Here is a 113,174-nt window from a genome sequence, read left to right as displayed (position 1 = left end):
GCGGCACCGGCAGGCGGGCGCGCACCGATCCAGATTCCGTTTCGCCGATTGACGTAAAAAAGCATGATGCCGACCGAGGTTTCCATGAACGACGTCCCGACCTCCGAGCATCCGGTCTCCGCGCCCGAGATGCCGTCTTCGGGCGAGCGCCGCAGCGAGGAGGGCCGTCGCCCGTCCCGCGGCGGTCCGCGGCCCGACCGGCCGAAGAAGCGCGACGTGTCGGGCTGGGTCATCCTCGACAAGGGCGTCGGCATGACCTCGACGCACGCGGTCGCGGTGGTGAAGCGCGCCTTCAACGCCAAGAAGGCGGGGCATGCCGGCACCCTCGATCCGCTGGCATCCGGGATCCTGCCGATCGCGCTCGGCGAGGCCACCAAGACCGTCCCCTTCGTGATGGACGGCCGCAAGGCCTACCGCTTCACCGTGAGCTGGGGCATCGAGACCGACACCGACGACGCCGAGGGCCGCCCGGTGGCGACGAGCGAGGACCGCCCGACCCGCGCGGCGGTCGAGGCCGCCCTGCCGAGCTTCGTCGGCGCGATCGAGCAGGTGCCGCCGCGCTACTCGGCGATCAAGATCCAGGGCGAGCGCGCCTACGACCTCGCCCGCGACGGCGAGGTGGTCGAGCTGGTGGCGCGTCCCGTCCAGATCGATCGCCTCGCGGTGGTCGAGCACGAGACCGACCGCACGGTGATCGAGGCCGAGTGCGGCAAGGGCACCTACGTGCGGGCGCTCGCGCGCGACCTCGGGCGCATGCTCGGCTGCCGCGGCCACGTCTCGGCTCTGCGCCGCACCCGGGTCGGGCCGTTCGCGGAGGCCGATTCCTGCAACGTCGCCGGGCTTGACGCCGCCGGGCCCGAGGGCAGCCTCGCCCACCTGATGCCGGTCGAGACCGCTCTCGACGCGATCCCCTCCGTCTCGGTCTCGCGCGACATGGCGATGCGCCTGATGCGCGGCCAGTCGGTGATCCTGCGCGGCCGCGACGCGCCGGTCGAGGGCAAGATCTTCGCGACCTGCGGCGGCATCCTCGTCGCGGTGGGCGACGTCGAGCGCGGCGAGCTGGTGCCCCACCGGGTGTTCCACCTCGGCGGAACGGCCGCCGGCCGGGCATCCTGACGTCGATGGCGTGAACCGGGGCGGTGTGGTTTGCGCCTCTTCCCTCCCCCCGCAGAGGGGGGAGGGAAAGCGCGGATGGAATAACCGTCGGTGATGCTACTCTCCGCGGTCCACCTTCGCCGCCGCGCGGTCCCGCCGGATGCCGCGCCTGAGCGCGACGAGCTGCCAGATCGCCAGCCCGAGGGCGAGCGCGAAGACCAGCCCGATGTCGAAGGCGGCGAAGAGCGGGTCGCTCACGCCGGCTCGCGCCCCGTCGCCTCACGCTCGCGCAACGCCTCAATCATCTCGAGCACCCGCACCGCCTGGCCCGGGATGTCCCACCAGGGGCGGGCCAAGGGCGTGCGCGTCGGCACGGCCTCGATGAGGTAGGCGGTCTCGGGCAGGCTCGGCGCGTCGCGCTCGGTGCCGCCACCGAGCGGCAGCGCGGCGCGGGCGAGCAGCTGCAGCTTTCGCCCCGCCCCGACGCGGGCGCGCCGGGTGACGCTGTCGAACCCGTTCCGGACGATCTCCGTACCGATCTCGGCATAGATCAGGCGCGCGGCCCGAATCGCCGGACGGCAGGCGAGCGGCAGGCCGCCGATGCCGGCCTCCGAGCGGGCGTAGAGCACGTCCGCGGCGGCGAGCAGCCGGGCGACCACGTCGCGCAGCGCGTCCGTCGCGACCGGCTCGGCCAGGAACGCGTCCGGATCGATGCCGGCCTCATCGAGCCAGTCGAGCGGCAGGTAGAGGCGGCCGGCCCGCGCATCCTCGCCGACGTCGCGGGCGATGTTGGTGAGCTGCATCGCCACGCCGAGGTCGCAGGCCCGCGCCAGCACGTCGGCATCGCGCACGCCCATGATCAGCGTCATCGTCGCGCCGACGGAGGCCGCGACGCGGGCGGCGTAGGCGCAGAGCGCGCTCAAGGTCGCGTAGCGCCGCCCTTCGGAGTCCCAGGCGAGGCCTTCGAGCAACGCCGCCGGCAGCGCCTGCGGGATCGCGTGGTCGGCGACGACGTCGGCGAGCGCCCGGTCGGCGGCATGGTCGGCGGGGTGGCCGGCATGGATGCGCGCGAGCCGCGCATCGAGCCGAAGCACCGCCCCGGGCGCCGCGCCGGCCTCCGCGTCGTCGACGAGATCGTCCGACAACCGGCAGAAGGCGTAGAGCCCGTAAGCCGCGCGCCGGACGCGCGGCGGCAGCAGGTGTGCGGCGGCGTAGAAGCTGCGCGACCCCGCCCGGATCGCGGCGCGGCAGGCGGCGTGGTCGGCCTCCGACGCGTGCGACGAGGCCGGGCGCAGGGCGGCCAGGAACGCGGCCGGAAGCGACTCAGGCGAAGACGCGCGCATCGGGAACCACCGTATCGAGGACGCGGGCCGTGGACAGGACGCCGGGCAGGCCGGCGCCGGGATGGGTTCCGGCGCCGACGAGGAACAGGTTGCGCACGTCTTCCGAGGCGTTGTGCGGACGGAACCACGCCGACTGCGTCAGCACCGGCTCCAGCCCGAAGCCGGAGCCGCGGAAGCTCAGGAAATCGTCGCGGAAATCCTGCGGCGTCGTCACCTTCGAGGTGACGAGCTCGGCCGAGAGGCCCGGCAGCACGGTCGCCTCAAGGGACGCCTCGATGAGCCGGCGGTAGGGCTCGGCGAGCGCCGCCCAATCCTGGCCGCCGGCGAGGTTCGGCACCGGCGAGAGCACGTAGAACGCGTCGCATCCCGGCGGCGCCAGCATCGGGTCGGTCTCGGTCGGCCGGTGGAGATAGAGCGAGAAGTCGTCGGCGAGGTGCTTCCTGCGGAAGATGTCGTCGATCAGCGCGCGGTAGCGCGGCCCCATCAGGATGGTGTGGTGGGCGACGTCCGGATATTTCCGCTTCGTTCCGAAGTACCAGACGAACAGGCCCATGGAGGAATGGGCCTTGTCGACCTTGCGATCGGTCCAGCGCCGTCTGGCGGATGCCGGGATCAGATTGCGGTAGGTGTGGGCGGAATCGGCGTTCGAGACGACGATGTCGGCGGCGATCGTCGTGCCGTCGGCCAGGCGCACGCCGGTGGCCGCGCCGCGGGCGACGGTGATCTCGGCGACCTCCGCGTCGCAGTGCAGGGCGCCCCCCTGCCCCGCGATCAGGCCGACGAGGCCGTTGACGAGGCGGCCGGTGCCGCCCATGGCGAAGTGCACGCCCCAGCGCCGCTCGAGATGGGCGATCAGGCAGTAGATCGCGCTCGCCCGGAACGGGCTGCCGCCGATCAGCAGCGGGTGGAAGCTGAAGATGGTCCGCAGGCGCTCGTCGCGGATGTACTTCGCCACCACGTCGTAGACGCTGCGGTGGCCGCCGAGCCGCACGAGGTCCGGCGCGATCCGCAGCATGTCCCGGATGCGGCCGAAGGGCACGTGGCCGAGCTCTTCGAAGCCGACGCGGAAGATGGCCTCGCTCTGCGCCATGAAGCGCTCGTAGCCGGCGACGTCGGCGGGCGAGAACTTGGCGACCTCCGCCCGCATGGCGGCCAGGTCGCCGGAATAGTCGAAGGTGGCGCCGTCGTCGAACCGGATGCGGTAGTAGGGCCGCATCGGCACCAGGGTGACGTCGTCCGCCATGCGCCGCCCGCACAGCGTCCACAGTTCCTCGAACAGGAACGGCGCGGTAACGATGGTCGGGCCGGCGTCGAAGGTGAAGCCGTCCTGCCGGTGGACGCGGGCCCGCCCGCCCGGCTTGTCGAGCCGTTCCAGCACCGTGACCCGGTAGCCGCGGGCACCGAGGCGGATCGCGGCGGCGAGCCCGCCGAAACCGCTGCCCACGACGACGGCGTGGGGCCGGCGATCCGCATGTGTCAACGGTACCGACGCATCGAGTGTCAACATGGTTTGACACTAAGGTCGATTGCCGACCTCAGGCAAGGGCCTTTCTGAGGCTCGGGCGGACCGCGGCGCCTCGGCTGCGGTCAGGGCGTCGAACTCCGCGAGGATCGCCGCAGTGACGCGCTCGGGCGCTTCCTCGTGCGCGAGGTGGCCGAGGCCGCGCATCAGCTCGACGCGGGCATCGGGCAGGCGGTCGCGCACCGCGAAGGCGGTGTCGGGCGCGATCGCCTTGTCGTCGGAGCCGACGACGAGCAGCGTGCGGACGCCGAGCCGCGGCAGCGCGCGGTCAAGGGCGTCGAGGTTCCAGTTCGCCATCATGCCGAGCGCTCCGGCGACGTGGGCGGGCTTCCGGAACAGGCGGCGATAGAGGTCGAGCCCGACGGGGTCGATGCGCGAGCCGGTGCCCTGGATCAGCCGCTGCACCGCGGCGCGGTCCGCCGTCCAGGCGAAGATCTTCGGCGTCATCCGATTGAGGAACAGCATCCGCGCCATGCTTGGGAACAGGATCGAGGCAAGACCTGGGAACGGCTTGAGGGCGCCGTTCAGCGCCACCAGCAGCCTCGGCGATAGCCGCGCGTCGAGGCAGGTCCGGGCCAGGATCGCGGCGCCCGCCGAATGGCCGACCGCCACGACCGGCCTCACGTCGAGCTGCGTCGTCAGGTCGGCCAGGGCGGACGCCATGCCGGGAAGCGACAGGCGGCCGGCCGGCAGCGGATCGGTGAAGCCGTGGCCGGGCAGGTCCGGCGCGATCACGCGGAAGCGCCCGGCCAAGGCCGGCATCAGCCCGCGCCAGGAATGCGTCGCCGCGCCCGTCCCGTGGACGAGGAGCAGCACGGGGGCGTCGGCCGGCCCCATCGCCTGCACGTGCCAGCGCAGGCCGGAAGCCTCGACGAAGCGGCTGGCGTCGCGATGCGGCCAGTCGCGCCCGTCGCGCTCCCAGTCCGGGCGGTCCTCGGACATGCGTGTCATGGTTTCCTGAAGGACCTGGTTTCCTGAAGGACCTGCCGATGCGAGCCGTCACGCCGCCGCGCCCGCCGCCCGCACCGCGGCGCTGAGCTTGCGGGCGTCGGCCTGCGGCAACGGGAGATAGCGGGCGCCCATCGCCTCGGCCAGGGCGCGCGCCGAATCCTGCGGGCGCGGCGCGGTGTCGATCAGGATCGCGGAGAACGCCGCCGCGCGGAAGCGCCGGGCCGCGGCGAGCGCGTCCTCGGCGGCGCGCGGCCGGCCCGGTGCGCCGGCGCGGTCGACGTTGGCGCGCCCGTCGGTGAGCAGCACGACGACCGGGGTGCCGCCGCCGCGGCGGACGGCGAGCGCCACGTCGGCCGCCGCATCGAGCCCCGCGGCCAGCGGCGTGCCGCCGCCGCCGGGCAGCTCGGCGAGCTCGCGCTTGGCCCGCACCAGCGAGCGGGTCGGCGGCAGCACGAGCTCGGCCGCCCGGCCGCGGAAGGCGACGAGCGCCACCCGGTCGCGGCGGACATAGGCCTCGGCCAGCAGCAGCTCGACCGCCCCCTTCGCCTCGGCGAGCCGCTCGATCGCCGCCGAGCCGGAGGCGTCGACCGCGAAGATCGTCGTGCTCTCGGTCCGCTGGCGAAAGCGCGTGATCCGAAAATCCTCCGGCCGCACCAGGATCGCCCGGGCGTCGCCCGCTTCGGCCTCGGATCGCCGGAGGGCCTGCCACGGGGCGGCGGCGCGCAGGGTCGCCAGCAGCGCCAGGCGCCCGCGGCGCGGGTCGCCGGGGCGCGTGCCGATCGGCCGGCCCTGCCGCGCGGCGGAGGCGGCGGCCCCGGCCCTGCCCGCCTTGCCGCCGCGCGCCGGCGCCTGCCCGGCGGCCAACGCCGCGAGCATGCCTGGCGGGATCGCCGCGCGTGCCGCCGCGAGCACGACGTCGTCGAGATTCGGCGATTCGGCCTGCTGCTCCGAGCCCGCCGCGTCCCCGTCGGGCTCCGGCGGGTTCTCCTCCTGCGGCGATCCGCGATCGTCGGGGGGCGGTTCGGAGGCTTCGGCGGGTTGCTCGGGAACCGGCATCCGCGTCGCCCGCGGGCCGAGCACGAGGGCTGCTGCCTCGACGAGATCTCGTTCCGCGAGCCCATCCCGTCCGTCGCGGGCGGCGATCAGCCGGGCGATCCGCACGGCGAGCAACGGCCCGCGCAGGGACGTCACGCCGAGGGCATCCGCGGCGGCGCAAAGCGCAGGGATGGCGTCGGACGCGTCGTCCGGTTCAGGCGTGGGTCGGGAGCGGTCGGGAGCGGTCGCGCCTCTCCCCACCTCCTCTTCCCTGCCGAAGAGCCCGCGCGCCTTCCCTCCCCCCGACGGATCTCGGGCCTGCCCGAGATCCGCACCCTGTGTGCCCAAGTCGGGCAGGCCCGACTTGGGTGCGGGGGAGGGTGGGCCTCGCGTGAGCGAGGGTCGGGAGAGGGGAGCGCGCTGTCCGGAAGCGTCGCTCCCCTCTCCCGACCCGCTTCGCGGGCCACCCTCCCCCGCAGAGGGGGGAGGGAAAAGCGGTTCCTGCGATCGCCGTTCGGGGTGGGCGGATGCGAAAGCCGTTCCAGAAGAATGGCGTTCTGCGGAACGCGCCCGTCGCAACCCCCGAAGGTCCGCCGCGTCATGCCCGGGCGGAGCATCCTCGATCTCCCGCAGCCCGAAGGCGCGCAGATCCACGTCGAAGGCGAGGCGCTCGGTGAGCGCGCTCGGCGGCGCCTCGTCGTCGAGCCCCTCGTCGAGCAGCACCAGGCCGAAGCGGGCGGGCCGCGTCTCGCAGAAACCGTCGCGCGCGACCGTGATCGTGCCGGTGTCGAGCGCCGCGGCGAGACGAGCCGCCGTGCCGGGCGACAGGCGCTCGGCCATCGGCACGACGACGAGGCCGCCGTCGGCCTCGGCCAGGAGGCCCGCCTGGGCCACCGGGCGGCCGGCCGACAGGGTCGCGGCGAGGTCGAGGCCGCCGAGCAGGCGGTCGTCGCCGATGCCGGGCGGGCAGCGCCGGACGGGGGTGCCGGGCGCGAGGCGGTCCGTCAGGTGCCGCAGCCACGCCTCGCGGACCGGGCCCGGCCCGGCGCGCAGGCGGATGCCGACGCAGGCCTGCGGATCGGCCGCCAGCAGCGAAGCGGCGCGGAGCGCCTCGGCCCAGCGGCCCTCGCCGGGCGCGAGCGTCACGCCAGCACGTCGGCGACCGCCCGCGCCACGCGGGCGGTGGAGCCGGCCTCGTCGAGCGGGTTGCGGCGCAGGCGATGGCGCAGCGCCGCCGGCGCGATCCGGCGGACATGGTCGATCGTCACGTCGTCCGCGCCGTCGAGCGCCGCCAGCGCGCGGGCGGTGCGCATCAGGGTGAGCTCGCCGCGCAGGCCGTCGGTGCCGAGCGCCACGCAGAGCCTCGCGCAGGCCTCCAGCACCGCGTCGGGGATCGTCACGGCACTCAGCCGTTCGCGGGCGAGCGTGATCTGCTTGGCCTGCGCCCGCTCGGCCTTGGCGTAGGTGGCGCAGAACGCTTCCGGATCGCGCTCGTAGGCGTCGCGGCGGCGGACCACGTCGATGCGGGTCGCGATGTCGGTGGGCGTCGCCACCTCGACGGCGAGGCCGAACCGGTCGAGGAGCTGCGGCCGCAGCTCGCCCTCCTCCGGGTTGCCGGAGCCGACGAGCACGAAGCGCGCCGGGTGGCGGATCGACAGGCCCTCGCGCTCGACGGTGTTGACCCCGGAGGCCGCCACGTCGAGCAGCAGGTCGACGAGGTGGTCCTCCAGCAGGTTAACCTCGTCGATGTACAGGAAGCCGCGGTTGGCCCGCGCCAGCAGCCCAGGCTCGAACGCCTTCTCGCCGAGCGCCAGCGCCCGCTGCAGGTCGAGCGCGCCGACCACCCGGTCCTCGGTGGCTCCGAGCGGCAGGTCGACCACCGGCACCGGCACGAGCGCGCTCTTGCGCTCCGCCTGGCCACGGCAATGCGGGCACGATTCGGCGGGTGCGGCCGGATCGCAGGCATAGGGGCAGCCGACGACCGCGCGCATCCGCGGCAGCAGACCGGCCAGCGCCCGGATCGCGGTGGACTTGCCGGTGCCGCGATCCCCGAACACCAGCACGCCCCCCACCGACGGATCGACCGCCGCGATCAGCAGCGCCCGACGCATCTCGTCCTGGGCGACGATGGCGGTGAAGGGGAAGGTGGTCACGCGCTGGGGCACTCGCGATTGCGAAGAGGTTGTCACGCCGATCCGTGGCTGGGGAGGTGCGGCGCGATCGGCGCGATCGGCGCGATCGAGAATGGCACCCTGGCCTTCGAAACGCACGGGCAGTTCCCTTCTTCCGATGCGACTCGTCAGGGCCGCACGCTATGCAGGGTCAGGCGCGGGTCCCCTCTCCCCATGGAAGAGGGGGCCCCGCAGTGCTTCGGACGCACCATCCGGCGCCGTCACGCAGAGGCGTCGGAATTCGGTAGGGCCCGAGGACGCGGAGAAACTCGCCGCACGGATTGTCGGCGGCGTGTCCCCTACTCCGCCGCCACCCGCTCCAGCCCGATCCGGCCCCAGATCGCGGCCAGCGCCCCGACGAGGTGGTCGATGTCGGCGTCCGTGTGCAGGGGCGACGGGGTGATGCGCAGGCGCTCGGTGCCGCGGGCGACGGTCGGGTAGTTGATCGGCTGCACGTAGATGCCGAACTCGTCGAGCAGGGTGTCGGAGATCGCCTTGCACAGCACCGGATCGCAGACCATCACCGGGACGATGTGGCTGTCGTTGGGCAGGGTGGGGATGCCGGCGGCGTCCAGGCGCTCGCGCACCCGCTGCACCCGCTCCTGGTGCCGTGCGCGCTCGATGTTGCTCCGCTTGAGGTGGCGGATGCTGGCGGCCGCGCCCGCCGCCACCGCCGGCGGCAGCGAGGTGGTGAAGATGAAGCCCGAGGCGAAGCTGCGGACGAAGTCGCACAGCGTCTCGTTCGCGGTGATGTAGCCGCCATGCACCGCGAAGGCCTTGCCCAGCGTGCCCTCGATCACGTCGAGGCGGTGGGCCAGCCCCATGCGCTCCGAGATGCCGCCGCCGCGCGCGCCGTAGAGGCCGACGGCGTGGACCTCGTCGAGGTAGGTGAGCGCGCCGTGCGCCTCGGCCACGTCGCAGATCTCGTCGATCGGCGCGATGTCGCCGTCCATCGAGTAGACCGATTCGAAGGCCACGAGCTTCGGCCTGCCGGGCTCGATCATCCGCAGCTTGCGGTCGAGGTCCTCCGGGTCGTTGTGGCGGAAGATCTGGCGCTCGGCGCGCGACGCCCGGATGCCCTCGATCATCGAGGCGTGGTTCTCGGAATCCGAGAGGATGACGCAGCCGGGCAGCTTGGCGCCGAGGGTGCCGAGCGCCGCCCAGTTCGAGACGTAGCCGGAGGTGAACAGCAGGGCAGCCCCCTTGCCGTGGAGGTCGGCGAGTTCGCGCTCCAGCAGCACGTGGTAGTGGTTGGTGCCGGAGATGTTGCGGGTGCCGCCCGCGCCCGCGCCGCAGCGGTCGAGCGCCGCGTGCATGGCGGCGAGCACGTCCGGGTGCTGGCCCATCCCGAGATAGTCGTTCGAGCACCAGACCGTGACGGGCTTCTCGCCCTCGGGGCTGTGATGGGTCGCGTGCGGGAAGCGCCCGGCCTGACGTTCGAGATCGGTGAAGACGCGGTAGCGCCCCTCCCGGTGCAGGTTCTGAAGCTCGGCGCCGAAGAACGCGTCGTAATCCATCGCTCGTCTCCCCGTCCTCGTTTCGATCGCGCGGGTTCTCCCGCGTCAGGCTGCGTCGCGCCGGGCCGGCTCGGCCGGCGCCTGTGTCGGTCCGGCCGCGGCGGAGGCCGCGAGCTTCACCTTTGTCGGGACGGCCGCGACCTTCGGCGGGAGGCTCCAGTTCCAGAGGGCGGCCGCGGGGAGCGGCAGCATCAGGAACCAGTGCTCGAGGGTCGCCAGGCCCATCAGCGTGGTGAGGATGGTGAAGCCGACCATCGCGTGCGGCGTGATCGGCTCGGCGAGCGCCGCCTGGCCGAGCAGCACGACGATCACGGTGGCGACGCTGACCGACACCGGGAACAGCAGGTTCATCGGCCGCTTCGTCAGGTAGCAGCCGAGATAGGCCAGATGGTCGGGCAGGAACTCGGCGTTGAGGTTGCGCACCCCGAGGAACAGGTTGAGCCGGGCGCTGAGGTTCATCCCCCACAGCACGCAGTAGGTCCACAGGGCCAATCTTTGCGGGGTGTTCCAGGTGAGCGCCAGGATCGCCAGCGCGCCGAGAACGATGGCGAATTCGTGCCACAGGCTCGTCGCCACCGCCGCCCGGAACTTCTCGACGCCGCGGGCGCCGGGCCGGCAGGCCTCCGGCCGCGGGCCGGTGACGAAGCCCATGTAGTAGCTCATCTCCTGCCAGCCCCAGACCAGCAGCGCGCCGGTGAAGGCGGTGTAGGCCCCCGTCTCGGTCACATCGCCGGCGCTCGTGCCGATCGCGTAGAGCGCCGCCAGCAGCACCGCGGTGCCGGCGGCCATGCTCCACGGGAAGGTGCGGCGCGGCAGATGGTCGAGCAGGATGATCACCCCGGTGGAGAACCACCAGATCGCCACCGCATAGAGGGCCGGGACGGCGTAGGGCGACATCGCCGGCCCGCTACCACACCGGCTCGAGGCGGATGTCGGCGGGCATCGCGTTGTCGAGGGTCGGCAACAGGTAGAGCCTGCCGAAGGTGATCGCGGCCCGCGCCACCTGTACGCCACGCTTCAGCGTGCCGGCGACGCCGCCCTGCGCCCGCGCCTCGGCGATCTTCACCGAGCAGTCGAGCAGGGTGTCGAGCCGCTGCTTGAACTTCGGGTTGTCGAGGTCGAGCGTCAGCGGGAAGGTCTGCTTCGAGATCTCGGAGGTGATGCGGAAGACCGTGAAGTCGTACTCGGACGGGTCGACCCCGAGGGCGGCGTGGAAGGCCGGCCGGCAATGGTCGCGGACGTACATCGTCGCGAACACCGCCAGCAGGAAGAACTTGATCCAGTAGCGGTTCAGCCCCTGCGTCAGCTTCGGGTTGGCGCGCATCAGCAGCGCGAAGGCCTCGCCGTGGCGGAACTCGTCGTTGCACCACTTCTCGAACCACTTGAAGATCGGGTGGATGCGCCGCTCGGGGTGCTTCTCCAGCTCGCGGAAGATGGTGATGTAGCGCGCGTAGCCGATCTTCTCGGACAGGTAGGTTGCGTAGAAGATGAACTTCGGGCGGAAGAACGTGTACTTCTTCGACTTCGTCAGGAAGCCCAGATCGACGCCGATGCCGAAATCCTTCAGCGTGTCGTTGATGAAGCCAGCGTGGCGCGCCTCGTCGCGGCTCATGAAGCCGAACAGCTCCTTGATGTCCTTGTTCTTGGCGCGCTTGCGCATCTCGGCGTAGAGGACGCAGCCCGAGAACTCGGCGGTGATCGACGAGACCAGGAAGTCGAGGAACTCCTTCCGGAGTTCGGGCTCCATCTGCGACAGGTCGCAGTCGAAGTCGGCGTTGCGGGTGAAGTGGCGCTTGTTCGGGTCGGAGCGCAGCTCCTCGATCAGCACGTCCCACTCGGCCCGGACCGGTTCGACGTTCGTGCGGTCGAGCTCCGCGAAATCGGTGGTGTAGAAGCGCGGGCTGAGGAAGGTCGTCTCCTGCGCGGACTTGGTCGATTCGTTGACCGGGCGGGTGGGCAGCGGATGCCTGACGGGAGCGTTCAAAGCTTCCTCCTCTCGCTGAAGCTGACTTCGTAGAGCTCGGTCAGCTCGAGATGGCCGGCGAGCTTGGTCCAGAGCCGCTCGATCCGGCCGGCCCGCGTCACCGTCGCGGTGCGGCGGACGACGAGGCGCTCGCCGTAGGGCACCGAGGTCGGCGCGTCGTGGACCTGCACCTCGTCGCCGGGCTCGATCTCGAAGTCGGCGTCGAGGCTGACATGGGCGTGCAGGCTCTCGGGGGTCTGCTCGATCTCGACGGTGCAGGGCACCTCGACCGTGCGGCGGCCGTTCAGGAATCCGATCATCGCGGGACGCTCACGTCGGGAAGGGCGTTGCCGGGTAGGAGCTTGGCGAAGGCGAGCGCGTTGGTCGGGCCGAAGGCGCCCATGTTGACGCTGCGCCCCGTGGTCTCGTCGATCAGGGCGAGCGAGCCGTCGTCGTAGCGGGTCAGGCGGAACGGCTCGGCCGGGGTCAGGCCGGCGCGCAGGCGGGACTGGCCGAAGCTGCGCAGGGTCGCGCGGACGAAGTTGTCCTGGCCGGGCTCGATGGTCTCGATCAGCCGCGCATCGGCGGCGTCCTCGATCCGGATCGACCCGTCCGGGCGGTCCAGCACGCGCAGGGCGACGGAGGCGACGGGATTCCCGCCGGGGTTTCCGCTGAGGCCGATCCGCTCGGTGCGCCCGACCACCACCGCCAGCATGGTGAAGCCGAGGAGCGCCCCGGCTCCGATCAGTGCGAGCGCCGGGATCGGCCCGCCCTCCGCCACCTCGCCCATCGGCTTCCCTCACCGTCTGCCCGGACCGGTCGTCGGGGCGGCACCGCTCGGTGTCCGGCCACGTCGCCGTTTCCTTGGCTTCACGTTAACCCGTGTCAAGCACGCTTGACAATCCTCATTTTGGATTTTTCGGGCGGGTTTTTCGAGGGGGCCGGCAAAGTCCTGTTCGCGAAAGACTTTTTTGCGAAAAGCGAACGCCCGCCCCGGCGGTTCGGCCGGGACGGGCGGGGTGATGTCTCGTCCGCGCGGCTCCGCGGAGGCTCGGGCCGGTCAGCGCGCTCCGACGGCGACGAGGCGCGGCTTGCGCGCCGCGTTCTGCGGGCGGGCGACGAGCAGCGGCAGCGCGGACTCTTCCTCGGGCGCCCGCGCCGCGACGATCGCCCGGGCGAGGATGGCGGCCACCTCGCCTGCGTTCGGGACGGAGCGGAGCATCGGCTGCGGCTCGGTCACGCGCCAGGGGCGGGCATGCGGCCACAGGTGCAGGTAGGCGACGCGGGTGCCGGCGCTCAGCCGGAGCGGCAGGTCGCCGGTGCCGTCGGCGAAGCTGTGCAGGGCGGCATCCTCCACCTGCGCGAGCGGCAGGTTGAAGGTGACCGGCAGCGCGATGCCGATCCGCATCACCACGCGGTGGTTCGTGATGGTGTAGGTCGTGGTCCAGGAGGCGAGCCAGCCGAGGCCGCCGACGACGGCCAGCGCGGCGGCGCAGGCGGCGAAGGTCGGCCACGAGGCTTCGAGGCCCGCCAGCACCGCGCCGTCGAGGGCCGCCGGCAGGATGGTCCAGGCGGCCAGCACGCCGAACCACAGCACCACGAACCCGCCGTGCATCGGGCGGGCGGCCATGCCGAAGGCGGTCGGCCGGCCCTGCCACAGGATGTGCTCGCCCGGCGGCAGCGCCTCGGGCAGGCCCTCGGGGATCCGGTCGTCGCGGACGGTGTCGTCCGAGGGCGTATCGTGGGTCCGGCGGCCGCTCATAGCAGGGTCTCCGCGCGCTGGGGCGTGGCGTACAGGGTGCCGGCGCCGAAATAGGCGATGATCTTCTCCTCCTCGAGGAGGGTCACCGCGTCGGGGTCGGCGTGGGGCGGGATGTCCGAGAACTGCCGGGCGAGCAGCGCCTCAGTCTTCACGGTGCGCGAGAACCGCCCCGTGCGGCAGAAGGTGACCGGCATCAGCACGCGGCGTCCGCCGGCGCCGAGATCGACCTCGTAGTAGCGGGCGAAGCTTTCGCCGCGGTCGACCCAGATGTCGGACACCGTTCCGGCGATCTGGCTGTCGGCGCCGAACACGCTCATGCCGATCGGGTTGGGGCCGTCCTCGTGGACCATGAAATGCGTCGCGACCCGCAAGGGGACGATCCGCTTCTGGCCGTCGAAGGTGTGGTCGAACGCGTCGTCGCGGCTGACCCAGGAGCCGGGGCCGACATGGGCGAACATCGGGTCGGCGCCGGTCGGCTCCAGCGGGGCGCCCGGCCAGGGCTCGCGCTTGCTGCCGAGGTAGTTGCGGTCGGGCCTGGTGTCGGCCTGCGGCGCCTGCTTGATCTTGCCGTCGGCGAGGTGGAACAGCTTCGGCGTCGGGATCAGGATCGGGTCGGGGCGCTTGAGGGTGCCCGTCACCTCGGCCTCGAGGGGATAGCCCTCGCGCCGGTCCTCGCGCCGGAGCCAGAAGACCAGGCCGAAGAAGAACAGGAAGAAGGCGTACAGGACGATCTGCGCGACGTCGACGTAGCCGGTGAGTGCTCCCGTGGGCAGTGCTCCTGGTGGCATGGCGATCTCCCGAGCTTCAGGTGGAGGAGGTGGACAGGGCGACGCGGGGCCTGCCCCGCGCCGCCGGTTGCGGGCTGCGGTCCCGGACCAGCGGGCCGATCGCGACCAGCGTCGCGAACAGCAGCGCGATCTCGATGTGGTAGACGACGAGGTAGCCGATCGAGGGATCGCTCATGCCCTCGCCGAGCGCCCCCGAGACGGCGAGCGCCGAGCCGACGTCCCGCACGATGCCGCTGCCGGCGATGGCGAGGCCGGCCGCCGACGCCTGGACCGCGCCCCAGGCGCCGAGCGCGAGCCCGGTATCCTCCGGCCCGGCCTTCGCCATGGAGGCGGTGAGCGTGCCGTGGGCGAACAGGCCGCCGCCGCAGCCGATCAGGCTGACGCCGGCCGCGAAGACCTGCGTCGAGCCGAGCGGGGCCGCGAACACGACGCAGGAGAAGGCGAGGATGCCGATCACGGCACCCGCCGCCGCCACCCGGAACGGGTCGCCGCCCCGGTTGAGCCAGCGCGCCGCCGCCAGCAGCCCGAGGCCGCCGCCGGCCGCCAGCATCGCGGTCAGCGCCGTGGTCGCGCCGACCGAGAGGTGCAGGATCTGCCCGCCATAGGGTTCCAGCAGGATGTCCTGCATCGAGAAGGCGGCGGTGCCGAGCCCGGTGGCGACGAGGCGGCGCCGCGCCAGCCCCTGCCCCGCATAGGCCGCCCAGGATTCGGAGAAGCTCGGCTGCGCCGCGTCGCGGGCGCGGTCGGGGTCGCGCGCCTCCTGCTTCCACAGGGCCAGCCCGTTGAGCACGATGGTGACGAGGGCCGTGCCCTGGATCACTTGGATCAGCCGCACCTTCGAGAAGTCGGCGAGCAGCAGGCCGAAGGCGACCGCGCTGACCATCATCCCGACGAGCAGCATGACGCAGAGCAGCGCGACGACCTTGGGCCTTGCATGGGCCGGTGCGAGGTCGGTGGCGAGGGCGAGCCCCACCGTCTGCGTGGTGTGGAGGCCGGCGCCGACCAAGACGAAGGCGAGCGCGGCGGCGACCTGCCCGGCCCACATCGGGCCGGTGGTGTCGCCCGACAGCAGCAGCAGCGCGAACGGCATGATGGCGAGCCCGCCGAACTGCAGCAGCGTGCCGAACCAGATGTAGGGGACGCGGCGCCAGCCGAGCACCGACCGGTGCGTGTCCGAGCGGAAGCCGATCAGCGCCCGCAAGGGGGCGAAGATCAGCGGCAGGGACAGCATCAGCGCGACGACCCAGGCCGGCACCTCCAGCTCGACGATCATGACGCGGTTGAGCGTGCCGATCAGCAGCACCGCGGCCATGCCGACGGTGACCTGGAACAGCGACAGCCGCATCAGCCGCCCGAGCGGCAGCTCCTTCGTCGCCGCGTCGGCGAAGGGGAGGATCGACGGCCCGAGGGCCGCGACGTGCCGGATCAGGCGGAGGCCGAGCTTCATCGGCGGCACCGCGCCAGCTCGATCGCGTTCGAGAGGTAGAAGCCGCTGTTGACGCGCTGCGTGCGCGTCAGCGCGAACTCGGCCAGCGCCGGCTCCCGGCCGATCCGCTTGGCCAGCGCGCCCAGCGTGATCGGCACGATCGCCGGCGCCCGGTCGGCCCTCGGGAACAGCGTGCCGGCGGCGTGCATCGCGGTGAGCAGGGCGGTGCGGGGCGCCACCGTGAACACCACCGACCCGTCCGTGCGCGCGCCGAGCGCGGCGAGCGCCCGGGCGATGTCGGCGGCGCCGTAATGGATCAGCGAATCCATCGCCACGACGTGGTCGAAGCGGCCGAGGCTCGGATCGAGCATGTCGCCGACCCGGAAGTCGATCGACCCGCCGCCCGCGATCGGCCCGGCGCGCTCGGCCGCGAGGCCGACCAGCGTCGCCGACACGTCGATGGCGACGACCTCGGCGCCGCGGCGCGCGGCCTCCAGGCTGAGCGCCCCGGTGCCGCAGCCGGCATCGAGGATGCGCCGGCCGATCAGGTCGTCGGGCAGCCAGGACAGAAGCTGAGCCCGCATCGTGTCGCGACCCGCCCGCACCGTCGCGCGGATCTTCGAGACCGGTGCGTCGGAGGTTAGCCGCGCCCAGGCCTCGACCGCGGTGCGGTCGAAGTAGGTGGTGAGCTGCGAGCGGCGCTCGGCGTAGGATGCGCTGGTCATCACGAGACCCCTCAATCAAATCCCAGGAACTCGAAGAGGTCGCGGTCCTTCATCGGGATCGCGGAGAGCGGCTTGCCGCCGGCGTAGAGGTAGGCGGCCAGCCGCATGTACTCGGCCTTCACGGCCTCCAGCTCCGGCGTCTCGTCCATCTCGAACAGGGTCGACTTCTTCAGGCGCGAGCGCCGCACGACGTCGAGGTCGGGGAAGTGGGCGATGCGCTCCAGGCCGACGGCGGCGTTGAAGCGGTCGATCTCGTCGGTCTTGGCCGAGCGGTTGGCGATGACGCCGCCGAGCCGCACGGGGTAGTTCTTCGCCTTGGCGTGGATCGCGGCGACGATGCGGTTCATCGCGAAGATCGAGTCGAAGTCGTTGGCGGTGACGACCAGCGCCTGTTCGGCGTGCTGGAGCGGCGAGGCGAAGCCGCCGCAGACCACGTCGCCGAGCACGTCGAAGATCACCACGTCGGTGTCCTCCAAGAGGTGATGCTCCTTGAGGAGCTTCACCGTCTGGCCGACGACGTAGCCGCCGCAGCCGGTGCCGGCCGGCGGCCCGCCGGCCTCGACGCACATCACGCCGTTGTAGCCCTCGGCGACGAAGTCCTCGACGCGCAGCTCCTCGGAGTGGAACTGCACCGCCTCCAGCGCATCGATCACGGTGGGCGCCAGGCGCTTGGTGAGGGTGAAGGTCGAGTCGTGCTTCGGGTCGCAGCCGATCTGCAGCACCCGCTTGCCGAGCTTCGAGAAGGCGACCGACAGGTTCGACGAGGTCGTCGACTTGCCGATGCCGCCCTTGCCGTAGACGGCGAAGACCTTCGCCGTCGTGCCGATGGCGACGTCCAGCGAGACCTGGACGCTGCCTTCCGGCTCGCGGCGGGCGGCGACGGGGTTTCGAATCGCGATGTTCATGCCGCAACCTCCGCGGTGATGCCTTCGAGACGGTCCTCGAGCTCTTCCTCGGCGCGGGCGAGCGCGTCGCGCGTCGCCGCATCGGGAGTCCAGAAGCCGCGCTGGTGCGCCTCGATCAGCCGGTGCGCGACCTTGGCCGAGGCGGTGGGGTTGAGGGCGGCCATGCGCTCGCGCATGGCGGGGTCGAGGACGTAGGTCTCGGTGATGCGCTGGTAGATCCAGGGCGCGACGCCGTCGCTCGTGGCCGACCAGCCCATGGTGTTGGTGAGGTGCGCCTCGATCTGGCGGACGCCCTCGTAGCCGTGGCCGAGCATGCCCTCGGTCCATTTCGGGTTGAGCATGCGGGTGCGGGTCTCGAGCGAGACCTGCTCGGAGAGCGAGCGCACGGTGCCCTCGCCGCGGGTCTGGTCGCTGATGAAGATCGGCACCGCGGCGCCGCGGGCCTCGGCCACCGCCCGGCCCATGCCGCCGAGCCCGTCGAAGTAGTGGTCGACGCTCGTCACCCCGACCTCGACCGAATCGAGGTTCTGGTAGGCGAGGTCGACCTTGGCCAGCACGCTGCGCATCAGCGCGCGCTGCGGTGCCGGCTGGCCGGTGCGGCCGTAGGCGAAGCTCTTGCGGCGCGAGAAGGTCTCGGCGATCTCGTCCTCGTCCTCCCAGCGGCCGGACTCGACCAGCCCGTTGACGTTGGCGCCGTAGGTGCCCTCGGCGTTCGAGAACACCCGCAGCGCCGCGGTCTCGAGGTCGATGCCGTGCTCGACCTGATGCGCGAGGGCGTGCTTGCGGACGAAGTTGCGCTCCACCGGCTCGTCGGCGGTGGCGGCGAGGTAGGAGGCTTCGGCGAGGAGCTTCGTCTGGAGCGGCAGCAGGTCGCGAAAGATGCCGGACAGGGTGACGACCACGTCGATGCGCGGGCGGCCGAGCGTCTCCAGCGGGATCAGGGTCGCGCCGCAGAGCCGGCCGTAGCCGTCGAAGCGCGGCGCCGCACCGATGAGCGCCAGGGCCTGGGCGATCGGGCCGCCCTCGCTCTTGAGGTTGTCGGTCCCCCACAGCACCAGGGCGACGCTCTCGGGCAGGGCCGCGCCCTCGTCGCGGTGACGGGCGAGGATCCGGGCGACCTGCCGCGCGCCGTCGGCGACCGCGAAGGCCGAGGGCAGGCGGTAGGGATCGAAGCCGTGCAGGTTGCGTCCCGTCGGCAGCACGGCCGGGTTGCGCAGCAGGTCGCCGCCGGCCACCGGCGCGATGAAGCGCCCGTCCAGCGCCTTGAGCAGGCCAGCGACCTCGTGGTCGCGGGCGAGCAGCGCGTCGGTCTCGGCCAGCGACCGGAAGGCGGCGCGGTGGGTCTCGTCGAGAGGCAGGCCCGCGGCGGCGAGCGCCGCGTCGACCCCCTCGCCCGCCACGAGCGCCGCGATCCCGGCCCGCTCCGGCACGAGGTCGGCGGAGGCTTCGGCCAATGCCAGCAGCAGGTCGACCCGCTCCTCGGCCGGCGTGCCCTGCCCCACCACGTGCATCCCGTGCGGGATCAGGGTGTGCTCCAGCTCGTGCACCGCCTGGCCCAGCGCCTGGATGCGGGCGGCGAGGTCGTCCCAGGCCGACTCGGCCGGGGCCAAGTCGAGGGCGGCGGCCTGCGCCTGGACGAGCAGGCCGAGGTCGCGGCGCTCGGCTTCCGCCTCGGGCTCCAGGGCACGCCAGCGCTCGATCGAGGCCTTGAGGTCGATCAGGCCGCGATACAGCCCCGCCTGGGCGAGGCTCGGGGTCAGGTAGCTCACCAGCGTCGCGGCGGAGCGGCGCTTGGCGATCATCCCCTCGGAGGGGTTGTTGGCGGCGTAGAGGTAGACGTTCGGCAGCGGCCCGATCAGCCGCTCCGGCCAGCACGATTCGGACAGGCCGGTCTGCTTGCCGGGCATGAATTCGAGCGCGCCGTGGGTGCCGAAATGCAGCACCGCGTCGGCGCGGAAGTCGTCGCGCAGGTAGCGGTAGAAGGCCGAGAAGGCGTGGGTCGGCGCGAAGCCGCGCTCGAACAGCAGGCGCATCGGGTCGCCCTCGTAGCCGAAGCCGGGCTGCACGCCGACGAAGACGTTGCCGAACTGCGCGCCGAGGACGAAGAGGGCCGAACCGTTGCTGTTCTGGCGCCCCGGCGCGGGCCCCCACTGCGCCTCGATCTCGGACAGGTGCCGCTCGCGCCGGACGTGCTCCTCGGCGGGGATGCGGTGGTGGACGTTGGCCGGCGTGCCGTAGCGGGCGGAGTTGCCGGCGAGCACCGCGTTGCGCAGGTCGTCGACCGTGTCGGGCACCGCGACGTCGTAGCCGTCCGCCTTCATCGCCGTCAGGGTGTTGTGCAGCGACTGGTACACCGACAGGAACGCCGCCGTGCCGATCGAGCCGGCGTTCGGCGGGAAGCCGAACAGCACGATCGCCACCTTGCGCGCGGCCCGCGCGGTCCGCCGCAGGGCGACGAGGCGCTCGATGCGGGCGGCGAGCATGTCGGCACGCTCCGGGTGAACGCGCATGTCGCGGGCGTTCTCGCCCATCGACGCGCCGGAGCGGCCGCCGAACACCATCGGCGCGGTGGCGCCGTCGAGCTCGGGGATCGCGACCATCATCGTGGCCTCGACCGGCGAGAGGCCGCGGTCGGAGCCCTCCCACTGCTCCAGGGTCTGGAACTCCAGCGCGTGGGCGGCGAGGTAGGGCACGTCGAGGTCGGCGAGCGCCGTCTCGGCCGCCGCGGCGTCGTTGTACGCGGGCCCGCCGACCAGCGAGAACCCGGTGAGCGAGACCAGCGCGTCGATGGCCGGCCGGCCGTCGCGGCGGAAGAAGGCGTCCACCGCCGGGCGGTTGTCGAGGCCCGAGGCGAAGGCCGGCACCACCGCGAGGCCGCGGCCTTCGAGCGCCGCGATCACGCCGTCGTAATGGGCGGTGTTCCCGGCCAGCACGTAGGAGCGCATCACCAGCAGGCCGACCCGACCCTTCGCAGGGCCGCTCGAAGGCCCCTTGGGCATGGGGAGCGCGGCGAGCGACTCGCCGATGCGGCCCTTCATGCGCGGGTGGTAGAGGCCGGTCTCGGGATAGCTCAGCGGCGCGGGTGCGGCCGCGATCTCGCGCCAGGCGAGGCGCGGGCCGGCGGCGTAGCGCCCGACCAGGAAGTGCACGAGGTTGGCGATGTTCTCGTCCGAGCCCGAGAGCCAGTATTGCAGGGTGAGGAAGTAGGCGCGCACGTCCTGCGCCGAGCCGGGGATGAAGCGCAGGATCTTCGGCAGCTTGCGGATCATCGCCATCTGGCGGGCGCCGTTGCCCTGGGCGCCCGGCTTGCCGCGCAGCTTCTTCAGGAAGTCAAGGGCGCCGCGCTTGGTGCCGTCCATGTCGAAGCGGTTGAGGCGGGTGGTCTTCACCACCTCGCCGGCCGAGAGGCAGCCGATCATCGCGTCGCAGTGCGGGCGGCGGGCCAGCAGCGCCGGCAGCACGGCGCGGACGTGCTCGTCCATGAACAGCATCGTCGCGAGCACGATGTCGGCCCGGGCGATGTCGGCCTTGCAGGCGGACAGGCTCGCGGGCGCGGTGTCCCACTCGGCGGCGGCGTGGAAGTCGAGGACGAGGCCGGGCATCTCGCTGCGCAGCCGGAGGCGGGCGCGCTCGAGGGCGCTCGCCATGTGGTTGTCCATCGTCACGACGACGATGCGGAGCTCGGGCCGTTCAGCGACCGAAATGCGCTTTGGCATCGTACAAGGTCTCGACGGTGATGAGCGGCAGCGCCCGCTCCCTGGCGAAGGTTTCCGTGTTGGTGCGGGCTTTTCCTCGGACGAAGAACGGGATCTTCCGCAGCTCCTTCTCGGCCTCCACGGCCCAGGTCGGAGCGGTCGGGACGGCGAGCGTCACCGAGGTGACGGGCTCGGGAACCGGCGGGGCGGGCGCGGGCGCCCCGGCGGGGGCCTTGCCGCCGAGATGGGACGGGGCGCGGTCGTTGAACTCGGGGTCCTCGCGGAACATCCCGAGCAGGTGCTCCTCCAGGCCCATCATCAGCGGGTGGACCCAGGTGTCGAACAGGACGTTGGCGCCCTCGAAGCCCATCTGCGGCGAGTAGCGCGCCGGGAAGTCCTGGACGTGGACCGGCGCCGAGATCACCGCGCAGGGCAGCCCGAGCCGCTTGGCGATGTGACGCTCCATCTGCGTGCCGAGCACCAGCTCGGGGCCGGCCGCCTGGATCGCCGCCTCGACGTCGAGGTAGTCGTCGGAGATCAGCGCCTCGATGCCGTGGAGCGCGGCCTCCGCCCGGACCTCGCGGGCGAACTCGCGGCCGTAGGTGCCGAGGCCGACGACCCGGAACCCGAGCTCGGCCTTCGCGACGCGGGCGGCGGCGATCGCGTGGGTGGCGTCGCCGAAGATGAAGACGCGCTTGCCGGTGAGGTAGGTCGAGTCGACCGAGCGCGAATACCAGGGCGCGCGCGACGGCGCCCCGGCGAGCACCGGCGCCGGGTCGATTCCGGCCAGAGCCGCGACCTCCTCGACGAAGCGGATCGTCGCGCCGACGCCGATCGGCACCGTCTCGACCATCGGCTGCCCGAAGGTCTTCTGCAGATACTGCGCGGCCGCGCGCGCCACCTCCGGGTAGAGCACGACGTTGAAGTCGGCGTCCTTCAGGCGGCCGAGGTCGGCCGGGTTCGCGCCCATCGGCGCCACGACGTTGACGGCGATCCCGAGCCGCCCGAGCAGGCCGGTGATCTCGGCGAGGTCGTCGCGATGGCGGAAGCCCAGCGCCGTCGGCCCGAGGATGTTGCAGGACGGGCGCCGGCCCTCCGGCTTCGGCTCCAGGGACGGCGAGCCGGAAAGCCCGCGGACCAGCCGGTAGAAGGTTTCCGACGCGCCCCAGTTCTCCTTCTTCTGGTAGGCCGGCAGCTCCAGCGCGATCACCGGGATCGGCAGGTTCAGCGCCTTGGCGAGGCCGCCCGGATCGTCCTGGATCAGCTCCGCCGTGCACGAGGCGCCGACGATCATCGCCTGCGGCCGGAAGCGCTCGTAGGCGGCGGCGGCCGCGTCCTTGAAGATCTCGGCGGTGTCGGAACCGAGGTCGCGGGCCTGAAAGGTGGTGTAGGTGACCGGCGGGCGGGCGTCGCGCCGCTCGATCATCGTGAACAGCAGGTCGGCGTAGGTGTCGCCCTGCGGCGCGTGCAGCACGTAGTGCAGCCCCTCCATCGCGGTGGCGACCCGCATGGCGCCGATATGCGGCGGTCCTTCGTAGGTCCAGAGGGTGAGCTGCATCGCCTCAGACCTCCAGCCGGGTGCGGCGGACGAGCGGGCGGGCGAACAGCTCGGCGAGGTCGCCGGCCTGGTCGTAGCCCTGGATCGGCGTGAACAGCAACTCGATCGACCACTTGGTCGCGAGCCCTTCCGCCTCCAGCGGGTTGGCGAGGCCGAGGCCGCAGACCGTCAGGTCGGGCCTCTCGGCCCGGGCCCGGTTCATCTGCGCGTCGAGGCTCTGGCCCTCGACGATGTCCGTGCCGTCGGGCAGCAGGGCGAGGTCTTCCGCGAGGTGCCCGCGGTGCAGGTAGGGCGTCCCGACCTCGCACAGGCCCATGCCCAATTCCCGCGACAGGAACCGGGCGAGCGGCACCTCGAGCTGCGAATCGGGGAAGAAGAACACCCGCTTGCCGGCAAGCGTCTCGCGGTGGTGATCGAGCGCGCGGGCGGCGCGGGCCCGGCCCGGCGCGGTCGCCGCCTCGAAGCGGCCCTCAGGCACCCCCCACGCGTCGGCCGCGGCCCTGAGCCAGCGCGTCGTGCCCTCCACGCCGAGCGGGAACGGGGCCGACAGGCGCTTGGCGCCGCGGGCCTCCAGGGCTTTGGCGGTGTCGGTCAGGAACGGCTGCGCCAGCAGGAACGTTGTGTTCGGGCCGACGGCCGGCAGCGCGCCGGCCCGGCGCGCCGGCAGGAACGCGACGTTCGCGATGCCGAGCTCGGAGAACAGCCGAAGGAACTGGTCTTCGACCACGTCGGCGAGCGCGCCCGCCACCAGCAGCGACGGGGCGGCGTCGGGCGCTTCCCGCGGCATCTCGGGCACCAGGGCCGCGAGGCAGGCATCCTCGCCCTGCGTGAACGTGGTCTCGATGCCGCTGCCGGAATAGCTCAGCACCCGCACGTCCGGCGAGAAGGTGGTCGAGAGCCGCTGCGCCGCGCGGCCGAGATCGAGCTTGATCACCTCGGAGGGGCACGAGCCGACCAGGAACAGCAGCCGGATGTCGGGGCGGCGCTCGATCAGGCGGCGCACCACCCGATCGAGCTCCTCGTTCATGTCGGCGATGCCGGCGAGGTCCCGCTCGTCGATGATCGCGGTGGCGAAGCGCGGCTCGGCGAAGATCATCACCCCGGCGGCCGACTGGATCAGGTGGGCGCAGGTGCGCGAGCCGACGACGAGGAAGAACGCGTCCTGGATCTTGCGGTGCAGCCAGACAATGCCGGTCAGCCCGCAGAACACCGCGCGCTGGCCACGCTCCTGCCGGATCGCCACGTCGCCGCAGCCGGGTTCGGCGGTGGCTGCGACGGTCCTCGGCGGGAGGAAGGGCGCGTTCATCGCGCCACCATCGCGGTGCCGGCGACGGGGCGCGGACGCCGTGGCGCCTGCAGCCGCGCCGCTCGCAGCTTCAGCAGGAATTGCGTCGCGTTGACCGCGTAGGACGCGTAGGCCGCGAGCGCGAGCCACATGAGGCCGGCCGTGCCGAGGAGCCCGAAGCCGAGGGCGCCGAGATAGGCGGTGTGCAGGGCCAGCACGAGCATGCTGACCACGTCCTCCCAGTAGAAGGCCGGGGCGAACAGGTATCGCCCGAACACCGCCTTCTCCCAGATCGAGCCGGTAACCATGATTGCGTAGAGCAGGAAGGTCTTGGCCAGCACCGAGAGGTTGGCCGCGGCCTCGCCCTCCCCGGTGGACAGCGTCCGCAGGACCAGCCCCAGGCTGACGAGGAACACGAGGAATTGAAGCGGGGCCAGAAGGCCCTGGACCAGGGTCCAGCGGGTCGCGTCGCGCCGGGCGCACTCGGCCGACGTGTAGAGTGGTGGTCGTGCCGTCCGGTCGCTGGGACCCATAGCCTTACCCCATCCCTGCTGCGGCGGGCCGCCTCTCGGGAGGGCGGCTTGGGGGAAGCCTAGAAACCGTGCCAGAAAGTGTCAAGCGCGCTTTACGTCAAAACCGTATGACAATGACGTGGAAGCATTCTTATTCGATTCGACCATTGCCAAGCCGCCTCGAAAGCGTATCGTCTAGGTCAAGTCGTCCCGGAGAGGGCGACGGCACGGGGAATCCTAACCCCGGCCAAGCTATATTTTGAATACAATTAAGCCGTCAGCGACATTGGAGTTGGCCAATGGATGACTTGAGGCGCTCCGAGGGGCGAAACGCCATCCTAGCGCTCGCTCGCGAGATGGCGTCAGCCTGCGAGATCGACCAGCAGGCGCCGCCGCGCCGGCAGCAATTGTCCGATCGCTGGCACGGTCACCTCTCCCGCGTGGTCGAGGCCGAGATCATCCCCCGCCTGATGCTCGCACACCGCATGGAGGCGTCGACGCGCGGCCCGGGGCCGAGAAAGCCGACCGCCGAGGACATCGAGGCCTTCGCCTCCCTCGTGCTGGCGCCGGCCGGCGAGGTGGTGGAGGCGCGCATCGCCGCGCTCGTCGACGACGGCCTCGCCCTCGACAGCCTGCTCCTCGACCTCTTGGCGCCGACCGCGCGGCACCTCGGCGTGCTCTGGGAGGAGGACCTCTGCGACTTCGCCGAGTTGACGATCGCGATGGGCCGCCTGCAGCGGATCATGCACGACCTCGCGCGCCGCTACGGCGGCGAAACAGGAGGGCACCGGGACGGGCACAGCATCCTCCTGAGCCTTTGTCCCGGCGAGACCCACATGTTCGGGCTGTCGATGATCGAGCAGTTCTTTCGCGACGCGGGCTGGGACGTCACGAGCACGGCGCTCGCGCCGGTGGGCGAGATCCTGAACCAGGCGCGGACCGCCTGGTTCGACGTGATCGGCCTGTCGCTCGGCTGCGAGGTGCTTCTGCCGACCCTGACCAAGACCGTCCACGAGCTGCGCCGGGTCTCGTTCAATCCCGGCGTGCGTATCCTCGTCGGCGGCCCGATCTTCGTCGACAATCCGGGGCATATCGAGCGCGTGGGTGCTGATGCCACGGCCACGGATGCGCGTCGTGCTGTGGCGGCCGCCGAGTTCATGCTTGATCTCAGGGCGGGAGCCTGCTGAAAGACCCGATCGACGACTTCACGAAGCGGTGAGACTTGACCAGCTTGGCCACCCACGCTGCGCAGAACCCCTCCGCAGCCCTGAGCAAGACCCTGTCGGCCCTCGGGGGAGAGGCGGCGGGCCTTCTCGTCGCGGCCGCGACCGACCTGTCCCTGGTGGTGGATGCCGACGGCATCATCCGCGACGCGGCCTTCGCCGCCCCGGACCTCGCGGGCCAGGGCTGCGACACGTGGCTCGGGCGGCGCTGGATCGACACCGTCACCGTCGAGAGCCGCCCGAAGATCGACGCGCTGCTGCGCGACGCCGCGCCGGACGGGGTGACGCGCTGGCGGCAGGTCAACCACCCGTCCGTCTCCGGCGACGACCTGCCGATCCGCTACGCCGCGATGCGCTTCGGCACGGACGGCTCGATCATCGCGATCGGCCGCAACCTGCTCGCCATGGCCTCGCTCCAGCGCAAGCTCGTCGAGACGCAGCAGGCGCTGGAGCGCGACTATCTCCGCCTGCGCGGCGCCGAGACCCGCTACCGCATGCTGTTCCAGCTCGGCAGCGAGCCGGTGCTCGTGGTCGACGCGGCCACGCGCCGGGTCACCGAGGTCAACCCCGCCGCGGTCCGGCTCCTCGGGCGCACCGAGAAGCGGATCCTCGGGCTGGACGTGGTCGAGCTGTTCGAGGCGGCGAGCGGGCGCGAGATCGAGCTGCTGTTCTCCGGCCTGCGCGCCACCGGCAAGGCCGAGGATCTCGAGACCCGGCTCGCCGGAAGCCGCGGGCAGGCGCGGATCTCGGCATCGCTGTTCCGGCAGGGCAGCTCGGCGAGCGCGCTGCTGCGGCTGAGCGATTCCGCGATCGGCGACGCCGCGTCGCCCGAGCGGCGCGGCCCGCTCCTCGACGTCATCGAGGGCATTCCCGAAGGGTTCGTCGTCACCGACCTGTCGCGGCGGATCCTCACCGCCAACGGGGCCTTCCTCGACCTCGCCCAGGTCGCGACCGTGGAGCAGGCGCGCGGCGAGCTGATCGACCGCTGGATCGGCCGCGAGGAGACCGAGGCCGCGACCCTGTTCGCGACGCTGGCCGAGCACGGCTCGGTCCGCCACTTCGCCACCGGCCTGCGCGGCCTTCTCGGATCCGTCGAGGAGGTCGAGATCGCCGCCGTCGCCGTGCCGAACGCCCGCCCGCCCTGCCTCGGCTTCACCATTCGCGGCACGCCGCGCCGTGCCGTGGCGACGGCGGTGTCGGGCGGGCACGAGCTGCCGCGCTCGGTCGAGCAGATGACCGAGCTGGTCGGCCGCGTCTCGATGAAGAACCTCGTGCGCGAGACCACCGACCTGATCGAGCGTCTCTGCATCGAGGCGGCGCTGCGGATCACCCGCGACAACCGGGCCTCGGCCGCCGAGATGCTCGGGCTCAGTCGCCAGGGCCTCTACGCCAAGTTGCGCCGCTACGGCATCGGCGATCTCGACGGGCCCGACTATCCCGACGCCTGAGCGCGATCCGCTCGGCCTGCCTCCACCCGCGAATCGCGACGTCCGCCGCCGGAACGATCGTGAATGGACCGTCCGTCGGCGTTCGACCTCGCCCGCTTGGTTTCAGCTTGGCACTACTCCTACCTTCATGTGTCCAAGTTTTCGATCATCTGTCGTGTCATCTCTGCTTGACACTTCGTAGGGCGAGATCCTAGCCTCGCACCATGGCGACACCGGCTCCCAGCGCACTCGTCGAACTGCTCAAGCCGATCACGTGGTTCGCGCCGATGTGGGCCTTCGCCTGCGGCGTGGTCTCGTCGGGGCAATCCACCCACGGGCAATGGCCGGTGATCATGGCCGGCGTCGTGCTCGCCGGGCCGCTGGTCTGCGCCACCAGCCAGGCGGTCAACGACTGGTACGATCGCCACGTCGACGCGATCAACGAGCCGAACCGCCCGATCCCGTCCGGCCGCATGCCCGGCCGCTGGGGGCTCTACGTCGCCGGGGCCTGGACCGGGCTTTCGCTCCTCGTCGCCGCCGCGCTCGGGCCCTGGATCCTCGGCGCGGCGATCTTCGGCCTCGTCCTGGCGTGGCTCTACAGCGCGCCGCCGATGCGCCTGAAGAGCAACGGCTGGTGGGGCAATTCCGCCGTGGCGATCTGCTACGAGGGACTGCCGTGGTTCACCGGCGCCGCCGTGATGGCCGCCACCGTGCCCGACCGCCGCGTCCTGATCGTCGCGGCGCTGTACTCGATCGGCGCCCACGGGATCATGACCTTGAACGATTTCAAGTCGGTGGAGGGCGACACCCTCACCGGCATCCGCTCGCTGCCGGTTCAGCTCGGCATCCCCGGGGCCGCCCGCTTCGCCTGCCTCGTGATGACCGTGCCGCAGGTGGCCGTGATCGCGTTCCTCTACGGCTGGAGCCGGGGGTGGCACGCCGCGATCGTCGCGCTGCTGCTCGTCGGGCAGATCGCGCTGATGCGCCGGCTGCTCGCCGCGCCGCGGGCGAAGGCCGCCTGGTACAACGGCACCGGCACCACCCTCTACGTGCTCGGCATGCTGGTTTCCGCCTTCGCGCTCCGCCCGCTCGTGGGAGCCCCGTGATGGCCGCGCCCGCCTCATCGTCATTCACATCTTCGTTCTCTTGGGCGCAGATCGTCCGTCTCGGCCTCGTCCAGACCGCGCTGGGCTCCGTCGTCGTGCTGATGACCTCGACCATCAACCGGGTGATGGTGGTGGAGCTGGCGCTGCCCGCCATCGTCCCGGGCGCGCTGGTCGCGTTGCACTACGCGGTGCAGGTGCTGCGCCCGCGCTGGGGCTACGGCTCGGATGTCGGCGGCCGCCGCACGCCGTGGATCGTCGGCGGCATGGCCGCCCTGGCGCTCGGCGGCTTCCTCGCCGCGGCGGCGACGGCGCTCGCCGAGACGAACCTCGCCACCGGCCTTTCGCTCGCGATCCTCGCCTTCTTCTCCGTCGGCATCGGCGCGGGCGCGGCGGGAACCTCGCTCCTCGTCCTGCTCGCCACCGGCGTCGAGGATCGGCGCCGGGGTGCCGCCGCCACCATCGTCTGGGTGATGATGATCGCCGGCTTCGCGGTCACGGCGCCGCTGGCCGGGCACTTCCTCGATCCGTTCTCCGGCGCGCGCCTGGTCGCGGTCTCCGGCACCGTCTCGCTCGCGGCGTTCGTCCTCGCGTGCCTCGCCGTGCGCGGGGTCGAGCCAACCGTCGCGCCGGTGCGATCGGAGACCGCCGGCTCTGCGAAGGCGCCGTTCCGGGCGGTGCTCGCCAAGGTCTGGTCCGAGCCGGCCTCGCGCCGCTTCACCGTGTTCATCTTCGTGGCGATGCTGGCCTACAGCGCCCAGGAGCTGATCCTCGAGCCGTTCGCCGGCCTCGTCTTCGCGATGACGCCGGGCACCACCACCAAGCTCGCCGGCCTCCAGCACGGCGGCGTGCTCGCCGGGATGCTGCTGGTCGCGGGTCTCACCATGGGCGTCGGCGGACCCTGGCTCGGCTCGCTCAAGCTCTGGACGGCCTTGGGCTGCGCCGGCTCCGGCGCGATGCTCGTCGGGATCGCGGCCGGCGGCCTCGTCGGGCCGGAGTTTCCATTACGCGCCGTGGTCTTCGGCCTCGGCCTGTTCAATGGCGTCTTCGCGGTCGCCGCGATCGGCTCGATGATGGGGCTCGCGGGCGCCGGCGGCGAGGCCGAGCGCGGCACGCGCATGGGCGTGTGGGGCGCGGCGCAGGGCGTGGCCTTCGGCGCCGGCGGCTTCCTCGGCACCGTCGCGGTCGACCTCGCCCGCCTCGTCACCCCGGAAGCCGTCCACGCCTACGCCGCCGTCTTCCTGGCGGAGGCGCTGCTGTTCGTGCTCGCCACCCTGATCGCGCTGCGGATCGAGCATGCGGGCGCCACCCGCGTGCCGCGCGCGCAACGCCGGGCGGCGCTCGATCTCCGGTTCGAGCCGCGGTTCTAGGGCGTTTTCAGGCGAGGTGGATGCCGGCTCGCGTGAAGGACATCCGACCCGACGACGAGAGAGCGTTTTTTTGATCCGGCGATCTGGGAAGACGCTCCAAGCGCCGCCCGCCGAAACCAACGCCAGGGAGCACAGCATGTCCGAAGCCCCCGAATTCTTCGATTGCGTCGTGGTCGGTGGCGGTCCCGCCGGCGCGACGGCGGCGACCGACCTGGCGCGGATGGGCCGTAGCGTGCTGCTCCTCGACAAGCCGGGGCGGATCAAGCCCTGCGGCGGCGCGATCCCCCCGCGGGCGATCCGCGATTTCGCCATCCCCGACGCGCAGATCGTCGCCCGCATCAAGCTCGCGCGGATGATCGCGCCCTCCGACACGGCCGTCGACATGCCGGTCGGCGACGGCTTCGTCGGCATGGTCGAACGCGAGCATTTCGATCCGTGGTTGCGCGACCGGGCCTCGCTCGCCGGCGCCGACCACCGCCCCGGCACCTACGAGCGCATCGTCCGCGACGGCGCCGGCACCACGGTGCATTACCGCGTCGGCGACGCGGCGCGCACGGTGCGGACCAAGCTGGTGATCGGTGCCGACGGGGCCTCGTCCCCGGTCGGCCGGGCCGAGATCCCGGGCCATGCCGGGATGCGCCAGGTCTTCGCCTACCACGAGATCGTCCGGCCGCCGGCCGACGGCAGCGGAGCCTACGCGGCCACGCGCTGCGACGTGTTCTACCAGGGCAAGCACTCGCCCGATTTCTACGCCTGGATCTTCCCGCACGGCGAGACGATCAGCATCGGCACCGGCTCGGCGCGGAAGGGCTTCTCGCTCCGCACCGCGATCCGCAACCTGCGCGAGTCGACGGGGCTGGCGGTGGGCGAGACGGTCCGCCGCGAGGGTGCGCCGCTGCCGCTCAAGCCGCTGAGGAAGTGGGACAACGGCCGCGACGTCCTGCTCACGGGGGATGCCGCCGGCATCGTCGCGCCCGCATCCGGCGAGGGCATCTACTACGCGATGCTCGGCGGCCGGCTCGCCGCCGACGCGGCCGACGCGTTCCTCAGGACGGGCGATGCCCGTGCCCTCGCCCAGGCCCGCCGTCGCTTCATGAAGCTGCACGGGCGGGTGTTCCTGATCCTGCGGATCATGCAGGCGGTCTGGTACCGCAACGACGCCCTGCGCGAGCGCTTCGTCTCGATCTGCCGCGACAAGGACGTGCAGCAGCTCACCTGGGAAAGCTACATGAACAAGGAGCTGGTGCGGAAGAAGCCGATGGCGCACGTGAAGATCTTCTTCAAGGACATGGCGCACCTGTTCCGCTGGGTCTCGCCTTGAGCGAGGTCTGGATGCCGGCGGCGATCGCCACCCTGTCCGCGCTCGTGGTGGCCCTGGCCGGCGGCGTGCTGACCACCACCGGCCCGTGGTACCGCGCCCTGCGCAACCCGGCCTGGAAGCCGCCAGACTGGGCGTTCGGCCCGGTCTGGGCGACGATCTTCGCGCTCTGCGTCGTCTCCGCCGTGATCGCCTGGAGCGAGGCCGACGAGCCGCAGCGCGTCGTGCTGCTCGCGGCCTACGCCGTGAATGCCGTGCTCAACATCGCCTGGAGCGCGCTGTTCTTCCGCGCCGAGCGGCCGGACTGGGCATTCTTCGAGCTCGTCCTGCTCTGGCTCTCGGTGGCGGCGCTGATCGCCGTCACGCTGCAGGTCTCGGGCGTCGCGGCGGTGCTGCTGGCGCCCTACCTCCTCTGGGTGACGATCGCCGGGTTCCTCAACCGCGCCATCGTGCGGCTCAACGGCCCGTTCGGAGCCGCGTGATGGCGGAGTGGTTCGCGACCGGCCGGATCGTCGACGCGATCCTCGTTCTCGTCGCCGCCGAGGCCGCGATCCTGCTTGCGTTCCGGTGGCGGACGGGGCGCGGGCCGGCGCCGGTGCCGCTCCTGTGCAACCTCGTCTCTGGGGCGGCGCTGATGCTGGCCGTGCGTGCGGCCCTGGTCCAGTCGCCCTGGCCGGTCGTCGCCGGCTGGATGCTGGTCTCGCTCGGCGCCCATCTCGGGGACCTCGTGCCGCGCCTGCGCAACCCGGCCGGCCTGACGCTTGGTCGCACCGGCGCCCCTGGCGTGCCAGGAACTTCCGACGCGGCGGCCGCGTTCAACGCGCGGCCGCGAAGCCGAATTATTATGCTTCTCACTTGCCACAACCGGAGATTAGGCATCATGCGTGGCTTCCTCGCTCTGGCCGCGACCTCCGGTTTTCTGCTGGGTTCCAGCCTGCCGATCGCGGCCTTCGCGCAGGAGGCTGCCGGGGGCGCGAGTCAGGATCTGGTGAAGCGCGGCGAGTACCTCGTCACCGCCGGCGATTGCGTCGCCTGCCATACCGGCCCGAGCGGCAAGCGGCTGGCCGGCAACTACGTCCTCAACACGCCGATCGGAAAGATCCGCACCCCCAACCTGACGCCCGACGACGAGACCGGCCTCGGCAAGTGGACGGAAGCGGACTTCGTCAAGGCGATGCACGAGGGCATCGACAACGAGGGGCACTACCTCTACCCGGCCTTCCCCTTCGCCTGGTACACCAAGGTGACGACCGACGACGTCAAGGCGATCTGGGCCTACCTGCGCTCGCTCGAGCCGGTGAAGGAGCCGCGCAAGGACAGCGAGATCCCGTTCCCGTTCAACATCCGCACCGCCCTGATCACCTGGCGCACCGCCTTCTTCACGCCGGGCGAGTGGAAGCCCGATCCGAACGCCACCGCCGAGGTCAACCGCGGCGGCTACCTCGTCGAGGGGCTCGGCCACTGCGGCATGTGCCACAACGAGAATAAGATCGTCGGCAACAGCAGCCTCGCGGGCAAGCTCGGCGGTGGCGTGATCGACGGCTGGTACGCCCCGAACATCACCCCCGACGGCCACCAGGGCATCGGCGCCTGGACCGAGGAGCAGGTGGTGACCTACCTCAAGACCGGCACCGCCCCGGGCGACAAGCCCGGCGTCGCCGCCGGGCCGATGCGCCAGACCATCGAGGAATCGCTCTCGAAGATGACGGACGCCGACCTCAAGGCCATGGTCGCGTATCTCCGGACCTACCAGGCCAAGCAGACCTACAAGTCCAAGGACCTGCAGGCCTACGACACCACCGGCGCGCCGGGCGCGGGCGTCTACCTCAGCTACTGCTCGTCCTGCCACCAGCCCGACGGCAAGGGCGTCGAGGGTGCGATCCCGGCGCTCGCCGGCAACACCTCGGTCCAGTCGGCCGGCCCGGAGACGGTGCTGCGCGTGATCTACGGCGGGCTCGGCGCGCAGAGCGGCTACGCGCCGATGACCGCGATCGGCCAGGGCATGACCGACCAGCAGGTCGCCGACGTCACCGACTACATCCGCAACTCCTGGGGCAACAGCGCTCCCGTCCTGAAGTCCGGCGTCGCCGCCGACGCGCGCAAGGCGACGAGCACCATGCTCGCCGGCAATGCGCCCTGCGCCGAGATCGAGCAGCCGGACGTGGCCAAGGCCGTGGCCGACGCCAGTGCCGCGGAACAGCTGAAGGGCCTCAAGCAGGAGGACTTCATCCCGCGCATCGATGCGCTCCTGCCGAAGATCAAGTCGGCGCTCCCCGCAGGACGGGACGACGACATCGTCAACGGGCTGACCACAGCATTCTGCAAGGCCGCCAAGCCGGAGACCGACGACGTGAAGCTGCCCTGGCACGCGACGATCGGCAGCTTCAGCAACCTCGTCTACAGCCAGCTCAAGCACCCCGAGCGGCAGGCCAGCACGATGCCGGCTCCGGCGATGCCGAAGCCGAACTGAGCCACGGGCAACCGGTCGCGGGCGGCCTGACGAACCAGCGCGCGATTGGCGCGTTGGCCGGCCGCGCCGACGAGGGGATGTCGCGGTGTCGCTCGATTCCGCAATCCCGGTCTTTTCAAAACCATGACGCATCAGACCTGTGACGTGGCCGTCATCGGGGCCGGCACGGCGGGGATCGCTGCGTTCCGTGCCGCCGAGGCGGCGGGCGCCGACGCCGTGCTGATCGAGCGCGGCCCCGGCGGCACCACCTGCGCACGCGTCGGCTGCATGCCTTCGAAGCTGCTCGTCGCGGCCGCGGCGGCGGCCCACGACGCGCGCCGCGCCAGCCTGTTAGGCGTCGCGGTGTCGGGCGTATCGATCGACGGCCCCGCGGTGATGGCGCGTGTGCGGGCCGAGCGCGACCGCTTCGTCGCCGGGGTGCGCGACGGGCTCGACGCGATCCCGTCGGCCAAGCGGCTCGCCGGCGAGGCGTGGTTCCTCGACGCCCGGACGCTCGCGCTCGGCGACGACCGCCGCGTCGCGTTTCGGGCGGCGGTGATCGCCACGGGATCGAGCCCGAGCATCCCGAAGCCGCTCGCGCCGCTGGGCGACGCCGTCCTGACCACCGACACCGTGTTCGAGCTTCCCGACCTTCCGGCGTCGCTGGCGGTGATCGGCGGAGGGCCCGTCGGCATCGAGATCGCCCAGGCGATGGCGCGCCTCGGCGTGCGCGTCGACCTCTTCGACACCGGGTCGGGCCTGGCCGGCCTGAGCGAGCCCGGCCTTCGGAAGGACGCGGCCGCGATCTTCTCCGACGAGATGGCCTTGCATCTCGGGTCCGAACTCGTCTCGGCCGAGCCCGTCGACGGCGGGGCGCAGCTGACCTGGGCGGAGGCCGACGGCACCCGTCGCACCGGCACCTTCGCCCGCGTGCTCGCAGCCGCCGGCCGCCCGCCCAACGTCCGAGGCCTCGACCTCGCGCAGGCCGGGCTTCGTCTCGACGAGAAGGGCATGCCGGCCTTCGACGCCCGGACCCTGCTCTGTGCGGGGGCGCCCGTGCTGATCGCGGGAGACGCCAACGCGGTGCGACCGGTCCTGCACGAGGCGAGCCGCCAGGGCGGGATCGCCGGGCGGAACGCGGCGGCCCTCGCCGCGGGCCGAGCCCTCGCGGCGCCGGAGCCCTGGCCGGCGCTCGCCATGGTGTTCACCCACCCGCAGGCGGCGAGCATCGGTGCGCCGTTCGATCCCGAGGCGGGCGACGGGCGCGTGGTCGGCGGGATGTCGTTCGACGACCAGGGCCGGGCGCGGGTCGAGGGCGTCAACCGGGGCGGCATCCGGCTCTGGGCGGATCGGGACGGGCGCCTGCTCGGCGGCGAAATGCTCGGGCCGTCCTGCGAGCACCTCGCCCATCTCGTGGCGCACGCGATCGGCGACGGACGGACCGTCGACGACCTTCTGGCGCGGCCGATCTACCATCCCACCGTCGAAGAGGGACTTGCGAGCGCATTGTCCGATCTTATACAACCGCTGAAGGGATGATCGCCGGACGCCGGACGGTCGTGACCGATCCTTCATCTTGCCGCATCGCGGATACCATTGCGCCCGCCCGTCCCACGGGTCATACCGGGCCGCAGATGACGCGGTCCCATTCCTGATGTCCACGATCGTTGCCGCGGGCAATGCGATCGACCTCGACGCCCTGACGGCGGAAGAGCGCGATGGCCTCGATATCGGGGTGATCGGGCTCGACGCCGCCGGGACGATCGTGTCGTTCAGCGAGGGAGCGAGCGCGCTCTCGGGCCTCGCCAGCGCCGCCGTGATCGGCCGCAACTACTTCCGCGAGGTGGTGCCGAGCACCAACGTCCCCGGGTTCTTCGGCCGCTTCCTCGCGGGCACCCGCCGCGGGCACCTCGACGAGAGCTTCGACTTCGTGTTCGGGCGCATGCCGCAGCCCCTGCGCGCCCGCGTGCGGATGCGGAGCGGCAAAGGTGTCACCTGGCTCACGATTACCCCGGTGGAGACCCTCGGCGCGGGCCAGTCGCGCGAGGCGGTGATGGCCGCCATCGGCCGCCGCGTCCGGGCCGAGCCGGTCGATCCCCAGCTCTGCGAGCGCGAGCCGATCCACATCCCGGGCTCGATCCAGCCGAACGCGGTGATGCTGGCGGCCGATGCCGGCACGCTCGAGATCCTGGCCCACAGCACCAACGTCCGCGACGTGCTCAGCCGCGCGCCGGAGCGGATCGCCGGCCTGCCCCTGGCCGAGGTCCTGCCGACCGCCTTCGTCGAGACGATCCGCCAGCGCCTCGCCAGCGCCACCCTCGACGACGGGCGCTCGATCCGCCGCACGCTCAAGCTCGCGGGCGACGACCATGCCAGCTACTACGCCATCGTCCACGCCCATTCCGGCCGGGTCATCGTCGAGCTGGAGCTCGAGCCCGAGCATCCCGAGGACTTCCGGGTCGCGACCCAGACCGATTCGGAACTCGCCGTCACCCGCCTCCGGGCCGCCGAGACGCTGAGCGGGGCCGCCCGCATCGCCGCGCTCGAGGTCCGGGCGCTCACCGGCTTCGAGTGCGTGCTGGTCTACCGCTTCGACGCGGACTGGAACGGCGAGGCGATCGCCGAGGACAAGGTGCCGGATTGGTCGCGCGCCCTGCTCGGGCTGCGGTTCCCGGCCTCCGACATCCCGGCCCAGGCGCGCGCGCTCTACACCAAGGCCAAGAGCCGCTTCGTGATCGATCGCGATTCGGTGCCCGTGCCCCTGGTCGCGGCGCCGGCGGCCGGCAACGGCCCGATCGACCTCACCTTCGCGCAGCACCGCACGCTCTCGCCGATCCACCTGGAGTACCAGCGCAACCTCGGCGTGAACGGCTCGATGTCGATCTCGATCATGGTCGAGGGGCGGCTGTGGGGCCTGATGATCGGCCATCACCGCCACCCGCACTACGTCGCGCCCGAGACCCGCGCCGCCGCGACCGTGCTCACCGACGCCTTTGCCATGCGCGTGCAGGAGATCGAGGCGCGCCGGCTCTGGACCGAGCGCAAGGCCCATCTCGACACCGAAGGACGCCTGGTCCGCGGCCTGACCCGGTCGGACGACTTCGTCGCGGCGCTGACCGGCGGCTCGACCACCCTCCTCGACCTGTTCGGGTCGACCGGCGCGGCGATCGTCTCCGGCGCGCGCGCGACCCTGATCGGCACGACGCCCCCGGACGAGGCCGTCCGCGCGATCGGCGACTGGCTGAAGGAGATCCTGGCGCCGGGCGAGACCACCTATGCCAGCGCCAACTTCTCCGCACAGTGTCCCGCCGCCGCCCCGCACCGCGAGATCGCGAGCGGCGTGCTCGCCGCGTTCGTCGACGAATCCCGCGAGAACCTGCTGCTCTGGTTCCGCCCGGAGGTGTCGAGCACGGTGACGTGGAGCGGCGATCCGCGGAAACCGGTGCTCGCCGGCAACGGGCCCGTCGCGGTGCTGCCGCGGCGCTCGTTCGAGCGCTGGGTCGAGGAGCGCACGGGCTTCGCCAGCCCCTGGGCCGACTGGCAGGTGTCGCTGGCCGGCTCCCTCGCCCACGCGGTGGAGGGCGTCGTCCTGCGCCAGCGCCGCAAGATCGACGAGCTCACCGGCCTCCTCGCCGAGAAGGAGCGCCTGCTCGCCCAGAAGGATCTCCTGACCCGCGAGATCGACCATCGGGTGAAGAACTCGTTGCAGATCGTCTCGGCCTTCCTGCAGATGCAGCGGCGTCAGGTCTCCGATCCGGCCGCCCGGCAGGCCTTCGCCGACACCTCCGCCCGGGTGATGAGTGTCGCCCGCGTCCACGACAGCCTGTATCAGGCGGAGAACGTCGAGGAGGTCGACCTCGGCCAGACCATCGAGGCGCTTTGCACCGACCTCGCCGGCATGGCGGGCGGCGGCCATGCCGTCGACCTCACCGCCGAGCCCGGCCTGATGGTGCCCTACCGCAAAGCCGTGGCGCTCTCGCTGATCGCCACCGAGCTCGTCACCAACGCCTTCAAGTACGCCGCCAAGCCCGAGGGCGTCGGCCGCGTGGCGGTCACCGTTTCGGGCCACGGCCCCGGCAGCGTGCGGCTGCGCGTCTGCGACGACGGCGAGGGCCTGCCCGAGGGCTGGTCGGAGACCAAGCCCCGCGCCAACGGCACCGGCGTCGGGCTCGGGATGAAGCTGATCCGGGCGATGCTCGACCAGATCAACGCCCGTCTCGACGTCGACAACGCGCCCGGCGCCTGCTTCACGATCACGGCGTGAGCCTGCACCAGCGGCTGCGCGCCGCCACCGCCTCGTCGCATCAGGGTCTCGAGGACGCGCTCGACTGGCGGGCGCGCGTCGCGACGCTGCCCGGGTATCGCGCCCTGCTCGCCCGCTTCCATGGATTCCATGCGGCCTACGAGCCGGCGATCGGGCTTGCGCTCGCCGACGAGGCGTTCTGGGGCCCGCGCCGGCGCTTCGCCGCGCTGGCGGCGGACCTCGCCCATCTCGGGATGCCGGACGCCGAGATCGCTACCCTGCCCCGGCCCTCGGCCGTGACGTTCGCGGACGAAGCCGCGGCGATGGGGGCGCTCTACGTGCTCGAAGGCTCCACGCTCGGCGGCCAGGTCATCGGCCGGCACATCGGCGCGGTGCACGGGCTGACGCAGGCGGGCCTCGCCTATTACCGCGCCCATGGCCGGCAGACCGGCGTGATGTGGAACGCCTTCCGCGCCCGGCTCGATCGCCTGTCGGGCGATCCGGAGGCGGAGGCGGCCGCCTTGGCGACCGGCACCGCGACGTTCGACGCGCTTCGGATCTGGCTGTGCGCGCCGGATTCGTCCGCCGCGTGCGGGGCCGGCTGAGGCGCAGGCCGCCTCAGCCCTCGCGATCCCGCCCGAGCAGCCCGTCGACGAAGGCTTCGAGGCCGATCCGCCGCGTGCGCTTGAGGCGCTCGGCGGCCAGGATGCCGCGCAGGGCGTCGAAGGCGTTCTGCAGGTCGTCGTTGACGATGACGTAGTCGTACTCGCTCCAGCGCTGGATCTCGACGCGGGCGTTGGCGAGGCGCTTCTCGATGGTCTCCGGGCTGTCCTCGGCGCGGCGCTCCAGGCGGTGGCGCAGCTCCTCCAGGCTCGGCGGCAGGATGAACACCGTCACCACGTCGTCGGCGAGCTTGGAGCGGACCTGGCGGGTGCCCTGGTAGTCGATGTCGAAGATCATGTCCCGGCCGGCGCTGAGCACCTTCTCCACCGGGCGGCGCGGCGTGCCGTAGAAGTTTCCGTGGACCTCGGCCCATTCGAGCAGGTCGTCGCGGCTGCGCAGGTCGTCGAAGGCCTCGCGCGCGATGAAATGGTAGTGGCGCCCGGCGATCTCGGACGGGCGCCGAGCGCGGGTCGTCACCGAGATCGACAGGTCGAGACCCCAGCCGCCGTCATCGGCGATGGCGCGCGTCAGGGTGGTCTTGCCGGCGCCCGACGGCGAGGACAGGATCAGGATCAGCCCGCGGCGGGCGATCGAGTCCGAGACCGATGGGGAGGGGGCGTCCGTCATCCGCGTGCCCCGGCCGTGTCTCGCGCGCCCATCGCCTCAGTCCCGCTACTCGACGTTCTGAACCTGCTCGCGGAATTGCTCCACCACGGCCTTCAAGTCGAGTCCGATTCGCGACAGCGCCACGTCGTTGGCCTTGGCGCACAGGGTGTTGGCCTCGCGCCCGAGCTCCTGGGCCAGGAAATCGAGGCGCCGCCCGATCGCGCCGCCCGCCGCCAGGAGCTCGGACACTGCTTCGAGGTGGGCGCGCAGGCGGTCGAGCTCCTCGCGGACATCGGCCTTGGCCGCCATCATCACCGCCTCCTGATGCAGGCGCTCGGGATCGAGGCCGCCGGCGTCCAGCAGGCCCGCGACGGAGGCCGCGAGACGGGCGCGGATCGCCTCGGGCTTGCGCGCCGGGCAATCCTCCGCGGCCTGCGTCAGCACGCCCATCCGCGCGACCTGCGCCGCGACGATCTCCGCGAGCGCCCGGCCCTCGGCGCGGCGGGCCTCGACGAGGTCGGCTACCAGCTGCACGACGCCCTCCGCGAGGTCGCGCGCCAGCGCGTCCGGCTCGGTGGCGGCCTCGTCCTCGGCCTCGACGACGCCGCGGATCGACAGCAGCCCGTCCATCGTCGCGGGCGCGATCCCCTCCGGGACCGGCACGCGGGCGACGGCCTCGGCGAGCCGCGCCAGCAGCGCCTCGTCGATCCGCACCCGCGCCTTGCTCTCCGGCTTCGTCAGGTTGAGCGAGAGCTGGCACTGGCCGCGGGCGAGCGTCTTCTGCAGGGCGGTGCGCGCGACCTCGCCGACGGAATCGTATCCGTTCGGCACCCGGAGCCGCACGTCGAGCCCGCGGCCGTTGACGCTGCGGACCTCCCAGGCCCACTGCACCGGCCCGGTGGTGCCGGCGGCCCGGGCGAACCCGGTCATGCTCGCGATCATGGTCTTGCGATGCCCTGCGTTGCGGCGCCGAGGTTTCGTCGTGCGGGACGCCTACACGAAGGCGTTGACCTCCACCGTGAACCCGCCCGGCGCCTGGAAATAGAACGTCACCCGCCCGTGCTCCTCGCGCGGGGTCTCCGGGGCGAAGCCGCCTTCGGTCAGCCGTGCGTGGATCGCGTGGACCTGCTCCACCCGCTCCTGGATGAAGCCGATGTGGAAGATCTTGGGGTAGGTCGCATCCTTCACGCGGAACAGGCTGAGGATGCCGCCACCGTCGTCGGCGAGGAAGGCCATCTTGTCGTTGACCGGCATCGCGGTGCGGCGCAGCCCGAAATAGGTCTCGAACATCGCGACCGTGGCCGGGACCTCGGTGACGCCGAGGTTGACGTGGTTCAGGTGCATCGGCTCGTCCTGATGGCGCGTGCGAGCGGCGCCGCAGCGCCGGGGACGATCACGGTTGCTTCAGCACCGGCACGGTCTTGGGCGAGCCGAGGTCGTAGGTCTTGTTCTTCAGCGGATCGAGCTTGGTGCCCTCCGAGGCGTCGAAGGCCTTCGGCCGCGGCCCGCCCGCCCCGACGGTCGCCCCGTCCAGCGCGTAGGCGTTCGTCGGCGGGGCGAAGGCCGAGGCCCGGTTCGGCACCGCGGCGGGATCGGCGGCCGGCTCGGCCTTGTCGACGCCGGCGGCATCCGGCGTCGTGGCCAGGCGGGCCTTCTCGACTTGGCGCCAGCGCGCGACGTTCTTCTGGTGGCCGTCGAGGCTCTCGGCGAAGGCGTGCCCGCCGGTGCCGTCGGCGACGAAGAACAGGTCCTTGGTCCGCGACGGATTGGCGACCGCCTCCAGGGCGGCGCGGCCGGGATTGGCGATCGGGCCGGGCGGCAGGCCCTCGATCACGTAGGTGTTGTAGGGCGTCGCCCGGTCGATCTCGGAGCGCTGGATGCCGCGCCCGAGGGTGCCGCGCCCGCCGACCAGCCCGTAGACGATGGTCGGGTCCGATTGCAGCTTCATCCGCTTGTTCAGGCGGTTGACGAACACGCCGGCCACCCGCGGCCGCTCGTCGGCGCGCCCGGTCTCCTTCTCGACGATCGAGGCCAGCGTGACCATCTCGGCCGGCGTCCGCACCGGCACGTCGGCGCTGCGGCGCAGCCAGATGTCGTTGAGGACCTTGCGCTGCTTCTCGCGCATCAGGTTGACGATCTGCTGACGGCTCGCGCCGCGCTCGAACTTGTAGGTGTCGGGCAGCAGCGAGCCCTCGGGCGGGATCTCGCCGACCTCGCCGGTGAGCACGTCGTTCTCGTTGAGGCGCATCACGATCTGCTCGGAGGTGAGCCCCTCGGGGAAGGTGATCGCGTGCTGGACCTGCCGGCCCGTGGTCACGGTGTCGATCGCATCGCTGATGCTGGCATGGGCCTTGAAGGTGTACTCGCCGGCCTTCAGCGGCGAGCGCCCGCCGAAGCGGGCGGCGAACTCGAACAGCCCGACATGGTCGATCACGCCCTCGCGCTTCAGGATCTCGGCGATCTCGCCGGTGCCGCTGCGGGACGGGATCACGACCACCTTGTCGGCGGCGAGCGGGCCGGGCTCCTGCACCTGCCGCTGGAACAGCGTCAGCCCAAGCATCACGGCGATGGCGATCACCACCGCGAAGGTGAGCAGCCCGCTGATGGTGGCGAGGAGCCCGCCGCGGCGGCGCTCGGGCCGCTCGGGCGGCGGCGGGGCCGCGGTGGGCTTGATCGCCTCGTTCGGCGAGCGGGGGGAGAGGCGCTGCGGCTGGGCCGGCTCGTCGAAGGTGAGCGGCTGCGGCGGCACGTGCGTCTGGCGTCGACGGAAGAACATCGGGATCCTGCTCGGGCTCGCGCCGGCGACGAGGGCGGTGCCGGGCGCGCATGCGCGACGGGGCGGCGATCACGAAGGATCGCCGCAGGGTACCGGAAACTACGCCGGTTTGTGGCGAAATTGCCGTTGCGCGCTGCACGCGCCCCGGCTGGTCGACAGACAGGCCGATCCGGTCAGCGCGGTTTCGGGGGCGTCGGCGCGATCCGCGTCCCAGAAGGCTGGCAGGTCGCGCAGAAGAAGGTCGAGCGGCCGGATTGCACGATCCGGCCGACGGTCCCGCCGCAGCCCTTGGTGCGGCAGGCCTCGCCGACCCGGTCGTAGACGCGGAACGCCTGCTGGAAGGCGCCCGACGTGCCGTCGGTGTGGGCGTAGTCGCGCAGCGTCGAGCCGCCGGCGGCGACCGCCTCGGTGAGCACCTCGCCGATCACCCTGGCCAGCAGCCGGGCCTTCGGCGTCGGCGCGCCGTCGGCCTTTGCCAGCGTGCCCGCGGCGGCCTCGGGGTGGAGGCCGGCCCGGTGCAGAGCCTCGCAGACGTAGATGTTGCCCAGGCCCGCGATCAGGCGCTGGTCGAGGAGCGCGGCCTTCAGCGGCGTGATCTTGTGGCGAAAGAGCCGCGCGATGGTCTCGGCCGTCAGATCCGCGCTCAGGGGCTCGATGCCCATGCCGGCGAAGTGCCGGCACGCGGCGAGCGTGTCGGTGGGCACGAGGTCCATGAAGCCGAAGCGGCGGGCGTCGTTGTAGGTGACGGTGGCGCCGTTCCCCATCGCCATCACCACGTGGTCGTGCTTGGGCGTGCCGAGCGCCCCGTCGAGGTAGAAGTCGCCGGGCGACGTGTTGCTGCCGTCGGGCATCGCCACGTCGAAGCGGCCGCTCATGCCGAGATGCATGATCAGCGTCTCGCCCGAATCGAGGCCGGCCGTGAGGTACTTCGCCCGCCGCGCGAGGCCGGTGACCCGGCGGCCCTCCAGGCGCGCGCAGAAGCGCTCGGGGAACGGGAAGCGCAGGTTCGGCCGGCGCAGGGTGACGCGGCTGAAGGTGGCCCCGACCATCGCCGGCGCGAGGCCGCGCCGCACCGTCTCGACCTCTGGAAGCTCGGGCATCGTCCTGTGGCCGTCCCTCGGCAAATCGGATGGTGGAAGGCGGATCGTGGAGGCCGGGTATCGGCCCGGGCCGCCGCCGCCGCAATCCCGGCCGACGGGCGAGGCTTCGCCGCCCACGGCCGGCCGTCCCCACCGCGTCTTACGACGCATGGCGGATCGCGTCCGGCTTCGCTATGAGGCGCGAGGGCGCAGACGGGCAGGACTTCATGACGGTGGCGGACGAGACGACGGGCGCGCGGGACGGCACGACGGGGGCGCAGGAGACCGATTTCGGCTTCGAGCGTGTGGCCCTGGCCGAGAAGCAGGCGCGCGTCGACGACGTGTTCCGCTCGGTCGCCAAGCGCTACGACCTGATGAACGACCTGATGTCCGGCGGCCTGCACCGGGCCTGGAAGGCGCAGCTCATCGCGATGCTGCGCCCGTCGCGCACGCGGCCGTTCCGCCATCTCGACGTGGCCGGCGGCACCGGCGACGTCGCCTTCCGCGTCCTCGAGGCCGGCGGCCCGCAGGCCTCGGTCACCGTGCTCGACATCAACGAGGCGATGCTGCGGGTCGGCGCCGAGCGCGCCGGGGCGCGCTTCGACGGGCGCATCGACTTCGTCACCGGCAACGCCGAGACCTTGCCCCTGCCGGACGCGACCTTCGACGCCTACACCATCGCCTTCGGCATCCGGAACGTGCCGCGGATCGAGCTGGCCCTGCAGGAGGCCCGCCGCGTGCTGAAGCCCGGCGGCCGCTTCCTGTGCCTGGAATTCTCCAAGGTCGACCTGCCGGTGCTCGACAAGATCTACGACGCCTACTCCTTCCACGTGATTCCGCGGCTCGGCGCACGGGTCGCGGGCGACGCGGAATCCTACCGCTACCTCGTGGAATCGATCCGCAAGTTCCCCTCCCCCGGGCTGTTCGCCGGGATGATCGAGCAGGCCGGCTTCCGCCACGTCACGCACCGGCCGCTCTCGGGCGGCATCGTCGCGATCCATTCCGGCTGGAAGGTCTCGTGACCGACCCGAGCCGCCGGGCGGCGCGATGATCGCCGCCGCGGTCAACTTCTTCCGCGGGGCCCATGTCGGCTTCGTGCTGGCGCGCGAGGGCGCGCTGGCGCTCGTCGACGCCTCCGAGCTGCCGCCGCACCTGCGGCTCGGGCTGCGGATCGTCCGGTTGCTGGAGCGGCCGGCCCTCGGCACCGGCGCGGCGCGGCTCTCGGCCGGCCTGACCCGGCTCGGCCCGTCCTACGTCAAGTTCGGGCAGTTCCTCGCCACCCGCCCCGACATCGTCGGGATGAGCGCGGCCCGCGACCTCGAGATGCTGCAGGACCGGGTGCCGCCCTTCCCGCAGGCGGTGGCCGTGAAGGTGGTCGAGGCCGCCTTCGGCAAGCCGATCTCCGCCCTGTTCGTCGCCTTCGGCGAGCCGGTGGCCGCGGCCTCGATCGCGCAGGTCCACAAGGCGGTGGTCCACGATGCCGACGGCACCCAGCGCACGCTCGCCGTGAAGATCATGCGGCCGGGCGTGCGCGAGCGCTTCCAGCGCGACGTGGAGGTGATGCGCCTCCTCGCGCGCATCGTCCACGTGCTGTCTCCGCAAGCCGAGCGCCTGCGCCCGCGCGACGTGGTCGAGATCCTGGCCCGCTCCGTGACCATGGAGATGGACTTCCGGCTCGAGGCCGCCGCCGCCTCGGAGCTCGCGCAGAACACCGCGGAGGACGACGATTTTCGCGTGCCGCGGCCCGAATGGGAGCTGATCGCCCGCGACGTGCTCACCTGCGAATGGATCGACGGCACCCGCCTCCACAGCGCCGCCGCGCTTCGGGAAGCCGGCCACGACCCGCACGCGATCGGGCGCACGGTGATCCAGAGCTTCCTGCGCCAGGCGATCCGCGACGGGTTCTTCCACGCCGACATGCACCAGGGGAACCTGTTCGTGGACGCCGCCGGCAAGCTCGTCGCGGTGGATTTCGGCATCATGGGCCGGCTCGGGCGCAAGGAACGGCGGTTCCTCGCCGAGATCCTGCTCGGCTTCATCATGCGCGACTACCGCCGCGTGGCGCAGGTCCACTTCGAGGCGGGCTACGTGCCGGCGCACCACTCGGTCGACGACTTCGCCCAGGCGATCCGCGCCATCGGCGAGCCGATCCACCAGCGCCGCGCCGACGAGATCTCGATGGCGAAGGTGCTGACGCTGCTGTTCGACATCACCGCCCTGTTCGACATGAGCACGCGCACCGAGCTGGTGATGCTGCAGAAGACCATGGTGGTGGTGGAAGGCGTCGCCCGCAGCCTCGATCCCAAGCTCGACATGTGGACCTCGGCCGAGCCGGTGGTCCGCAGCTGGATCACCCGCAACCTCGGCCCGGCCGGGCGCCTGGAAGGGGCGGCCCACGCCGCGCGCACCCTCACCGACATCGTCGCCGACGTGCCGGACCTCGCCCTGCGGCTCCGGCGCCTGATCGTCCATGCCGACGAGGCGGGCACGGGCGACGCACGCCGCCTGGAGCGCATCGCCCGCAACGAGCGCCGCAACGCGCTGTGGCAGACGCTGGCCCTGTGGGCGATCGCGGCGGGCGTGCTGGTGGCGGCCTTGCGATAGGCCGGGACGGCGAAGCCGCCCGCCCCAAAGCGTTCCGTCAGGCGGCGCGACCCTGTCGCTGCGCATCCGCGACGGCGGCTGCGCAGGGGTCGATCCCGTGCGTGTCGACGGGGCCCGGGCGGCCGAACAGGTAGCCCTGCACCTCGGCGCAGCCGGCCGATCTCAGGAACGCGAGTTCCGCGACGGTCTCGACGCCCTCGGCGACCACCGGCAGGCCGAGCCCGCAGCCGAGCCCGAGGACGGCGCGCACGATCGCCGCCGTCTGGGCGTTGGTGTCGACGTTGCGCACGAAGGACCGGTCGATCTTGATCCGGTCGAAGGGGAACGCCCGGAGGTTGGCCAGCGACGAGTAGCCCGTCCCGAAATCGTCCATGGCGATGCCGACGCCGAGCGTCCGCAGCTGGCGCAGCGTCGCCACCGCACGGTCGAAGTTGCGGATCAGCGCGGTCTCGGTGATCTCCAGCTCCAGCCGCGCGGCCGGCAGCCCGGTCTCGACCAGAACCGCGTGCACCTGCGGGGCGAAGGCCAGATCGTGGACCTGGACCGCCGAAACGTTCACCGCCACCCGCAGGGGCGACGCCCAGGCCGCGGCCTCGCGACAGGCGGTGCGAAGCACCCACATCCCGATCGCCGAGATCGTTCCGCGCTCCTCGGCCACCGGGATGAAGACGTCGGGCGGGACGAGCCCTCGTGTCGGATGGGTCCAGCGCAGCAGGGCCTCGAAGCCGAGCAGGGCGCCGCCCGCGGCCGCGACCTGCTTCTGGTAGACGAGGTGGAACTCGCCGCGCGCCAAGGCCTGTTCGAGGTCGCGTTCCAAGGCGTGACGCTCGCGCACGGCGATGCCCATCTGGGGCTCGAAGAAGCGGTAGGTCCCCCGGCCCTCGGCCTTGGCGCGGTAGAGCGCCGTATCGGCATGGCCCATCAGGCCCTGGCGCTCCACGGCGTCCTGCGGGCACAGGGCGATGCCGATGCTGACCCCGACGATCGCGTCGGCGGGCCCGCCCGAGGCCTGCGCCGCGAGGGACGCGAGAATGGACTTCGCCAGGCGCTCGGCAGCGTCCGGCCCGGTCCGTCCGGCCATGAGGATGGCGAACTCGTCGCCGCCGAGGCGTGCCAGGATCTGGTCGGGGCCGAGCAGCCCGGTGACGCGGCGGGCGACCCGATTCAGCATCGCGTCGCCGGCCGCATGGCCGAACAGGTCGTTGACCGCCTTGAACCGGTCGAGGTCGAGGCAGAGCACCGCGATCGGAACGCCGGTCTCGACCGCCGCGCCCACGGCGCGATCGAGGCGCGCGTTGAAGGCGGAGCGGTTGAGCAGGCCCGTCAGGGCATCGTGGTGGGCGAGGTACCGGATGTGCCGCTCAGCGTGCTTGCGCTGCCGGATGTCGCGGACCGCCAGGGCATGATGCGGCTTGCCCGCGAAATCGATCCGCCGAAGGATCACCTCCGCCTCGATGACCGCGCCGGCGCCGTCGCGCAGGCTCAGCTCGACCGGCTGCCCGATGACGTAGGGGAGCCGATCCCAGGTCCGGGGCTCGTCGAGGAAGGCGGTGACCGACAGGCCCGTCATCGCTTCGTGCGAGAGGCCGACGAGCCGGCTGAAGCTGATGTTGGCCGTGACGATCCGGCACCGGTCCAGGACGATCAGACCCTCGACCGCCGCGTTGGCGAGGCCGCGCATGCGCACCATTTCCGCGCGCGCGCGACGCTGCTCGCGAAGGCTGAGCGCGTAGGCCGTCGCCGTGAGGACGAACACGATGAGGCTGGCCACCGCGACGGCGCCGGCGAGCCAGCCCGGCGGCATCGCCTGGGGCGACAGGGTCGCCAGCGGGTTCTCGGTGATCGTCACCCCGGCCATGCCCACCCCGTGATGCGCGCCGATCGCCAGCGCGAGCAGGCCTGCGCTGCCGAACAGGGAGGTGAGCGAACGGGCATGCACGGCGATGGAGACGGCGACGGCGGAAAGGAACTCACCGATCAGGATCGACGCGAACACGAAGGCCGGATCCCAGCGCAGACGTCCCGTGACCTCGAAGGCCGCCATGCCGGTGTAGTGCATCGCGGCGATGCCGAAGCCGACCACGACCCCCCCGAGCCAGGACGCCCGCGGCGTCTCGGACAGGGCGATCCGCAGGCCCAGGCCGGTGAGGCCGATCGCGAAGACCAGCGAGAGGACGGTCAACCCGGAATCGTAGGCGCTCGGGATGCTCGGCTCGAACGCCAGCATCGCGATGAAGTGGGTCGCGAAGATGCCCGACCCGCTGGAGATCGCCGCGACCACGAGCCAGGTCGATCGCGCGCGGCCGCTGGCGGTTCCGGCGTGGCGGAGAAGCCGGATCGCGGTCAGCGCCGCGATCGCGCAGATCACGCCCGCCAGGACGACGAGGCGGAGGTCGTGCCGGGCCGTGAAGCAACCGAGGACGGTCAACATGCGCGCAAGTCCGAAATCGCCTCGGCCGAGCCCCGGGCGGCGCGGTTCGATCCTCCGGCCTCTCCCGAACGGATCGAGCCTGCGAGACGACGACGCTGCGTGGTGCGACCTTGGGGCGGTTCGAATAGCAGGTTGCGATAATTTTCTTAAAGATGTCTTGCCGCTCAGATTTCGTGCGTGAGGCGCAAGTCGAGGACGTTGCCTGCGATTTCCGCGTGCGGCGTTCCACTTCCTGTCATCTACGGTGTAAGGAACGAGTACCCATCGGGTGAGGTCAGAAGTTGTAATTCAACTTCTGAGAAGTACGATCCTACACGGCCGCCGTGCGAAAGCCCGCGAAGATATCGCGGCGATCCGGCCCGAAGAAGTTGCGGTAGGCGTTGTCGACCATCCGCCCGCGGGTGATCCAGGCGCCGCCGCGCAGCACCTTTCGCGTGCCGAAGGCGGGCTCGGAATACTCGCGGTAGGCATCGGGCGAGAAACCCGGATAGGGCAGGAAGTCGCTCGCGGTCCATTCCCAGACGTTGCCGATCATCTGGCGGCAGCCCCAGGCGCTGTCGCCCGCTTCGTGGGCGGCCACGTCGACGCAGCCGAGGCGGCCGCCGTCGAGGTTGGCGCGGGTCGCATCCGGTGCCGCCTCGCCCCAGGGATAGCGGCGTTTCGCCTGCCCCATCGCCCCGCCCGGGGTCGGGGCGGTGGAGGCCGCGACCTCCCATTCGGCCTCGGTCGGCAGGCGGCGGCCGGCGAAGGCGCAGTAGGCGGCGGCCTCGTACCAGCCGACATGGACCACCGGCTGGTGCGGGGCGAGGTCGGAGACGCCGTCGAAGCGCCGGACCCGCCAGCCCGCCCCGTCCGGCTGCCAATGCGCGGGGTGCTCCGCCCCGCTCCGGCAGCGCCAGCGCCATCCTTCCGCGTCCCAGAACGACGGCTCGCGATAGCCGCCGGCGGCGACGAAGGCGGCGAACTCCGCGTTGGTCACCGGCGCCCGCGCGATGCGGAACGGCGCGACCTCGACCGGGTGCGCCCACTTCTCGTTGTCGAACACGAACGCCTCGCCCGGCTCGGCGCCAAGCCGGAAGGTGCCGCCGGGGATCGCCGCGTCGCCCGGCCACGGCCCCTCCGCGACCGGGGCGAGACCGGCCGAGGCGGCGAAGGACGGCGCCGGGTATCCGAGCGTCTGGCGCGAATAGGTGAAGGCCTCGCCGTGCATGTCCTCGTGGTAGGTGGTCAGCCCGTAGCGGTAGGCTTCCTCGGCGGTCGGCGGGCCGTCGAGGCGCCGGACCAGCGCATCGTGGACGCGGCCCATGTATCCGAGCGTGACGTCGAGCGGCGGCAGCGCGCGCACCCAGCGGTCGTCGTGGGCGAGCACCGCGGAATTGTAGACCGCGTCGGCATCCGTGATCGCGGGTTCCGCCCCGTCGAGGGCGCGCAGGATGAAGTGCTCGTGGAACCAGGCGAGGTGCCCGATCTCCCACAGCAGCGGGTTGACGATGTCGAGCCGCGGCCCGATCAGCCGCTCGGCATCGAGCCCGGCCACCAGCTCGAGGGTCCGGGCGCGGCTGTCCTCGAGCATCGCGATGAGTTGTGTGGCGTCGGTCATGGCACCCATCCGATAAGCGATCGACCCATGGACATCATCCTGATCACGCCGGCGCCGAAACGTTCGCGGGCCGGCAACCGCACGACGGCCCTGCGCTGGGCCGGCATCCTGCGCCGGCTCGGCCACCGCGTCGTCGTGGCGACCGCCTACGCCGACGCGCCCTGCGACCTGATGATCGCGCTGCACGCCTGGAAGAGCGCCCCGGCGATCGCGCGATACCGGCGCTTATACCCGGAGCGCCCCCTCGTCGTCGCGCTGACCGGGACCGACATCAATCACGATCTCGCCGCCGATCCCGGCACAACCCTGCGCTCGCTCGATCTCGCCGACGCGCTCGTCGGCCTGCACGACCTCGTCGCCGACGCGATCCCGGAAGCCTACCGCGACAAGCTCGCGGTGATCGTGCAGTCGGTGCCGGCGAGCGAGGAGCGCCTGCCGCCCACGACGCGCACCTTCGAGATCCTCGTCGTCGGCCACCTGCGCGCCGAGAAGGACCCGTTGCGCGCCGCGCTCGCCGCCCGCGCCCTGCCGCCCGCCTCCCGCATCCGCGTCGTCCATCTCGGCGGCGCGCCCGACCCGGCGTGGGCGGATCGCGCGCGGGCCGAGATGCAGGCCAACCCGCGCTACGATTGGCGCGGCGAGGTCTCCGGCGCGCGGGTGCGGCGGTTCCTGCGGCGCGCGCGGCTGATGGTGCTGAGCTCGCTGAACGAGGGCGGCGCCAACGTGATCTCCGAGGCGATTGCGGCCGGGCTGCCGATCCTGGCCTCTGAGATCCCGGGCAATGTCGGCCTGCTCGGCGCCGACCACCCGGGCTACTTCCCGGCCGGAGACCAGGCTGCGCTCGCGCGCCTGATGCTGCGTGCGGAACAGGACCCGGCCTTCCTCGAGCGCCTGCGCGCGCACGGTGCGGCGCGTGCGGCCGCGTTCGACCCGGCGCACGAGCAGGAGGCCTGGGCCGTCCTCGTCGCGCGCGCGGCCGGCGCGGCGAGAGCGCGGGCCGCGGCCGGGATTGACGCGGCCCGCCCCGCACCGGCACTCCTTCTGCCATGACCGCAGCCCCCACGTTGCCGCTCGCGAACCGGCGCATCCTCCTCGTCATCGGCGGGGGCATCGCGGCCTACAAGGCGCTCGACCTGATCCGCCGCCTGCGCGAGCGCGGCGCTTCCGTCCGCCCGCTGCTGACCAAGGGCGCGCAGGAATTCGTCACCCCGCTCGCGGCCGCGGCGCTCGCCGGCCAGCCCGCCCATACCGACCTGTTCGACCGGGCCGACGAGGCGGAGATCGGCCATATCAAGCTGGCCCGGGACGCCGACGCGGTGGTGGTGGCGCCGGCCACCGCCAACCTGATGGCGCGGATGGCCACCGGCCACGCCCCCGACCTCGCCTCCACGGTGCTGCTCGCCACCACCCTGCCGATCCTGATCGCGCCGGCGATGAACGTGGCGATGTGGGCGCATCCCGCGACGCGGCGCAACCTCGCGACGCTGCTCGCCGACGGCGTCCGGGTCGTCGGCCCCAATGCCGGCCCGATGGCCGAGCCCGAGACAGGGCCGGGCCGCATGGCCGAGCCGGCCGAGATCGCCGACGCCGCGGCCGCGATGCTCGGGGAGGCCGAGGCGAAGCCCGCCGGGTTCGGCTTCCTCGCGGGTCGCGCCAAGGCCGCCGGGCCGCTCGTCGGCCGCCGCGTGCTCGTCACCTCCGGGCCGACCCATGAGCCGATCGACCCGGTGCGGTTCATCGCCAACCGCTCGTCTGGGCGCCAGGGCTACGCCATCGCCGCCGCCGCCGCCGCCGCCGGCGCGACGGTCACGCTGGTCTCCGGGCCGGTGGCGATCCCCGATCCCGAGGGCGTCGCCGTGGTGCGGGTCGAGACCGCGCGCGAGATGCTGGCGGCGGTCGAGGCGGCGCTTCCCGCCAGCATCGCGGTGTTCACGGCCGCGGTCGCCGACTGGCGGCCCGCCACCGAGACCGGCTCCAAGATCAAGAAGGCCGGCGCGGCGCCCGCCCCGCTGACGCTGGTCGAGAACCCCGACATCCTCGCCACCATCGCCGGACGGACGGAGAACCGCCCCGCCCTCGTCGTCGGCTTCGCCGCCGAGACCGACACGGTGATCGCGCACGCCCAGGCGAAGATCGCCCGAAAGGGCTGCGACCTGATCGTCGCCAACGACGTCTCGGCTGCGGGCGGCGTGATGGGCGGCGCGACCAACACGGTCCACCTGATCGCGCGCGACGGGTCGGTCGAGACTTGGCCGACGCTCGACAAGGACGAGGTCGCGCGCCGGCTGGTGGCACGGTTTTCGGAGTTGCTTCGGGGTTAGGGCCGGTTCGGGTGCCCTACCCTGCCGCCGCCTGCTGCACCGCCGCGAGGCGCGCGTCGTCGGCGGCGATCGCCTGGTAGGCCGGACGCGCCCGGAAGCGTGCGAGGTAGGCCATGATCGCCGGCTCCTCGGGGACGAGCTTGAACGCGGTGGTCCAGCCGAGCGCCGAGCCCCACAGGACGTCGGCGGCGGAGAAGCGCTCGCCGAGGATCCAGGGGCCGGGCGTCAGCATCGCGAGCACCTGGGCCAGCACCGTGTCGTAATCGCCGTAGGCCGACATCATCCGGGGCGGCGGCGCGCGCTCCATCGCCCGGTCGATCACGGCCGGCTCGAAGCACGAGCCGTAGAACACCATCCAGCGCAGGTAGGCGCCGCGGGCCGGATCGGTCGTGCCGGGCGCGAGGCCGGCCTCGGGAAACAGGTCCGCGAGGTAGAGGTAGCAGGCGGCCTGCTCGGCCACCGTCGCGCCGCCGTGGCGGATCGCCGGGACCTTGCCCATCGGGTTGACGGCGAGGTGCGCGCTGCCCTGCTGCTCGCCGGCCTTGAGGTTGATGACGTGCAGCTCGTGCGGCGCGTTAAGTTCCTCGAGCAGCACCCGCACGCCCGTCGAGCGGGTGTTCGGGGCGTGGTGCAGGACGAGTCCGTCGGTCGTGGTCGGCATCGTCGTCTCCGGGGCCTGAACGCTTCGGGCGCACGCTCTGCCGGAGGCCGGCTCCGGTCAAGCCGGCCGTTCGGACCGGATCGGCTCAGACCCGGTACTTGCCGTTGCGCTTGATCAGCACCTGCGTCCCCACCGGCACGCGCTCGTAGAGGTCGACGATGTCCTCGTTGAGCATGCGGACGCAGCCCGACGACATCTGCTCGCCGATGCTCCAGGGCTCGTTGGTGCCGTGGATGCGGAACAGGATGTCGCGGTTGCCCTGGTAGAGGTAGAGCGCGCGGGCGCCGAGCGGGTTGTCGACGCCGCCCTTGCGCTGGCGGTCGATCTCCGGATGGAGGGCGACCATGGTCGTGGTCGGGCTCCAGTCCGGCCAGACGCCCTTGCGGCCGACCCGGGCCTCGCCCTTCCACGAGAAGCCGAGCTTGCCCACGCCGACGCCGTACTGCATCGCCGTGCCGTCGGCCTGGACGAGGGCGAGCTGGCGCTTGTCGATGTCGACGACGATGGTGCCCGGCCGCTCGGGGCCGGAATAGCTCACGACCTGCCGGCGGTACTTCGGATCGAGGCGGTTGGTGTCGACCAGCGGCACGTCGAACGGCTTGTCGGGCATCGAGCCGACATACCACGCCGCCTCCTCGTCGTTGGCGGCGAGGTTCACGGGCCCGCGCTGGTTGCAGGCTGCGAGCGGCGCGATGAGGACCGCAGCGAGGAGGATCCGGCGGAGGGGCATGGGGCCTCACGAGGCGAGGAAGCGTTCGGATCATGCCTACCGCCTCGCCGCCCCCCACGATGTGACTTTTGCGTCTCAGGTTGGATGAAGCGCCCGGCACGATTGCCCGGATTTCGCCTCGTTCGGCCGTGGCTTGCGCCCTAACTCTCTCGGATCGGTTCCGAGACGAGGCGCATCATGGCCGACACGCTCACCCTTCCCGAGATGCAAGGCGCATTGCCGGAGACGCCGCTGCGCCCGGCGATCCATCTGGACCATTGCGTGATCCACGTCAGCGACTGGACGCGCGCGAACGCCTTCTACGGCGACGTGGTCGGCGCCGAGATCGTCCCGGCCGGCGCGGGCTTCGCGTACCGGCTCGGCGGGGTGCAGCTGAACTGCCACGGCCCCGGGCTGTCCCCGGAGCCGCTCGCCGAGAAGCCGGTGATGCCGGGCGGCAGCGACCTGTGCTTCCGCTGGTCCGGCACGATCGAGGAGGCGATGGCGCACCTGGCCGCGCACGGCGTCCCCGTCGAGCTCGGCCCGGTGGAGCGCCACGGCGCGGCCGGGCCCGGGACCAGCATCTACTTCCGCGATCCGGACGGGTCGCTGATGGAGTTCATCACCTACCCGGCGCCGTGACGCCCGATCGCGCGATCTCAGGCGCGGCTCTGCGCGAGCGCTTGGTTCGTCTGCTCGAGGCGCAGGGCCAGCTCGCGCATCAGCGCGATGCTGATCTGCGGAAACTGCGCCAGCAGCTCGAGGAACACGCCGCGGTCGATGCGCAGGGCGGTGGCCGCCGTCTCGGCCGTGACGGTGGCCGAGCGCGGCTGGTCGGCCAGGATGCCCATCTCGCCGACCAGGGCGTTGGCCCCGAGCAGGGCGAGACGCACCGGCCCCGCGGCCCCGTCGATGGTCACGGCGGCGCTGCCCTCCAGGATGAGGTAGGCGGCATCCGCGACGTCGCCGCGGGTGAAGAATTGCTGGCCCGCCTCGAAATGCACCCGCTCGCTGGTGAAGGCGAGCAGCTTCAGCCGCGACGGCTCGACCTCGCGGAACAGCGGCACCTGCCGAAGGGAGGTAACCTCCGTATCGAGGGTCATGGGTGGAACTCCGCACCGCGCCGGATCTCGTGATGGCGCCGGCCGCCTCATCCATGCGGCTTGCGGCGATCTTGTCCAGCCCTCCCGTCCCGGCGGCACGCTGCGACGGCGTGACCCGGATGCCCCGTCGAACGCGATCGGGCATGCAGGCCCCCACCGGAGGTGCCATGCGCCGCGCCCGCCATCCTCGCTTCGCCGCGCTCCTCGTCGGGATCGCGTTCGCCGCCACGCCGGCCGCCGCCCGCCTGAACCGGACCGAGCTTGCGCGCGTCGCGGTCGTGCCGCCTCCGGGCGCCCGTGTTCCCCTCGATCTCGCCTGGAACGATGCCGCGGGCGACCGGCCGACCACGCTGGGCAAGGCGCTCGGCGGCCGGCCGACCCTGCTGCTGCCGGTGGACTACACCTGCGGCAACGTCTGCGACCCGATGCTGACGATGTCCGGCGCGGCCTTGGCCGCAACCGGCCTCGTCGCCGGCCGCGACGTCAGCCTCGTCCTCGTCGGGATCGACCCGCGCGACGACGCGGCCGCGGCGCGGCACATGCTGGAGACCGAGCTCGGGAACCCGGGGCTTTCGGCGCAGGCGGCCGCGCTGGTGGGCGATGCCGCCGCGGTCGATCGGCTGACGCAGGCGCTCGGCTACCGTTTCGTCTACGACGCCGGCACCGACAGCTTCGCACACCCCGCCGCCGCGATCCTGCTCACCGGCGACGGCCGCGTCGCCCGCGTCCTGTCGCCGCTGGCGCTGAACGGCAGCGACCTGCGGCTCGCCCTCGTCGAGGCCGGCGAGGGCCGGACCGGCAGCGTCGCCGACCGCCTCGTCCTGCTCTGCTACGGGTACGATGCCGCGACCGGCGTCTACACGCCGATGATCCGCCGCGTCCTCAGTTTCGCCGCCGCCGGGACGATCCTCGCGATGGCGATCGGGATCGTCCTGCTCAGCCGCCGGCCGCGGCAGGTCTGAGGCCGCTCAGCGCTTCGTCGCCAAGCCGGATTTCTCGGCGCTCGGCGGCTCGCGGCCGGCGCTGGCGTTCGGTTGGGGCGAATCGATCGGCTCGACCTGCGTCGTCGACGTCGCACTGCCCTCGTCCGCGGGCATCGGCGGAAGCGCCCGCGTGTTCGGCTTCGGCGCGGCCTCCGGCGAAACCTTGGTCGCACCGGAGACCATCTCGCGATTCGTCATGCTCGAAAAAACCTCGTTCGGGGCAGGCGCTGAATTGTCGTTTGCCCCACCGCTGTCTTCCAACGCCAGCGCACCGACGTGGTTGCGGCTAAGCTTGTCGCGGAAGCGTGAGAGGAACCTTCGGATACTGGCGAAGGTTGTGAAAGGGTGAAGAGAAGCCTGAGGAGGAGCTGATGGCATCCGGTAATTCAACCTCGAAGCGAGGTTTTGCGTCGATGGATCTCGAGCGCCAGCGCGAGATCGCCAGCAAGGGTGGCCGCAGCGTGCCGGCTGAGAAGCGTTCGTTCTCGCAGGACCGCGAGCTGGCCTCGACGGCCGGCCGCAAGGGCGGTCAGGCCACCGGTACGGGCCGCGACGGCGCCGAGTGATCGACCGCCCTTCGAGACGCGCGGCGTCTGCCCTTCGCTGGGCAGGCGCCTTTTTTATGTCCGCTTCCATGCCGCACAACGCGAAGGCCCGCTCCAGAGCATGGAGCGGGCCTTCGCGTTGTGCACCGTAAGCCGGTAGGCTATCGGTGTCGCCTCAGGAGATGCAGCGGCCGGGGATCATGCGGCGGGCTTCGGGGCCGACCAGCGAGCTGAGCGCCGCCTCGCAGCCCTCGCGCATCATCCGACGCGGCTTGAGCGGCGGCTTGGTTCCCATCTCCTGCGCCGTGTCCGACGCGGCCGGGACGGCGCGGTTCGGCTCGGATTGCAGGCTCGCCACCCGGCTCGGCCGGATCGCGATCGAGACCGGGCGCATGCCCGGCAGGGGGCGTGCTTCGAATGCGGCCGGACCGGGGGCGGCGACCGTTGTCATGGGGACCCATTGGTCCGCGCTCGCCTGGACCATCGGGTGGACGAGCAACGTCAGGATGGCGGCCGGTGCGCTCACGCCGAGAAGGAAGCCTGACCGAAGCATCGTCGTGGTCTCCGAATGGGAGCTTGACAGGATGAACGGAAAACGCGTCTTCCATGATCCGGTTCCGTCACGGCCTCGCTTTTGACGAAATCAGTATTCGGCAACAGTTTCTCGCGGTGGTGCCGGGCACGCGGAACCTTGTCCACAGCGACCCGGAGTGGCGCGGACGCCACAGGCGTCGAAAAACGGTTCGCGCCCGGAACCTGGTTCGCGCACGCCCGTTGATCGAGCACCCGGCCACCTGGTCCTCCCCGCATTCCCCTTGTGCATCGGCCGGAACCTCATCCACGGGTCGGAGATTTCTCCGGCCCGTTTTTTTATGCCTGGACCGATGTCCTTGGCGGGCAATAAAAAACCCCGGCTCGTCGCCGGGGTTTTTTCGTTCTGCGGATTGGTACGGAGGCGGTTGTGGACCGCCTCCCGGTCAGGCCGACTTGGCTTCACGCCGGCGTGCCGTCTGCTGGAAGAACAGCGCCTGGCTGATGACGGCGGAGACGTTGGCGGGCTGGAACGGCTTGGCGATGAGGAAGGCCGGCTCCGGGCGCTCGCCCGTGAGGAATCGCTCCGGGTAGGCGGTGATGAAGATCACCGGGACCTCGAAGGTCTTCAGCAGGTCGTTGACGGCATCGAGGCCGGACGAGCCGTCCGCGAGCTGGATGTCGGCAAGGATCAGGCCCGGGCGCTTGCTTTCGGAGGCGATCTTGACGGCCTCGGTGCGCGTGCGGGCGACGCCGATGACGTTGTGGCCCAGGCCCTCGACCAGCGCTTCGAGGTCCATCGCGATCAGCGGCTCGTCCTCGATGATGAGGATGTCGGTGGCCATGTCCGCGGCGAGCTCGCGTCCCGCCTCGTCGACCAGGTCGCGCACCTGGCTGACGTCGACGTCGAGGATGATCGCCGCGTCCTCCTCCGAGAAGCCTTCGAGGCAGGAGAGCAGGAAGGCCTGGCGCGGCAGCGGCGTGATCTGGCCGAGCCGCACCTCGGCGGGGAGATCGTGCTGCACCTGTTCGCTGCGGCCGTTCACCGAGAGCGAATTCCAGATGCGAGTGAACACCCGGAACAGGTCGGCCTTCACGTTCGTGCTGCGGCCGAGCGTATCCGGCTCGTTGACCAGCGTCTCCAGAGTTGCCGCGACGTAGGCGTCGCCCGCCACCTGGCTGCCCGTCAACGCGCGCGCGTAGCGCCGCAGGTACGGCAGGTGCTGCACCACGAGTTGCGATGTCGACATACGATCCCCTGTGCCTTGTCGGCCTGCTATTCAACCTGCCGCCCCAACGCGGGGCATCCGACTCCGTTCCGGCAGGGCGCGGAACCGCTTCTGGCCGGAGGCGTTGCTGGTGCAGCCATGGCGTATGTCGCGCGGCAAGACAATGCGCGTGTGCCTCATGCACAGATGCCGCGAACGGCACCGGGGGACGTGAGGATGACCGACGCTGCGAAGGCGGGGAGGCCGATCGGCAATGCCGGCCTGAGGCCCGTCGGGGAATCGGGGCCCGCGGGCTCGAAAGCCGAGAAGCGCGAGCATGGATCGTCGCGGCTCAGCGACCAGGCCCAGGCGCGCATCGGCCACAACCTCCGCTGCCTCTACGACGGTCTCGTCCAGCAACCCGTCCCGGATCGATTTCGCGAGCTCATCGAGCGTCTCGATGCGAAGGAGCCGAAGTCGCCCTGAGGCGCTCCGGCTCCATCTTCTGCAGTTCCTGTGGCGCGGGAAGCGCCCGCAGGACGCGAGCTCGGCGTCAGAGCGTGGGGGAGCGGCCGCGCATCAGGCCGATCACGGCCGAGATAGCGAACAGCACGATCGCGACGAAGAACACCAGCTTGGCGGCTTCCATCGCCGTGCCGGCGATGCCACCGAAGCCGAGCAGAGCGGCCACGAGGGCCACGACGAGGAACGTAACGGCCCAACCGAGCATCTGCGTTATCCTTGACAACATGGACGCGGGCTTGGCCGCGACCTTCTGACATCCCAAACGTCAAGTCGTTGTTTCGGTTCCGCCGCTTCGAATGCCTGCACACACGAAAAATCGAGCGCCTCGGATCCGGTGCCGATCGATCGCCGAAATCGTCGCCCGCCCCCTCGCGCCGGTGCGCATGTCACGCCATATTGCTCTTCGTTGGACACGAGGCCGCAGCCGGAACGGAGCCGTTCCGAACGGCGTTCCTCAGTCCAGGTCCGAAACCAGAGAACAGCGATGAGAAAAGCGTCCGCCCTCGTCCAGCGCCTCACCGATATCGTCAGCTCCGCCGCGGGTGCCGCGGCACGCGGCGTCGAGGAGGTCCTGGGTGCGCTGGCCCCGAGGCCCGAGCCGCGCCTGGTTCCGATCCGGGTCCGGCCAAACGGTCCCGCTCATCGGCATTGATCGCCGCCGGAGTCGATCCGTCGCTGAGCAAGCCGCCCTCCGGGGCGGCTTTTTTCATGCGCCGTCCACCGGATTCCCGCGGCGGAGGCTCGAACGCGCCGCGCACCGCCCACCGGGCAAAGCCGACGAGCACGGCCTCGCGACAGGTCCGCCAAGTCGAGCCGCCTGCTGGTGTCCTCATAATAGGCCGCTCGAGGGGCCAATACCTGTGCCTGATCGCTGCGATGTTGTGATCGTGTCGGTTGTCTTCCGCACTTGCCGCCCCGCTTAACGAACCTTTAAGTCGGCCTCGCTCGCCCAGGCCACCGCCGGGCCGGCATGCCGCATGGGCTGAGACCTGACGAGACATGGCGTTCTGGGCGCGCTGGCAGAGGTTTTACGGCTCCGGGGGAACGCGGCGGCAGATGATCGGGACCGCCGCGGCGGGGCTGATCCTCGGGCTCGGCAGCGTCACGATCGGATCGAGCCTCGTCCAGGCCTCCGAGCGCGGCGGCCTGCTCGACTTCTTCCAGGAACTCTTCGCGCCCGCCCGGCCGCAGCCCGCGCCGCCGGCGCACCGCCCCGGCCGCTACGCCAACCTGCCCGACGGCCGCCGCCTTGGGTATTCGCGCCCGGTCTACCATACCCCGCGTCCCGTGGCCGACCTCCCGCTCGGCCGGTCGCGTCGCAAGCGGGCCCGCGCGGAGCGCGTGACGCGGGTCGCCGTCGCCTCGGCCGGGCGTCGCACGGTCTGCGTGCGGATGTGCGACGGCTATCTCTTCCCCCTCGGCAATCTCGGGGCACGGGCCGACATGCCGGTGCACGAGGCGGCCTGCGCCGCCGCCTGCCCGGGGGCGCCGACGAACGTCTACACCCTCGGCGCCCGCGAGACCGAACTCGACCGTGCGATCAGCCCGCAGGGCCTGCCCTACCGGGCCTCGGCTCTGGCCAACATCTACCGCCAGCGGCGCGTCGAGAACTGTTCCTGCCAGGCCGCGCCCGGCACCCCGCCCCTGCCGCTCGCCGGCGATCTCACCCTGCGCAAGGGCGACGTCGTCGCCACCCGCGACAGCGCCGACGTGGTGACGCGAAACCGGTCGGGCTCTGTCGCCCTCGTCGACTTCCGGCAGGCCGCGATCACGCGGGGCCAGAGCCGGCGGATCGAGGCGAAGGTTGGCGCGATCCGCCGCGACGCCGAGGCGCACGCCTTCCGCCGGACGCTGCGCACGGCCGAGCGGGCGAGCCTCGTCCAGGTCGCCTCGGTCGGCGACGGCTTCCGCATCCCCGAGCGCGCCGCGATCAACCAGAACCCGATCCGCGTGGTCACGCCCTCCCCGTTCCGTTGACGTCCTCGCGCTTCGGATTGTCCGCCGCCGCGCGTTCGCGTAGCTCCGGGCCGACCGCGCCGGTCGGGATCGAAAGGAGCCTCGGATGGCGGACACGGATGCCGGTACCGATGCGCCCGACTTCGACACGGTGATGCCCGCGAGCGGCCGCCTGGAAACGTTGAGCCCCCTCGTCCGCCGCCGGGTCGCGCCGAACGGCGGCCCGTTCACCGCGAGCGGGACCTGCACCTACGTCGTCGGGTACGGACGCGTCGCGGTGATCGATCCGGGGCCGTCCGATGCCGACCACGTCGAGGCCCTGCTCGCCGATCTCGGCCAAGAGTCGGTGGCGGCGATCGTCGTCACCCACACCCATCGCGACCACTCCCCGGGCGCCCGCCTGCTGCAGGCACGCACCGGCGCGCCGATCGCCGGCTGCCTGCCGCATCGGGCTGCCCGCGCGCTCGGCGCCGGCGAGATCGGCCATCTCGATGCCGCCGCCGACCGCGACCACGTCCCCGACCGGCCGATGCACGAGGGCGATGCGCTCTCCGGCGAAGGCTGGACCCTCGTCGCGGTCGAGACGCCCGGCCACACCATGAACCACCTCGCCTTCGCCCTGCCGGAGGAGGCGGCCTTGTTCTCCGGCGATCACGTCATGGCATGGTCGACCAGCATCGTCGCGCCGCCGGACGGTTCGATGCGCGCCTACATGGATTCGCTCGACAAGCTCAGGGGCCGCGACGAGACCATCTACTGGCCGGGCCATGGCGGCCCGGTGCGCGATCCCCGGCGCTTCGTGCGCGGGTTGGCCAACCACCGCCGCCACCGCGAGGCCTCGATCCGCGCGCGCATCGCCGCCGGCGACGACACCATCCCGGCGATCGTCGCGGCCACGTACCAGAACCTCGATCCGCGCCTGCGCGGCGCGGCGGCGCTGTCGGTGTTCGCCCACCTCGAGGATCTCGTCGCGCGCGAGCTGGTGGCGACGCAGGGCGCGCCGCGCCTCGACGGGATCTTCGCACCGGGCCCCTCGCCGGCCGGCTGAGGCGCGAGACCGCCCGCCGCGCGCGGCCGCTCGACGCTACTTCACGGCGAGCGCGAGGTTCGCGACCTCGTCGAGATAGGCCCGGATGCGGTCGGCGTTGACGCCGAAATCGCGCGTGCCCAGCCGCGAGGCGGAGCGGACGTCGATGCGGGCACCGTCGGCACGCGGCCGGACGCGGATGGTGACGTCGTCGGGCAGGTTGAGGATGAGGCTGCGCGAGACCGCCTCGATCCGGCCGTTGCCGGTCCGCCCGCCGGGGCGGATCGCCTCGACGATCTGCCACTTGCGGTTCACCGCCGCCTTGCGCGCCAGCTCGAACGCCTCGTCGGCGTCGATGTCGAGGGTCAGCGGCGCGATCTGCGGATAGGCGGCGCGCTGCCGTTCGCGGGTCGGGAGGTCGGAATCGGCGGGGTAGCGCCCGTTCCGGGCGGCGAACGCGGCGCGCGAGCGCGAGAACGCCGGAGGGTTGTCGATGTCGGTGGTCACGTCGGTCAGCGCCGGCAGCCGGAAGCCCCGCAGCGCCGCGTAGGCCGGGTAGGCGAGCACCAGCATCGCGAGGACCAGCCCGCCGAGCGCCGCACCGAGACCGCGGGCGCCTTCCCGCCAGACCCGGACGAAGGCGAACCCGGCGAGCGCGACGGCCAGCACCGCGACGCCGAGGCCCGCGGCCAGCGTCGCCAGCGCCGGCCCGGCCTCCGTACGGGGATCGCGGACCAGCACGATCGCGATGCCGGACACGATGAGCGAGAACAGGGCGGCCCACCGGGCCAGGGGGCCGGCGCGGGTGACGGGTTCCTCGACGAGAAGGCGGCGCATGGCTGGTGTCTGGCTTCGGGGTCGCGAACGCTATACCGGCCGGCGCGTGGCCGCGCCACTCGCCGGGATCGCCCGGTCTGCTATAGCTTGGCCCCGTGATGCCGCGTACCCGCCCCGTCCCCGATCCGGATCCTGCCGACGCCGCGGTCGATCCCCTGCGCGTCTGGTTCCGCTTCATCCGCCTCAACCGGCGGGTCACGGCGGCGATGAGCGGGACGCTGCGCGGCATCGGCCTGTCGATCCCGCAATTCGACGTGCTCTCGACGCTGACCGAGCGCGAGGGCCTGACCCAGCAGGACCTGGCGGCGCGCCTCTACGTCACGAAGGGCAACGTCTCCGGTCTGATCGACCGCCTGGTCGAGGCCGGGCTGGTCGAGCGCCGCCCGATCCCCGGCGACCGGCGCTCGCATGCGCTCCACCTCACGCCGGCCGGCGCCGACCTCGCCGCGCAGGGGCTCGCGGCGCAGGCGGCCTATGTCGGGCGGACGCTCGGGCGCCTCGGCGCCGACGATCTCGCCGCATTCGAGGGCCTCGTGCTGCGCTGGCGGGAGCTGGCCCGGTCCGAAGCCGAGAGGCCGGATCGTCCCAAGGCCGATTGATCGTCGCGGGATGGCGGATCCGAGCTTCGCCCGAACTCCGGATCAGGGGGCGTAGGCGCGCGCCGAGCCGGGAATCACGACCGAGGTCGGCACGTGCAGGGGCAGGGACGACGGCGCGTCCTCGCGTTGGTCCGGATCGGCGCCCTTCTGGCCGGTGCGGACGCGGATCCCGGCCCACGGGCCGTCGATGTCGAAGGCGAGGCTTGCGCGGGCGTTGTCGCCCCCGGCCTTCGGGCCGAGCTCCGCCCGGGCCCGGACGCTGCGCGCCGGCAGCGAGACCTGGCCGCGCAGGATGCCCGTGAGGTTGGCGGCCTTGAGGGTGCCCTCGCCGATCTCGCCGACCCCGTCGGCGAACTTCAACGTGATCGCGGCCCGCTCGAACGGGGTGCGGCCGTTGCGGCGGGCGAGCGCGCCGGGCGCGACCGCCCCGTTGCGATGCAGGACGTCGGCGAGGTCGATCCCGGCGAGCACGCCGCCGTCGATGGCGAAGGCGGCCCGTCCGGCGACGTGCGCGGTGAGGTCCGCCGCATCGCGCCCGGTGCTCTCCAGGGCGAACTGCCCTTGCGTGCCGCCGTGAACCCAGCGCGACTCGCCGAGGTCGAGCAGGAGGGCGCCGAGGTCGAGCCGGTCGAAGGCGCCCTGCGCCTTGACCTCGGTCTCGGCCCCGTCCGCGCCGGTCGCCGACAGGGCGACCCGGCCCTTCAGGGTCGCGCCCTGGAGCTCGGCGCGGTTGAGGGCGACCTCGACCGCCCCGGGCCGCACCAGCACGCTCGCCGCGAGATCGTTCAGGAGGACCGGCCCGATCCGGCTCTCGGCCGCCGAGATGCGCAGGTCGAGGTCTCCGCCCGTGAGCGGGCCCAGGGCGATCGCCTGAGCGCCCTGGGGAACGCCGTCGACCGTCGATCCGCCGAAGATCTGCATCAGGCCGCCGAGCAGGGGCGCCAGGTTCAGGCTGTCGCTGGCGAGCGTGGCCTGGACCGCGGTGCGGGCCTCGCCGAGGCTCACGGACCCCGCGCCCTCGAGCACGTCGTCGCCGAAGGTGGCGCGCAGGCTGGAGAACGCCATCGTGCGGCCGGCGGCCTCGAAGCGTCCGTCGAGGGCCAGCGTCCGGATGAAGGGGGCCAAGGCCACGTCGCTGCCGATCCAGGCCATCGTCTCGGAAAGCGAACGCGTCTCGATCCGCCCCTGCCCCTGGATGGCGAGGCCTCCCGCGGTCCGGGCGCTGCCCTCGGCGGCCAGGTTCCCGGTGGGCCAGGCGGCATCGAGCCTGAACGGCGACGCGGCGCCGCTCAGCAGGTCGTTCGCGCGCAGGCCGATGAGCGCGACGCTTGTGCGCGCGCCGCGCCAGGTGAAGCTCGCCGCCGCGTCGAGGCCGGCGCTCCAGAGCGGCCAAGCGAGGGTGAGGTCGACCGCCTGCGCGCCGCCGCCGGGGCTCGCCGCGTCGAGGGTCGCGCCGGTCAGCGTGATCCGGCGCGGGTGATTCGTGCCGCCTTGGCCGAGCCGCGCGGCGGTCCGGCGCACCGGCTCGGCCCAGCGCGGATCGTCGGCGCCCTCCGGCATGTGGATCGTGGCGCCCCCCAGCACGAGCGAGCCGAGGTCGGCCTGGCCCGAGAGCAGGGCGAGCGGGTTAAGGTCGAGATCGAGGCTGCCGCCCTCGATCAGCGCCGGGCCGCCGGCCTGCGCGGCGGTGATCCGGGTGCGGGTAAAGCTCAGGCGCGGCAGGGGCAGCAACGTCATCGTGGTCGCGCCCTCGGCGGTGAGCGCGAAGCCGAAATCGCGCAGGCCGCGGCTGACGAAGGCCGCCGCCGTCGGGGTGCCGACCGGCCAGGGCAGGGTCGCGAGGCCGGTCCCGAGGACGGCGAGCGACGCGAAGCCGACGGCGAGAAGGAGGCGGCGCGGCGACATTGCACTCCGGGCGGGCACGTCGCGGGCCGCTCGAGGGGCGGCGAGGTCGCGACGGGGGACGACGAGCGGCCCCGGATGTTTCAGGCTCACCCCGCCGTCATGCATCGGACCGTTCGGGTGATTCCCTTAAAGCGTCCGATCGGCTTTGTCTGCCCGCAGCGCCCGGCCGTCCCCGCCGCCTTCGTGCGGACGGCCGGGGCCGCGCTTCCCGACGCCGGGCGCCTTTACCGGCGCGCCGGAATCGGGGACAGCTTTCGCGGAACGAATGTCGGCGCGATCGCGCGCGGGCCGGAAGGGTTCAGTGTCCATGAAGAAGGTCTATGCGGATCCGACGTCGGCGCTCGCGGGGCTGCTCAAGAACGACATGATGGTGATGTGCGGCGGCTTCGGCCTCTGCGGCATCCCCGACGAGCTGATCGAGGCGGTGCGGGAATCGGGCGTGAAGGGGCTGACCATCGTCTCGAACAACGCCGGCATCGACGGCGTCGGCCTCGGCAAGCTGCTCGAGACCCGGCAGGTCGCGAAGATGATCTCGTCCTATGTCGGCGAGAACAAGGAGTTCGCCCGGCAGTACCTCGGCGGCGAGCTCCAGATCGAGTTCAATCCGCAGGGGACGCTGGCCGAGCGCATCCGCGCGGGCGGGGCCGGCATCCCGGCCTTCTTCACCAAGACCGGCGTCGGCACGAAGGTGGCCGAGGGCAAGGAGGTGCGCGAATTCGACGGCGAGCACTTCGTGATGGAGCGCGGGCTGTTCGCGGACCTCGCCATCGTCCACGCCCATACCGGCGACACCGAGGGCAACCTGCGCTACCGGAAGACCGCGCGGAACTTCAACCCGATGATGGCGACCGCCGCGACGATGACGGTGGCGCAGGTCGAGCACCTGGTGCAGCCCGGCGAGATCGACGCCGACGACATCCACACCCCCGGCATCTTCGTGAAGCGGATCATCCACGTTCCGGGGCGCGAGAAGCGGATCGAGCAGCGCACGGTGCGCAAGCGCGCCGAGGCCGCTCCGGCCGCGGCCGGCGGCGGCGCCGTCTGAGCCCGCGACGACTTCCGGCCGTGAGGCCGCAAGCGCGAAGCGCGTCGCCGCGGGTGCGGCGGACGGCGCGGGACGCGCCCCACATCAGGAGATCGAAAAATGGCCTGGACCCGCGAGCAGATGGCGGCGCGTGCCGCGCGTGAGCTGGAAGACGGCTTCTACGTGAACCTCGGGATCGGCATCCCGACGCTGGTGTCGAACTACATTCCCGAGGGCATGTCGGTGCAGCTCCAGTCGGAGAACGGCATGCTCGGCATGGGGCCGTTCCCGTTCGAGGGCGAGGAGGACGCCGACCTGATCAATGCCGGCAAGCAGACGATCACGGCACTGCCGACGACGAGCTACTTCTCCTCGGCCGATTCGTTCGGGATGATCCGCGGCGGGCACATCAACCTGTCGATCCTGGGCGCCATGCAGGTGGCCGGAAACGGCGATCTCGCCAACTGGATGATCCCCGGCAAGATGGTGAAGGGCATGGGCGGCGCCATGGACCTCGTGGCCGGCGTCAAGCGCGTCGTCGTCGTGATGGAGCACGTGGCGAAGAACAAGGACGGCACCGAGAGCCCGAAGCTGCTCAAGGAATGCGACCTGCCGCTCACCGGCACGCACGTGGTCGACCTCGTCATCACCGACCTCGGCGTGTTCACGATCGACAAGCACGGCGACGGCGGGATGCGGCTGATCGAGCTCGCCGACGGCGTCACCGAGGAGGAGATCCGCGGCAAGACCGAGGCGGCCTACACGGTGGCGCTCGCCTGAAACCCTACGCCGCGGCTCGGCCGCCCCGCCTGGCGCCGAGCCACGTCGCGGCGCCGACCGCGAGGCCGACCGCGGCGATGAGCAGCGTCGAGGCGGCGTTGATCTCGGGGTTCACGCCGAGCCGGACCTGGCTGTAGAGCCGCATCGGCAGGGTGGTCGCGCCGGGCCCCGAGACGAAGCTCGCGACGACGAGGTCGTCGAGCGACAGGGTGAAGGCGAGCAGGAACCCGGCGGCGATGCCGGGGGCGAGCAGCGGCAGCGTCACCGTCGCGAACACCCGGAACGGCCCGGCGCCGAGGTCGGCGGCGGCCTCCTCCAGGTCGCGGTCGAGCCCGCGCAGGCGGGCGGCGACCACGACCGCGACGAAGCCGGTACCGAGGGTGGCGTGGGCGACGACGATCGCGCCGAGGCCGCGGTCGATGCCGACCCCGACGAACAGCAGCAGCAGCGACAGGCCGGTGATCACCTCCGGCATCACCATCGGCGCGGTGACGAGCCCGGTGAACGGCGTGCGCCCGCGGAAGCGTCCGTGCCGCGCGAGCGCGAGGGCGGCCAGCGTGCCCAGCGCCGTCGCGATGACGGCCGACAGCGTCGCGACGCGGAGCGACACCCAGGCGGCCTCGAGCAACGGCCGGTCGGCGAGCAGGACGCCGTACCACCGTGTCGAGAACCCGCCCCACACCGTGACCAGGGCCGAGGCGTTGAACGAGTAGACCACCAGCACCAGGATCGGCGCGTACAGGAAGCCGAGCCCGAGGAGCAGCGCCGTGCGGGTGAGCGCGGTCGGACGATGCGCGGTCATGGTGCGCCCTCGCCGCTCGCGGCCTCGGCGGCGGCGTCGCGGAACAGCACCACCGGGCCGACGACGAGAACCAGCAGCAGGATCGCCACCGCCGAGGCGAGCGGCCAATCGCGGTTGGTGAAGAACTCGCTCCAGAGCACGCGCCCAAGCATCAGCGTCTCGGAGCCGCCGAGCAGGTCCGGGATCACGAACTCGCCGACCATGGGGATGAAGCACAGCGCCGCGCCCGCCAGCAGCCCGGGCAGGGCGAGCGGCAGCGTCACGGTCCAGAACACCCGCGTCGGCGAGGCGCCGAGGTCGGCCGCCGCCTCGCGCAACGCCGGATCGAGGCGGCTCAGCACCGCGTAGAGCGGCAGGACCATGAACGGCAGGTAGGCGTAGACGAGGCCGATCAGCACCGCGGCGGGGGTGTTCAGGATCTCCAGCGGCTGCGCGATCAGCCCGAGGCGCAGCAGCCCGAGATTGAGCAGGCCCTCGGGCTTCAGGATCGCGATCCAGGCGTAGACCCGGATCAGGAAGCTCGTCCAGAACGGCACCACGACGAGCGCGACGAGCAGCGGCTGGCGCGCCGCCGGGCTCCGGGCGATGGCGTAGGCGAGCGGCGTGGCGATGCCCGCCAGGATCGCGGTCGCCGATAGCGCGTAGGCCAGCGACGTCAGGGCCGCGTCGCGATAGAGCGCGTCGGTGGCGAGCGTGACGTAGTTCTCGAAATTGAGCGCCCTGAGGAAGTCCGACCAATCCCCCGCGCCGCCCCGCCAGTCGAGCACCGGCAGGTACGGCGGCATCGCGGTCGCCGGCTCCGACAGGCTGATCTTCAAGGTGATGACGAACGGCACCAGGAAGAAGGCGCCGAGCCAGAGCCAGACCGGCAGGCGGAGAAGGACGCGCAGGCGGCTCGCGCTTGGGGACGTCGTCATCGTCCCGGTCTCCCGGACTTCGCTTTCACACCCTCCCCGTCATCCCGGGGCGCCGAAGGCGAGCCCGGGATCCAGATGCACTGGTCGTGCTGGAGATGGCGCCGTCGGCGGCTCTGGATCCCGGGCTCTGATGCGCAGCCCCGGGATGACCGCGGCGGGGCGACTGGCAGGGTCTTAGATTCGGTAACGATTTTGAGCCCGGCAGCCGTTCGGGAGCGGGTGCCCGGCCCCTCATCGTCCCGTGCATCGCGCATGACCGATGACCTCATGCCGGCAGGATCGTCGCGGCATCGGGGGCGAAGCGGACCGCGACCGCTTCGCCCACGACCGGCGCGCCCTCGCCCGGCGCGGTTGTCGCGCGCAGGCAGGTGCCGTCGGCGAGGCGGACGACGCGGCGGGTGCGGTCGCCGAGGAAGGTCTCCTCGATCAGCGTCCCGGGCACGCCCTCCCCGCTCAGGCTCAAGTCTTCGGGACGCACGGCGAGGACGATGTCGGCGCCGGCTGAAAGCGGCGCGTCCGGCGCGCGCGCAAGCAGCGGTCCCACCGCGCTCTCGACGCCGCGATGCGGGCCGGGCTCCTCCGCCCCGAGGCGGCCGGGGATGAGGTTCACGTCGCCGAGCAGGCCCGCGACGAATCGCGTGGCCGGCCGGCGGTAGAGGTCGGCCGGGCGGCCCACCTGCACGAGCCGGCCGCGATCCATCACGCCGATGCGGTCGGCCAGGGTCATCGCCTCCGCGGGATCGTGGGTGACGACGACGAAGGTGGTGGCGAGGCGGCGCTGCAGCGCGCGCAGCTCCGCCTGCGTCTCCTCGCGCAGCGTGCGGTCGAGGGCCGCCATCGGCTCGTCGAGGAGCAGCACCCGCGGCTCGCGGGCGAGCGCCCGGGCCAACGCCACGCGCTGGCGCTGGCCGCCCGAGAGCGTCGCCGGCGCGCGGTCCGCGAAGCCCTCGAGGCGCACGAGGCGCAGCAGCGCGGCGACCCGCTCGGCCGTCGCCGCGCGGCCGGCGACGAGGCCATCGAGCCCGTAGGCGACGTTCCGGCCGACGCTCATGTGCGGGAACAGCGCGTAGGACTGGAACATCATGTTCACCGGCCGGCGATGGGCCGGCAGCGCGGCGAGGTCCTGGTCGCCGAGGCGGATCGTGCCCGAGCTCGGCGCCTCGAACCCGGCGATCAGGCGCAGCAGCGTGCTCTTCCCGCACCCCGAAGGCCCGAGCAGGCAGAAGAACTCGGACGCCGCCAGGTCGAGGGAGACGGCGTCGACGGCCGTTCCGGCCCCGAACCGCTTGGTCAGGTTCTCGAGTCGCAGCAGCGGCGCGGACAAGGGCTCAGCCGTCCTCGCGCAGGGCCTCGGCGACCCGGGCCTCCAGCAGGTCCGGCCGGCGGATCACGAGGGCGCCGCGGGTGCGGTCGACGAGGCCCTCGGCCGCCATCACCGTGAACTCGCGGGTCACCTGCTCGCGGCGGCAGCCGATGCGGGCGGCGAGCACGTGGTGGTAGGGCGGCGGCGTCACCACCCGCTCGTCGCCCCCGCCCGCGCGCGGCACCGAGAGCCGCAGCAGCTCGGCATAGAGGCGGTGGCGCAGGTCGAGCAGCGCGTGCTCCATCAGGCGGGTGTTGAGCTCGCGCACGCGCTTGGTCAGCAGGCGGAACAGCCGGTCGGCGATGGCTTCCGAGGCGAACACCATCTGCCGGAACACCGAGGCCGGGACGACGCAGAGCTCGCCGCGGGTCAGCGCCGTGACGTTGGCCGAGCGGCCGACGCCGTCCAGCGCCGACAGCTCCCCGAAGAACGCGCCGCCGCGCATCTCGCCCAGGATCACCTCCTTGCCGGACTGCGTGCGGTTGAGGATGCGCACCTCGCCGGTGGCGAGGAAGTAGACGTCGGTGGAGACGTCGTCGAAGTCGACCAGCACCTCGTTCTCGTCGAAGCGGCGCCAGTGGCAGCGCGTCTCGAAGGGGCCGAGCTCGATGCCCGGCTCCTTGAAGAACGGAATGGTGGAGAGCCGTGCCATCGAAAACCGGTCCCTTCGCGATGCGCCGGGACCGCCGCGCCGCGGACCGTCTGAAAGTCCGCGCGACCGGCCCGACCCGGAGCATCGCGTCGTCGAGCTTGTTGCGGGATCGTGACGACCGGGTAGTCACCGGTCAAGCCGACCGTCGGCGATGGAGGTGGATGGGGCCGCGCCGGACTACGCGAGACTGTGATTTCCCGTTCGCGCCGACGTCGCTTAGGTGAAGGACCGCATTCGGCCTGCGAGGGCGCCCGGGATCCGGAATGCCGCGCCTGTTGCCCCCCGATCGAAGGCCTCCGGGCTCACCGCCCGACCTTTTCGCGCCGGGACGCGCGGCGATTTCGATCCCCCTCGACGCGCGCCACGCCCCGGCCGGTCCCGTGTTCGGCGGTCGTCGGGCGACCCTCGGGGCCGCGTTCACGCTGGCGGGACGCGGGCTTCACACCGGGCGCCGCGCGACCGTCCGCGTCGGCCCGGCCCCGCCCGGGCACGGCATCGTCTTCCGCCGGCGGCTTCACGGCGGGCGAACGGTCGACGTCCCGGCGCTGTGGACCCTGCGCGAGCGCCAGCCTTTGTGCACGGCGTTGCGCTCGCCGGAGGGGCCGCTGGTCCGCACCGTCGAGCACCTGCTCGCCGCGCTCTCGGCCGAGCGCATCGACGAGGCGCTCGTCGAGATCGATGCCGAGGAGCTTCCGATCTTCGACGGCAGCGCGGTGCCCTGGTGCCGCGCGATCCGCGCGGCGGGCCGGATCGAGAATGGCGAGCCGCGCCGCATGATCCGGGTGCTGCGAACCGTCGAGGTGGTGGACGGCCGGCGCACGCTGCGCATCGCGCCGCATGACGGGCTCCACGTCTCCGCCCACCTCGCGCTGGCGCATTTCGGCCCGCTCGACTGGTCCGGCCCGGTCACGCCGGACGTCTTCCTCGCGGAGATCGCGCCGGCGCGCAGCTTCGGGCGCTACTGGCGCGCGATGCTCGGGCGCGCCTACGGCTTCGCGACGCGCAAGCCGTTCCTGCAGGGCTGCGGCGCGCGCTCGGCGGCGATGATCGTGCGCGGGGGGATCGTCGGCGGGATGCGGGTGCCCGACGAGCCGGTGCGCCACCGCGTCCTCGACCTCGTCGGCGACCTCGCGCTCGCCGGCCATCCGATCCTCGGGCGGCTGACGGCGGCCCATACCGGGCACGAGCTCAACCACGCGCTGGTCGCCAAGCTGATGTCCGACCCGACGGCTTGGGATCTGGTCTGAGGCGTCCCACGACTCAAGCGCATGGCACCGCACGCTTGCCACCGGGCGCCGGTCTCGCCAGAACGCCCCATGCTCCGCGTCAACGACCTCACCCTCCGCATCGGCGAGCGCCTGATCCTCGACGGCGCGAGCTTCTCGATCCCCGACCGCGCCCGCGTCGGCCTCGTCGGCCGCAACGGCGCCGGCAAGACCACCTTGTTCAAGGCGATCCTCGGCGAGTGGCCGGTGGATGCGAGCGCGGTCTCGATGCCCAAGGGCATGCGCATCGGCGCGGTGGCGCAGGAGGCGCCGGCCGGGCCCGAGACGCTCCATGCGGTCGTGCTCGCCGCCGACACCGAGCGCGCGAAGCTCATGGCCGAGGCGGAGGGCGCCGACGGGCTGCGCCGTGCCGAGATCGAGACGCGGCTCGTCGACATCGGCGCGCATTCGGCGCCGGCCCGCGCGGCGGCGATCCTGCACGGCCTCGGCTTCGACGCGGCGGCGCAGAACCGGCCGTGCTCGGACTTCTCGGGCGGCTGGCGGATGCGCGTGGCGCTCGCCGCGGTGCTGTTCTCCGAGCCCGACCTGCTGCTGCTGGACGAGCCGACCAACTACCTCGACATCGAGGGCACGATCTGGCTCTACGACTACCTCGAGCGCTATCCCCGCACCGCGATCATCATCTCCCACGACCGCGACCTGCTCGACGAGTCGGTCGACCACATCCTGCACCTCGACCGCGGCAAGCTGACGATCTACCGCGGCGGCTACACCTCCTTCGCCAAGCAGCTCTCCGAGAAGCGGATGCTGCAGGCCAAGGCCAAGGTGAAGCAGGATGCCGAGCGGGCGCATCTCCAGAGCTTCATCGACCGGTTCAAGGCCAAGGCGACGAAGGCGCGCCAAGCGCAGTCGCGCGTCAAGAAGCTCGCCAAGATGGTGCCGATCGCCGGGCTGATCGAGGACGACGTGCCGGTGATCCACCTGCCGAGCCCGGAGAAGCCGCTCTCGCCGCCGATCGTGGCGATGGAGCGGGTGGCGGCCGGCTACCCCGACCGCATCGTGCTCTCGGGCCTCAACCTCAGCCTCGCCCCCGACGACCGCGTCGCGCTGCTCGGCGCCAACGGCAACGGCAAGTCGACCTTCTGCAAGCTCATCGGCGGCCGGCTCGACGCGCTGTCCGGCGAGCTGCGCCGCTCCTCGAAGATGAAGGTCGCCTACTTCGCCCAGCATCAGCTCGACGAGCTGCGCCCGGCCGAGAACGCGGTGGCGCACCTGCGCACGCTGATGCCGGACGCCCCCGAGGCGCGGGTGCGCGCCGCCACCGCCCGGCTCGGGTTTCCCGCCAACAAGGCGGACACGCCGGTCTCGCAGCTCTCGGGCGGCGAGAAGGCCCGCCTGCTGATGGGGCTCGCCGCCTTCGAGGGGCCGCACCTGCTGATCCTCGACGAGCCGACCAACCACCTCGACATCGAGAGCCGGCAGGCGCTGGTCGAGGCGATCAACGACTACGAGGGCGCGGTCATCCTGGTCAGCCACGACCGCTTCCTGGTCGAGGCCTGCGCCGACCGGCTCTGGCTGGTCGCCGACGGCTCCGTGAAAACCTTCGACGGCGACATGGACGATTACCGGCGCCTCGTGCTGGCCGGTCCCGAGCGCGACGCCGCCCGCGACGAGGACGCCTCGGGCGGCAAGCAGGCCGAGGCGCGGCGCTCGGCGGTGGAGCGCCGCGCCGCGCTTGCCCCCTTGCGCAAGCGGCTCGAAGGCTTGGAGGCGCGCATGGACAAGCTCACCGCCGCCATCGCCAAGATCGACGCGGCGCTCGGCGACGGCACCGCCTTCCTCCAGAACGCGGCCAAGGCCGGCGAGATCGCGAAGATGCGCGCCGACGCGGTCGCGGCGCTCGGGGCCGCCGAGGAGGAATGGCTCTCGGTGAGCGGGGAGATCGAGGCGGCGGCCTGATCGGCCTTCAGCCCCTGTACAGGCGCGGCCCGCGACAGGATGTCGACGTTCCACGATACGAACCGTCGCCGTGCGGGAGAGCGTCGGCGATCGAGGATGGATGATGCCTGATACGGTCGTGCTCGATGCCATCGCGCCGACGACGCCGGCGGCCGGTGGGCCGGACACGGTCGTCGCCATCCCCGTGCGCAACGAGGCCGAGCGCATCGGCTTCTGCCTTGACGCCCTCGATGCGCAGCAGGGCCTGGCCCCGGGCCGCCTCGGCATCGTGCTCTTCCTCAACAACTGCACGGACGACACCGCCCGCATCGTCGCCGAGCTGGTGCCGCGGCTTTCCGTGCCGGTGCGGGTGATCGAAATGGAATATGCCGGCGCCCATGCCGGCTGGGCCCGGCGCAAGGCGATGGACGCGGCCGCCGGCTGGCTCGGCGGCGCCGGCACCATCCTGTCCACCGACGCCGACAGCCGCGTGCCGCCGGACTGGGTCTTCGCCAACCTGCGCGCGCTCGCGGCCGGCGCCGACGCGGTCGCGGGCCGGGTCGAGCTGATCCCCGAGGAGGCGGCCCTGCTGCCGCCCTCGCTCCCGGCCCGCGGACGCCTGGAAGACGCCTACAGCGCGCTCCTGACCGAGGCGGAGGCGCGGATCGACCCCGATCCGAACGACCCGTGGCCGTGCCACCGCACCACCATCGGCGCGACGCTCGCCGTCAGCCGCGACGCCTACGCCCGGGTCGGCGGCATGCCGGAGATCGCCCTCGGCGAGGACGGCGCCTTCGTCGCCCGCCTCCTCGCGCACGGGTTCCGGGTCCGCCACGACCCGGCGGTGATGGTGTTCATCTCCGCCCGCCTCACCGGCCGGGCGCCGGGCGGGGTTGCCGACACCATCCGCTCCCGCTGCGAGGATCCCGGCGCGCTCTGCGACGCGCGACTCGAACCGGTGCCGCGCGCGCTCCATCGCTACCTCTGGCGCCGCCGCCTGCGCCGGCTCCATGCCTCCGGCCGGCTCGGGACGAGCACGGCCTGGGCGCGCCGCCTCGGCATCCCGGCGGACGAGGCGGCGCGGATCGCCGCCCTCCCCCTTGTCGGCCAGGTCGTCGCGGAGGCCGAGCGCGCCAGCCCGAAGCTGAAGCACGCGCCGCTGAGCGTCGCGCGACTGCCCGGCCAGATCCGGCTCGCGAAGGCGGTGCTGCCGGTCGTGCGGGCGTTCGCATCGGTTCGGGACCGATGGGAGGGGCCAGTGGCTGTCGCGGCGTCGACATCGGCAGGGGCGGTCACGCGGGCCATGCCCTGAACCAGGTAAGGCGCCGGTCCCCTCTCCCGGTGGCCTCAGGCCCGCGCCGGCGCGGGCGCCGGCGACTTCGCCTTTCCAAGCCCCAGCACCAGGGCGCAGCCGATGGCGGAGAGGATCACCAGCGGCATCAGCCCCAGCGGGTAGCTTCCCGTCGCGTCGTTGATGACGCCGAGGAGGTAGGTGCCGAGGAACCCGCCGATGTTGCCGATGGCGTTGATCTGGGCGATGCCGGCCGCGGCCGCGCCCGCCGAGAGCCATTCGGTCGAGAGCGCCCAGAACGGGCCCTTCACGGTGTAGGTCGCGGTGATGGCGAGGCACAGGATCAGGATCGTCGGCCAGAGCTGGCTCGTCAGCACAGACGCGGCGAGGCTGGCGGCCAGCAGCCCGAGCGGCAGCGCGGTGTGCCAGACGCGCTCGCGCCGCCTGTCCGAGGACCGCCCCCAGACGATCATCAGCACCGAGGCGATGCCGAAGGGGATCGCGTTCAGCAGCCCGGTCTCGAGGTTGGTCAGGCCGAAGGACTTGATGATCTGCGGTTGCCACAGCGACAGGCACTGGCTCGCCCCGGAGGCGCCGGCGTAGATCAGCGAGGCGGCGAGCACGTAGCGGTTGGTCATCACCTGCCGCAGCGAGAGGTGGCCGGCGGGCCTCCTCGCGCCCTCCACCACCGAGGCCCGGTCGTCGGCCAGGCGCTCGGTGAGCCAGGCGCGCTGCTGCGGCGTCAACCAGCTCGCGCGGGCGGGGCCGTCCGGCAGCAGGACGAAGGCGAGGATGCCGAGCAGCACCGCCGGCACCGCCTCGATCAGGAACAGCCACTGCCAGCCGCGGAAGCCGAGCATCCCGTCGGTGCCGAGCAGCCAGGCCGAGAGCGGCGACCCGAGGAAGCTCGAGATCGGGATCGCGACCATGAAGATCGCCACGATCCGCCCGCGATAGGCGCGCGGGTACCAGTAGGTCAGGTAGAGGATCACGCCGGGGAAGAACCCGGCCTCGGCCGCCCCGAGCAGCAGACGCACCGCGTAGAACGAGACCGGGCCCACGACGAAGGCCATCCCGGCCGAGACGAGCCCCCAGGTGATCATGATCCGCGCGAGCCAGATGCGGGCGCCGAAGCGCTCCATCGCGACGTTGCTCGGCACCTCGCACAACACGTAGGACACGTAGAACAGGCCGCCGCCGAGGCCGAACTGCGCCGGCGACAGGCCGATGTCCTGGTTCATCTGCAGGGCGGCGAAGCCCGCGTTCACCCGGTCGACGAAGGCGACGAAGTAGGCCAGCATCAGGAACGGCAGGATGCGCCACGTCACCGTGCGCAGGGTGGCGCGCTCGATCGCGCCGATCTCCGCCTGAGCCATGGTCCGTCACTCCCTCGCGTCGCCGGCGCATCCGGCGTTCCACGAACCCGGCACCCCTCGGCCGGGGACGATCGCGACACCGCCGCCCCCCTGTCAACGGCTGCCGGGTGCGGCGCCGCGGGCGCGATGCGACGGCGAGGCACCAGGCGGCGCCAGGCAACGTTCCGCCCGCTCATCCCGTTGTCGCGACGACCGATCCGTCCCGAGACGAGGCGCAAGGCGATGGCGACGAGCCCCGACGGCTTACCCCCTGCCCTTCCCGGGCGGCGGGAGGTGATCGACACGGCGGCTGGCCGGGTGAGCGTCTACGGCTCGGCCGAGGCCGAAGGGATGCCGCTGCTGCTGATCCATTCGATCAACGCCGCCGCCAACGCCTACGAGGTCCGCCCGCTCTACCTGCATGCGCAGGGGCGGCGCCCGGTCTACGCCCTCGATCTGCCGGGCTTCGGCTTCTCCGAACGTTCGCGCCGGCTCTACAACCCGCGGGTGATGGCGGACGCGATCCACGCCGTCGCCGACGCGATCGCGCGCCGGCACGGCGGCGTCCGCATCGACGCGATCGCGCTCTCGCTCTCGGCCTCCTACCTCGCCCGCGCCGTGGTCGAGCGGCCGGAGGCCTATCGTGCGATCGGCCTGATCAGCCCGACCGGGTTCGACCGGCGCCTCTCCGGGCGCGGGCCGGCGGGCGGCGACCGCGGCAGCCCGCGCGTCCGTGCGATCGTCGATTCGCGCCTCCTCGGGCCGGCGCTGTTCGCCCTCCTCGTCAGCCGCCCGAGCATGCGCTTCTTCCTGCAGAAGACCTTCGGCTCGAAGCGGATCGACGAGGGGCTGTTCGCCTACGACTACCGCTCGGCCCACCAGCCCGGGGCGCGGCACGCGCCCTACTGCTTCGTGGCCGGCCACCTGTTCCCGACCGACGCCACCACGCTCTACGAGGCGCTGACGCTCCCGGTGCTGATGCTCCACGGCAGCCGCGGCGACTTCGTCGACTTCCGCGACGCGCCGCGCTTCGCCGCCCGGCCGAACTGGACGATCCGGGCCCTGCCGACCGGGGCCTTCCCGCATTTCGAGGACCCGGCGACGGTGACGGGGCTCTTCGACGGGTTCTTCGCCGGCCTCGCCTGACCGCTCAGGCCGCGGCGACGCGATAGCGGAGCCAGACCACCCCGCCGGACAGGGTCTCGCAGGATCTCAGCTCGAGCCGGCGCTTGGCCCCGAGCGAGTCGGCCTCGGTGCCGTCGACGTCGAACACCGCGGGCGTGCCGCGAAGGCCGTCGACGGCCGGGGCGAGCAGCAGGCTGAGCTCGTCGATCACGCCGGCCCGCAGCATCGAGCCGTTGAGGCCGCCGCCGCCCTCGACCAGGAGGCGGGCGATGCCGAACAGGCGGCCGAGCTTCTCCACCGCCAGCGCGAAGTCGATCGTCTCGGTGCCGGCGAACAGGTAGGATTGCCCGCCCGCCCGCAGGCGTCTCAGATGCGCGTCGGGGACGGCCTCGGTCAGGACCACCACCACGTGATCGCCGGTGATCTCGTTCCGCGCGCCCCAGTCGAGGCGACCCTTCGCGTCGAGGGCCACCGCGTAGCCGGACGCGTCGCGCCGGGCGACGTGGTCCTCGCGCGGCACCGGGCCGTCATCGGCGGGCGGGGCGGCGAGCGGCGTGGCGCTGTCGGCGTAGCCCTGCATGGTGACGCGGCCGCACATCCAGGCATCGCCGTCGAGGCGCGCGTGCACCGTCTCGTAATGGTCGTCGGCCTCGATCCCCCAGCGGCGGGTCTTGATCCGCCCGTCGACGGAGCTGGTCATGTGGCAGATCACGTGCGGTCTGGCGGTCTCGGCCATCGTCGGGTCTCCTGCGGACGGGTCGCCGCCGGAACTAGCCCGCGACGGCCCTTCGCACAGGGGCCGCTCAGCTGACGCGCCAGCGTGATTCGAAGCCGATCAGGCGCGCCGCGCCCAACGCGGCGCTCTCGGCGCACTCGGCCGGGATCCGGCGCCACGCCGGAGGCCTGCGGAAATCGAAGCGGCGCATCGTCTCGCGCATCAGGAGCGCGATCTGCGCCTCGGTCTCCGGCGGGATCGGCCGCCCGGCCCACTCGTTCGGCGCCCGTGCCGGCGCCGCGGCGACGACGCGATCCCACGGCAGGCCCCAGGCGAGGTCGGCGAAGCGCGCGCAGGTGGCGGCGAAGCGGTCGGCGATCTCCTCGGCGAGGTCCGGAGCGTCGCCGCGGAACGGCTCCGGATCGAGACCGCGCGACCACGCCGCCTGGTCGAGGACGTGGCCGATCCGGCGCGGGTGGCCCTCCACCTGGCGGTGGACCCGGAGGTGCCGCAGGCGGCGCGAGGCCTCGACGGCGAGCGGCCCGGAACTGCGGTTGGTCACGGTCCGCAGGGCGTCGGCGTCCATCATCGGCGCGAGCCGCGCGGTCAGCCCGAGCGCGGCGACGAACCGCTCGACCAGCGTCGCGTCGGAGCGCGCGTCGCGCAGCGGCACGGCGATCACGGCGCCGTCCGTCGCCCGCGCCCAGGGCGCGATCAGCGCGCGATAGTCGAGCCGCCCGGAGCGGCGGTTCGCACGAGCGTATTCGCGGAAGCTGCGCGGCTCCTTCACCAGCTGCGCGCGGTGGGCGTAGGCGGAGTTCAGGAACTCGAACGGCGGCTTGACCGCCATCACGACATCCATCGCGAAGCCCCGGCGGGCGAACGCCTCGGACAGCGTCCGGGGCACGCCGAAGCTCGGCCGCTGCACCGAGAAGTCCTCGTAGGACAGGATCACCGTGTCGGCGTCCGTCTCGGACAGGACGCGATCGAGGCGCGCGAGCATCGCGCGGCGCTCCGCCTTCGGCCGCCGCCCGTCGAGCGCCTCGCCCAATCCCTGGTGGTTGACGTCGGACCCGGGCTGGGCGCCTTCGGGTGCGAGGTCCGGGTAGAGCAGGCCGGCTTCCGCCAGCCGCGGCCGCAGGTTGGCCAGCACCTGCTGCAGCGATGTGGACCCCGTCCGGGGCATTCCGATATGGATGATCGCGCGACGCACCGTCGATCGCCTCCCTGTCCTGATCCCTGGCCGTCGCGGACCGTCCGCGCGGCCGTCCGTCCCCCAAGATCCCCCTCGGTTCCGATGATCGACCTGACGCTCGAGGCCGCCCGCACCATCGTCGCCACCGCCCTGGAGACGGCGCGAACGCGCGGCCTGAAGCCGCTTGCGGTGGTTGTATATGACGATCGCGGTTCTCTAAAATGTGTCCAGGCGGAGGACGGCACCTCGCTCCGCCGCGCCGAGATCGCGATGGGCAAGGCCAACGGCGCGCTCGCGCTCGGCCTCGGCTCGCGGGCGATCCACGCCCGCGCCGAGGCGCAGCCCTACTTCGTCGCCGCGGTGAGCCACGTGGTCGGGCCGGCGGCCCTGGTGCCGGTCCCGGGCGGCGTGCTGGTCCGTGCGGCCGACGGGCGCCTTCTCGGCGCCGTCGGCATCTCCGGCGACACCTCGGACAACGACGAGATCTGCGCGGTCGCCGGCATCGAGGCCGCCGGGCTCGTGCCCGAGACCGGCGCCTGAGCCGATGCGCCTGCCGCGCCGTGGCTGGCTGACCGGCGCCGGCGCCCTGCTGCTCGGGGGCTCGGCCGGGGCCGGAGCGGCCCCGGAGGCCACGTATCGGCGCGGCAACGACGCCGATCCCGAGACCCTCGATCCGCATCGCTCCTCGACGGTGGCCGAGGCGCACATCCTGCGCGACCTCTACGACGGCCTTCTCACCTACGACAATCGCGGCGCCATCGTCCCCGGCGCGGCGGAATCCTGGCGCATCTCGGACGATGCGCTGACCTACACCTTCACCCTGCGCGAAGGCGGGCGCTGGTCGAACGGCGATCCGGTCGAGGCCGAGGCCTTCGTCTATTCCCTGCGCCGCATCCTCGCGCCGGAGACGGCGGCGAAGTACGCCGAGGTGCTGTTTCCGATCCGCAACGCGGCCGCTATCAACCGCGGCGCGATGCCGGCGACGGCGCTCGGCGTCGCGGCGCCGGACCCTCGCACGCTAACGATCGCGCTGGAGGCGCCGACCCCCTACCTCCTCGAATTGCTGACGCACCAGACCGCGCTGCCGGTGCACCGCCCCTCGGTCGAGCGCTTCGGCGACGGCTTCACCCGGCCGGGCAACCTGGTCTCGAACGGCCCCTATGCCCTGGCGGATTCGGTGCCGAACGACCGCATCGTGCTCAGGCGCAACCCGCATTTCCACGCGGCGGCCGAGGTCGCGATCGCGCAGGTCGCCTTCGTGCCGACGCCGGACCTCTCGAGCGCGGTGCGCCGCTACGATGCGGGCGAGCTCGATTCGCTGGCCGACCTGCCGGGCGACCAGATGGCGTCGCTCCGCCGCCGCTTCGGCGATCAGGTGGTGCTGGGACCCTCGCTCGGGCTCTACGCCCTGGCGGTGAACACGCGCAAGCCGCCCTTCGACGACGTCCGCGTCCGCCGCGCCCTCTCGCTGGCGCTCGACCGCGAATACCTCGCCGCGGCGTTGTGGGGCGGCACCATGAGCCCGGCCTACTCGCTGTGCCCGCCCGGCCTCGACAACTACCGGACGCCGCCGGAGACCGAGGGGCGCACCCGCCTCCCCATCGACAACGAGGACACGGCGAGGCGCCTGCTCACGGAAGCGGGCTTCGGGCCGGATCGGCCGCTGCGCGTCGAGTACCGCTTCAACACCAGCGACAACAACCGCAACACCGCCGTCGCCGTCGCCGAGATGTGGCGCGGCCTCGGGATCGAGACCCGGTTCGTCTACACCGACGCCAAGACCCACTTCGCCTACCTGCGCGACGGCGGCGACTTCGACGTCGCCCGCATGTCCTGGATCGCCGACTACTCGGACCCGCAGAACTTCCTGTTCCTGCTCACCACCGGCAACGACGGCATGAATCCCGGCCACTGGTCGAACCCCGCATACGACGCCCTCCTGGCCGAGGCCGCCGCCGAGCGCGACCTCGCCGCCCGCGCCGGCCTGCTGTCCCGCGCCGAGAGCCTCGCGATGCGCGACCTGCCTTGGATCCCGGTGATGCACACGCGCTCGAAGGCCCTGATCTCGCCGCGCCTGCACGGCTACGTGCCGAACCTGCGCAACGCCGCGCCGACGCGGTTTCTGCGGCTGGTGGGCTGAGCGCGTGTCCCCGGCGCTTGTCTCGCCGGGGCGGGGGACCGATACAGGGCGGGACCATCGGCAGCGGAGCATTCCATGGACGACGTCGCACCGCCGGCGCCCGACCCGGCCCGCTCCAGGCGTCACCCGATCCTGCTCGGGGTCTTCGTGTTCGCGATGCTGTTCTTCGGCGATCTCTACCTCAACCACGGCACGAACCTCGCCGTCACGCTGCCGGCCTCGCTCGGGATCGGGATCTGGGCCGGGTATCGCGAAGCGCGACGGGCGTGAACGCTCCGACGCGGCATCGTCGCCTCCGACGCCCCGATCGCCCATGACCGGCTACGTCCTGCGCCGGCTGCTGCAGGCGGTCCCGACCCTGTTCGTGGTGATCGCGGCGAGCTTCTTCCTGATGCGGCTCGCGCCCGGCGGCCCATTCGACCTGGAGCGGCCGCTGGCACCGGCGGCCATGGACAACCTGCGGCGGGTCTATGGGCTCGACCAGCCGCTGGCGGTGCAGTTCGGGCGCTACCTCGCCGCCCTGGCGCGGGGCGATCTCGGGCCGTCCTTCTCGTTTCGCGACCTCACCGTCGCGGACCTGTTCGCCCGCGGCCTGCCGGTCTCGATGATCCTGGGCGGCTTGGCGCTCGCCGTCTCGCTGATCCTCGGGGTCGGCCTCGGCGCGCTGGCGGCCTACCGCCGCGGCGGATGGCTCGACCGCCTCGTCGGGGCGGGCGCCTCCCTCGGCCTCTCGGTGCCGAGCTTCGTCGTCGCGCCGCTGCTGCAGATCGCCTTCGGCCTGTCGTTGCGCTGGCTGCCGGTGAGCGGCTGGGAGGGCGGCGCGCCGACGCATCTCGTGCTGCCGGTGATCACCCTGGCGCTGCCGCAGGCCGCGGGCATCGCCCGGCTCACCCGCGCGGCGATGGCGGAGGCGCTGCGCGCGCAGCACGTGCGGACGATGCGCAGCCTCGGCCTCCCGCCCTGGCGCGTCGCCCGCCACGCGCTGCGCGGCGCGCTGCTGCCGGTCGTCGCGATCCTCGGGCCGCTCTCGGCCGCCCTGCTCACCGGCTCGGTGGTGATCGAGACCATCTTCGGCCTGCCCGGGATCGGCCGCTACTTCGTCGAGGGCGCGCTGAACCGCGACTACACGCTGGTGATGGGGACGGTGGTGCTGGTCGCGGTCCTCGTCGTCGCCCTCAACCTCGTCGCCGACCTCGTCTCCGCGTGGCTCGACCCGCGCCTGCGGCTGCACGCGTGAGCCTACCCCCGCGCCTGCCGCCGACGCGCCGCGCGCTGCTGCGGCTCTCGCGCCATCGCGGCGCGACGGCGGCCTTCGCCGTGCTTGTCCTGCTGACGCTCGCCTGCCTCGTCGGCCCTTTCCTCACCGGCCATGCGCCGGAGCGGACCTACCCCGACCTGCGCCAGCTTCCCCCCGGCTTCGCGGCGCAGCCCGACGCGGATCATCTGAGGCCGGCGCTCGATCGCCTCGCCTTCCGCATCCGCGCCGCGGTCGCGCAGGCCGAGATGGCGGACGGCGTGCTCCGCCTCGTGCTGGCCTCGGAGGCGCCCATCGACGCGCGCGGCCTCGTCTACCTGCCGCGCTCCGACCTGTTCGGCGAGCCGCGCATCGTCGCCCGCGACGACGAGGGGCGGCGCCTCACCGTCGCGGTGCCGGTCCGCAAGCTGCACTTCCTCCTCGGCACCGACGTGCACGGGCGCGACCTGCTCAGCCGCAGCCTCGTGGCCGGCCGCGTCTCGCTGCTGATCGGGCTCACCGCGACGCTGGTCGCCCTCGGCGTCGGCATCGTCTACGGCGCCGTGGCGGGCTTCGCCGGCGGGGCCGTCGACGCCGCGATGATGCGCGTCGTCGACATCCTCTATGCCCTGCCGTTCGTGTTCTTCGTGATCGTGCTGGTGGTGTTCTTCCGCGCGAGCCTGGTGCTGATCCTGATCGCGATCGGCGCCGTGGAATGGCTCGACATGGCCCGCATCGTCCGCGCCCAGACGCTGGCGCTGCGCCGCCGCGACTTCGTCCGCGCGGCCGAGGCGCTGGGGCTCTCGGCCGCGACCATCATGCGCCGGCACATCGTGCCCAACACCCTCGGGCCGGTGACGGTGGCCGCCACGCTGCTGGTGCCGCGGGTGATCCTGCTCGAAAGCTTCCTGTCGTTCCTCGGCCTCGGGGTGCAGGAGCCGGCGACGAGCTGGGGCGTGCTGATCGCGGAGGGCGCGCGCAGCCTCGAATCCGCCCCCCACATGCTCGCCGGGCCGGCGGCGTTCTTGGTCGCGACGCTGGTCGCGCTCAACCGGCTCGGCGACGGGCTGGCCGACGCGCTCGATCCGCGCGCCGACGCCTGACGCCCGCGCCCGGCGATGTCACCGCATCTCGGTATAGGCCGGGTAGACCTGCCGGACGCGGTGGCGCTCCTCGGGGATCGGCATCGCCGGGCGCACCCGCGCCTGCGCGGCCGCGGGCAGGACGATGTTGGTCTGGGCCGGGCGCAGGCGCCAGCGGTCGGCGCCGGACATCGCGACCGGCTGCCGGTCCCGGGCGAGCGTCGCGTCGGCGCCGTGCGTCGGCACGATGGCGAGGCCGGCGAGCGCGGCCGTGCCCAGGATCGCCACGCGCAGGCAGGGGCCGAGGCGGCGGGCTCCGGAACGGGCGGCCAAGGAATGGCGGGGCGGGAGGCGACCGGTCTTGCGGACGTCGGGGCGAGGCTTCATGGGGAGCATCCACGGTGATGCCGCCATCAAAGCCCGCAACGATGAAAGCTCGGCCGAACCTTTTGTTGGTCTCCGCCGTTCTGAACAGCAGTCTCGAGTCAAGGTAAACACAGTCATGGCGACCAAAGTCGAGACGGCCTCGGGCGAGAAGACGCCCGAGCGCGCCCCCATGGGCACGGTCGTCGACACCGACATCTCGGCGCGACTGGACCGGCTGCCCTGGGGCCGGTTCCACGTCCTCGTCATCGTGGCGCTCGGCATCACCTGGGTGCTCGACGGGCTCGAGGTGACGCTCGCCGGGGCGCTGGTCGGGGCGCTGCGCAAGGCGCCGATGAGCTTCACCGAGTTCGACGTCGGCCTGGCCGCCTCGTCCTACCTCGTCGGCGCGGTCACGGGGGCGCTCGGCTTCGGCTGGCTCACCGACCGCATCGGCCGCAAGAAGCTGTTCTTCATCACGCTTGCCCTCTACCTCGCGGCGACCGCGGCGACGGGCCTGTCGTGGAACGTCTATTCCTTCTGCATCTTCCGCTTCCTCACCGGCGCCGGCATCGGCGGCGAGTACACCGCGATCAACTCGACGATCCAGGAGCTCGTCCCCGCCCGCGTGCGCGGTTGGACCGATCTCGTCATCAACGGCTCGTTCTGGATCGGCGCGGCGCTCGGCTCCTTCCTGTCGATCGTCCTGCTGAAGCCCGAGGTGATCGACCCGGCCTGGGGCTGGCGCGTCGCGTTCTTCACCGGCGGCGCCATCGGCCTCGTGATCCTGCTGCTACGCACCTGGATCCCCGAGAGCCCGCGCTGGCTCGCGACGCACGGCTACACGGCGGAAGCCGACCGGGTCGTCACCGGCATCGAGAAGCGCTTCACCGACGAGGGCCACACCCTGCCGCCGGTCGACGCGGGCAAGCGCATGAAGCTGCGCACCCGCAGCCACACGCCGCTCTCGGAGGTGTTCGGGACGATGTTCGGCACCTCGCGCCGGCAGACGTTCGTCGGGCTGTCGCTGATGATCGCGCAGGCGTTCTTCTACAACGCGCTGTTCTTCACCTACGCCCTGGTGCTGGAGCGCTTCTACGGCGTGCCCGGCGGCAGCGTCGGCTGGTACCTGCTGCCGTTCGCGCTCGGCTCCTTCCTCGGGCCGGTGCTGTTAGGGCGCCTGTTCGACACGGTCGGCCGCCGCCCGATGATCGCCTTCACCTACGGCATCTCCGCGCTGCTGCTCGCAGGCGCGGGGTACCTGTTCAAGATCGAGGTGTTCGGCGCCTGGGCGCAGACCGGCGTCTGGATGGTGGTGTTCTTCTTCGCCTCCGCCGCCGCGAGCGCCGCCTACCTCACGGTGGCCGAGACCTTCCCGCTGGAGATCCGGGCGCTGGCCATCGCCGGCTTCTACGCGATCGGCACCGGCATCGGCGGCGTGTCTGGGCCGCTGCTGTTCGGCTCGCTCGTCGAGACCGGCTCCCGCGACGCGGTCTTCGGCGGCTACCTCGTCGGCGCCGCGCTGATGGCGGTTGCCTCGATCGTCGGCGGCCTCTTCGGCACGGCGGCCGAGGGGCGGTCCCTGGAGGACGTTTCGAAGCCGCTCGCGGCGGCGTGACGGCTCGTCCCGCGCGCCATGATCTGGCCGGGCGGCGTTGAGATCACGCCCCCCGGCGCCAAACCTGCCCGTGATAGACGAAGGTCTCGCCCTCGCTCGCCAGGGCCGCGAGCCCGGTGAAGGCGGGGTCGTGGACCGTGATGACGCTGGTCGGGATCGCCCGCATCATCGCGGCGAACGGCGCCTTCCGCTCGAAGGAATCGCGGAAGCCGCCCTGCTGCAGCAGCTTGACGATCCGCGGGGCGATGCCGCCGCCGATATAGACGCCGCCGGTGGCCAGGAACGTCAGGGCGAGGTCGCCGCAGACGCGGCCGAGCACGCGACCGAACAGCTCCAGCGCCTCGGCGGCATGCGGGTCGGAGGCGTCGAGCCCGGCCTGGGTCACCGCCGCAGGCTCGATCTTCTCCGGCGGCTCGCCGGTCCTGACGTGGCGCACCGCGGCGTGCAGGCGGGCGAGGCCGGGGCCGGAGAGCACGGTCTCGACGGTGATCCGGTCCTCGACGCGCTCGAGCGCGTGCCAGACCTTCTCCTCGAACGCGTCGGCGGGGCCGATATCGGTGTGGCCCGCCTCGGTTGAGACGATCGCGAGGCGATCCGAATACGGCACCAGGGCCGCGGCGCCGAAGCCGGTGCCGGGCCCGAGCACGACGCGGGCGCCCCCGGGCGCGTGCCCGGTCGGCCCGATCGGGGTCAGGTCGTGCGGCGCGATGCCGGCGGCGCCGGCGGCGACCGGGACGTAATCGTTCACGACGACCGACGAGTCGAGGTCGAAATCGGCGCCGATCTTCGCGCCCTCGATCACCCAGTGGGCATTGGTGAGCTGCACCTTCGGGCCGTCGACCCGGCCGGCGATGGCCAGGATCGCCGAGCGCGGCGGCTTTCCGCCTCCATCGCCCTGCTTGGCCAGCGCCGCGCGGATGGCGCTCGACGGGTCGGGGTGGCGCGCCGTCTCCTCGTGCGAGAGCGGGCGCGGCGCGGCGCCCTTGGAATCGACCACCGCGAACCGGGCGTTGGTGCCGCCGATATCGCCGACGAGGACCGGAAACGCGAACATGCGGTACCCTTTCCCGATCGACGCGGGCCGTCCCGGCCGACGCGTCGCTGTCTGTCCGATGGAGCCGCCGGCGCGGCTCAGGCCGCCGGCAGGGTGTCCGGGTCGATGATCCCGCCCGCCGCCCAGCTGCCAAGCAAGGCGTGCACCGCGTTCGGGTCGGCCAGGCGCCGCGCGGCCGCGGTCTCGCCGGGCCCGATGCGGATGCCGAGGCCGCCATACGCCGCGACGCTGGCGAACGCGATCTCGTCGGTGCGGTCGTCGCCGAGGAACACCGCGCGGCGGCCGGCATAGGGGGCGTGCTCGAGGAAGGCGCGGATCGCGTGCGCCTTGGTGGCCGAGGCCGGCACGATCTCGCCGACCGCCTTCCCGAGCTGAAGCCGGTACCGGCCCGACAGCTCGGTGGCGATCGCCGTGACCGCGGCCTCCGCCCGCTCGGCATCGGCCGGGTTCGCCAGGCGCCAGTGCACGGCGACCGAGGCGCCCTTGTCCTCGATCAGCACCGCGTCGAGGTCGGCGACCAGGGCCCGGAGCCGAGGCATCCGCGCACGCAGCTCCGGATGGTCGTCCGGGCTGCCGCCGGTGAGGACGCCGTCGACCCGGCGCTCGACCCCGTGCAGCCCGGCGACGTCGAAGGCGGCGGGTGCGAGGAAGTCGTCGATCACCGAGACCGGGCGCCCGGTCACGATCGCCAGCGCCCCGTCGAGCCGGGCGTGCAGCGCCTGGAGCATCGGCACCAGCCCGGGCTCGACCCGGACGAGGTCCGGCCGCGGCGCGATCTCGACCAGGGTGCCGTCGAAATCCAGGAAGAGGGCGATGGGCGTGTCCAACGGCGGCGCTCCGGGCTGTCGGGTCGGGGCTAGCACGCCGCGCGTTTTCGGCAAACGCATCTTCGCGGCGCCCTATGTTTCGGACGAGACGAACCGAGGACGACGCGATGCATCCGACCCCATCCCCGACGAAGCCCGGCGAGGAGAGCGTGTGGGCCTATCCGCGCCCGCCCCGGCTGGAGCCGGTCGCCGCGACGCTGAAGGTCGTCCTCGGCGGCCGCACCATCGCCGAGACGCGGGCCGGGTTCCGCGTGCTCGAGACCAGCCATCCGCCGACCTACTACTTCCCGCCCGCCGACGTCGCCGAGGGCGTGCTCGGGCCGGCGCACCGGGCCGGGATCTGCGAATGGAAGGGCCGCGCGGTGCTGTTCGACGTGACGGCGGGCGGCGCAGCGATTCCCGGCGCGGCTGTTCCCGGTGCCGCTTGGGCCTATCCCGATCCGACGCCGGATTTCCGAGCCATCGCCGGCTACGTCGCCTTCTATGCCGGCCCGATGGAGGCCTGCACCGTCGGCGGCGTCCGCGCGGAGCCGCAGCCGGGCGGCTTCTACGGCGGCTGGATCACCCCCGGCATCGTCGGCCCGTTCAAGGGCGGGCCCGGAACGATGGGCTGGTGAGCCTCGGGAGCTGTCCCGCCGCCCCAGGACCGCTACATCGGGCGCCGGGAACAAGGAGCACGGCATGAGCGATGCGATCGACGGAAGGCCGCAGGACGTCGGCATCGACCCGGGACGCCTGGAACGGATCGACGGCTGGATGCGCAGCCTCGTCGCGGAGGGCAAGCTCGCCGGGTTGTCGGTGAGCGTGGCGCGGCGCGGGCACACGGTGTTCCAGCGCGCCCACGGCCTCGCCGACCTCGCCCGCAGGACGCCGTTCACCACCGACACGGTGACGCGGATCTACTCGATGACCAAGCCGCTGACCTCGGTCGCGGTGATGCAGCTCTACGAGGAGGGCCAGTTCCAGCTCGACGACCCGGTCGCGCGCTTCCTGCCGGAGTTTTCCGAGATGCGGGTCGCGACCGGCGGCAACCGCGCCAAGCTCGAGACCGAGCCGGCCCGCCGCCCGATCACCATCCGGGACCTGCTCACCCATACCGGCGGCCTGACCTACGGCTTCATGGAATCGACCCTGGTCGATGCGCTCTACCGCCAGCAGGGCGCCGACTTCCTGCGCCCGGATGCGAGCCTCGCCGAGGTGGTGGCGACCGTGGCCCGGCTCCCGCTCCTGTCGCAGCCCGGCGAGGCGTGGAACTACAGCGTCTCGACGGACGTGCTCGGCCACCTCGTGGCCGTCGTCTCGGGGCGCGACTTCGCGGATTACCTGCGCGACGCCGTGCTCGCGCCGCTCGGCATGATCGATACCGATTTCTTCGTGAGACCCGAGAACATGGGGCGGTTCGCCGCGAACTACGTCTACGACCGCACCCGCACGCTGACGCTCTACGACGACGCGGTCGAGACCCATTTCGCCAAGCCTCCGGCGATCGCCGGCGGCGGGGGCGGCCTCGTCTCGACGGCCTCCGACTACCTGCGCTTCTGCCGGTTCATCCTGAACAAGGGCGAGCTCGACGGCGCGCGCCTGCTCGGGCGCAAGACGGTCGAGCTGATGACGATGAACCACCTGCCCGGCGACCTCGCCGCGATCGGCACGCCGCGCTTCGCGGAATCGTCCTATCACGGCATCGGCTTCGGGCTCGGCTTCTCGGTGATGCTCGATCCGGCCAAGGCCCAGATCGTCGGCACGCCGGGCGAGGTCGCCTGGGGCGGCATGGCCTCGACCGCGTTCTGGGTCGACCCGGCCGAGGAGCTCGCGGTGGTGCTGCTGACGCAGCTCGTCCCGTCCTCGGCCCTGCCGATCCGAAAGGAGCTGCGGGTGCTGACCTACGCCGCGCTGACCGATTGACGCGGGACCGGGGCGCGGGGGAGCATTCTCGGGCGAAGCGAATCCCCACGCACGTGAAGAAAATGCGACCACACGACGAAACAGAGCGTCTCCCGTGATCCAGGGATCACGGGAGACGCTCTCGTGGTCGACAGCGCCTTCGTTCTGCGGCGCCTATTCGTCGGCGGGCGCGGCCGCGGGCGGCGTGCCGGCGGCCGGAGCCGGGGCCGGCTTCGCGCCGGGCTTCGCCGCCGCGGGCTTGGCGGCGGTCGAGCCGGTCGCGGCCGGCTTGGCGGCCATGTATTCCGGATCGGTGCGCGGGCCTCCCGGACCGTTCGTCGGCCCGGTCATCTGGCCGGCGACCACGTCGGTCACGCGGTTCCAGGTCTGCGACTTGCACAGGAAGGCGATCAGGCAGCCGCGGACGGTCAGCTCCTCCGGGGTGTCGGACCAGATCGTCACGTCGTAGGACTTGCCGTCCTCGGAATTGTAGATCTTGCCCTCGTAATGGGCGTCGGCGTTTGGCTTCAGCCCCATGATGAGCTGGTGGCCCAGCGATGCGCGCGTCTGCTTGCTCGCGTCGGGGTTCTTGAAGTCGACCCGCGGCTGGCCCTTGTCGTTGAGCGGCACCTTCAGCCACACGACGTAGCCGCATAGGCTCTTGTTGCTCGGGCCGCACTTCTCCACCCGGATGCGGGCACGCCCGTCCTCGGTGAGCCACGTGCCGCTCGGGTCCGCGGGCGTCGCCGCGTGCGCGATGCCCGAGAGCATGGCCAGCGCCATCGCACGCCCGGCCCAGGCGCCGATTCCCGCGCCGATCCGTCGAACCGTCATACCCACTACTCCTTCCGCGCGCCCGCGCCGTGGCCTTCGCCCCGCCCGCGTGCCCAATCTCTGGGCCCCGCCATCCGCTCGGAACATGACGGGATCATGGCCGTGCCTCGGCGCGCCGTGCCGCACGGCCGATGACGGGAGCGACCCGCTTCGGCTAAGCCTGCCATCCATGATCGTTCGCCCCCGTCCCAACCTCTTCGCCATCCTGTTCACCCTGCGCGGCTCGATCCTGCCGCGGGTGGCGCTGAAGGTCCTCGGGCTGACGGCCTTCGCCGCGCTGGTGGTCGCGGTCGAGCAGCGCGTTCCGGAACGGTTTCCGGTGACGGCCGGGATCGGCCCGTTCACCCTGATCGGGCTGGCGCTCTCGATCTTTCTCAGCTTCCGCAACAACGCCTGCTACGAGCGCTGGTGGGAGGCCCGGAAGGCGTGGGGCGCGCTGATCGTCGAGATGCGCGGCTTGAGCCGGACCCTGGTCGCCCTCCTGCCCGGCCCCGAGCACGATGCGGTCCGCCGCACCGGCCTGCGCCGGCTCGCGGGCTTCGGCCACGGCCTGCACGCGCGGCTGCGCGGCCTCGACGAGGCGGCCGCCGTCGCGCCCTGGCTGCCGCCGGGCGAGGTCGCGCGCCTGCGCGCCTGCCCGAGCCCGACCGATGCGGTGCTCGCCGGCCTGACCCGCGACCTCGCGGGCGCGTATCGCGACGGGCATCTCACCGACGTGCTGTTCGGCGTCCTCGAGCGCAAGGTCTCGGACCTGTCGGCGATCCATACCGCCTGCGAGCGGATCCACGGCACGCCCCTGCCCTTCGCCTACACCCTGCTGCTGTACCGCACGGCGTGGCTTTACTGCCTGTTGCTGCCGTTCGGGCTGTCGGCCTCGCTCGGCTGGGCGACGCCGGTCGCGACCATGCTGGTGGCCTACACCTTCTTCGGCCTCGATGCGCTGGGCGACGAGCTGGAAGAGCCCTTCGGCCTGGAGGCGAACGACCTGCCCCTCGATGCGATGCTGCGCACGGCCGAGCGCACGGTGCTCGACGCCCTCGGCGAGCCGCTTCCGCCCGCGATGGAGCCGGTGCGCTACCGATTGGATTGAGCGTGCGGGCCGGCGACCGTCTCGCTCACGTCCGCGACGGGGCCGCGTCCGGCCCGGGCCCGAGCCGGCGCTGCATCAGCACCGTGCCGAGCCAGCGCCCGTGCTTGTGGCCGACGTTCTCGAGCACGCCGGCATGCGCGAAGCCCAGGCCCGCATGCAGCGCCACCGACGCCTCCGAGCCCGGATCGGTGATCACCGCCACCATCACCCGCGCGTCGATCGCCTCGCAGGCTGCGATGAGCGCCGCCAGCAGGGCGCGGCCGATCCCGACACCGCGCGCGGCCTCGGCGACGTAGACCGAATCCTCCACCGTCGAGCGATAGGCCGCGCGCGCGCGATAGGGGCCGGCATAGGCGTATCCACAGACCGCGCCGTCGCGCTCGGCGACGAGGTAGGGATAGCCGTCCGCGACGAGCGCCATCCGCCGCCGCGCCATCTCGGCCAAAGTCGGCGGCTCGGTCTCGAAGCTCGCGGTGCTGTTCGTCACCGCGTCGGCGTAGATCCGGGCGATCGCGGCGATGTCGGCGTCGACGGCCGGGCGCAGGTCAGGCATCATCGATCCGCTCACGCAAAAAAGGGGCCGGCGCGACGGCGCCGGCCCCTGCGGTCGATCGTTCGGCGATCCCTTCGGGATCGCGCGGGGATCACTCGGCCGCGGTCATCTCGGCGGTGAAGTGGCCGCACCAATCCTGCGAGGCCACCACCGGCCACAGGCCCTTGGACTCGGGAGCCGGCTGGCTCACCGGCGGGTTGAAGCGGCACAGGCCCTGATCGCCGACGGCGGAGGCGCCGTTGGTCTTGTGGTCGTCGAAGAAGCGGCAGCTGTTGCAGGAGGCGTTGGTCGAGGTCATCGGGTTTCTCCGGTTCGGGCGTCTGTCGCGGGCTGTCGGAACCGTCACCGGCCCCGTCGTCCGTCTGCAGTTCTTAATTAGAACAGCTCCAATATGGCGTCAACCGGCGTGTCCCGGCGGGGTTCCCGTTTTCGAGCGCTGCTGGGCCAATGGAAATTTGTCAGCAGGCCGAGGGCGTATGGCAGCGTGGGCAAGGCATAGGTGTCATTAATGGCTACGCTTCCCCGGTTTGAGTCTCGGAGGGCATCGCCCGACTGGTCGACGACACAGCAAGAAGGGACAGCCATCCTGGTCCCGCGGGTAGCGACTGCCGCCTATGCCGTTCCGTAAGCATCGGGGAGGCCGTAGGTGTCTGCCAGACACATCCCATTCCGAGGTAAATAGTATCGAATATGTGCCCTCCGGTTCCAACCATTGCCGACTTCGACAACGATGGCCGACGCGTCCTCGTCGACCTGATTGGTAAGTCAGTGTGGCGCTCGCTCGACCAGGCGCTCGCCTCGCTCACGGTCTTCGCGCATCCCGATGCGGTCGGGTCCGTGGGAACACGCGCAGTCTTCCGCACGATACGGGGCGGCCCGAAGGGTACGATCATCGGGGACGCGATGTTGGACGACAACGCGAGCCCGGCGACGGCCTTCGAGTGGGCCACGGGCTTCAAGCGCGGACCCGACCTGCAGTGCAACCATCTCTATGCCGCCGCACGAGACCCGGCGTCGTACAGCGACCTGCGCAACATCTGTTACACGCCCACCTTCATCGCCAAGCTGACGGACAGCCAGCGTGAGGACGTCCCCGAGCACCATCTCTCCCACCTGCTGCGCTACAGGGCCTTCGAACTGTACAGTTACGCCGGCCCGCAGGGGTCGCCCCCTTCTCGCAAGCCTTCTGGATACGACGACCTGGTCTGGCCCGATCCCATCGGCGGAGGGGCGACGGCAGAGGTCGCCGCCGCAACCTTCCGCCGGAATATGGCACGGCGTCCGAAGGACCGCCTCGCGAAGGCGGCCCGGCTCGTCGGCTGGACCTTCTCGGATTACCGACCAGACGAGACGGTGATCTACCTGGGCTCCTAGTCGCCTCCGTCGCTCAGGCGGCCACCCGAAGTCCTACGATCCGCTCGACCCGTCCGCGCAGCAGGTCGCTCCTCCGGAGCACCTCGGCGCCGCCCGGCACCGCCCGGGCCGCCGCGCCCGTGGTCAAGCCAAGCTGCACCTTGTACCGGTTCCACTGCTGTCCGCTCGGGTGGAGAACCCCGCCCAGCAGGCGGTCGCCGTTAATTAAGCCGCGAGTGGCGAGGTCTTCGAGGACGAGCAGGGCGTTGATGCCGAACGGCACGATCCAGGCGTTCGGGAGCCGGGCGAGCTCAGGGACGAGGTTCTCCTCGACCATGCGCCTCATGATCGGTCGCGCCATGATGCGCCTGTCGCCGGCGAAGTTCGCGCCGTTCTTGAGAACGGGATAGCGCAACACGGAGGTGGAGTGGACGCGTCCGGCGGCGGAGTCGAACAGATCTCCGGTGCTGTGAAGACCGAACACCTGGTGGAGGCCGAGATGGTCCATCAAACGGGCGCCGAGTTCACGCATGCCGGCGAACGACGCTTGTGCCTTTGCGGCCGCGGCGGCCTCGTCGACCGATACCCCCCTCATCGCGGCCGAGCGCAGCGCCAGGAGCGCGTCCTTGGCCTGCCGCCTGCCCGGAGTGACGCCGACGATCACGACATCGGCCTGATCGTTGATCCAGTCGAACGGGGCATAGAAGGCGCTGAACCTGCCCTCACGGCCGAGGCCGAGGAGCTCGTCCCGGAAGGCGGAAGGACCGGGCGCGTCCACGGCGCGGGCGATCTCGTCGGCGGACCGGGATGTCAGGGCGGGGAGGACGCGCTCGATGCGGGCGCGTGCGGACATGTCGAGGCTCATAGTTGTGCTCCTTGCTGCTGGTTGTGGGGCAATCAAATCCTGGCGGCCGCCTCGGCGGCCATCTTGTCGAGAGCGGCGCGGGTGGTCCGATCCCAGCGGACGCCGCGAGCCTGCGTCCTCAACCCGCGCGGGGTCGGGCGCCGCCAGACCGGCTCCGGCGACCGCTGCAGGGCTACCAGCGCCTCCTCGAAGCTCGGCCACGCCGCCTCGCGTCCGGTCGGGCCGGTGGTGAAGACGCCCTCGTGGGCGACGCCGGGATGGAAGGTCGAGCCGTCCGCGGCGACGGGCACGAAGAGCATCTCCTCCACCGGCTCGTCACGGTCGACGCCGGCCAGATCCTCAAAGGTGTTCTGGTCCCGCCAGGACGACGGGCGGAATTGCTTGCGTTGCTTCAGCCAATCCAATGCCTGGGCGGCAGGCACTCCTCCGTCCTTGGGATCGAAGACGCGTTCGGAGCCGGCCATCATGTTGCGGATGCGGCGCTCGCTAACCCCGCCGAACTCGGCAAGCGCCCATGGCTCGACGAAGCCACCGGTATCAAGGGCGAAGCGACCGCGTGCCATTCGCAGCGTCCGCCCGGCGTCGGCCGGGTCGATCTCCCATGTCGAGAAAGGAACCTTGTCCATGAAGGCGCCCGCCTGCGCGATCTCCTCCCGCAGGTAATCCTCGCGCTCCTGGGCAGCGGACGCGCCGGTCAGGGCGATTCCGTAGTAGGCGTAAGCATTGAGGTTATGGAATGTTACGCCGAGCTTCCAGCAATAGGCATCACCGAACGCGTCGTTCCGGAGGATCTCCTCCCAGTCCTCGGGTGCCTCGACGGCGTAACCGAGTTGGCGAGTCAGCGCGGCCATGCCGATGTTGGCGTCATCCGTGCCCACGATCTCCGCAATCAAGCGACCAGCGCCAACGACGATGTCGATCAGCGTCACGCCCTCGAAGTCGTTCCCATTACCGTACTGGCTGTGGAACTGCTCCCGGAGCAGTTCGGGGTCAGTTAGAATGTCGCTCGCATCCATCTACGTCTCCGTGATAACGTGCCATCCCGCCGTCACGGAAATATATGCCACAAGGACTATGATGTTGCAATTTGATTTTCGTGATGGGGTGTCATCACGGAGTACCGAACAGGGGGGGCAGGACATCATGGCTGCCGCGAAGCCATGGTCACTCCAGTCATCAACTTGCAGGTCCATCTGGCTGGCACGAGCCCATGCCGGCTCGTTCCCACGCGAACCGAGAAAGTATCCGAAAAACTCTCCGCAATGACTGTCGCCTTGTGCTCAGGCGTCCAACGTCGCCAGCGGCCCGTCTCCACAACGGAAAGGCGAATAATAAAGCGACCGCGATTATCGATACTCATACTCAAACTATTGCGGGAGAACCCGAAGCGGTCGATGCATGGCCCCGTCGTCCGGTATCGGCCTATCCATGCTCGATGTCGTCGCGACCCGCATCCGGCAAACCTCGTCAGCATGTACGCGCAACGCTCTTTGTCCAGGGATGCCGGTCTGAATCGTCTATCCTGGCGTCTAACCGAATGTAGGATGGGACCGGACTGGTGCGCGAGATTGAGGATTTCACCGACGACCGACTGAAGGCTTGGTGCATCCATTGCGGCGCCGCCATCGCCAACGTCAGGAGCAATCGGGACCACGTGCCGACCAAGTCATTCCTGACTAAGGCGCTCCGCGGGCGCGGCGCCGATTACGACCGTGGCGCGGGCGATGATTTGGACTACCTGCCGCAGGTCTTCATCTGCCAGGGCTGCAATTCCGGCTTTTCGCCTGATGAGAACTACTTCCTTTGTGTCCTCCACGCGGTCATGGCTGGCAGCCTTTACCCCGATCAGGCGAAGCATCCCGAAGCGGCGACCGTCCTGCGCAGCAACAGGCATGTGGTCCGTTCCCTTAAGCAAATGCCGGATGGACAGCTCTCCCTGTTCGATGACCTGCAGCCCTTCACTCTCTTTCCCGACTTTGAGAAAATTCGCCGTGTCGTCATCAAGAACGCCCGGGGACACGCCTATCATGAGTTGGGTGAGCCGCTGCTCGAAGCGCCCGACCATGTCGCGTTCGTCCAACTGGAGCGGCTGAGCCCCGAGCAGCGGGAAGCCTTCGAATCCGTCGGCACTGACGCCGACCTTGCCGCTTGGCCGGAGGTTGGCAGCCGCATGACCGTCCATTTGCTCAACGGGGAAGCCATGACCGGCGGCTGGATTACGGTCGAACCGGGTCGTTACCGTTACGCCATTGACTGGTCTGGCCCCGTCCTGGTGAAGACCGTCATTTGGGAATACATCGCCACCGAGACACGATGGGGGACGATAGACCCAGCCTGAAAATTCGTTGCTGCAAAGCAGAATTCATCGACGCAGGGCTGCGCCGAGAACGAGCTCGACGCAGCCCCGCAACCGCGGCGGTTACATCGCCTATCGGTGATTCAGGCGAAGCGACGGCTCGGCATCCGCATACAAGGCGGTCAAATGTCGTCAAATCCTGGAGCGGCCTCCCTCACCTTGGCGAGTTCAAGCGCTTTCAGCGGCCGCCGTTCGAGCTCGAACGTGTCTACGCACCGGTCGGTCGGTTGCGCGTCGGACCCAAGCAGGCGCTGAACGGCTCCGGGGTCGGTGCGCCATAGGGGGTGGACTACAACGAGCCTCGCTGTCTGGTCGCGGGCCTCCTCGACGATACACGGCAGCTTTATGCGGCCGGCGCTCTCGACGCGGAGAGAACCTGGCCGCATCGCGGCGACCGCCGAGGCTAGGTCGCGGGCGCGGTCAAGCCAGTCCGTGAGCTCAGGTTCGGCAAACCTTCCGTCGACACCGCAGGCGTAGTCCGGCCTAACCATGGCGCGGAGATACGCGATGCCCATTCGCCAATCGAGGAGGCTGTGAGCCCGCCGGTTTCCGTACTGTTGGATGCAGCGGTAGCAGGACGTGTGGCAGTTCGACCTGTGCGCCTCCTCCAGAAGGACGTTCATGGGCCAAGCACTCACATCCTCAAGCACTTCGCCGATCATATGCAGGATCTCGGGCCTCCCGTCCGCCCGCGGCTCTCCTAGGCGGCGACAGAGGCCCGAACCGTTGATCAGGGCATCTGCGATCTGGATGAGCGGCTGCGTTCCCCTCAGGCGCGGCTCAAGGGGTTCGAATTCGTCCGGCGAAACATCGAGCGACAGCGCAGCCTTCTGGACCAGGATGTGCGTGGCGCTGACTGCAGCTGCCCGAGCCGCAGTGCTCGACATGCGCCCCTTCTTGGCGACCATATCAAGGTTGAGGCGCTTATCGAATGCGAGAAGCTCCAGGTAGAGCGCGTCGGTCTCCTTCCGCGCGACCAGGCCGAAGGACTCCCCCACCGGCTCCCCGTCACGCCACCGGCTTCTCTCTTCTTCGCTCGCGAGGGCCATGTTGACCGCCTGACCGACGAGGTGCGTGGCGCGAAGGGAAGGCTGGCCCTTTAGTACCCAGGTATCGGTCAACTCCTGCACAGCGAACCGGGCGGGTTCGCCGTCCTCGCCCGTCGCGCCGTCGTTGAGGTGCATGACCGTGACGCCGGCCCCGCTCCAGACTTTCACATTGCCGCAATTGATGCCTTCGCCGTGTCGCAGGACCGTCGCAACGGTGCGGGTCGACATCATCCCGACGTCATCAGGCTTGTTCGCCTCCGGCCTGAAATCGGTGCGGAAGGCGGCAGGCGTCACGTACCAGGCAAATTCATCCGGTTGGATGTCCGCATGGCAATCGTCGCACGCCGCGCGTGCGTCCGGGCGCTGCGGCCTATAAGCCGCCGAGCCGCAGGCATCGCAACGGGCCACGTAGGCCCGGTCGCTGACCCAAGGGCCCAGAGGCGCCTTGACGTCAATTCGGTTGGCGTTCTCCCGATCCGGTTCAGGCAGTGTGCCCGTGAAGCCGATCACTCTGTGCTTGAGCTTGTCCTTCGTCAGGAGCGCCCCGGGCGCGTACTCGAAGACCGCCAGCTCCACGTCGCGGTCCATCGTCGACCAATCCCAGTCGTCCTGGCCGCTGGTCTGCGTGCCGGTCTCAACCAAGCCGGTATAGAGCTGCCTTACGCGGGTGGGCATGCCGTACATCGGCAGCAGTCCGCGTTCGGCCAGGAACTGGGCGAGCCCAGCACGTCCGGATGGCCGCGCATCGCGCATCTCAAGAATCTCGTCGACGATGGTGTCCGGAACTGCCCAGCCCAGAAGGGCGGTCCGGTGGTCCCCGGACAGGATGGACGCCTCGACGAAACGCCTCATGGCAGGTGCGGTCGCGGCGAGCGCCTCGCGCAGCCTCAAGGGCCAAGGTGAATCCTCAGCGTAGAACGCGTCGGTCGGCACGAACTCGCCGTGGATGTCGGGAGGAACGAGGCCGTCACCCGGATAGGGCTGTCCGGCCCGCGCGCACCCGTCGCGCAGGCGTGCGAATGCTGCCCTGAGCCAGACCTTGCGGAGCAGGCGCCTCGGGATGGGAAGATGATCGGCGGCCAGGAACGGAGGTGGAGGGGCGTCACCCGTGATCGCACGCGGGTGCCGGAAGTAATATTCGTCGTGGCTCCTGCCCCGGCAGAACGTCGTCACGAACGAGAACGCCTGCCCGCGTCGCCCGGCGCGCCCGACCCGCTGCTGGTAGTTGAACCGCTGCGGCGGCATGTTGGCCTGGAGCACGGTCTGGAGCGAGCCGATGTCGATGCCGACCTCCATGGTCGTGGTGACGGACAGAAGGTCGATCTCCTTGTCTGCCCTGAGCAAAGCGTCGGGCTCCTCGCCCTCGGCGCCGACGAAGATGCCCTTGAAGCGGCGCAGGCGCTCCGAGAAGTCATCGGTTTGGCCCGTAAGCTCCTCGCACTTGATCCCGAACCGGCGTACCTTCTCATCCCTGCCGCGGATGATGCGCCGGCCGAGGAAGTTGGCGTTCCACAGCTCCTCGACGGTCCCTGTCGCCTCTCGCGGCAGGTCTTTCCTGCAGCGAGTGCATACGCCGTAGCCGAGCCTGAGGTGGACCCGCTCGCATGAGCCGCAGCGCCAGTATCGGTCGCCCGCCTCAGACATACGCAGGTAGAGCTTGCCGACCCTGATCACCCCGCCGCCGTGATCCTGGCCGAGATCAGTCAGGACCTGCGCGAACCGCGCGCTCGCCTCGTCGCCGAACACGGCCCTGGCATAACGGCTGACCTTGTTCCGCGGGGGAACGTTCTCAAGCCGTTCCCACCTCTTATTCCGCTCCCAGGAGAAGTATTGGTTCTCCTCCACCCGGTAGGCCCCGGCGAAGACCCTGAGCCACGCGTCGAGCCGGTCGACGTCCTCCCCAGCCTTGGCGGAAACAGAGGGGTAGCCTAGTCCCGTCTCCTCCAGAACGAAAAACGTGTTCGAGAAGATTACGTCGTCGACGAGTTCCGATTGCTCCCTCAACACTGCTGTTCCGAGGTCACGCTTCTCGATGGTCGTGAGGTTCGGGGCGAAGTCCGGCTTCCCGTCGCGGATGCTGAACGCCTTGTACCAGGGCTGCCCCTTGAAGGTCTTGCGCCCGACCTCGTCGAAGGGGTGGATGCCCAGGCGTACGAGCTCGGACATCACGTAGGAGATGTGACCGCCGCTGCCGTCGTTCTCATCACGGTATTGCAGAAGACGGTCGATGGGCACCTTCCGCGCGGGTACGCTGACACCGCTGCCCGCCTCCGCCTTTTCCCATTCGGCGTACTTAGCCTGGATCTCGCGCCTTCGGCCGGATTGGTAGAGATCGTCGACGATCCGGTCTTTCTCTTCCTCGCTCAGGTAAGACTTGGCGGCTACCTCGATCATGCGGAGGGCCGAGTCGACGAAAATCTCGCGGCGCAAGTCCCGGAGGTGCAGGCGCTCAATTTCAAGCGCCTGATTCGCGGCGTCCTGCCGGCTGTCCGAGAAGATGATGCTCTTTGGGTCTGCGCCGTCCTTGGTTTTGATGGCGTGCAGGAACTCGAACAGCTCGGTCGAAACAAGCTGGGACGCCTGCACGAAACCCGTCCGGAATGCGCGGACGGGGGAGCGTGTCCGGATCGTCGACGGCCTGTTGGAGTAGTCGGTGCCGCACCGGGGGCATGAGAACGGCTGCGCCGTCTTCCGGCCGTTGGGGCCGGCCGCGGCATCGGCCTGGAAGTAGACGTGGCCGCGCACAAGACCTGGTCGCTCCTCGGCATCGTACGCCGACAGAACCCCCGTGACCGCGTCCAGCGTGGCGGTCTGCCACTCGTCCCAGCCGCCCTCCGGCAGGACGGGACGTGCGGTCGAGGGCCAGAACACCGCGAACTGGTCGAACGTCATGCGGTCATAGAGTTCCGGCGCCCCGCGGTCCGGAGCGTTTTCCAGGTCCGAAGACGTCGGCAGCAGCTCGAACTCGCGCTCGTCCCCGGATGCCTGCCCCCGCTGGCCGCCGACAAACAGGTCTCCGCAAGCCTCGCAGTAGAGCATCTCGAAGAGGCGCCGCCCCTGCCTGCCGCCGGCTTGCGGCGGGCCGTGCGTAACGCCGCGCACGATGGTGAGGTCCGTGAACCGCGTCTTGCCGTCATGGCAATCGACCGGCGCCCCGAAGAGGCCCTCGACGTTGCGGATGAAGTTGTGGACCCGGAAGGAAGGCGTTCCCGCCGGCGCCTTCGTGCCCCAGGCGCCGCTGTCCGGGATGGCGCGCGCCAGCATCAGACCTCTGACCGCATCACGGTCCGCGGCGCCGAATACCTCCTCGCCGATCTCCGAGACCGGCGTCGCGCGCGCCTGTCCCGTTCCCGAGCACCCCCTGACGAGCAGCGCAGCGGCACGGGCGGAAACCGCGCCGGCCATTTCTGCGGTTGATCCAGATGGCAAGCCGAGGCTCTCCGCGAGAGTGCGCACGGCTAATGCGTTAGCCTCGGTCTCCCCGTAGGAGGCGACTAGGCGGCTTTCTCCCGATGCGGCAGTGAGCAGGGCTCTGAACGGAGCCAGGTCCACCTTCCCCTCAGGGGCGGCGACTTTCTCTGGATCGCCCGGTACAATACACTTGCCCCAGAACGCCGCGTCTGCGTGCCCTTCAGCGCCCGGGCTATCGTATGTGCCGAACGGTGCGAACAAGTCGCGCAGGTAGCGGCGACTCTGTTCCCCGGCATGGCCGTCTATCGGCAGCGACGCGCTCGATGCGAGTATGCGGAGCTTATGGCGGTACCTCGGATCGTCCAGCCCAAGCCGGGTCAGGAGCGACTTGACGAGGAATGCGACCTCGGTCCCTGCCGAGCCCCGCACCAAGTGGAGCTCGTCGAAGACCAGGTAGAAGTATGCGTCGTCATCACTCTCGATCCATGCCCTGGTTTTCTCGAAGACTGCGTCTTCTACCTCGCGGGACAGCATCGCGCCCAGCATGGAAGCGTTCGTGACGAGGATATCCGGTGGGTATGCCTGCATATCCCAACGCGAAACCATCTCGCCGCCATCCAGGGACGGGAAAATATACTTCGTCTCCTCAAACGGCTTTCCGTCAGACTTGGATCGCGTATGCGCATCATGCGCCCGGGCCGCCTTCTGGTCCTCCTCCATCCGCGACATGGCCAGCCGTAGCTTTGAGCCGCGGCGTGCGCGCCTTTTCCGCTCGACCTGATCATCGGCCAAGCGAGGATGGGTCTCGTGCCCGGTCACGGGTGTGTCGCCCGTGTAGTTTCCGAAAAAGATCCTGTTCTCGTTGAACCGCTCGTCCATGACGATACGCGCGGCATCGGAATCTAGCGCTTTCCTCAACCGGACCATCTGGTCGGCGACGAGGGCGTTCATTGGGTACAGGATGAGAGCGCGGACCGCCGCCGGACGGTTAGTCGCCTCGCCGGTCCGCTGCGACTTGCGCCTATTGAACCTCTGACCCTTCCGCCACCACGTATTTCCGAGATAGCCTTCCTGTGGTCTCGACCACTTCACCGCCTCCGCGGACAGGCTCGCCAGGATCGGAAGCATGAAGCTCTCGGTCTTCCCGGAACCAGTGCCGGACGTGACGATGCTGGGGTGCCCAGGGAGGATGCCGCGCTCCAGCATCCGAACTTGGTGGGTGTAGGGCGGGTAGAGCGATTTCCGACTCAGTCCGCCTTCCGCGTCCGCTCCCTCGAACAATCCGCTTAGGGCGAGTTCGACGAACGCGCGCTGCGCCTCGGGGCTGAGGGGCGATAGGACGTCCGTCCCGATGAGTTGCTCAAGCACGAGGTCGTTCGCTGCGTAGCGCAGTACGGGCTCGACGAGCGGCTCCGCGGCGAGGACGTCTGGCGAGAGCAGTAGGTCGCGTCTCTCACGCGCTACGTCCCGGTCGGCGATCCGGAAGGACGTGTCGACGTAGGACACAAAGAAGTCGAGCATGCGGGCGAAGCCGCCGACGGGATCCAACATGGCTTAGGCTCCGACCGCGAGGTATGGCTTCGGCGTTCCGGTAGGCGCAACAGCGGCCTCGGGACCTACGAGAAGGACTTTCAGCGCGGCGGCAAACCGCGATCCTTCATCTTGACCCAAGGCGGACAGAGCGGCGTCATGGACGCGCGAGAGCCGCATGGACGCCGTGAGCCCGAGCCCGGCGCCATGCTTACGCAGGAACTTGGACGCAGCGGCGGGATCAGGCTCGCGGCTTTGCCTCAGATAGGCCGTCGGCGTCCCAGACATCTCAGCGAATGCAAGCGGAGCAACCGCCGCCGCCCCATCTGCGAAAACGCCTTCTACGGCGACTATCGGGCCATCCGCCGAGATCGAGACTGCCTCCTCGCATTTTGGGTCCGACAAGGTCACGAGCGGCACGAAGCCGGCCGGAAGCCGGCCTCGACGTGCCGCATCTGCCAATTGCGGGTACCAGAACCGGGCCGCCGAACGGTCCGCCCCTTCGACGAGGCCGATTGTCGGGCGCCCTTCCGCAGCTTTGGAGAGCGCGGCAGTCAAGGGTGTGGGGACGCCGGAGCCAGCTCGCGTCCACAAGTCGTCGAATGTGATCAGCGTTGGGTCGGCGTAGAGTGTGGCAACCCGCCCGGCCGCCATGAGGAGCGCCACCACCTCCACGAGGTCGCCTGTGTCGGGCCCATATAGGATCGGGACTTCGCCGGCCTCCGCGAGAACCGCGATCCGCAGGAGGGTCTCAAGCCCGGATGACGTCAGCAGGCCGGTCTTCTCCGCGAGGCCGGCAAGGTCCCGTAGCCCCACCTCACGTTCACCCGCGGGGTCGGTCGGCCAGCGATGCAGAATTGTCTGGAAGGCCGGCCTGCCCAGCGCCGTTGCATCGTCTCCGGCCTTGATTAGGCGCTCCACGATTTCGAGCTTGCTGCGCTCTTCTTCGGCGAGCGCCGCGACCGCCGCCTCAAGCAGGCGCCTGCGTTCGGCGAAGTCCTCGGTCTCGCCCTCCAAGTAAGCGCGCCGGGCTTCGGCCGCTTTGACGGCTTCGTGCGCCTGCCCGAGACGTCCGGCGACCGCGGCCTCAACCTCTTCCATACCCGTGCGGCGCGCCTCCGCGAGATCCGCGTCGCGCTTGGCCGCCTCGGCGGCACAGCGCGCCTCAAGGGCGGCCATCTCATCCGCTTCGAGGGTCTTGATAAGCGCCTGGACTTGTTCGTGGGCTGCGGCTCGTTCTGCCACCATCCCACGCTCGATCTCCGCACGGGCCTCGCTTTCCAGCGCCGGCAACGCCGCCGCGGCAGCTTCGGCCGCAGCCTGCTCCAGGTACTCCTTGACGGCCGGGTCGGCGCGCAGCCCCGCCTTGAATTGGTTTAAGAGGTCGCGTTCGTCCGCGAGCCGCTCCGCCAGGACGCCCGAACGCTCGATCTCGGCCAGGATGCCGGGATCGGCGCCCGCAAGCGTAGAGACGCGGCCGGTGAGAGAGTCCGCGTGCTGGCGCAGGGCCCAGGAAAGAAGATGCGCAACATCGGGTCCGCGCCGTTCAGGACCGAGCGCCGCCGCAACCATGCGGATGTAGTCCTGGTCACTCGACCAGTTGACGGAGCCCGACAGTTGCTCCGCTCTATGGTGGTCGCAGAGGATTGGCGACCCCTGCTCCCCGTTGAGCCTGATGACGAGGTCCGGCGTCAGACGCCAGAGAGGCAAGGAAGCCAGGTCTGTGCCCGACGCCCGCAGACGCCCGTCCTCGCCCTGAATTAGCTTCACCCGTACGAATGCGTCCTGCCTGACCCCGACCGACCAATCGCCTGGCGTTCCAGCCTCGATTCCAGTCTCGACGATGAGCCTGCGGCGTTCCTCGACCGCGGCCTGTCCATCCGTAGGCAGGAAATATGACAAGCGTCGCGGGGCGCTTGCTCGGAAGTTTGCCGGCGAACCGTGCCGGTCGTTGGGCATGGACCCGAAAGCGACCCAGTCGCCCTCTCTGAGCGAGTTCGCAAGGATGCCGCGCACCTCGATCTGGCCTTGCCTCGGGAAGAGGACCCTCGCATCGGCAAGGGTGGACCAGGCACCGTCCTCCGTCCGCTCGGCCACGGGCGTGACTAATGCGTTGGCATCCCGGCCCCGGCCGCTGCGACCGACGTACTCCCGGTCACGCACCTTCATCGTAACCCCTTCCTGAATTCGGATTCGCTCGCCGCAGTCGTGGTCATTGTGCCGTTCGTCCACACCGCCCGAATCCGGCCGGACGAATGCCTTGCGAAGGCTAGCTCATCGGCGACGCTCATCACAGCTGCGTGAGCTATCCCCGGCACCGCTCCCGGCAACAGGATCGCCAGCTGGGCCGCCTGCTCCGGCGAGAGGCGGTACCGGTATACCCCGTCGGCCCAGCCGGGATTGGCGAGGGACGAGAGGCGTAGCGCGGCCGCAATTCCATCCGGCAGGAACGCTCCGCGGACCCGAGCTTCGAGGATGCCGTCAGACACCGTGAACAGCGGGCGTCGGGCAAGGCAATGCGCCAGCACCACAGCCGCATCCCTCGACATCAGGCGGTGCTCCCGCCCGGCCGCGCAGATCTGATAGACGTCATGGTCTCTGCAGGCTGCCTGAACGAAGCGGGTCAGGCTGACGGCGCCATCGCCCCGCCTTCCGTCGGCGACGAACTTCGCTAGGTCCCAATCCCAACGCGAAGCCGCTTCCTTCCCGAGCAGCGCATGGCTCGTCTCGCGGAAAGCCATCGGCGCCGGCCCAGCTGACGTACCGGCCTCCTCCAGCCTCCACCCCAAGCGGCCGGCGAGAGCCGGCAGGTCACCGCCAACACAGCCTATAATCGGCGGCGACAGACCAAGGGTGCCATGGTTGCGGAACGGCCGGCCGCCGAGAGTTGACGCGGCCTTGCGGAACAGTTCCGCCTCCGCCTCGCAGACCGCGCCCTGGACGATGGCGCCCCCTTGGAAGGGCGCGAGCGCGGGTGCCCTGAGCGTCCAGATCCTACCCCGCCACCGGTGCCTCAGGCGCGGCTGGATCAGCGTTGCGTCCCTTAGGAGGCGCAGCATGATCCATGGGTCTACCGCATCCCCGAACGCCTCGCCGACGATGCCGACCAGATCGCCCTCATCCCATCCGCGCCGTCCGCCTGCATAGACCGCCTCTATTAAGTCGGGCAGCGTGCCATCGGCCTCCTCCCAGATCGGGTCGAGGGGGATTCGCCCGGCGGTTGGCGCCACATCGGGCTCGTCCGACCAATCCGAGAGGATCTCGCCGACGTCATCGCCGGCGAGATCCCGGTGGGGCTGCGCGTTCGGCGTGAAGGCTACCTGCCGGCACGACCGCTGAATCCTGCCGGGCGGCTCCACGATCCATGTGCCGCTTACGCGGCCGTCTGCACGTAGGCGCATTGATCCTGGGTCGAGGACATCAAGATTCACGGAGCCAGCCGCACCGGGGCCTGGCCGCACCGATAGTTCCGTCCCGCCTGCGTCGACGTAGGGCATGAAGGCGGGCCGGCCGAGCCATGCTCCCCCCGTCCGAACGCCTCCCGAAACCGAGATGGATGCCAACCTCTCTCCATCGCGGATTGGCCTAAAGCCCGCGACCGCTTCTTCCGCAAGCCCAATCGGCAGGGGCTTTGCGGAGAAGAGCCAGGTTCCGCTTTCGACGAACCCGTACCCCGTCGTCGCAAGTCGATGCTGGGCGGACCGCGGTAATCCTAGGCGGACGCGTCGCCCTGCCCCGTCAAGGCCGTGCGCCGACCTCCACCTGCCGAAGCCCGTCTGACGGAAAACCAGGAACTGAGGGACTGACGCGACGCGACCGCCGGCCGCCGCAAGGTCCGCAACGGCATCCGAGAGCGGACCGGGTCCGGCCGATACCGCGGAGCCGTCTTCCCGAAAAACCGTAAAGGCCGGTTGCCCTTCCGCATCGAAGGTGCAGGACACGTAGGCGGGCGCCGCCGCTGCGGCTTGGCCGCCTTGAGCGCACGTGCGTACCAGGCGCCAGAAGCGGTGATCCTTCAGGAGGCGAATGCGTCCCGGAAGTCCTCGAAGGCGTCGGCCATGCCGGCCGAGCGCCGCCCACGGTCGATCAAGGATGCGAACTCGGAGACGAGCCTGAGCGGGTCGGCGGCAACATGCGGCCTGTCATGGAGGAACGACGCCATCAGCGTCACGTCCGTCTTGGTAGGGAAGGCGAACTTGAGTGTGATCCCGATGTGGACCCAATTTCGAGGCACTTCCGGGAACACGAGTTCCCTGTAGGAGCCGTCATCCTGCCTGCGCCGGGCGAGCCATCTCTGCAGGCTGGCCCACATTCCTGCGACGCCCGGAAGCTCCATGAAGGTTCGGTCGCTGCCAAGGAACCGGCGTAGCTTGTGCCTGAAGTCGCCGTTACGGTCCTCGTCGCCGTTGCCGTGAAGGCTGGCGACGTAAAGGGTCAGCACCAGATAAGCGAAACAGCCTGGCAATTCCCAGGCGTCCATCTTGGGATGAAGGCCCTGGCGCAGGGCGTCTGGCAGACCGCCGGCCTGGACGACATGCCGTGTAAAAGATGCCATCGCCCGTTCGATGGCATCACCGCCGGTGAAGCCTCCCGCCTGAGCGATAGTTTCGTCGGAGACCTCGAATGAGCGGATCGGTGAGGCATCTCCGCCAGTGCCCACCATGAGGAAATGGCGGGTGAGCGCGCGCTCCCACTCCATGAAACCTGTGGGTTGGCCGCTTTCGGGCCTGATGCTCGTTCCCCCGCTCACGCGACCAGGATAGCACCTTCGAGTTGCACCGCTAGACCTCAGCGATGCAATTTCGGCGTTATGCAATCGGCGGTGCCATGCTTGGCCATTCGCTACAATCCGTGCACTCCTGGATGGATATCCCGGATTCGGCGGGTAAGGCAGGGTAGGATGCCTAAGGCAGTTTCATTGTTCACCGGTTGCGGCGGAAGCGATGCGGGCCTTCTAGGCGCGGGCTTTGACGTGGTGATGGCCAACGACGTGATGGGGTACGCCCGCGACGTCTACCGAGCGAACATGCCGTAGACGGACTATGTGCTGGGCAGCATCACCGACGTCCGCAACTTCCCGAAGGTCGACCTGCTCGCCGGCTGCTATCCCTGCCAGGGCTTCAGCGTCGGAGGCGTCCGCGAGGCCGACCGGAAGATCAATTATCTCTACAGGGAGTTCGACAGGGCGTTACGGCAGATCAAGCCGAAGGCGTTCATCGTGGAGAACGTCTCGGGGATGCGGAACTCCAACAATCAGCACCTAGCCGTCAACCAACTCACCCGTTTCAGGATGGCCGGCTACCGGGTCACCTGGTCGGTCCTCGATGCACGCGAATACGGCGTGGCGCAGGAGCGGACGAGGATGTTTTTCGTCGGCATCCGCTCCGACCTCGGCCTCAAGTACGAGTTCCCTTTGCCAACGCACAGCCTGCTCGGCCAGGACGCTTCCGGACTGCCGCCTTGCCCGACGATCCGCGACCGGATCGGGGACCTGCCCCTTTGGCCGGAGGGCGAGTACGATGACCAGCCCTTCCACTGGTATTACCTTTCTAGGGACCGCCGGCGCGATTGGGAGCAGGTCAGCCGGACCATCGTGGCGAACAGCAGGCATACGCCGCTTCATCCGGTGAGCCCCCGCCTTATGCGGGCTGGCCCGGACGAATGGCATTTCATCGACAATGGCCCTGCGCGGCGCCTCTCCTACCGCGAGGCCGCACGGCTACAGGGCTTCGGAGACATGACGTTCCCCGACACCGGAGGCACCCGACTCCGTTACCGCGTTATTGGTAACGCGGTGCCGCCGCCGCTCTTTAAGGCCGTGGCATCGGCAATTCCGGGTATCTGGTGAGCCTGCCTGGGGAGAGTGGGAAGCTGTCCGTGGCGCCGTCCGCACGTCAATGGGGGGCAGCAAATCAAAGGACACAAAGCCTGAGCTTCTAGTCCGGCAACTACTGCGGCAGACAGGATACGGCTACCGCCTTCACAGTAAGGATCTCCCTGGCAGACCGGACATCGCGTTCGTGGGCCGGCGGAAGGCGACCCCCGTGCACGGGTGCATCTGTCGTCAGCACGAGGGGTGCCGACGGGCCAGCGAGCCCAATCGCACTGATACCCATAAACTTGGGGGTATCTTCCACAGGGATCCACCGCCCCGAAAAATAAGGCATGACGATCAGGGCCCCGAACCGCCGAGGCCTGTTGACCTGCGAGCGATCCATCTGCAACCGTTCGCCATCCGTTCACGGGCGACACCGCCTCAGGACCCGATCAAGCAGTGCCCCGTCCAGACCTCATATCGCGACGCTGCCGCCTGCCTTCCGGCAGGACCGCGCCCGTTTCCCGGATCGCTCCAGGGGCCTGACCGACGCCGACGCGTCCGGCGGCCCGAGAGGCCGCCATGACCGACGTCACCCACGACCGCATCGAAACCAACGCCCCGCCGTCCGCCCTGACCGAGCCCCCTCCGGACGCCGAGGACACGGCACGCCACATCGGGGAAATCTTCCGCCGCCTCGCGTTGGCAGCGGAGACCTTCCCATCGCAGGCGTATGCCCGGGTGGTGGCCGCCGTCCTCGTCGCACTGGGCAAGGCCGTGTTGATCGAGGCCGAGACGCAGGCGGACCGGCTACGTGGGCGCACGGCCCCGGCTTCCACCGGCATCAAGGTCTCCGCATCCGCCCGCCGCGTCGACTTCGACGGGTGGGACCCGGGCGACCCCGACCCGCAGTGACACCGAATCCCCGGAGCATCCCATGACCCCCGACAATCGCCTGAAACGCATATCGCGCCCGGAGCCTGGCCGTCCGTGCGCCCCCAACATCCCCCTCACCCGATCCGACACACCCCTCGGGGCCTGACCGGCGCGCATGGACGCGCACGGCGGCCCTTCGACGGAGGCCGCCATGAAGAAGCAAACGAAGACGCCCGCCCAGGTCCTCAAGACGCTGCCGCGAAAGGCCGCCCACGTGGTCATCGACGCCGAGGGGGATGGCCTCGACGGGTACCCCGGGTACGGCGAGCAGGCCGAGACGGCGACGCCCGAGCAGGTGCTGGCCTCGGCAAGCGTCAGCACGATCCTCGCCATCGCCACGGTGAACGCGACGCTGCCGAGCCGGGTCATCGCCCGCATCCTGACCCCCCCGAGCCTGGCCCTGGTCGTCGGCGTCCCCGGAGCCGACTGGGTCTCGCCCATCGCACACGCACTCACTTCGTTTCGAGCCTGGACCGAGGTGCTGAAGCGGGACGGTTCGAAGAAGGTCTCCGACAAGGGCTCTGTCGGAAACGACTTCGTCGCGGGCGCGCTCGCAGCCGGCCGCTCGGTGCTAGGGGTCTCGACCGCCCCGGACCGCTACCTTCCCGCGGCCCTGATGACGGCGGCGGACCTGCGCGTCGACATCGGCGCCCCGAACGCGCGCGCCATCCGCGCCACGATCCGACTGGTCACCGGCCGGAGGGGTGGACCCATTCCCGTCGACATCATCCGGGGGTTGAGCTTCGACGAGATCACGGCCTGCCTCCGCAAGGGCAGCACGTCGCGCGATTGCATCCGACGACTCAAGGCGGCCTCCGCCTCGAAGCGGTCAGCCTGCTCCGACCTCGCCGACGTCCCGCTCGTCGAGGACACCTGGGGCTACGGGCCGGCCGGCGACCACGCCAGGGCCCTGGTCGAAGCCGTCAAGGCCCATAGGCTCGGCGCTCCCTGGCCTGCGGCCGGGACGCGTTTCGTCTTGGCCGGCCCGCCCGGAACCGGCAAGACATCCCTGGCGCGAAGCATCGCCAAGTCGTTGGGGGTCGGTATTACCGCAACAAGCGTATCCTCTTGGTTCGCCCAGACCGGTGGATACCTGAACGATATCTGCAGAAAGGTAGACGAGATTTTCCTGGAGGCATCCCAGGCTGGTGGAGTGTTGCTGATCGACGAAATCGATAGCCTACCTAACCGAGAAACCTGCGATAGTAGACATCGCGAATACTGGGTTAACGTCGTTTCACATATTTTAACTACTCTAGATGGTGCGGTATCTAGCCCGGCATCGAAGCTGATCATCATCGGTGCGACCAACTTTCCGGAAAGGCTCGACCCCGCCTTGACGAGACCCGGACGCCTCGACCGCATCGTGCGGATCGACCTGCCGGACGAGGTCGCCATCCAGGGCATTCTGCGCCAGCACCTGGCGGGCGACCTCGACGATCAGGATCTGGCGCCCATCGCGGCCATCGGCGCCGGGGCGACCGGTGCCGACATCGCCGGGTGGGCTTCCGGTGCCCGCATGGTCGCGGCGGCGGCCAAGCGCCCGATGACGATGATGGACCTACTCGCGCGGATCGTTCCACCCGAGACCCGCTCGCCAGCCGAGCAACTCTCGGTAGCACGTCATGAGGCGAGCCATGCCGTCGCCCTGGAGCTCAAGGGCGCCGCGGATGTCACCACGGTGTCCATCGTGGCCAAGGGGGAATTCGCGGGGCGGACCTCAAGCCGCCTGAACGACACGTCCAAGATGTCGCCCTCGGAGCTCGACGACCTCATTGTGTGCATCCTGGCCGGCCGTGCCGCCGATCAGCACTTCGGCGCGGTCACCTCGGGCTCGGCAGGCGGTTCACGCTCGGACCTGGCGCACGCCACCGCCCTCGTCGCCGGGAAGCATGCGAGTTGGGGCCTCGGAAAGTCCCTGCTCTATAGGGGCGATCAAGATGACGCACTGGCATTGATCAGGTTCGATCCCGCTTTTCGGAGAACCTGCGAGGAAGACCTCTCACGACTCTACGAAGTCAGTCGGGATCTGGTCAGCCGGAACGGCGACCTGATCGACCGGATCGCGCATCGCCTGGTCGAATGCCGCGTGATCGGCGGCGCCGAGGTTCGCGCCATCATTGCCGACGCGACGACGGCTCTCGCGAAGGGTGCTCCCCAGTCCCGCAAGGGAGGCCCCCATGCTTGAGGACCCCGACGAGCGGATCGCCCAGGTCATGCTCGGCCTGATGCGGGCGAGGCGCGCCCTCGAACTCGACCCGCAGTCATTCGACGACATGACCGGCTCGATCCTGGTGGAGATCGATCTGGGCATGCAGGTCGCCGAGGAAGCCGTCCTCGAAGCCCGCTACCGCCGGAAGGCCGAGGGCAACGTCGTCAGGTTCCCTGCTGGCCATTGCCGGGCCCGCTTGGAAGGTTCGCCGACCTGACCAGTGCGATGCCCCATCGAGGGGGTGTCGGATGAATTCCCTAGCTCCACCCATACTCGTAGAGTCTTGCCAACCCCGGCAGGCTTGCTGCCCTGATACTGCTCACCAAAAGTTTCCGAAGCATCCGACAATCGAAGGTGACACAAGGTGACGCCGAGGGAATTCGGTTTTCGTAGGATAGGTCATCTAATCCTTGGAATTCCAAGTCTCAAATTCTTACCCCTTGACATTCCACCTCCAAGTTAGACGACGGTGATCCTTTACAAGTTTGCTAGAACGACCTAGCTATGCTCGCGGCGGCCGAATGGACGCTTCGTGCAATCCTTGAAGGTTTGGTGCCTCCGGTCTCGACGTGGCGACCGGCGACAAGGTCCGAGTGGACCAATCCTTACTGATGCTTCTTCGCCTTCGGTTGGGCGGACTACGCTCCCCCCGCAACGAGCGGGCAAAAGAAAACCCCCGACAAGCGTGAACTTGTCGAGGGCCCTCCGGGCCAGAGGCCCAAACGCCGACGAGACGGCCCTGCCAGGCCAACTCGCCACTTCGTCATCATCGACCCGCTTTCACCAGACGTGAGCTACGCGGGAACGATCACAAAAGGACCTTAGACCATGGCTGGATCCGATCAAGCCTGTCGCGCGTCCGGTCGCAAGCGCCTCCGCAAGGGGTGCACGACCCTCTCCCATTGGCTGGAAGCCGGTGGTCGTAATTCATCTGAGCGCAGCCTCGGCCGCTCGATCTGGCCTCAGCTTTCCGCTCATCCCAACGGGGCTGCCCTACGCCTCGCCGACGGTGACCCGAAGCCCGCCTTCGCCCGCAACATCATCATGATCGCACGACTCGCATTGCGCCGAGGTGGCGGGACGAACTGCGAGGCCGCGGCGCTGGATAAGGCCCTCGCCAATGCCAGTGAGATACGCCGAATACTGGCCCCGGTCGCCGAGCGCAGCGCCGCTTAGCAGTCAGCCGCGCGAGCCACTCCAGACTCCCGAAATCCGACCTTCAAGAAACCCTCGGGCGCGGCACCAGCCACGCCCGACTCTCCAGTCATGTCCGTCAGTCGAGGCGATGCTTCCTGGCGGTCGACGTCCGAGGACCTGTGCAATGAATCACAACACAGCAGTTCACCGGTGTACCGCGCCTATGGCGCACAGCACATCCCGTCCCTCGTTCCCACCGTTCACCCCGCCGCTTGGCTCGACGGCCTCGCGCCGGATCGTGGTCCCGAAGAAGGGGTCACTGCGGGGTGCCCTTGTGACCCGGGGCGAGCATCGCCGCGTCATCACCTTCGAGAGCGAGCTTGAGCGGAAGGTGCTCTTGGTGCTGCTCGCCCGCCGGGATGTGGTCGAGGTCCGCGAGCAGATCGCACCCGTCACCTACCGCGATGCCGACGGCGTCGAGCGTGAGCATCGCTTCGACTTCCTCGTGAGGCGTCGGGACGGTCGGCGCATCCTTGTGGCGGTGAAGCCCTTGGAGATTGCGGTAAAGCACGATCTGGATGGCCTTATCCGCCTCATCGCGCGGCATGTGCCGCGGTCGCTCGCCGACAGCGCGATCTGGATGAGCGAACGGGACGTTCCCCGCAACGCCGTCTTCAACGCCACGCTCCTCCACTCCGTCCGCGCCGACGGTAGTCCGGAGCACGACAAGGTGGTCGAGGGCATCGCGTCGACCCTCGCCGGCATCACCACGGTGGCCTGCCTCGTCGCGGCCAGCGGCCTGGCCGGCGATGGCTTCCGCGCCGTCGTGCGCCTTATCGACCGAGGCGTGCTCCGCATGGTCGGGACTGGTCGCATCGACTACGGCACCAGGATCGAGCGCATCGTGGACCGGGGAGCCCAGTGATGAGCGCCGGCCATCATACCCCCTACCCGACGCCCCACGTTCCACGCCTCGTGTTCGGCCCCCAGGACCGCATCGTCATCGGGCCGGTCGAGTACACGCCGGATTTCTCGGACAAGGATGGACACGTCCTTCGCCGGGTCGCCGCTCCCCTCATCACGGAGGCGTTCTCGCACGACCACATCTGGTTGCTCAGCAACGACCGTGAGTGGCGGCACGACAGGAATTGGTTCGCGCCCGATAGCGCGCGCCGGCGGCTAGCTGTCGAAGCTATGAAGCTTGTTCACCAGCGGCGGGGGTGAGAGGCTGGGGTTGAGAAGCCAACCAACCCTGACCGAGCGCCCCCGTTGAACACGCAGCAGCATGCCCGCATGGCGGTCCATGGTCGAGCTCTTCGGGGAAACCCGATTCTGGACGAACGCAGGCGGTTTGCCGAGGCTGCGCAGGCTGTCGGGCTCAGCAACACGTGTG

101 protein-coding genes and 1 pseudogene are annotated in these 113,174 nt (G+C 71.0%); 47 read left to right on the top strand and 55 right to left on the bottom strand.

The features are described 5' to 3' along the window. The first annotated feature begins 84 nt into the window (after positions 1–84). Positions 85–1,116, top strand: coding sequence for a tRNA pseudouridine(55) synthase TruB (truB, locus tag MKK70_RS08865; RefSeq protein WP_147728626.1), 1,032 nt, complete (start codon positions 85–87; stop codon positions 1,114–1,116). A gap of 96 nt (positions 1,117–1,212) precedes the next feature. Here truB and MKK70_RS08860 read toward each other — a convergent pair whose 3' ends face one another. The 20 genes from MKK70_RS08860 to bchF all read right to left on the bottom strand — a co-directional run bounded on the left by MKK70_RS08860 (position 1,213) and on the right by bchF (position 24,274). Next, positions 1,213–1,353 (bottom strand): hypothetical protein, encoded by a 141-nt coding sequence (locus tag MKK70_RS08860; protein ID WP_187274966.1) that lies wholly within the window; start codon positions 1,351–1,353, stop codon positions 1,213–1,215. Further along, the gene (locus MKK70_RS08855) at positions 1,350–2,438 is read right to left on the bottom strand and encodes a phytoene/squalene synthase family protein (protein WP_147860308.1); all 1,089 of its coding nucleotides are present in this window, start codon (positions 2,436–2,438) and stop codon (positions 1,350–1,352) included. Before MKK70_RS08855 ends, MKK70_RS08860 begins: the two co-directional genes overlap by 4 nt. Beyond that, positions 2,419–3,945: a phytoene desaturase gene (locus MKK70_RS08850; protein WP_147729376.1), complete on the bottom strand. Its 1,527-nt coding sequence runs from the start codon at positions 3,943–3,945 to the stop codon at positions 2,419–2,421. Before MKK70_RS08850 ends, MKK70_RS08855 begins: the two co-directional genes overlap by 20 nt. Positions 3,946–3,954: 9 nt before the next feature. Continuing rightward, positions 3,955–4,902 carry an alpha/beta fold hydrolase BchO gene (gene bchO, locus MKK70_RS08845; RefSeq protein ID WP_243946985.1) on the bottom strand — a complete coding sequence of 316 codons (948 nt, stop codon included), beginning with the start codon at positions 4,900–4,902 and terminating at the stop codon, positions 3,955–3,957. A 57-nt stretch (positions 4,903–4,959) separates the two neighbouring features. Further along, positions 4,960–7,092: a VWA domain-containing protein gene (locus MKK70_RS08840; protein ID WP_243946983.1), complete on the bottom strand. Its 2,133-nt coding sequence runs from the start codon at positions 7,090–7,092 to the stop codon at positions 4,960–4,962. After that, on the bottom strand, positions 7,089–8,099 hold the full coding sequence (gene bchI / locus MKK70_RS08835) for a magnesium chelatase ATPase subunit I (RefSeq protein ID WP_243933293.1): 1,011 nt from the start codon (positions 8,097–8,099) through the stop codon (positions 7,089–7,091). The genes MKK70_RS08840 and bchI overlap by 4 nt, the downstream gene beginning before the upstream one ends. Positions 8,100–8,416: 317 nt before the next feature. Then, positions 8,417–9,634 (bottom strand): 5-aminolevulinate synthase, encoded by a 1,218-nt coding sequence (gene hemA, locus MKK70_RS08830; RefSeq protein WP_243946981.1) that lies wholly within the window; start codon positions 9,632–9,634, stop codon positions 8,417–8,419. A gap of 45 nt (positions 9,635–9,679) precedes the next feature. Continuing rightward, entirely contained in the window at positions 9,680–10,531 is an 852-nt protein-coding gene (gene puhE / locus MKK70_RS08825) for a putative photosynthetic complex assembly protein PuhE (RefSeq protein WP_243946979.1), read from the bottom strand. Between the two features lie 10 nt (positions 10,532–10,541). After that, a complete protein-coding gene (gene acsF, locus MKK70_RS08820) occupies positions 10,542–11,594 on the bottom strand; it encodes a magnesium-protoporphyrin IX monomethyl ester (oxidative) cyclase (protein ID WP_243946999.1) in 1,053 nt (350 codons plus the stop codon). A gap of 20 nt (positions 11,595–11,614) precedes the next feature. After that, positions 11,615–11,917 (bottom strand): hypothetical protein, encoded by a 303-nt coding sequence (locus MKK70_RS08815; RefSeq protein ID WP_187273562.1) that lies wholly within the window; start codon positions 11,915–11,917, stop codon positions 11,615–11,617. Further along, a complete protein-coding gene (gene puhC, locus MKK70_RS08810; protein WP_147728029.1) occupies positions 11,914–12,387 on the bottom strand; it encodes a photosynthetic complex assembly protein PuhC in 474 nt (157 codons plus the stop codon). The genes MKK70_RS08815 and puhC overlap by 4 nt, the downstream gene beginning before the upstream one ends. A 270-nt stretch (positions 12,388–12,657) precedes the next feature. Further along, positions 12,658–13,359 carry a photosynthetic complex putative assembly protein PuhB gene (gene puhB / locus MKK70_RS08805; protein WP_243946977.1) on the bottom strand — a complete coding sequence of 234 codons (702 nt, stop codon included), beginning with the start codon at positions 13,357–13,359 and terminating at the stop codon, positions 12,658–12,660. Then, positions 13,356–14,132, bottom strand: a complete 777-nt coding sequence (gene puhA, locus MKK70_RS08800) for a photosynthetic reaction center subunit H (RefSeq protein ID WP_147728032.1) — start codon at positions 14,130–14,132, stop codon at positions 13,356–13,358. The genes puhB and puhA overlap by 4 nt, the downstream gene beginning before the upstream one ends. A gap of 31 nt (positions 14,133–14,163) precedes the next feature. Continuing rightward, a complete protein-coding gene (locus tag MKK70_RS08795) occupies positions 14,164–15,594 on the bottom strand; it encodes a BCD family MFS transporter (protein WP_243946973.1) in 1,431 nt (476 codons plus the stop codon). After that, positions 15,591–16,298 (bottom strand): magnesium protoporphyrin IX methyltransferase, encoded by a 708-nt coding sequence (gene bchM, locus MKK70_RS08790; RefSeq protein ID WP_243946971.1) that lies wholly within the window; start codon positions 16,296–16,298, stop codon positions 15,591–15,593. The genes MKK70_RS08795 and bchM overlap by 4 nt, the downstream gene beginning before the upstream one ends. 11 nt (positions 16,299–16,309) lie before the next feature. Then, on the bottom strand, positions 16,310–17,203 hold the full coding sequence (bchL, locus tag MKK70_RS08785; protein WP_147727570.1) for a ferredoxin:protochlorophyllide reductase (ATP-dependent) iron-sulfur ATP-binding protein: 894 nt from the start codon (positions 17,201–17,203) through the stop codon (positions 16,310–16,312). Continuing rightward, positions 17,200–20,919: a magnesium chelatase subunit H gene (locus MKK70_RS08780; RefSeq protein ID WP_243946969.1), complete on the bottom strand. Its 3,720-nt coding sequence runs from the start codon at positions 20,917–20,919 to the stop codon at positions 17,200–17,202. Before MKK70_RS08780 ends, bchL begins: the two co-directional genes overlap by 4 nt. After that, positions 20,894–22,456, bottom strand: a complete 1,563-nt coding sequence (gene bchB / locus MKK70_RS08775; RefSeq protein ID WP_243946962.1) for a ferredoxin:protochlorophyllide reductase (ATP-dependent) subunit B — start codon at positions 22,454–22,456, stop codon at positions 20,894–20,896. Before bchB ends, MKK70_RS08780 begins: the two co-directional genes overlap by 26 nt. A 4-nt stretch (positions 22,457–22,460) precedes the next feature. After that, positions 22,461–23,762: a ferredoxin:protochlorophyllide reductase (ATP-dependent) subunit N gene (locus MKK70_RS08770; protein WP_243946960.1), complete on the bottom strand. Its 1,302-nt coding sequence runs from the start codon at positions 23,760–23,762 to the stop codon at positions 22,461–22,463. Next, positions 23,759–24,274: a 2-vinyl bacteriochlorophyllide hydratase gene (gene bchF, locus MKK70_RS08765; protein WP_243946958.1), complete on the bottom strand. Its 516-nt coding sequence runs from the start codon at positions 24,272–24,274 to the stop codon at positions 23,759–23,761. The genes MKK70_RS08770 and bchF overlap by 4 nt, the downstream gene beginning before the upstream one ends. 278 nt (positions 24,275–24,552) lie before the next feature. Here bchF and MKK70_RS08760 point away from each other — a divergent pair, with 278 nt between their 5' ends. The 10 genes from MKK70_RS08760 to MKK70_RS08715 all read left to right on the top strand — a co-directional run bounded on the left by MKK70_RS08760 (position 24,553) and on the right by MKK70_RS08715 (position 37,991). Then, a complete protein-coding gene (locus tag MKK70_RS08760; RefSeq protein WP_243933281.1) occupies positions 24,553–25,440 on the top strand; it encodes a B12-binding domain-containing protein in 888 nt (295 codons plus the stop codon). A gap of 35 nt (positions 25,441–25,475) precedes the next feature. Then, entirely contained in the window at positions 25,476–26,924 is a 1,449-nt protein-coding gene (ppsR, locus tag MKK70_RS08755; RefSeq protein WP_243946955.1) for a transcriptional regulator PpsR, read from the top strand. Between the two features lie 203 nt (positions 26,925–27,127). Continuing rightward, the gene (chlG, locus tag MKK70_RS08750) at positions 27,128–28,009 is read left to right on the top strand and encodes a chlorophyll synthase ChlG (RefSeq protein WP_147728498.1); all 882 of its coding nucleotides are present in this window, start codon (positions 27,128–27,130) and stop codon (positions 28,007–28,009) included. After that, positions 28,009–29,376, top strand: a complete 1,368-nt coding sequence (locus tag MKK70_RS08745; protein WP_243946948.1) for a BCD family MFS transporter — start codon at positions 28,009–28,011, stop codon at positions 29,374–29,376. The genes chlG and MKK70_RS08745 overlap by 1 nt, the downstream gene beginning before the upstream one ends. A 136-nt stretch (positions 29,377–29,512) precedes the next feature. Then, the gene (locus MKK70_RS08740) at positions 29,513–30,697 is read left to right on the top strand and encodes a geranylgeranyl diphosphate reductase (protein ID WP_243946946.1); all 1,185 of its coding nucleotides are present in this window, start codon (positions 29,513–29,515) and stop codon (positions 30,695–30,697) included. A gap of 11 nt (positions 30,698–30,708) precedes the next feature. Beyond that, a complete protein-coding gene (locus MKK70_RS08735) occupies positions 30,709–31,176 on the top strand; it encodes a TspO/MBR family protein (RefSeq protein ID WP_243946997.1) in 468 nt (155 codons plus the stop codon). Positions 31,177–31,574: 398 nt separating this feature from the next. Further along, entirely contained in the window at positions 31,575–33,164 is a 1,590-nt protein-coding gene (locus tag MKK70_RS08730; RefSeq protein WP_243946994.1) for a c-type cytochrome, read from the top strand. Between the two features lie 123 nt (positions 33,165–33,287). Next, entirely contained in the window at positions 33,288–34,682 is a 1,395-nt protein-coding gene (locus MKK70_RS08725; RefSeq protein ID WP_243946944.1) for a dihydrolipoyl dehydrogenase, read from the top strand. 115 nt (positions 34,683–34,797) lie between these two features. After that, positions 34,798–37,407: a histidine kinase dimerization/phosphoacceptor domain -containing protein gene (locus tag MKK70_RS08720; RefSeq protein WP_147841446.1), complete on the top strand. Its 2,610-nt coding sequence runs from the start codon at positions 34,798–34,800 to the stop codon at positions 37,405–37,407. Continuing rightward, entirely contained in the window at positions 37,404–37,991 is a 588-nt protein-coding gene (locus tag MKK70_RS08715) for a biliverdin-producing heme oxygenase (RefSeq protein WP_147841447.1), read from the top strand. The genes MKK70_RS08720 and MKK70_RS08715 overlap by 4 nt, the downstream gene beginning before the upstream one ends. 13 nt (positions 37,992–38,004) lie before the next feature. On the opposite strand, the gene gmk is transcribed toward MKK70_RS08715, so the two are convergent. The 5 genes from gmk to mutM all read right to left on the bottom strand — a co-directional run bounded on the left by gmk (position 38,005) and on the right by mutM (position 42,531). Further along, positions 38,005–38,676 (bottom strand): guanylate kinase, encoded by a 672-nt coding sequence (gene gmk, locus MKK70_RS08710; protein WP_147728705.1) that lies wholly within the window; start codon positions 38,674–38,676, stop codon positions 38,005–38,007. A 45-nt stretch (positions 38,677–38,721) separates the two neighbouring features. Then, entirely contained in the window at positions 38,722–39,585 is an 864-nt protein-coding gene (locus MKK70_RS08705; RefSeq protein WP_243933271.1) for a YicC/YloC family endoribonuclease, read from the bottom strand. A 63-nt stretch (positions 39,586–39,648) separates the two neighbouring features. Beyond that, entirely contained in the window at positions 39,649–39,999 is a 351-nt protein-coding gene (locus MKK70_RS08700; RefSeq protein ID WP_243932084.1) for a VOC family protein, read from the bottom strand. Between the two features lie 49 nt (positions 40,000–40,048). After that, on the bottom strand, positions 40,049–41,431 hold the full coding sequence (gene mltG / locus MKK70_RS08695) for an endolytic transglycosylase MltG (RefSeq protein ID WP_243946942.1): 1,383 nt from the start codon (positions 41,429–41,431) through the stop codon (positions 40,049–40,051). A gap of 173 nt (positions 41,432–41,604) precedes the next feature. Further along, the gene (gene mutM, locus MKK70_RS08690; protein WP_147729354.1) at positions 41,605–42,531 is read right to left on the bottom strand and encodes a bifunctional DNA-formamidopyrimidine glycosylase/DNA-(apurinic or apyrimidinic site) lyase; all 927 of its coding nucleotides are present in this window, start codon (positions 42,529–42,531) and stop codon (positions 41,605–41,607) included. 206 nt (positions 42,532–42,737) lie between these two features. On the opposite strand from mutM, the gene ubiE reads away from it, so the two are divergent. Both ubiE and ubiB read left to right on the top strand, forming a co-directional pair. After that, on the top strand, positions 42,738–43,532 hold the full coding sequence (gene ubiE, locus MKK70_RS08685) for a bifunctional demethylmenaquinone methyltransferase/2-methoxy-6-polyprenyl-1,4-benzoquinol methylase UbiE (RefSeq protein ID WP_147729355.1): 795 nt from the start codon (positions 42,738–42,740) through the stop codon (positions 43,530–43,532). Positions 43,533–43,557: 25 nt separating this feature from the next. Next, positions 43,558–45,114: a 2-polyprenylphenol 6-hydroxylase gene (gene ubiB, locus MKK70_RS08680; protein WP_243946940.1), complete on the top strand. Its 1,557-nt coding sequence runs from the start codon at positions 43,558–43,560 to the stop codon at positions 45,112–45,114. Positions 45,115–45,151: 37 nt separating this feature from the next. On the opposite strand, the gene MKK70_RS30570 is transcribed toward ubiB, so the two are convergent. Together MKK70_RS30570 and senA are read right to left on the bottom strand one after the other, a co-directional pair. Then, on the bottom strand, positions 45,152–47,545 hold the full coding sequence (locus MKK70_RS30570) for an EAL domain-containing protein (RefSeq protein WP_279603566.1): 2,394 nt from the start codon (positions 47,543–47,545) through the stop codon (positions 45,152–45,154). 310 nt (positions 47,546–47,855) lie between these two features. Next, positions 47,856–49,145, bottom strand: a complete 1,290-nt coding sequence (gene senA, locus MKK70_RS08660; RefSeq protein ID WP_243946929.1) for a selenoneine synthase SenA — start codon at positions 49,143–49,145, stop codon at positions 47,856–47,858. Positions 49,146–49,172: 27 nt separating this feature from the next. Here senA and senB point away from each other — a divergent pair, with 27 nt between their 5' ends. Both senB and coaBC read left to right on the top strand, forming a co-directional pair. Next, positions 49,173–50,195, top strand: a complete 1,023-nt coding sequence (gene senB / locus MKK70_RS08655) for a selenoneine biosynthesis selenosugar synthase SenB (protein ID WP_243946913.1) — start codon at positions 49,173–49,175, stop codon at positions 50,193–50,195. Beyond that, complete coding sequence (gene coaBC / locus MKK70_RS08650; protein WP_243946911.1) at positions 50,192–51,466, top strand: bifunctional phosphopantothenoylcysteine decarboxylase/phosphopantothenate--cysteine ligase CoaBC; 1,275 nt, start codon at positions 50,192–50,194, stop codon at positions 51,464–51,466. The genes senB and coaBC overlap by 4 nt, the downstream gene beginning before the upstream one ends. Before the next feature lie 16 nt (positions 51,467–51,482). Here the strand turns inward: coaBC and MKK70_RS08645 are convergent, their stop codons facing one another. Both MKK70_RS08645 and MKK70_RS08640 read right to left on the bottom strand, forming a co-directional pair. Next, the gene (locus MKK70_RS08645) at positions 51,483–52,127 is read right to left on the bottom strand and encodes a glutathione S-transferase family protein (RefSeq protein WP_243946901.1); all 645 of its coding nucleotides are present in this window, start codon (positions 52,125–52,127) and stop codon (positions 51,483–51,485) included. Between the two features lie 85 nt (positions 52,128–52,212). Beyond that, positions 52,213–52,857, bottom strand: coding sequence for a L,D-transpeptidase (locus tag MKK70_RS08640; RefSeq protein WP_147727392.1), 645 nt, complete (start codon positions 52,855–52,857; stop codon positions 52,213–52,215). 177 nt (positions 52,858–53,034) lie between these two features. On the opposite strand from MKK70_RS08640, the gene MKK70_RS08635 reads away from it, so the two are divergent. Further along, positions 53,035–53,478, top strand: a complete 444-nt coding sequence (locus MKK70_RS08635; RefSeq protein ID WP_243932091.1) for a VOC family protein — start codon at positions 53,035–53,037, stop codon at positions 53,476–53,478. A 17-nt stretch (positions 53,479–53,495) separates the two neighbouring features. Here MKK70_RS08635 and MKK70_RS08630 read toward each other — a convergent pair whose 3' ends face one another. Further along, a complete protein-coding gene (locus MKK70_RS08630; protein WP_147727394.1) occupies positions 53,496–53,939 on the bottom strand; it encodes a cyclic nucleotide-binding domain-containing protein in 444 nt (147 codons plus the stop codon). Between the two features lie 167 nt (positions 53,940–54,106). On the opposite strand from MKK70_RS08630, the gene MKK70_RS08625 reads away from it, so the two are divergent. Next, complete coding sequence (locus MKK70_RS08625) at positions 54,107–54,901, top strand: SCO family protein (protein WP_243946898.1); 795 nt, start codon at positions 54,107–54,109, stop codon at positions 54,899–54,901. Positions 54,902–54,907: 6 nt separating this feature from the next. On the opposite strand, the gene MKK70_RS08620 is transcribed toward MKK70_RS08625, so the two are convergent. Then, entirely contained in the window at positions 54,908–55,120 is a 213-nt protein-coding gene (locus tag MKK70_RS08620) for a hypothetical protein (RefSeq protein WP_243946896.1), read from the bottom strand. Positions 55,121–55,293: 173 nt separating this feature from the next. On the opposite strand from MKK70_RS08620, the gene MKK70_RS08615 reads away from it, so the two are divergent. Then, a complete protein-coding gene (locus MKK70_RS08615; RefSeq protein ID WP_147727396.1) occupies positions 55,294–55,488 on the top strand; it encodes a general stress protein in 195 nt (64 codons plus the stop codon). A 154-nt stretch (positions 55,489–55,642) separates the two neighbouring features. Here the strand turns inward: MKK70_RS08615 and MKK70_RS08610 are convergent, their stop codons facing one another. Both MKK70_RS08610 and MKK70_RS08605 read right to left on the bottom strand, forming a co-directional pair. Continuing rightward, positions 55,643–56,020: a hypothetical protein gene (locus MKK70_RS08610; RefSeq protein WP_243946894.1), complete on the bottom strand. Its 378-nt coding sequence runs from the start codon at positions 56,018–56,020 to the stop codon at positions 55,643–55,645. 424 nt (positions 56,021–56,444) lie between these two features. Then, on the bottom strand, positions 56,445–57,248 hold the full coding sequence (locus MKK70_RS08605) for a response regulator (RefSeq protein ID WP_147727398.1): 804 nt from the start codon (positions 57,246–57,248) through the stop codon (positions 56,445–56,447). A gap of 195 nt (positions 57,249–57,443) precedes the next feature. Here MKK70_RS08605 and MKK70_RS08600 point away from each other — a divergent pair, with 195 nt between their 5' ends. Further along, the gene (locus tag MKK70_RS08600) at positions 57,444–57,692 is read left to right on the top strand and encodes a NepR family anti-sigma factor (RefSeq protein ID WP_313898882.1); all 249 of its coding nucleotides are present in this window, start codon (positions 57,444–57,446) and stop codon (positions 57,690–57,692) included. A 67-nt stretch (positions 57,693–57,759) separates the two neighbouring features. Here MKK70_RS08600 and MKK70_RS08595 read toward each other — a convergent pair whose 3' ends face one another. Next, complete coding sequence (locus MKK70_RS08595; RefSeq protein ID WP_003599466.1) at positions 57,760–57,936, bottom strand: DUF1328 domain-containing protein; 177 nt, start codon at positions 57,934–57,936, stop codon at positions 57,760–57,762. An 851-nt stretch (positions 57,937–58,787) separates the two neighbouring features. Here MKK70_RS08595 and MKK70_RS08590 point away from each other — a divergent pair. Then, positions 58,788–59,708 (top strand): DUF2865 domain-containing protein, encoded by a 921-nt coding sequence (locus MKK70_RS08590; RefSeq protein ID WP_243946892.1) that lies wholly within the window; start codon positions 58,788–58,790, stop codon positions 59,706–59,708. 85 nt (positions 59,709–59,793) lie between these two features. Further along, entirely contained in the window at positions 59,794–60,735 is a 942-nt protein-coding gene (locus MKK70_RS08585) for an MBL fold metallo-hydrolase (RefSeq protein WP_243946890.1), read from the top strand. Positions 60,736–60,771: 36 nt separating this feature from the next. On the opposite strand, the gene MKK70_RS08580 is transcribed toward MKK70_RS08585, so the two are convergent. Continuing rightward, a complete protein-coding gene (locus tag MKK70_RS08580) occupies positions 60,772–61,551 on the bottom strand; it encodes a DUF1499 domain-containing protein (RefSeq protein WP_243946888.1) in 780 nt (259 codons plus the stop codon). Between the two features lie 98 nt (positions 61,552–61,649). Between MKK70_RS08580 and MKK70_RS08575 the strand changes: the two genes are divergently transcribed. Further along, on the top strand, positions 61,650–62,150 hold the full coding sequence (locus MKK70_RS08575) for a MarR family winged helix-turn-helix transcriptional regulator (RefSeq protein ID WP_147844407.1): 501 nt from the start codon (positions 61,650–61,652) through the stop codon (positions 62,148–62,150). Between the two features lie 42 nt (positions 62,151–62,192). Here MKK70_RS08575 and MKK70_RS08570 read toward each other — a convergent pair whose 3' ends face one another. Continuing rightward, entirely contained in the window at positions 62,193–64,055 is a 1,863-nt protein-coding gene (locus MKK70_RS08570) for an AsmA family protein (protein WP_243946886.1), read from the bottom strand. Positions 64,056–64,362: 307 nt separating this feature from the next. Between MKK70_RS08570 and MKK70_RS08565 the strand changes: the two genes are divergently transcribed. Continuing rightward, positions 64,363–65,100, top strand: coding sequence for a CoA transferase subunit A (locus MKK70_RS08565; protein WP_243933255.1), 738 nt, complete (start codon positions 64,363–64,365; stop codon positions 65,098–65,100). Between the two features lie 99 nt (positions 65,101–65,199). Next, positions 65,200–65,859 (top strand): 3-oxoacid CoA-transferase subunit B, encoded by a 660-nt coding sequence (locus MKK70_RS08560; protein WP_147729342.1) that lies wholly within the window; start codon positions 65,200–65,202, stop codon positions 65,857–65,859. A 4-nt stretch (positions 65,860–65,863) separates the two neighbouring features. On the opposite strand, the gene MKK70_RS08555 is transcribed toward MKK70_RS08560, so the two are convergent. The 4 genes from MKK70_RS08555 to MKK70_RS08540 form a co-directional block, all read right to left on the bottom strand. After that, a complete protein-coding gene (locus MKK70_RS08555) occupies positions 65,864–66,661 on the bottom strand; it encodes an ABC transporter permease (protein ID WP_243946884.1) in 798 nt (265 codons plus the stop codon). Beyond that, the gene (locus tag MKK70_RS08550) at positions 66,658–67,578 is read right to left on the bottom strand and encodes an ABC transporter permease (protein ID WP_243946882.1); all 921 of its coding nucleotides are present in this window, start codon (positions 67,576–67,578) and stop codon (positions 66,658–66,660) included. The genes MKK70_RS08555 and MKK70_RS08550 overlap by 4 nt, the downstream gene beginning before the upstream one ends. Positions 67,579–67,843: 265 nt before the next feature. After that, on the bottom strand, positions 67,844–68,902 hold the full coding sequence (locus MKK70_RS08545) for an ABC transporter ATP-binding protein (protein ID WP_243946880.1): 1,059 nt from the start codon (positions 68,900–68,902) through the stop codon (positions 67,844–67,846). A 4-nt stretch (positions 68,903–68,906) separates the two neighbouring features. Continuing rightward, complete coding sequence (locus MKK70_RS08540; protein ID WP_147727456.1) at positions 68,907–69,593, bottom strand: Crp/Fnr family transcriptional regulator; 687 nt, start codon at positions 69,591–69,593, stop codon at positions 68,907–68,909. A 380-nt stretch (positions 69,594–69,973) separates the two neighbouring features. On the opposite strand from MKK70_RS08540, the gene MKK70_RS08535 reads away from it, so the two are divergent. The 3 genes from MKK70_RS08535 (at position 69,974) to MKK70_RS08525 (ending at position 74,069) form a co-directional block, all read left to right on the top strand. Then, the gene (locus MKK70_RS08535) at positions 69,974–70,840 is read left to right on the top strand and encodes a UDP-3-O-acyl-N-acetylglucosamine deacetylase (RefSeq protein WP_243946878.1); all 867 of its coding nucleotides are present in this window, start codon (positions 69,974–69,976) and stop codon (positions 70,838–70,840) included. Positions 70,841–70,909: 69 nt separating this feature from the next. Continuing rightward, entirely contained in the window at positions 70,910–72,778 is a 1,869-nt protein-coding gene (locus tag MKK70_RS08530) for an ABC-F family ATP-binding cassette domain-containing protein (protein ID WP_243937540.1), read from the top strand. Between the two features lie 130 nt (positions 72,779–72,908). Continuing rightward, on the top strand, positions 72,909–74,069 hold the full coding sequence (locus MKK70_RS08525) for a glycosyltransferase (RefSeq protein ID WP_409568257.1): 1,161 nt from the start codon (positions 72,909–72,911) through the stop codon (positions 74,067–74,069). 35 nt (positions 74,070–74,104) lie between these two features. Here MKK70_RS08525 and MKK70_RS08520 read toward each other — a convergent pair whose 3' ends face one another. Beyond that, positions 74,105–75,424, bottom strand: a complete 1,320-nt coding sequence (locus MKK70_RS08520) for an MFS transporter (RefSeq protein WP_243946876.1) — start codon at positions 75,422–75,424, stop codon at positions 74,105–74,107. A gap of 222 nt (positions 75,425–75,646) precedes the next feature. Here MKK70_RS08520 and MKK70_RS08515 point away from each other — a divergent pair, with 222 nt between their 5' ends. Next, entirely contained in the window at positions 75,647–76,549 is a 903-nt protein-coding gene (locus MKK70_RS08515) for an alpha/beta fold hydrolase (protein ID WP_243946874.1), read from the top strand. A gap of 4 nt (positions 76,550–76,553) precedes the next feature. Here the strand turns inward: MKK70_RS08515 and MKK70_RS08510 are convergent, their stop codons facing one another. Together MKK70_RS08510 and MKK70_RS08505 are read right to left on the bottom strand one after the other, a co-directional pair. Continuing rightward, on the bottom strand, positions 76,554–77,264 hold the full coding sequence (locus MKK70_RS08510) for a dihydrofolate reductase family protein (RefSeq protein WP_243946872.1): 711 nt from the start codon (positions 77,262–77,264) through the stop codon (positions 76,554–76,556). Positions 77,265–77,331: 67 nt separating this feature from the next. Then, on the bottom strand, positions 77,332–78,429 hold the full coding sequence (locus tag MKK70_RS08505) for a hypothetical protein (protein WP_243946871.1): 1,098 nt from the start codon (positions 78,427–78,429) through the stop codon (positions 77,332–77,334). A gap of 111 nt (positions 78,430–78,540) precedes the next feature. On the opposite strand from MKK70_RS08505, the gene MKK70_RS08500 reads away from it, so the two are divergent. The 5 genes from MKK70_RS08500 (at position 78,541) to MKK70_RS08480 (ending at position 82,915) form a co-directional block, all read left to right on the top strand. Further along, positions 78,541–78,978: a GlcG/HbpS family heme-binding protein gene (locus MKK70_RS08500; protein ID WP_147729912.1), complete on the top strand. Its 438-nt coding sequence runs from the start codon at positions 78,541–78,543 to the stop codon at positions 78,976–78,978. 4 nt (positions 78,979–78,982) lie between these two features. Then, positions 78,983–80,578: a peptide ABC transporter substrate-binding protein gene (locus tag MKK70_RS08495; protein ID WP_243946869.1), complete on the top strand. Its 1,596-nt coding sequence runs from the start codon at positions 78,983–78,985 to the stop codon at positions 80,576–80,578. Positions 80,579–80,653: 75 nt separating this feature from the next. Continuing rightward, on the top strand, positions 80,654–80,848 hold the full coding sequence (locus MKK70_RS08490; RefSeq protein ID WP_147729510.1) for a hypothetical protein: 195 nt from the start codon (positions 80,654–80,656) through the stop codon (positions 80,846–80,848). A gap of 43 nt (positions 80,849–80,891) precedes the next feature. Further along, positions 80,892–81,815 carry an ABC transporter permease gene (locus MKK70_RS08485; RefSeq protein ID WP_147858426.1) on the top strand — a complete coding sequence of 308 codons (924 nt, stop codon included), beginning with the start codon at positions 80,892–80,894 and terminating at the stop codon, positions 81,813–81,815. Further along, positions 81,812–82,915: an ABC transporter permease gene (locus MKK70_RS08480; RefSeq protein WP_243946867.1), complete on the top strand. Its 1,104-nt coding sequence runs from the start codon at positions 81,812–81,814 to the stop codon at positions 82,913–82,915. The genes MKK70_RS08485 and MKK70_RS08480 overlap by 4 nt, the downstream gene beginning before the upstream one ends. An 18-nt stretch (positions 82,916–82,933) precedes the next feature. On the opposite strand, the gene MKK70_RS08475 is transcribed toward MKK70_RS08480, so the two are convergent. Then, entirely contained in the window at positions 82,934–83,281 is a 348-nt protein-coding gene (locus tag MKK70_RS08475) for a hypothetical protein (protein WP_147858427.1), read from the bottom strand. A gap of 115 nt (positions 83,282–83,396) precedes the next feature. Here MKK70_RS08475 and MKK70_RS08470 point away from each other — a divergent pair, with 115 nt between their 5' ends. Next, positions 83,397–84,875, top strand: coding sequence for an MFS transporter (locus tag MKK70_RS08470; protein WP_147843944.1), 1,479 nt, complete (start codon positions 83,397–83,399; stop codon positions 84,873–84,875). Positions 84,876–84,918: 43 nt separating this feature from the next. Here the strand turns inward: MKK70_RS08470 and MKK70_RS08465 are convergent, their stop codons facing one another. Next, positions 84,919–85,872: a glucokinase gene (locus tag MKK70_RS08465; RefSeq protein ID WP_409567264.1), complete on the bottom strand. Its 954-nt coding sequence runs from the start codon at positions 85,870–85,872 to the stop codon at positions 84,919–84,921. Between the two features lie 134 nt (positions 85,873–86,006). Continuing rightward, complete coding sequence (otsB, locus tag MKK70_RS08460; protein ID WP_243932118.1) at positions 86,007–86,756, bottom strand: trehalose-phosphatase; 750 nt, start codon at positions 86,754–86,756, stop codon at positions 86,007–86,009. A gap of 107 nt (positions 86,757–86,863) precedes the next feature. On the opposite strand from otsB, the gene MKK70_RS08455 reads away from it, so the two are divergent. Next, the gene (locus tag MKK70_RS08455) at positions 86,864–87,373 is read left to right on the top strand and encodes a DUF427 domain-containing protein (RefSeq protein ID WP_147728397.1); all 510 of its coding nucleotides are present in this window, start codon (positions 86,864–86,866) and stop codon (positions 87,371–87,373) included. A gap of 64 nt (positions 87,374–87,437) precedes the next feature. Continuing rightward, the gene (locus MKK70_RS08450) at positions 87,438–88,661 is read left to right on the top strand and encodes a serine hydrolase domain-containing protein (protein ID WP_147728398.1); all 1,224 of its coding nucleotides are present in this window, start codon (positions 87,438–87,440) and stop codon (positions 88,659–88,661) included. A gap of 153 nt (positions 88,662–88,814) precedes the next feature. Here the strand turns inward: MKK70_RS08450 and MKK70_RS08445 are convergent, their stop codons facing one another. Then, the gene (locus MKK70_RS08445) at positions 88,815–89,474 is read right to left on the bottom strand and encodes a DUF2147 domain-containing protein (protein WP_147858430.1); all 660 of its coding nucleotides are present in this window, start codon (positions 89,472–89,474) and stop codon (positions 88,815–88,817) included. A 169-nt stretch (positions 89,475–89,643) separates the two neighbouring features. On the opposite strand from MKK70_RS08445, the gene MKK70_RS08440 reads away from it, so the two are divergent. Beyond that, the gene (locus MKK70_RS08440; protein WP_147858431.1) at positions 89,644–90,564 is read left to right on the top strand and encodes a bestrophin family protein; all 921 of its coding nucleotides are present in this window, start codon (positions 89,644–89,646) and stop codon (positions 90,562–90,564) included. A gap of 25 nt (positions 90,565–90,589) precedes the next feature. Here MKK70_RS08440 and MKK70_RS08435 read toward each other — a convergent pair whose 3' ends face one another. Together MKK70_RS08435 and MKK70_RS08430 are read right to left on the bottom strand one after the other, a co-directional pair. Beyond that, on the bottom strand, positions 90,590–91,120 hold the full coding sequence (locus MKK70_RS08435) for a GNAT family N-acetyltransferase (protein WP_243946865.1): 531 nt from the start codon (positions 91,118–91,120) through the stop codon (positions 90,590–90,592). A gap of 88 nt (positions 91,121–91,208) precedes the next feature. Then, positions 91,209–91,415: a hypothetical protein gene (locus MKK70_RS08430; protein ID WP_147729034.1), complete on the bottom strand. Its 207-nt coding sequence runs from the start codon at positions 91,413–91,415 to the stop codon at positions 91,209–91,211. A 392-nt stretch (positions 91,416–91,807) separates the two neighbouring features. Between MKK70_RS08430 and MKK70_RS08425 the strand changes: the two genes are divergently transcribed. Continuing rightward, positions 91,808–92,491 (top strand): hypothetical protein, encoded by a 684-nt coding sequence (locus MKK70_RS08425; protein WP_243946864.1) that lies wholly within the window; start codon positions 91,808–91,810, stop codon positions 92,489–92,491. A 13-nt stretch (positions 92,492–92,504) separates the two neighbouring features. Here the strand turns inward: MKK70_RS08425 and MKK70_RS08420 are convergent, their stop codons facing one another. Both MKK70_RS08420 and MKK70_RS08415 read right to left on the bottom strand, forming a co-directional pair. Further along, positions 92,505–93,335 carry a hypothetical protein gene (locus tag MKK70_RS08420; RefSeq protein ID WP_243946861.1) on the bottom strand — a complete coding sequence of 277 codons (831 nt, stop codon included), beginning with the start codon at positions 93,333–93,335 and terminating at the stop codon, positions 92,505–92,507. A 32-nt stretch (positions 93,336–93,367) separates the two neighbouring features. Then, on the bottom strand, positions 93,368–94,351 hold the full coding sequence (locus tag MKK70_RS08415; RefSeq protein ID WP_243946854.1) for a hypothetical protein: 984 nt from the start codon (positions 94,349–94,351) through the stop codon (positions 93,368–93,370). Between the two features lie 542 nt (positions 94,352–94,893). Here MKK70_RS08415 and MKK70_RS08410 point away from each other — a divergent pair. Then, a complete protein-coding gene (locus tag MKK70_RS08410; RefSeq protein WP_243946845.1) occupies positions 94,894–95,673 on the top strand; it encodes a hypothetical protein in 780 nt (259 codons plus the stop codon). A gap of 140 nt (positions 95,674–95,813) precedes the next feature. Here the strand turns inward: MKK70_RS08410 and MKK70_RS08405 are convergent, their stop codons facing one another. The 4 genes from MKK70_RS08405 to MKK70_RS08390 form a co-directional block, all read right to left on the bottom strand. Continuing rightward, on the bottom strand, positions 95,814–101,702 hold the full coding sequence (locus MKK70_RS08405; RefSeq protein ID WP_243946843.1) for a DEAD/DEAH box helicase: 5,889 nt from the start codon (positions 101,700–101,702) through the stop codon (positions 95,814–95,816). Positions 101,703–101,705: 3 nt separating this feature from the next. After that, a complete protein-coding gene (locus MKK70_RS08400) occupies positions 101,706–103,913 on the bottom strand; it encodes a hypothetical protein (RefSeq protein ID WP_243946833.1) in 2,208 nt (735 codons plus the stop codon). Then, positions 103,847–105,040, bottom strand: a complete 1,194-nt coding sequence (locus MKK70_RS08395) for a hypothetical protein (RefSeq protein ID WP_243946831.1) — start codon at positions 105,038–105,040, stop codon at positions 103,847–103,849. The genes MKK70_RS08400 and MKK70_RS08395 overlap by 67 nt, the downstream gene beginning before the upstream one ends. Positions 105,041–105,696: 656 nt before the next feature. Further along, positions 105,697–106,380 carry a hypothetical protein gene (locus MKK70_RS08390; protein WP_243946822.1) on the bottom strand — a complete coding sequence of 228 codons (684 nt, stop codon included), beginning with the start codon at positions 106,378–106,380 and terminating at the stop codon, positions 105,697–105,699. Between MKK70_RS08390 and MKK70_RS08385 the strand changes: the two are divergent. The 8 genes and pseudogenes from MKK70_RS08385 to MKK70_RS08350 all read left to right on the top strand — a co-directional run bounded on the left by MKK70_RS08385 (position 106,351) and on the right by MKK70_RS08350 (position 113,005). Further along, positions 106,351–107,529: pseudogene (locus MKK70_RS08385) on the top strand (DNA cytosine methyltransferase). The gene MKK70_RS08390 and the pseudogene MKK70_RS08385 overlap by 30 nt on opposite strands. Before the next feature lie 49 nt (positions 107,530–107,578). After that, positions 107,579–108,082 (top strand): very short patch repair endonuclease, encoded by a 504-nt coding sequence (locus MKK70_RS08380; protein ID WP_243946820.1) that lies wholly within the window; start codon positions 107,579–107,581, stop codon positions 108,080–108,082. Beyond that, the gene (locus MKK70_RS08375; RefSeq protein WP_243946817.1) at positions 108,079–108,411 is read left to right on the top strand and encodes a hypothetical protein; all 333 of its coding nucleotides are present in this window, start codon (positions 108,079–108,081) and stop codon (positions 108,409–108,411) included. Before MKK70_RS08380 ends, MKK70_RS08375 begins: the two co-directional genes overlap by 4 nt. Positions 108,412–108,583: 172 nt before the next feature. Further along, positions 108,584–110,620, top strand: coding sequence for an AAA family ATPase (locus tag MKK70_RS08370; protein WP_243946815.1), 2,037 nt, complete (start codon positions 108,584–108,586; stop codon positions 110,618–110,620). Beyond that, positions 110,613–110,861 (top strand): hypothetical protein, encoded by a 249-nt coding sequence (locus tag MKK70_RS08365; protein WP_243946813.1) that lies wholly within the window; start codon positions 110,613–110,615, stop codon positions 110,859–110,861. Before MKK70_RS08370 ends, MKK70_RS08365 begins: the two co-directional genes overlap by 8 nt. Before the next feature lie 611 nt (positions 110,862–111,472). Further along, positions 111,473–111,820 (top strand): hypothetical protein, encoded by a 348-nt coding sequence (locus MKK70_RS08360; protein WP_243946811.1) that lies wholly within the window; start codon positions 111,473–111,475, stop codon positions 111,818–111,820. A gap of 295 nt (positions 111,821–112,115) precedes the next feature. Beyond that, entirely contained in the window at positions 112,116–112,706 is a 591-nt protein-coding gene (locus tag MKK70_RS08355) for a hypothetical protein (protein WP_243946809.1), read from the top strand. After that, positions 112,706–113,005, top strand: a complete 300-nt coding sequence (locus MKK70_RS08350) for a hypothetical protein (protein WP_243946807.1) — start codon at positions 112,706–112,708, stop codon at positions 113,003–113,005. Before MKK70_RS08355 ends, MKK70_RS08350 begins: the two co-directional genes overlap by 1 nt. The last annotated feature ends 169 nt before the right edge of the window (positions 113,006–113,174 follow it).

Source organism: Methylobacterium sp. E-041, assembly GCF_022829665.1.
Taxonomy (GTDB): domain Bacteria; phylum Pseudomonadota; class Alphaproteobacteria; order Rhizobiales; family Beijerinckiaceae; genus Methylobacterium.
This window is presented reverse-complemented; position numbering and strand designations above follow the sequence as displayed.

Excerpts from the sequence above, each read along its gene's own strand:
- MKK70_RS08430 (WP_147729034.1), bottom strand. The coding sequence starts at position 91,415 with ATGACCTCGACCAACGCCTCCTGCAACAGCTGCCGCTTCTTCGACGAC.
- MKK70_RS08515 (WP_243946874.1), top strand. The coding sequence starts at position 75,647 with ATGGCGACGAGCCCCGACGGCTTACCCCCTGCCCTTCCCGGGCGGCGG.
- MKK70_RS08620 (WP_243946896.1), bottom strand. The coding sequence starts at position 55,120 with ATGACGAATCGCGAGATGGTCTCCGGTGCGACCAAGGTTTCGCCGGAG.
- MKK70_RS08370 (WP_243946815.1), top strand. The coding sequence starts at position 108,584 with ATGAAGAAGCAAACGAAGACGCCCGCCCAGGTCCTCAAGACGCTGCCG.
- MKK70_RS08440 (WP_147858431.1), top strand. The coding sequence starts at position 89,644 with ATGATCGTTCGCCCCCGTCCCAACCTCTTCGCCATCCTGTTCACCCTG.
- MKK70_RS08760 (WP_243933281.1), top strand. The coding sequence starts at position 24,553 with ATGGATGACTTGAGGCGCTCCGAGGGGCGAAACGCCATCCTAGCGCTC.
- MKK70_RS08415 (WP_243946854.1), bottom strand. The coding sequence starts at position 94,351 with ATGGATGCGAGCGACATTCTAACTGACCCCGAACTGCTCCGGGAGCAG.
- MKK70_RS08610 (WP_243946894.1), bottom strand. The coding sequence starts at position 56,020 with ATGCTTCGGTCAGGCTTCCTTCTCGGCGTGAGCGCACCGGCCGCCATC.
- MKK70_RS08475 (WP_147858427.1), bottom strand. The coding sequence starts at position 83,281 with ATGAAGCCTCGCCCCGACGTCCGCAAGACCGGTCGCCTCCCGCCCCGC.
- hemA (WP_243946981.1), bottom strand. The coding sequence starts at position 9,634 with ATGGATTACGACGCGTTCTTCGGCGCCGAGCTTCAGAACCTGCACCGG.
- MKK70_RS08740 (WP_243946946.1), top strand. The coding sequence starts at position 29,513 with ATGTCCGAAGCCCCCGAATTCTTCGATTGCGTCGTGGTCGGTGGCGGT.
- puhC (WP_147728029.1), bottom strand. The coding sequence starts at position 12,387 with ATGGGCGAGGTGGCGGAGGGCGGGCCGATCCCGGCGCTCGCACTGATC.
- MKK70_RS08375 (WP_243946817.1), top strand. The coding sequence starts at position 108,079 with ATGACCGACGTCACCCACGACCGCATCGAAACCAACGCCCCGCCGTCC.
- MKK70_RS08735 (WP_243946997.1), top strand. The coding sequence starts at position 30,709 with ATGCCGGCGGCGATCGCCACCCTGTCCGCGCTCGTGGTGGCCCTGGCC.
- MKK70_RS08560 (WP_147729342.1), top strand. The coding sequence starts at position 65,200 with ATGGCCTGGACCCGCGAGCAGATGGCGGCGCGTGCCGCGCGTGAGCTG.
- MKK70_RS08530 (WP_243937540.1), top strand. The coding sequence starts at position 70,910 with ATGCTCCGCGTCAACGACCTCACCCTCCGCATCGGCGAGCGCCTGATC.
- MKK70_RS08360 (WP_243946811.1), top strand. The coding sequence starts at position 111,473 with ATGGCTGGATCCGATCAAGCCTGTCGCGCGTCCGGTCGCAAGCGCCTC.
- MKK70_RS08720 (WP_147841446.1), top strand. The coding sequence starts at position 34,798 with ATGTCCACGATCGTTGCCGCGGGCAATGCGATCGACCTCGACGCCCTG.
- MKK70_RS08605 (WP_147727398.1), bottom strand. The coding sequence starts at position 57,248 with ATGTCGACATCGCAACTCGTGGTGCAGCACCTGCCGTACCTGCGGCGC.
- puhE (WP_243946979.1), bottom strand. The coding sequence starts at position 10,531 with ATGTCGCCCTACGCCGTCCCGGCCCTCTATGCGGTGGCGATCTGGTGG.
- bchM (WP_243946971.1), bottom strand. The coding sequence starts at position 16,298 with ATGACCAGCGCATCCTACGCCGAGCGCCGCTCGCAGCTCACCACCTAC.
- MKK70_RS08705 (WP_243933271.1), bottom strand. The coding sequence starts at position 39,585 with ATGACCGGGTTCGCCCGGGCCGCCGGCACCACCGGGCCGGTGCAGTGG.
- MKK70_RS08700 (WP_243932084.1), bottom strand. The coding sequence starts at position 39,999 with ATGCACCTGAACCACGTCAACCTCGGCGTCACCGAGGTCCCGGCCACG.
- MKK70_RS08485 (WP_147858426.1), top strand. The coding sequence starts at position 80,892 with ATGACCGGCTACGTCCTGCGCCGGCTGCTGCAGGCGGTCCCGACCCTG.
- puhB (WP_243946977.1), bottom strand. The coding sequence starts at position 13,359 with ATGAGCGGCCGCCGGACCCACGATACGCCCTCGGACGACACCGTCCGC.
- MKK70_RS08635 (WP_243932091.1), top strand. The coding sequence starts at position 53,035 with ATGGCCGACACGCTCACCCTTCCCGAGATGCAAGGCGCATTGCCGGAG.
- MKK70_RS08445 (WP_147858430.1), bottom strand. The coding sequence starts at position 89,474 with ATGACGGTTCGACGGATCGGCGCGGGAATCGGCGCCTGGGCCGGGCGT.
- MKK70_RS08625 (WP_243946898.1), top strand. The coding sequence starts at position 54,107 with ATGCGCCGCGCCCGCCATCCTCGCTTCGCCGCGCTCCTCGTCGGGATC.
- ubiB (WP_243946940.1), top strand. The coding sequence starts at position 43,558 with ATGATCGCCGCCGCGGTCAACTTCTTCCGCGGGGCCCATGTCGGCTTC.
- MKK70_RS08725 (WP_243946944.1), top strand. The coding sequence starts at position 33,288 with ATGACGCATCAGACCTGTGACGTGGCCGTCATCGGGGCCGGCACGGCG.
- MKK70_RS08595 (WP_003599466.1), bottom strand. The coding sequence starts at position 57,936 with ATGCTCGGTTGGGCCGTTACGTTCCTCGTCGTGGCCCTCGTGGCCGCT.
- MKK70_RS08455 (WP_147728397.1), top strand. The coding sequence starts at position 86,864 with ATGCATCCGACCCCATCCCCGACGAAGCCCGGCGAGGAGAGCGTGTGG.
- MKK70_RS08795 (WP_243946973.1), bottom strand. The coding sequence starts at position 15,594 with ATGAAGCTCGGCCTCCGCCTGATCCGGCACGTCGCGGCCCTCGGGCCG.
- MKK70_RS08565 (WP_243933255.1), top strand. The coding sequence starts at position 64,363 with ATGAAGAAGGTCTATGCGGATCCGACGTCGGCGCTCGCGGGGCTGCTC.
- MKK70_RS08815 (WP_187273562.1), bottom strand. The coding sequence starts at position 11,917 with ATGATCGGATTCCTGAACGGCCGCCGCACGGTCGAGGTGCCCTGCACC.
- MKK70_RS08425 (WP_243946864.1), top strand. The coding sequence starts at position 91,808 with ATGTGCCCTCCGGTTCCAACCATTGCCGACTTCGACAACGATGGCCGA.
- MKK70_RS08855 (WP_147860308.1), bottom strand. The coding sequence starts at position 2,438 with ATGCGCGCGTCTTCGCCTGAGTCGCTTCCGGCCGCGTTCCTGGCCGCC.
- MKK70_RS08380 (WP_243946820.1), top strand. The coding sequence starts at position 107,579 with ATGGGGGGCAGCAAATCAAAGGACACAAAGCCTGAGCTTCTAGTCCGG.
- MKK70_RS08555 (WP_243946884.1), bottom strand. The coding sequence starts at position 66,661 with ATGACCGCGCATCGTCCGACCGCGCTCACCCGCACGGCGCTGCTCCTC.
- MKK70_RS08580 (WP_243946888.1), bottom strand. The coding sequence starts at position 61,551 with ATGCGCCGCCTTCTCGTCGAGGAACCCGTCACCCGCGCCGGCCCCCTG.
- MKK70_RS08600 (WP_313898882.1), top strand. The coding sequence starts at position 57,444 with ATGACCGACGCTGCGAAGGCGGGGAGGCCGATCGGCAATGCCGGCCTG.
- MKK70_RS08585 (WP_243946890.1), top strand. The coding sequence starts at position 59,794 with ATGGCGGACACGGATGCCGGTACCGATGCGCCCGACTTCGACACGGTG.
- MKK70_RS08420 (WP_243946861.1), bottom strand. The coding sequence starts at position 93,335 with ATGAGCCTCGACATGTCCGCACGCGCCCGCATCGAGCGCGTCCTCCCC.
- bchL (WP_147727570.1), bottom strand. The coding sequence starts at position 17,203 with ATGAACATCGCGATTCGAAACCCCGTCGCCGCCCGCCGCGAGCCGGAA.
- MKK70_RS08405 (WP_243946843.1), bottom strand. The coding sequence starts at position 101,702 with ATGTTGGATCCCGTCGGCGGCTTCGCCCGCATGCTCGACTTCTTTGTG.
- mutM (WP_147729354.1), bottom strand. The coding sequence starts at position 42,531 with ATGCCCGAGCTTCCAGAGGTCGAGACGGTGCGGCGCGGCCTCGCGCCG.
- MKK70_RS08730 (WP_243946994.1), top strand. The coding sequence starts at position 31,575 with ATGCGTGGCTTCCTCGCTCTGGCCGCGACCTCCGGTTTTCTGCTGGGT.
- truB (WP_147728626.1), top strand. The coding sequence starts at position 85 with ATGAACGACGTCCCGACCTCCGAGCATCCGGTCTCCGCGCCCGAGATG.
- MKK70_RS08575 (WP_147844407.1), top strand. The coding sequence starts at position 61,650 with ATGCCGCGTACCCGCCCCGTCCCCGATCCGGATCCTGCCGACGCCGCG.
- MKK70_RS08550 (WP_243946882.1), bottom strand. The coding sequence starts at position 67,578 with ATGACGACGTCCCCAAGCGCGAGCCGCCTGCGCGTCCTTCTCCGCCTG.
- MKK70_RS08540 (WP_147727456.1), bottom strand. The coding sequence starts at position 69,593 with ATGGCACGGCTCTCCACCATTCCGTTCTTCAAGGAGCCGGGCATCGAG.
- coaBC (WP_243946911.1), top strand. The coding sequence starts at position 50,192 with ATGACCGCAGCCCCCACGTTGCCGCTCGCGAACCGGCGCATCCTCCTC.
- MKK70_RS08850 (WP_147729376.1), bottom strand. The coding sequence starts at position 3,945 with ATGTTGACACTCGATGCGTCGGTACCGTTGACACATGCGGATCGCCGG.
- MKK70_RS08470 (WP_147843944.1), top strand. The coding sequence starts at position 83,397 with ATGGCGACCAAAGTCGAGACGGCCTCGGGCGAGAAGACGCCCGAGCGC.
- MKK70_RS30570 (WP_279603566.1), bottom strand. The coding sequence starts at position 47,545 with ATGTTGACCGTCCTCGGTTGCTTCACGGCCCGGCACGACCTCCGCCTC.
- senA (WP_243946929.1), bottom strand. The coding sequence starts at position 49,145 with ATGACCGACGCCACACAACTCATCGCGATGCTCGAGGACAGCCGCGCC.
- MKK70_RS08390 (WP_243946822.1), bottom strand. The coding sequence starts at position 106,380 with ATGGAGTGGGAGCGCGCGCTCACCCGCCATTTCCTCATGGTGGGCACT.
- MKK70_RS08645 (WP_243946901.1), bottom strand. The coding sequence starts at position 52,127 with ATGCCGACCACGACCGACGGACTCGTCCTGCACCACGCCCCGAACACC.
- MKK70_RS08435 (WP_243946865.1), bottom strand. The coding sequence starts at position 91,120 with ATGATGCCTGACCTGCGCCCGGCCGTCGACGCCGACATCGCCGCGATC.
- gmk (WP_147728705.1), bottom strand. The coding sequence starts at position 38,676 with ATGACGGACGCCCCCTCCCCATCGGTCTCGGACTCGATCGCCCGCCGC.
- MKK70_RS08520 (WP_243946876.1), bottom strand. The coding sequence starts at position 75,424 with ATGGCTCAGGCGGAGATCGGCGCGATCGAGCGCGCCACCCTGCGCACG.
- chlG (WP_147728498.1), top strand. The coding sequence starts at position 27,128 with ATGGCGACACCGGCTCCCAGCGCACTCGTCGAACTGCTCAAGCCGATC.
- MKK70_RS08495 (WP_243946869.1), top strand. The coding sequence starts at position 78,983 with ATGCGCCTGCCGCGCCGTGGCTGGCTGACCGGCGCCGGCGCCCTGCTG.
- ubiE (WP_147729355.1), top strand. The coding sequence starts at position 42,738 with ATGACGGTGGCGGACGAGACGACGGGCGCGCGGGACGGCACGACGGGG.
- mltG (WP_243946942.1), bottom strand. The coding sequence starts at position 41,431 with ATGTTCTTCCGTCGACGCCAGACGCACGTGCCGCCGCAGCCGCTCACC.
- MKK70_RS08570 (WP_243946886.1), bottom strand. The coding sequence starts at position 64,055 with ATGTCGCCGCGCCGCCTCCTTCTCGCCGTCGGCTTCGCGTCGCTCGCC.
- MKK70_RS08770 (WP_243946960.1), bottom strand. The coding sequence starts at position 23,762 with ATGAACGCGCCCTTCCTCCCGCCGAGGACCGTCGCAGCCACCGCCGAA.
- MKK70_RS08590 (WP_243946892.1), top strand. The coding sequence starts at position 58,788 with ATGATCGGGACCGCCGCGGCGGGGCTGATCCTCGGGCTCGGCAGCGTC.
- bchO (WP_243946985.1), bottom strand. The coding sequence starts at position 4,902 with ATGTCCGAGGACCGCCCGGACTGGGAGCGCGACGGGCGCGACTGGCCG.
- MKK70_RS08745 (WP_243946948.1), top strand. The coding sequence starts at position 28,009 with ATGGCCGCGCCCGCCTCATCGTCATTCACATCTTCGTTCTCTTGGGCG.
- MKK70_RS08640 (WP_147727392.1), bottom strand. The coding sequence starts at position 52,857 with ATGCCCCTCCGCCGGATCCTCCTCGCTGCGGTCCTCATCGCGCCGCTC.
- MKK70_RS08510 (WP_243946872.1), bottom strand. The coding sequence starts at position 77,264 with ATGGCCGAGACCGCCAGACCGCACGTGATCTGCCACATGACCAGCTCC.
- bchB (WP_243946962.1), bottom strand. The coding sequence starts at position 22,456 with ATGCAGCTCACCCTCTGGACCTACGAAGGACCGCCGCATATCGGCGCC.
- bchF (WP_243946958.1), bottom strand. The coding sequence starts at position 24,274 with ATGGGTCCCAGCGACCGGACGGCACGACCACCACTCTACACGTCGGCC.
- senB (WP_243946913.1), top strand. The coding sequence starts at position 49,173 with ATGGACATCATCCTGATCACGCCGGCGCCGAAACGTTCGCGGGCCGGC.
- MKK70_RS08780 (WP_243946969.1), bottom strand. The coding sequence starts at position 20,919 with ATGCCAAAGCGCATTTCGGTCGCTGAACGGCCCGAGCTCCGCATCGTC.
- MKK70_RS08365 (WP_243946813.1), top strand. The coding sequence starts at position 110,613 with ATGCTTGAGGACCCCGACGAGCGGATCGCCCAGGTCATGCTCGGCCTG.
- MKK70_RS08505 (WP_243946871.1), bottom strand. The coding sequence starts at position 78,429 with ATGCCCCGGACGGGGTCCACATCGCTGCAGCAGGTGCTGGCCAACCTG.
- MKK70_RS08490 (WP_147729510.1), top strand. The coding sequence starts at position 80,654 with ATGGACGACGTCGCACCGCCGGCGCCCGACCCGGCCCGCTCCAGGCGT.
- MKK70_RS08350 (WP_243946807.1), top strand. The coding sequence starts at position 112,706 with ATGAGCGCCGGCCATCATACCCCCTACCCGACGCCCCACGTTCCACGC.
- MKK70_RS08450 (WP_147728398.1), top strand. The coding sequence starts at position 87,438 with ATGAGCGATGCGATCGACGGAAGGCCGCAGGACGTCGGCATCGACCCG.
- MKK70_RS08500 (WP_147729912.1), top strand. The coding sequence starts at position 78,541 with ATGATCGACCTGACGCTCGAGGCCGCCCGCACCATCGTCGCCACCGCC.
- MKK70_RS08615 (WP_147727396.1), top strand. The coding sequence starts at position 55,294 with ATGGCATCCGGTAATTCAACCTCGAAGCGAGGTTTTGCGTCGATGGAT.
- MKK70_RS08630 (WP_147727394.1), bottom strand. The coding sequence starts at position 53,939 with ATGACCCTCGATACGGAGGTTACCTCCCTTCGGCAGGTGCCGCTGTTC.